Source organism: Variovorax humicola, from assembly GCF_037889915.1.
Lineage (GTDB): Bacteria > Pseudomonadota > Gammaproteobacteria > Burkholderiales > Burkholderiaceae_C > Variovorax > Variovorax humicola.
The window spans coordinates 1-115343 of sequence record NZ_JBBKZV010000008.1; the positions used below are offsets into that span (position 1 = coordinate 1).

At 66.1% G+C, this 115343-nt stretch carries 98 protein-coding genes, 1 tRNA gene and 1 pseudogene (1 of these 100 running past the window's edge); 48 read left to right on the plus strand and 52 right to left on the minus strand.

The features are described from left to right. Window positions 1-163 precede the first annotated feature (163 nt). The 3 genes from WKW80_RS15295 to WKW80_RS15305 all read right to left on the minus strand — a co-directional run bounded on the left by WKW80_RS15295 (window position 164) and on the right by WKW80_RS15305 (window position 4049). Complete coding sequence (locus tag WKW80_RS15295; protein ID WP_340364426.1) at window positions 164-2065, minus strand: bifunctional sugar phosphate isomerase/epimerase/4-hydroxyphenylpyruvate dioxygenase family protein; 1902 nt, start codon at window positions 2063-2065, stop codon at window positions 164-166. A 222-nt stretch (window positions 2066-2287) separates the two neighbouring features. Beyond that, a complete protein-coding gene (locus WKW80_RS15300) occupies window positions 2288-3001 on the minus strand; it encodes a YebC/PmpR family DNA-binding transcriptional regulator (protein WP_340364427.1) in 714 nt (237 codons plus the stop codon). Between the two features lie 88 nt (window positions 3002-3089). Next, window positions 3090-4049 (minus strand): AraC-like ligand-binding domain-containing protein, encoded by a 960-nt coding sequence (locus WKW80_RS15305; RefSeq protein ID WP_340364428.1) that lies wholly within the window; start codon window positions 4047-4049, stop codon window positions 3090-3092. Between the two features lie 167 nt (window positions 4050-4216). Here WKW80_RS15305 and WKW80_RS15310 point away from each other — a divergent pair, with 167 nt between their 5' ends. Beyond that, window positions 4217-5233, plus strand: a complete 1017-nt coding sequence (locus WKW80_RS15310; protein WP_340364429.1) for a carbon-nitrogen hydrolase family protein — start codon at window positions 4217-4219, stop codon at window positions 5231-5233. Here WKW80_RS15310 and WKW80_RS15315 read toward each other — a convergent pair. The 5 genes from WKW80_RS15315 to apbC all read right to left on the minus strand — a co-directional run bounded on the left by WKW80_RS15315 (window position 5227) and on the right by apbC (window position 13752). After that, window positions 5227-5622, minus strand: coding sequence for a hypothetical protein (locus WKW80_RS15315; RefSeq protein WP_340364430.1), 396 nt, complete (start codon window positions 5620-5622; stop codon window positions 5227-5229). The two genes, WKW80_RS15310 and WKW80_RS15315, sit on opposite strands and share 7 nt — an antisense overlap. A 216-nt stretch (window positions 5623-5838) precedes the next feature. Beyond that, window positions 5839-8736, minus strand: a complete 2898-nt coding sequence (gene fdhF, locus WKW80_RS15320; RefSeq protein WP_340364431.1) for a formate dehydrogenase subunit alpha — start codon at window positions 8734-8736, stop codon at window positions 5839-5841. A gap of 31 nt (window positions 8737-8767) precedes the next feature. Beyond that, entirely contained in the window at window positions 8768-10600 is a 1833-nt protein-coding gene (locus WKW80_RS15325; RefSeq protein ID WP_340364432.1) for an NADH-ubiquinone oxidoreductase-F iron-sulfur binding region domain-containing protein, read from the minus strand. Between the two features lie 72 nt (window positions 10601-10672). Continuing rightward, the gene (locus WKW80_RS15330) at window positions 10673-12319 is read right to left on the minus strand and encodes an OFA family MFS transporter (protein ID WP_340364598.1); all 1647 of its coding nucleotides are present in this window, start codon (window positions 12317-12319) and stop codon (window positions 10673-10675) included. 341 nt (window positions 12320-12660) lie between these two features. Continuing rightward, the gene (gene apbC, locus WKW80_RS15335) at window positions 12661-13752 is read right to left on the minus strand and encodes an iron-sulfur cluster carrier protein ApbC (RefSeq protein WP_340364433.1); all 1092 of its coding nucleotides are present in this window, start codon (window positions 13750-13752) and stop codon (window positions 12661-12663) included. 83 nt (window positions 13753-13835) lie between these two features. On the opposite strand from apbC, the gene WKW80_RS15340 reads away from it, so the two are divergent. Next, window positions 13836-15011: a patatin-like phospholipase family protein gene (locus tag WKW80_RS15340; protein ID WP_340364434.1), complete on the plus strand. Its 1176-nt coding sequence runs from the start codon at window positions 13836-13838 to the stop codon at window positions 15009-15011. On the opposite strand, the gene WKW80_RS15345 is transcribed toward WKW80_RS15340, so the two are convergent. The 5 genes from WKW80_RS15345 to WKW80_RS15365 form a co-directional block, all read right to left on the minus strand. Further along, entirely contained in the window at window positions 15005-16372 is a 1368-nt protein-coding gene (locus WKW80_RS15345; RefSeq protein ID WP_340364435.1) for a UDP-glucose dehydrogenase family protein, read from the minus strand. The genes WKW80_RS15340 and WKW80_RS15345 overlap by 7 nt on opposite strands. A gap of 177 nt (window positions 16373-16549) precedes the next feature. Beyond that, entirely contained in the window at window positions 16550-17131 is a 582-nt protein-coding gene (locus tag WKW80_RS15350) for an LbetaH domain-containing protein (protein ID WP_340364436.1), read from the minus strand. Between the two features lie 107 nt (window positions 17132-17238). Beyond that, on the minus strand, window positions 17239-18438 hold the full coding sequence (locus WKW80_RS15355; RefSeq protein WP_422822911.1) for an AI-2E family transporter: 1200 nt from the start codon (window positions 18436-18438) through the stop codon (window positions 17239-17241). Between the two features lie 112 nt (window positions 18439-18550). Beyond that, entirely contained in the window at window positions 18551-19300 is a 750-nt protein-coding gene (locus WKW80_RS15360; protein ID WP_340364438.1) for a LytR/AlgR family response regulator transcription factor, read from the minus strand. 14 nt (window positions 19301-19314) lie between these two features. Continuing rightward, entirely contained in the window at window positions 19315-20403 is a 1089-nt protein-coding gene (locus tag WKW80_RS15365; RefSeq protein WP_340364439.1) for a sensor histidine kinase, read from the minus strand. 46 nt (window positions 20404-20449) lie between these two features. On the opposite strand from WKW80_RS15365, the gene argH reads away from it, so the two are divergent. The 4 genes from argH (at window position 20450) to WKW80_RS15385 (ending at window position 24097) form a co-directional block, all read left to right on the plus strand. Further along, window positions 20450-21847, plus strand: a complete 1398-nt coding sequence (gene argH, locus WKW80_RS15370; protein WP_340364440.1) for an argininosuccinate lyase — start codon at window positions 20450-20452, stop codon at window positions 21845-21847. Between the two features lie 95 nt (window positions 21848-21942). Next, window positions 21943-22518 carry a sigma-70 family RNA polymerase sigma factor gene (locus WKW80_RS15375; RefSeq protein ID WP_340364441.1) on the plus strand — a complete coding sequence of 192 codons (576 nt, stop codon included), beginning with the start codon at window positions 21943-21945 and terminating at the stop codon, window positions 22516-22518. Window positions 22519-22531: 13 nt separating this feature from the next. Next, window positions 22532-23305, plus strand: a complete 774-nt coding sequence (locus WKW80_RS15380) for an anti-sigma factor (protein ID WP_340364442.1) — start codon at window positions 22532-22534, stop codon at window positions 23303-23305. A gap of 6 nt (window positions 23306-23311) precedes the next feature. After that, complete coding sequence (locus tag WKW80_RS15385) at window positions 23312-24097, plus strand: SGNH/GDSL hydrolase family protein (RefSeq protein WP_340364443.1); 786 nt, start codon at window positions 23312-23314, stop codon at window positions 24095-24097. Between the two features lie 22 nt (window positions 24098-24119). On the opposite strand, the gene opgC is transcribed toward WKW80_RS15385, so the two are convergent. Next, entirely contained in the window at window positions 24120-25250 is a 1131-nt protein-coding gene (opgC, locus tag WKW80_RS15390; protein WP_340364599.1) for an OpgC domain-containing protein, read from the minus strand. A 123-nt stretch (window positions 25251-25373) separates the two neighbouring features. Between opgC and WKW80_RS15395 the strand changes: the two genes are divergently transcribed. Both WKW80_RS15395 and WKW80_RS15400 read left to right on the plus strand, forming a co-directional pair. Further along, window positions 25374-26033 (plus strand): response regulator, encoded by a 660-nt coding sequence (locus tag WKW80_RS15395; protein WP_340364444.1) that lies wholly within the window; start codon window positions 25374-25376, stop codon window positions 26031-26033. Beyond that, window positions 26030-27370: an ATP-binding protein gene (locus WKW80_RS15400; RefSeq protein ID WP_340364445.1), complete on the plus strand. Its 1341-nt coding sequence runs from the start codon at window positions 26030-26032 to the stop codon at window positions 27368-27370. Before WKW80_RS15395 ends, WKW80_RS15400 begins: the two co-directional genes overlap by 4 nt. A gap of 164 nt (window positions 27371-27534) precedes the next feature. On the opposite strand, the gene WKW80_RS15405 is transcribed toward WKW80_RS15400, so the two are convergent. Next, window positions 27535-28326, minus strand: coding sequence for an SGNH/GDSL hydrolase family protein (locus WKW80_RS15405; RefSeq protein ID WP_340364446.1), 792 nt, complete (start codon window positions 28324-28326; stop codon window positions 27535-27537). A 153-nt stretch (window positions 28327-28479) separates the two neighbouring features. On the opposite strand from WKW80_RS15405, the gene WKW80_RS15410 reads away from it, so the two are divergent. Together WKW80_RS15410 and WKW80_RS15415 are read left to right on the plus strand one after the other, a co-directional pair. Next, window positions 28480-29991 carry a DegQ family serine endoprotease gene (locus tag WKW80_RS15410; RefSeq protein ID WP_340364447.1) on the plus strand — a complete coding sequence of 504 codons (1512 nt, stop codon included), beginning with the start codon at window positions 28480-28482 and terminating at the stop codon, window positions 29989-29991. A gap of 468 nt (window positions 29992-30459) precedes the next feature. Continuing rightward, the gene (locus WKW80_RS15415) at window positions 30460-31923 is read left to right on the plus strand and encodes a rhomboid family intramembrane serine protease (protein ID WP_340364448.1); all 1464 of its coding nucleotides are present in this window, start codon (window positions 30460-30462) and stop codon (window positions 31921-31923) included. Window positions 31924-32066: 143 nt separating this feature from the next. On the opposite strand, the gene WKW80_RS15420 is transcribed toward WKW80_RS15415, so the two are convergent. Further along, window positions 32067-32981, minus strand: coding sequence for a protein NO VEIN domain-containing protein (locus WKW80_RS15420; RefSeq protein ID WP_340364449.1), 915 nt, complete (start codon window positions 32979-32981; stop codon window positions 32067-32069). Window positions 32982-33116: 135 nt separating this feature from the next. Beyond that, window positions 33117-34424 carry a tetratricopeptide repeat protein gene (locus WKW80_RS15425; RefSeq protein ID WP_340364450.1) on the minus strand — a complete coding sequence of 436 codons (1308 nt, stop codon included), beginning with the start codon at window positions 34422-34424 and terminating at the stop codon, window positions 33117-33119. Window positions 34425-34561: 137 nt separating this feature from the next. Between WKW80_RS15425 and WKW80_RS15430 the strand changes: the two genes are divergently transcribed. Both WKW80_RS15430 and WKW80_RS15435 read left to right on the plus strand, forming a co-directional pair. Continuing rightward, complete coding sequence (locus WKW80_RS15430; protein WP_340364600.1) at window positions 34562-40501, plus strand: alpha-2-macroglobulin family protein; 5940 nt, start codon at window positions 34562-34564, stop codon at window positions 40499-40501. A gap of 10 nt (window positions 40502-40511) precedes the next feature. Beyond that, window positions 40512-41054, plus strand: a complete 543-nt coding sequence (locus WKW80_RS15435; protein ID WP_340364451.1) for a cysteine hydrolase family protein — start codon at window positions 40512-40514, stop codon at window positions 41052-41054. Window positions 41055-41433: 379 nt separating this feature from the next. Here the strand turns inward: WKW80_RS15435 and WKW80_RS15440 are convergent, their stop codons facing one another. The 4 genes from WKW80_RS15440 to WKW80_RS15455 all read right to left on the minus strand — a co-directional run bounded on the left by WKW80_RS15440 (window position 41434) and on the right by WKW80_RS15455 (window position 46543). Next, entirely contained in the window at window positions 41434-43164 is a 1731-nt protein-coding gene (locus WKW80_RS15440; protein ID WP_340364452.1) for a cation acetate symporter, read from the minus strand. Next, window positions 43161-43469 (minus strand): DUF485 domain-containing protein, encoded by a 309-nt coding sequence (locus tag WKW80_RS15445; RefSeq protein ID WP_340364453.1) that lies wholly within the window; start codon window positions 43467-43469, stop codon window positions 43161-43163. The genes WKW80_RS15440 and WKW80_RS15445 overlap by 4 nt, the downstream gene beginning before the upstream one ends. A 183-nt stretch (window positions 43470-43652) precedes the next feature. Beyond that, entirely contained in the window at window positions 43653-44399 is a 747-nt protein-coding gene (locus WKW80_RS15450; RefSeq protein ID WP_340364454.1) for a response regulator transcription factor, read from the minus strand. A gap of 182 nt (window positions 44400-44581) precedes the next feature. Beyond that, window positions 44582-46543, minus strand: coding sequence for a hybrid sensor histidine kinase/response regulator (locus WKW80_RS15455; protein ID WP_340364455.1), 1962 nt, complete (start codon window positions 46541-46543; stop codon window positions 44582-44584). A 151-nt stretch (window positions 46544-46694) separates the two neighbouring features. On the opposite strand from WKW80_RS15455, the gene WKW80_RS15460 reads away from it, so the two are divergent. Together WKW80_RS15460 and acs are read left to right on the plus strand one after the other, a co-directional pair. After that, complete coding sequence (locus WKW80_RS15460) at window positions 46695-48341, plus strand: acyl-CoA synthetase (RefSeq protein WP_340364456.1); 1647 nt, start codon at window positions 46695-46697, stop codon at window positions 48339-48341. A 120-nt stretch (window positions 48342-48461) separates the two neighbouring features. Continuing rightward, window positions 48462-50447, plus strand: a complete 1986-nt coding sequence (gene acs / locus WKW80_RS15465) for an acetate--CoA ligase (RefSeq protein ID WP_340364457.1) — start codon at window positions 48462-48464, stop codon at window positions 50445-50447. A 129-nt stretch (window positions 50448-50576) separates the two neighbouring features. On the opposite strand, the gene hutC is transcribed toward acs, so the two are convergent. Continuing rightward, the gene (gene hutC / locus WKW80_RS15470; RefSeq protein WP_340364458.1) at window positions 50577-51290 is read right to left on the minus strand and encodes a histidine utilization repressor; all 714 of its coding nucleotides are present in this window, start codon (window positions 51288-51290) and stop codon (window positions 50577-50579) included. A gap of 175 nt (window positions 51291-51465) precedes the next feature. Between hutC and WKW80_RS15475 the strand changes: the two genes are divergently transcribed. From WKW80_RS15475 to WKW80_RS15540, 14 genes are all read left to right on the plus strand, one after another. Continuing rightward, window positions 51466-52626 carry an ABC transporter substrate-binding protein gene (locus WKW80_RS15475; protein ID WP_340364459.1) on the plus strand — a complete coding sequence of 387 codons (1161 nt, stop codon included), beginning with the start codon at window positions 51466-51468 and terminating at the stop codon, window positions 52624-52626. 11 nt (window positions 52627-52637) lie between these two features. Beyond that, window positions 52638-53498: a branched-chain amino acid ABC transporter permease gene (locus WKW80_RS15480; protein WP_340364460.1), complete on the plus strand. Its 861-nt coding sequence runs from the start codon at window positions 52638-52640 to the stop codon at window positions 53496-53498. Between the two features lie 9 nt (window positions 53499-53507). After that, entirely contained in the window at window positions 53508-54386 is an 879-nt protein-coding gene (locus WKW80_RS15485) for a branched-chain amino acid ABC transporter permease (RefSeq protein ID WP_340364461.1), read from the plus strand. Then, window positions 54383-55177, plus strand: a complete 795-nt coding sequence (locus tag WKW80_RS15490; RefSeq protein ID WP_340364462.1) for an ABC transporter ATP-binding protein — start codon at window positions 54383-54385, stop codon at window positions 55175-55177. Before WKW80_RS15485 ends, WKW80_RS15490 begins: the two co-directional genes overlap by 4 nt. Then, window positions 55170-55874, plus strand: a complete 705-nt coding sequence (locus WKW80_RS15495; RefSeq protein ID WP_340364463.1) for an ABC transporter ATP-binding protein — start codon at window positions 55170-55172, stop codon at window positions 55872-55874. The genes WKW80_RS15490 and WKW80_RS15495 overlap by 8 nt, the downstream gene beginning before the upstream one ends. A 27-nt stretch (window positions 55875-55901) precedes the next feature. Next, window positions 55902-57599 carry a urocanate hydratase gene (hutU, locus tag WKW80_RS15500; protein WP_340364464.1) on the plus strand — a complete coding sequence of 566 codons (1698 nt, stop codon included), beginning with the start codon at window positions 55902-55904 and terminating at the stop codon, window positions 57597-57599. Window positions 57600-57612: 13 nt separating this feature from the next. Next, window positions 57613-58605, plus strand: coding sequence for a formimidoylglutamase (gene hutG / locus WKW80_RS15505; protein ID WP_422822912.1), 993 nt, complete (start codon window positions 57613-57615; stop codon window positions 58603-58605). Between the two features lie 37 nt (window positions 58606-58642). Further along, window positions 58643-58846, plus strand: coding sequence for a hypothetical protein (locus WKW80_RS15510; protein WP_340364466.1), 204 nt, complete (start codon window positions 58643-58645; stop codon window positions 58844-58846). Between the two features lie 275 nt (window positions 58847-59121). Continuing rightward, complete coding sequence (locus WKW80_RS15515) at window positions 59122-59532, plus strand: PaaI family thioesterase (protein WP_340364467.1); 411 nt, start codon at window positions 59122-59124, stop codon at window positions 59530-59532. 24 nt (window positions 59533-59556) lie between these two features. Beyond that, window positions 59557-60387 (plus strand): SRPBCC domain-containing protein, encoded by an 831-nt coding sequence (locus WKW80_RS15520; protein WP_340364468.1) that lies wholly within the window; start codon window positions 59557-59559, stop codon window positions 60385-60387. Further along, window positions 60384-60716: a DUF1161 domain-containing protein gene (locus WKW80_RS15525; RefSeq protein ID WP_340364469.1), complete on the plus strand. Its 333-nt coding sequence runs from the start codon at window positions 60384-60386 to the stop codon at window positions 60714-60716. The genes WKW80_RS15520 and WKW80_RS15525 overlap by 4 nt, the downstream gene beginning before the upstream one ends. A gap of 20 nt (window positions 60717-60736) precedes the next feature. Continuing rightward, on the plus strand, window positions 60737-61018 hold the full coding sequence (locus WKW80_RS15530; protein WP_340364470.1) for a DUF2277 domain-containing protein: 282 nt from the start codon (window positions 60737-60739) through the stop codon (window positions 61016-61018). Window positions 61019-61139: 121 nt separating this feature from the next. Beyond that, window positions 61140-63251 (plus strand): penicillin-binding protein 1C, encoded by a 2112-nt coding sequence (gene pbpC / locus WKW80_RS15535; RefSeq protein WP_340364601.1) that lies wholly within the window; start codon window positions 61140-61142, stop codon window positions 63249-63251. A gap of 46 nt (window positions 63252-63297) precedes the next feature. Then, the gene (locus WKW80_RS15540) at window positions 63298-64767 is read left to right on the plus strand and encodes an MFS transporter (protein ID WP_340364471.1); all 1470 of its coding nucleotides are present in this window, start codon (window positions 63298-63300) and stop codon (window positions 64765-64767) included. A 476-nt stretch (window positions 64768-65243) separates the two neighbouring features. Here the strand turns inward: WKW80_RS15540 and WKW80_RS15545 are convergent, their stop codons facing one another. Then, on the minus strand, window positions 65244-66164 hold the full coding sequence (locus WKW80_RS15545) for an aminotransferase class IV (protein ID WP_340364472.1): 921 nt from the start codon (window positions 66162-66164) through the stop codon (window positions 65244-65246). Between the two features lie 98 nt (window positions 66165-66262). Between WKW80_RS15545 and WKW80_RS15550 the strand changes: the two genes are divergently transcribed. The 4 genes and pseudogenes from WKW80_RS15550 to WKW80_RS15565 all read left to right on the plus strand — a co-directional run. Beyond that, window positions 66263-67057 (plus strand): TetR/AcrR family transcriptional regulator, encoded by a 795-nt coding sequence (locus WKW80_RS15550; protein ID WP_340364473.1) that lies wholly within the window; start codon window positions 66263-66265, stop codon window positions 67055-67057. A gap of 18 nt (window positions 67058-67075) precedes the next feature. Further along, the gene (gene yccS, locus WKW80_RS15555; RefSeq protein WP_340364474.1) at window positions 67076-69286 is read left to right on the plus strand and encodes a YccS family putative transporter; all 2211 of its coding nucleotides are present in this window, start codon (window positions 67076-67078) and stop codon (window positions 69284-69286) included. Window positions 69287-69345: 59 nt separating this feature from the next. Further along, complete coding sequence (locus WKW80_RS15560) at window positions 69346-70503, plus strand: alpha-hydroxy acid oxidase (RefSeq protein ID WP_340364475.1); 1158 nt, start codon at window positions 69346-69348, stop codon at window positions 70501-70503. 1 nt (window position 70504) lies between these two features. Continuing rightward, a pseudogene (locus WKW80_RS15565) lies at window positions 70505-71305 on the plus strand (MFS transporter); the annotation flags it as partial. 16 nt (window positions 71306-71321) lie between these two features. Here WKW80_RS15565 and WKW80_RS15570 read toward each other — a convergent pair. The 3 genes from WKW80_RS15570 to WKW80_RS15580 all read right to left on the minus strand — a co-directional run bounded on the left by WKW80_RS15570 (window position 71322) and on the right by WKW80_RS15580 (window position 73567). After that, window positions 71322-71690: a hypothetical protein gene (locus tag WKW80_RS15570; protein ID WP_340364476.1), complete on the minus strand. Its 369-nt coding sequence runs from the start codon at window positions 71688-71690 to the stop codon at window positions 71322-71324. A gap of 331 nt (window positions 71691-72021) precedes the next feature. After that, the gene (locus tag WKW80_RS15575; protein WP_340364477.1) at window positions 72022-72873 is read right to left on the minus strand and encodes a class I SAM-dependent methyltransferase; all 852 of its coding nucleotides are present in this window, start codon (window positions 72871-72873) and stop codon (window positions 72022-72024) included. A 133-nt stretch (window positions 72874-73006) separates the two neighbouring features. After that, window positions 73007-73567, minus strand: a complete 561-nt coding sequence (locus tag WKW80_RS15580) for a putative glycolipid-binding domain-containing protein (RefSeq protein ID WP_340364478.1) — start codon at window positions 73565-73567, stop codon at window positions 73007-73009. Window positions 73568-73753: 186 nt separating this feature from the next. Between WKW80_RS15580 and WKW80_RS15585 the strand changes: the two genes are divergently transcribed. Together WKW80_RS15585 and WKW80_RS15590 are read left to right on the plus strand one after the other, a co-directional pair. After that, a complete protein-coding gene (locus tag WKW80_RS15585; RefSeq protein ID WP_340364479.1) occupies window positions 73754-74953 on the plus strand; it encodes a Y-family DNA polymerase in 1200 nt (399 codons plus the stop codon). A gap of 7 nt (window positions 74954-74960) precedes the next feature. Continuing rightward, window positions 74961-75638 (plus strand): TIGR02117 family protein, encoded by a 678-nt coding sequence (locus WKW80_RS15590; RefSeq protein WP_340364480.1) that lies wholly within the window; start codon window positions 74961-74963, stop codon window positions 75636-75638. Between the two features lie 7 nt (window positions 75639-75645). On the opposite strand, the gene WKW80_RS15595 is transcribed toward WKW80_RS15590, so the two are convergent. Further along, window positions 75646-76689, minus strand: a complete 1044-nt coding sequence (locus tag WKW80_RS15595; protein ID WP_340364481.1) for a purine-nucleoside phosphorylase — start codon at window positions 76687-76689, stop codon at window positions 75646-75648. A 132-nt stretch (window positions 76690-76821) separates the two neighbouring features. On the opposite strand from WKW80_RS15595, the gene WKW80_RS15600 reads away from it, so the two are divergent. Continuing rightward, window positions 76822-77961, plus strand: a complete 1140-nt coding sequence (locus tag WKW80_RS15600; RefSeq protein WP_340364482.1) for a DNA topoisomerase IB — start codon at window positions 76822-76824, stop codon at window positions 77959-77961. On the opposite strand, the gene WKW80_RS15605 is transcribed toward WKW80_RS15600, so the two are convergent. The 6 genes from WKW80_RS15605 to yaaA form a co-directional block, all read right to left on the minus strand. After that, window positions 77907-78587, minus strand: coding sequence for a hypothetical protein (locus tag WKW80_RS15605; protein WP_340364483.1), 681 nt, complete (start codon window positions 78585-78587; stop codon window positions 77907-77909). The genes WKW80_RS15600 and WKW80_RS15605 overlap by 55 nt on opposite strands. Beyond that, entirely contained in the window at window positions 78584-78955 is a 372-nt protein-coding gene (locus WKW80_RS15610) for a response regulator (RefSeq protein ID WP_340364484.1), read from the minus strand. Before WKW80_RS15610 ends, WKW80_RS15605 begins: the two co-directional genes overlap by 4 nt. A gap of 68 nt (window positions 78956-79023) precedes the next feature. Further along, a complete protein-coding gene (gene queF, locus WKW80_RS15615) occupies window positions 79024-79881 on the minus strand; it encodes an NADPH-dependent 7-cyano-7-deazaguanine reductase QueF (protein WP_340364485.1) in 858 nt (285 codons plus the stop codon). Then, window positions 79878-80783, minus strand: a complete 906-nt coding sequence (locus tag WKW80_RS15620) for an alpha/beta fold hydrolase (protein ID WP_340364486.1) — start codon at window positions 80781-80783, stop codon at window positions 79878-79880. The genes queF and WKW80_RS15620 overlap by 4 nt, the downstream gene beginning before the upstream one ends. An 8-nt stretch (window positions 80784-80791) precedes the next feature. After that, on the minus strand, window positions 80792-81637 hold the full coding sequence (locus WKW80_RS15625) for a 2OG-Fe(II) oxygenase (RefSeq protein ID WP_340364487.1): 846 nt from the start codon (window positions 81635-81637) through the stop codon (window positions 80792-80794). Continuing rightward, the gene (gene yaaA / locus WKW80_RS15630) at window positions 81634-82419 is read right to left on the minus strand and encodes a peroxide stress protein YaaA (RefSeq protein WP_340364488.1); all 786 of its coding nucleotides are present in this window, start codon (window positions 82417-82419) and stop codon (window positions 81634-81636) included. The genes WKW80_RS15625 and yaaA overlap by 4 nt, the downstream gene beginning before the upstream one ends. 139 nt (window positions 82420-82558) lie before the next feature. On the opposite strand from yaaA, the gene WKW80_RS15635 reads away from it, so the two are divergent. Together WKW80_RS15635 and galU are read left to right on the plus strand one after the other, a co-directional pair. Continuing rightward, window positions 82559-85441, plus strand: a complete 2883-nt coding sequence (locus WKW80_RS15635; RefSeq protein ID WP_340364489.1) for a valine--tRNA ligase — start codon at window positions 82559-82561, stop codon at window positions 85439-85441. 63 nt (window positions 85442-85504) lie between these two features. Beyond that, window positions 85505-86395 (plus strand): UTP--glucose-1-phosphate uridylyltransferase GalU, encoded by an 891-nt coding sequence (galU, locus tag WKW80_RS15640; RefSeq protein ID WP_340364490.1) that lies wholly within the window; start codon window positions 85505-85507, stop codon window positions 86393-86395. A 219-nt stretch (window positions 86396-86614) separates the two neighbouring features. Here the strand turns inward: galU and WKW80_RS15645 are convergent, their stop codons facing one another. The 5 genes from WKW80_RS15645 to cysM form a co-directional block, all read right to left on the minus strand. Further along, on the minus strand, window positions 86615-87652 hold the full coding sequence (locus WKW80_RS15645) for an SGNH/GDSL hydrolase family protein (protein ID WP_340364491.1): 1038 nt from the start codon (window positions 87650-87652) through the stop codon (window positions 86615-86617). Window positions 87653-87685: 33 nt separating this feature from the next. After that, entirely contained in the window at window positions 87686-88789 is a 1104-nt protein-coding gene (locus WKW80_RS15650) for an SGNH/GDSL hydrolase family protein (RefSeq protein ID WP_340364602.1), read from the minus strand. 83 nt (window positions 88790-88872) lie between these two features. Then, entirely contained in the window at window positions 88873-89100 is a 228-nt protein-coding gene (locus tag WKW80_RS15655) for a sulfurtransferase TusA family protein (protein WP_340364492.1), read from the minus strand. Window positions 89101-89125: 25 nt separating this feature from the next. Continuing rightward, window positions 89126-89671, minus strand: a complete 546-nt coding sequence (locus tag WKW80_RS15660; RefSeq protein ID WP_340364493.1) for an NUDIX domain-containing protein — start codon at window positions 89669-89671, stop codon at window positions 89126-89128. Between the two features lie 9 nt (window positions 89672-89680). Next, complete coding sequence (cysM, locus tag WKW80_RS15665) at window positions 89681-90583, minus strand: cysteine synthase CysM (RefSeq protein ID WP_340364494.1); 903 nt, start codon at window positions 90581-90583, stop codon at window positions 89681-89683. Between the two features lie 40 nt (window positions 90584-90623). Here cysM and WKW80_RS15670 point away from each other — a divergent pair. Further along, a tRNA-Leu gene (locus WKW80_RS15670) sits at window positions 90624-90708 on the plus strand. A gap of 31 nt (window positions 90709-90739) precedes the next feature. Here WKW80_RS15670 and WKW80_RS15675 read toward each other — a convergent pair. Next, complete coding sequence (locus WKW80_RS15675; RefSeq protein ID WP_340364495.1) at window positions 90740-91678, minus strand: NAD-dependent epimerase/dehydratase family protein; 939 nt, start codon at window positions 91676-91678, stop codon at window positions 90740-90742. 35 nt (window positions 91679-91713) lie between these two features. Between WKW80_RS15675 and WKW80_RS15680 the strand changes: the two genes are divergently transcribed. Both WKW80_RS15680 and WKW80_RS15685 read left to right on the plus strand, forming a co-directional pair. Then, window positions 91714-92778, plus strand: coding sequence for a CDP-6-deoxy-delta-3,4-glucoseen reductase (locus WKW80_RS15680; RefSeq protein ID WP_340364496.1), 1065 nt, complete (start codon window positions 91714-91716; stop codon window positions 92776-92778). Window positions 92779-92881: 103 nt separating this feature from the next. Then, the gene (locus WKW80_RS15685; RefSeq protein WP_340364497.1) at window positions 92882-93847 is read left to right on the plus strand and encodes a Bug family tripartite tricarboxylate transporter substrate binding protein; all 966 of its coding nucleotides are present in this window, start codon (window positions 92882-92884) and stop codon (window positions 93845-93847) included. A 209-nt stretch (window positions 93848-94056) separates the two neighbouring features. Here the strand turns inward: WKW80_RS15685 and WKW80_RS15690 are convergent, their stop codons facing one another. From WKW80_RS15690 to WKW80_RS15725, 8 genes are all read right to left on the minus strand, one after another. Then, window positions 94057-94821 carry an ABC transporter ATP-binding protein gene (locus tag WKW80_RS15690; protein WP_340364498.1) on the minus strand — a complete coding sequence of 255 codons (765 nt, stop codon included), beginning with the start codon at window positions 94819-94821 and terminating at the stop codon, window positions 94057-94059. Window position 94822: 1 nt separating this feature from the next. Continuing rightward, entirely contained in the window at window positions 94823-95593 is a 771-nt protein-coding gene (locus WKW80_RS15695) for an ABC transporter ATP-binding protein (protein WP_340364499.1), read from the minus strand. 18 nt (window positions 95594-95611) lie between these two features. Beyond that, window positions 95612-96799, minus strand: coding sequence for a branched-chain amino acid ABC transporter permease (locus tag WKW80_RS15700; protein WP_340364500.1), 1188 nt, complete (start codon window positions 96797-96799; stop codon window positions 95612-95614). Window positions 96800-96811: 12 nt separating this feature from the next. Continuing rightward, on the minus strand, window positions 96812-97741 hold the full coding sequence (locus WKW80_RS15705; protein WP_340364501.1) for a branched-chain amino acid ABC transporter permease: 930 nt from the start codon (window positions 97739-97741) through the stop codon (window positions 96812-96814). Between the two features lie 235 nt (window positions 97742-97976). Beyond that, entirely contained in the window at window positions 97977-99269 is a 1293-nt protein-coding gene (locus WKW80_RS15710; RefSeq protein WP_340364502.1) for a replication-associated recombination protein A, read from the minus strand. Between the two features lie 13 nt (window positions 99270-99282). After that, a complete protein-coding gene (gene lolA, locus WKW80_RS15715) occupies window positions 99283-99918 on the minus strand; it encodes an outer membrane lipoprotein periplasmic chaperone LolA (RefSeq protein ID WP_340364503.1) in 636 nt (211 codons plus the stop codon). A gap of 17 nt (window positions 99919-99935) precedes the next feature. Then, window positions 99936-102329 (minus strand): DNA translocase FtsK, encoded by a 2394-nt coding sequence (locus tag WKW80_RS15720; protein ID WP_340364504.1) that lies wholly within the window; start codon window positions 102327-102329, stop codon window positions 99936-99938. 101 nt (window positions 102330-102430) lie between these two features. Then, window positions 102431-103105: a Crp/Fnr family transcriptional regulator gene (locus WKW80_RS15725; RefSeq protein WP_340364505.1), complete on the minus strand. Its 675-nt coding sequence runs from the start codon at window positions 103103-103105 to the stop codon at window positions 102431-102433. A gap of 162 nt (window positions 103106-103267) precedes the next feature. Between WKW80_RS15725 and trxB the strand changes: the two genes are divergently transcribed. The 3 genes from trxB (at window position 103268) to rpmG (ending at window position 104832) form a co-directional block, all read left to right on the plus strand. Next, window positions 103268-104218, plus strand: a complete 951-nt coding sequence (trxB, locus tag WKW80_RS15730; protein ID WP_340364506.1) for a thioredoxin-disulfide reductase — start codon at window positions 103268-103270, stop codon at window positions 104216-104218. Between the two features lie 195 nt (window positions 104219-104413). Next, a complete protein-coding gene (gene rpmB / locus WKW80_RS15735) occupies window positions 104414-104647 on the plus strand; it encodes a 50S ribosomal protein L28 (RefSeq protein WP_028251282.1) in 234 nt (77 codons plus the stop codon). An 11-nt stretch (window positions 104648-104658) separates the two neighbouring features. After that, entirely contained in the window at window positions 104659-104832 is a 174-nt protein-coding gene (gene rpmG, locus WKW80_RS15740) for a 50S ribosomal protein L33 (protein ID WP_007830291.1), read from the plus strand. A 197-nt stretch (window positions 104833-105029) separates the two neighbouring features. Here rpmG and WKW80_RS15745 read toward each other — a convergent pair whose 3' ends face one another. The 3 genes from WKW80_RS15745 to WKW80_RS15755 form a co-directional block, all read right to left on the minus strand. After that, the gene (locus WKW80_RS15745) at window positions 105030-106244 is read right to left on the minus strand and encodes a DesA family fatty acid desaturase (RefSeq protein ID WP_340364507.1); all 1215 of its coding nucleotides are present in this window, start codon (window positions 106242-106244) and stop codon (window positions 105030-105032) included. A gap of 140 nt (window positions 106245-106384) precedes the next feature. Further along, on the minus strand, window positions 106385-107656 hold the full coding sequence (locus WKW80_RS15750) for an RsmB/NOP family class I SAM-dependent RNA methyltransferase (protein ID WP_340364508.1): 1272 nt from the start codon (window positions 107654-107656) through the stop codon (window positions 106385-106387). A gap of 45 nt (window positions 107657-107701) precedes the next feature. Continuing rightward, window positions 107702-109558, minus strand: a complete 1857-nt coding sequence (locus tag WKW80_RS15755; RefSeq protein ID WP_340364509.1) for a M48 family metallopeptidase — start codon at window positions 109556-109558, stop codon at window positions 107702-107704. Window positions 109559-109578: 20 nt separating this feature from the next. Between WKW80_RS15755 and WKW80_RS15760 the strand changes: the two genes are divergently transcribed. Then, complete coding sequence (locus WKW80_RS15760) at window positions 109579-109815, plus strand: DUF1653 domain-containing protein (protein WP_340364510.1); 237 nt, start codon at window positions 109579-109581, stop codon at window positions 109813-109815. 133 nt (window positions 109816-109948) lie between these two features. On the opposite strand, the gene purN is transcribed toward WKW80_RS15760, so the two are convergent. Beyond that, on the minus strand, window positions 109949-110530 hold the full coding sequence (gene purN / locus WKW80_RS15765; protein WP_340364511.1) for a phosphoribosylglycinamide formyltransferase: 582 nt from the start codon (window positions 110528-110530) through the stop codon (window positions 109949-109951). Window positions 110531-110670: 140 nt separating this feature from the next. Between purN and WKW80_RS15770 the strand changes: the two genes are divergently transcribed. The 3 genes from WKW80_RS15770 (at window position 110671) to WKW80_RS15780 (ending at window position 114504) form a co-directional block, all read left to right on the plus strand. Further along, window positions 110671-111852, plus strand: coding sequence for an acyl-CoA dehydrogenase family protein (locus tag WKW80_RS15770; protein WP_340364512.1), 1182 nt, complete (start codon window positions 110671-110673; stop codon window positions 111850-111852). A gap of 13 nt (window positions 111853-111865) precedes the next feature. Further along, window positions 111866-112981, plus strand: coding sequence for an acyl-CoA dehydrogenase family protein (locus tag WKW80_RS15775; RefSeq protein WP_340364513.1), 1116 nt, complete (start codon window positions 111866-111868; stop codon window positions 112979-112981). 143 nt (window positions 112982-113124) lie between these two features. Next, window positions 113125-114504 carry an alpha/beta fold hydrolase gene (locus WKW80_RS15780; RefSeq protein WP_340364514.1) on the plus strand — a complete coding sequence of 460 codons (1380 nt, stop codon included), beginning with the start codon at window positions 113125-113127 and terminating at the stop codon, window positions 114502-114504. A gap of 13 nt (window positions 114505-114517) precedes the next feature. On the opposite strand, the gene WKW80_RS15785 is transcribed toward WKW80_RS15780, so the two are convergent. After that, a complete protein-coding gene (locus tag WKW80_RS15785) occupies window positions 114518-115075 on the minus strand; it encodes an HNH endonuclease (RefSeq protein ID WP_340364515.1) in 558 nt (185 codons plus the stop codon). 173 nt (window positions 115076-115248) lie between these two features. Here WKW80_RS15785 and WKW80_RS15790 point away from each other — a divergent pair, with 173 nt between their 5' ends. Then, window positions 115249-115343, plus strand: the beginning of a protein-coding gene (locus tag WKW80_RS15790) for a bifunctional riboflavin kinase/FAD synthetase (RefSeq protein ID WP_340364516.1). Its footprint extends 904 nt past the window's final position; only the first 95 of its 999 coding nucleotides appear in the window; the start codon lies at window positions 115249-115251; the stop codon falls past the right edge of the window.

The following is a 115343-nucleotide window of genomic DNA, read 5'->3' on the forward strand; positions in this document are numbered from 1 at the left end:
GGGAAGATCAGCGACGCGGCGGTCGCGTAGATGAAGAAGTCGTAGTACTCCAGCGCCGAGCCGATCCACCCGCTGGCGGTGGCCTTCTTGGTCTGGTGCCTGGCGTGAGGCGTATTGTCCGGGGTCGTCATTGGTTGTCTCCTGGTTGATAACGGGGGGTGGGTTATTGCTGCTGGGCTTGTGACGCCATGCGTGCAGGCGCGTTGCTCGCGCCGTAGGCGTCGTAGCCATCGATGCGCTGCACCACCTCGAAGAACAGCCCGTTCTCGAAGCTCTCTGTGTAGATGTGCAAATAGCTGCCCGTGGCCGAGCGGTCGTACAGCACGCCGGCCTGGCGCATGCTCGCGAGCAGCGTGCCGTCGATGTCCATGCGCGTGGGCAAGTCGTCGTAGTAGTTGTCGGAGATCGGCACGAAGCGCAGGCCGTTGGCGCGCAGTCTCGCCACCGTGTCGAAGATGTCATCGCAATCGAGCGCGATGTGATGCACCGCGCCGCCGCCGGTGCGGCTCACCGTCTGCGCGGTGCGGGTGCGCTGGCTCATCGACACGTTGAGAACCAGGCGCACGCTGCGGTCCGCATTGGCCACGCCGCGGCTGCGGATGAGGCCGAAGGGGTCGGCCAGCTCCAGGCTCTCGCCGGTTTCCAGGCCGAGCACTGCGCGCGAGAACAGCACCCAGGTGTCGAGCTGGTCGAGTTGCAGGCCCAGCGCCACATGGTCGATGCGCTTGAGGCCGGCGCCGGGCACGCTGGAGGTGTCATCGAGGATGAAGTCGGCTTCGTACAAGCCGGTATTGCCGAGCGCCGACGACACGAAGTGAACCAGGTTGCCGCCCGGTGCGATCATCGCGGGCACATGCAACTCGTTCGGCCCGACCGGGCTGTCATGGCGCTGCGAGAGCATCGCGGTGGCGCGCTCCACGGCCGCCGACGGGTCGGCCGTGCGCAGGCCGAGCGCACAGACCGACGTGCCATGCAGGTCGAACCGGCCGCGCGCAAACGATGCGGGCTGCGCATTGACGATCATGTAGATGTCGCCCTGCCGATAGAGCACCACGGCCTTCGAGCGATGGCGTCCTACGCGACGAAAGCCCAACTGCTCCAGCATCGTGCCCAGCGACACGGCCGAGGCTTCGTCGGCGGCGAATTCGAGGAACGAATAGCCCGAGAGCTGCGGCGCCGCCGGCGGGTTGAACAGCTCGACGCGGGCCAGTGCACGTTGCGCCTTCTCGTCGGCCTTCGATGCCTTCGCGAGCCGGTCGCGCGTCTGGCTTTCAAGGTACAGCAACGAACGCATCGCATCGACCGCGGTGCGCTTGGTCGGTGTTTCGCGGAACACGTCGTTGAAGATCTCCAGCGACAGCGGCCCGGTGTAGCCGGCCCGCAGGGTCTTCTCGAGGAAAGTGACCATGTCGAACTCACCCTGTCCCGGGAAGGAGCGGTGATGGCGCGCCCACTGCAGCACGTCCATCGCCATCAGCGGCGCGTCGGCCATCTGCAGGAAGAAGATCTTGTCGCCGGGAATGTCGACGATGCCGGCCGGATCGTCCTTCAGCGAATAGGTGTGGAAGCTGTCCAGGATCAGGCCGAGGTTCGGATGATTGGCCTGGCGCACGATGTCCCAGGCCTGGCCGTAGAGCGAGGTGGCCTTGCCCCACGCCAGCGCCTCGAAGCCGATGCGCAGGTTGCGCTGCTTCGCGCGCTCAGCCAGCTCGTGCAGTTGTTCGGCGGCCAGCGCCGGATCGTTGATGACCAGAGGCGAGGTGTTGGAGCAGCACAGCACCAGTTCCGCGCCCATCGCCTGCATCACGTCGAACTTGCGCTCGGCGCGTTCCAGGTTGCGCTGGTGCTGCGCCGGGGGCATGCCCTCGAAGTCGCGGAAGGGCTGGTACAGGTCGATGCCCAGGCCCAGGTCTTCGGTGATCTTGCGCAGGTCGGCTGCGGTGCCGTTGAAGTTGATGAAGTCGTTCTCGAACAACTCGATGCCGTCGAAGCCCGCTGCCGCGATGGCTTCGAGCTTCTGGCGCAGCGTGCCGCTGAGGGATACGGTGGCGACGGATCTGCGCATATCAGTACCCGCGTCCAGCGAATGCAATGACGAAGCCGCGGTCGAGCGCACTGGCTGCCACCGTGACGGGTGCCAGGCGATTTGTCTCTTGTGTGTTCATGGGAGCGACTGTGAAACCAGTCAGGTTTGCTCACAATCTCTCTGAACCCCTCACTGATCGATCATCGATCGCTTTCGATCATTATTCGCGCCAAACGGGGGTTAGCCCCTACCGAAGCACCTCTAGGATCCCAGTCCCACGAACACGTCTTGCACGTCGTCGTTCGCATCGATCGCGGCCAGGAAAGTTTCGACTTCTTCCAGGTGCTCGGCACTGAGGCTGGCCGGATCGATCGGATTCTTCGGCTTGTAGCCCAGCTTGGCAGTGAGAACGGTGAAACCCTGGCCAGGCAGTGCGCGGCTCACGATGTCGAGGTCGGCGTGCTCGGTGATGAACAGCGTGACGCCGGGGTCGCCGGCCGGCTCGAAGTCCTGCGCGCCCGCCTCGATGGCGGCCACCTCGGGGTCCGCGCCGGGCTGGGCGGGCTCGGCCTCGATCATGCCGACATGATCGAAATCCCAGGCCACGGAACCCGACGACCCGAGTTGGCCCTTGCGAAACAGCACCCGCATCTCGGGCGCGGTGCGGTTCACGTTGTCGGTCAGGCATTCGACCATCACCGGCACGCGGTGCGGCGCAAAGCCTTCGTAGATCACATGCTCGAAGTGCACCGAGTCGGCACCGGTGCCCGAGCCCTTCTTGATGGCCCGATCGATGGTGTCCTTGGGCATCGACACCTTCCGAGCCTGCTCCAGCACCAGCCGCAAACGAGAATTTCCCGCAGGGTCCGCGCCCGCGCGCGCGGCGACCATGATGTCCTTGGCCAGGCGGCTGAACAGCCGTCCCTTGGCATTGGCGGCAATTTCCTTGCCCTTTGCTTTCCACTGTGCGCCCATGTTGGGTTGCTCCTTGAAGGGGAACACACGATGACACCAGTCCTAGCGCTCGCCCACGCGTGACAACCCGTAGATCAACTCCCAGTTCTCACATGCATCGCCGCCGCCATTCCCTCGGCGAGCAGCCGAAGCGCTCGCGAAACGCCCGACTGAAATGCGCTGCATCGCTGAACCCGCGGTCGTAGGCGATCTCCGCCACCGCCCGCCCCGCCAGGCGTGGCTCCAGCAAGTCGCGGCTGCAGGCATCCAGCCGGCGCTCCCAGATGTACTGGGCCGCCGTCATCGGCTCGTTGCGAAAGAGCCGGTGGACATGGCCGACCGACATGCCGAGCGCGCTCGCCAGGCTGCCGATCGATAGGGACGGGTCGGCCAACAGATCGTCGATGAGTCGCTTGGCGCGCGCCAGTTGATAGGCGGTGAGCTGGCTCAGGCCCCGCGTGCGCGCTGCCGGTAGCGTCTGCAGACCGGCCACCAGGATGCTCTGCACGCCGTTGGCCACTGCACAGGCCGACGCAGGCTGCAGCGTGTCGATGTCCTCGCGCAGCGTGCGGATCATGCCCATCATCAAATGGCCCGCCCCTTCGCGGCCGGACACGGTCGTGGCAGTGAGTTTCTCGGTGTCGCGCAAGGCGCTGCGCAGTTGCTGGCCCGGCACCTTGAGCACGATCTGCTCGAAATCGCCATCGAAGACCAGTTCGTACGGACGCGTGGTGTCGTAGATGGCGAAGTCGCCGACTTGAAGCAGCGCATCGCGCCCGTCCTGCCGCACGACGCCGGTGCCGCGCGCCTGGAAAGCGGCGAGGAAATAGTCGTCCGACGAGCGCGCTATGTGCGAAGGCGTACGCATCACGTGCTGCGCTCCGGAGCTGACGACCGACACGTTCAGCCCCGGCAAGTCGTGCTGCACGATGCGGCCGTCGAAGGCCCCCCGCTCCTGTTGCCGTACCGGGTCGCAGCCCAGTTGCACGTAGACATTGCAGATCATGTCGGTCCAGTAGGCAAGCCGCTGCGAACGCGGGACCATGTCGGTGCTGAGCAAGTGGTTCATGGAACGACTCCGATGCTTCGATGCGGCACGCCGGGACAAGAACGCCGAGAGTCTGGGACAAGGCGATTCCGGGCCGCCAACTTACGCTTCAGGCAACGCGCATGCCACGGCGCTAACCCGCAGCGCCGCCGCCGCGGCGCCCTTCCACCAACTCTGGAGATCCCGATATGCCCAGCAAGACCCATCCCAAGCTTCGCGTTGCCGCCGTGCAGGCATCGCCCGTGTTCCTGGACATCGACGGCACCATCGCCAGGACCATCGACCTGATGGGCCAGGCGGCAGCGCAAGGCGTCAAGCTCATCGCCTTTCCGGAGACCTGGATCCCCGGCTATCCGTGGTGGATCTGGCTCGATTCGCCGGCCTGGGGCATGCAGTTCGTGCAGCGATACAACGACAACTCGCTCGTCCTCGGCTCGCCCGAATTCGATCGCCTGCGCGATGCCGCGCGCCGGCACAAGATCTGGCTCTCGACCGGCTTCAGCGAGAAGGCCGGCGGCAGCCTCTACATCGCGCAAGCGCTCATCGACGACCAGGGCGACGTCGTGCAGACGCGGCGCAAACTCAAGCCCACGCATGTGGAGCGCACCGTGTTCGGCGAAGGCGACGGCTCCGACCTGACGGTGTGCGAAACGCCGATCGGCAACATCGGCTCGCTGTGCTGCTGGGAGCACCTGCAGCCGCTGAGCAAATACGCGATGTACGCGCAGAACGAGCAGATCCACTGTGCCGCCTGGCCCAGCTTCTCGCTGTACCGCGGCGGCGCCTATGCGCTCGGCGCCGAGGTCAACAATGCCGCCAGCCAGATCTACGCCGCCGAGGGCCAATGCTTCGTGATTGCGCCGTGCGCAACGGTCTCCCCGGCGATGAGCGAGTTGCTCTGCACCGACCCCGGCAAGCAGCAGATGCTGCTCAGGGGCGGCGGCTTTGCACGCATCTACGGGCCGGACGGCTCACCGCTCGGCACCAACCTGCCGGAAGACCAGGAAGGCCTGGTCATCGCCGACATCGACCTCGGCATGATTTCGCTGGCCAAGGCGGCAGGCGATCCGAGCGGCCACTATTCGCGGCCGGACGTCACGCGCCTGCTGCTGAACAAGTCACGCCGGGAGCCGGTGGTGTTCCAGCGCGCTGCCGAGCCTGATCCAGGTGGCTTCGAGGCAATTCACCCCGAAGCGGTTCAGTAGTTCTGGACCGGGATCTGGCCCGCCTTGTTGGCCTTGGCGGTCGCGGCCCTGCGCGCCTTGCGCGCTGCGGCCTTGTCGGCCGACGAGACCTTCGGCTTGGCCTCCGGAATGGGATCGACGCCTTCCGCGGGCAGCGGGTTTTTCGACGCCTCGGCGCCTTCGACCCTGCGCTCGGCCTTGCCGGCGGCCTTTTCGCCCGATGAAACCTTCGGCTTCGCGGCGGGGATGGGGTTGATGCCCTCCGGCGGCAGCGGGTTCTTCGCCGCCTCCGCGCCTTCCTTCCTGCGCTCGGCCTTGGCGGCGGCCTTGTCGTCGGTGGTCTGCGCGTAGGCGCCCAAGGCCGCCAATTGACCGATGGCGATTGCAACTGACAAAACAAGCATTCTCATCTCGAACTCCTTGAAAAATAGGGCCACTAGGCCACGCTGCGCATGGCCCGACAACGGGACTGCCAGTTTGACGCGCCCTCCACTTCGGCGAGCCTGAACCACGCGGGAGATTGGCAACCATTCGTTACAGCCGCGAACGCTTGCGCAATCCATCCGCAATTCAGGCCGCCGTTGCCAGTCTGTCCGCTCGGGTCGCGCCTTCTTGCCCGTGCCGGATCATTGCGCAAGCCTGGCCCTCCCGGTTCCGGTGCCGTATCCGGCCGCCGCCATCAGCGTTCCGCCGCGCTGAATGCGCACTGCGCAGTACTTGAATTCCGGAATCTTGCCGAGGGGATCGAGCGCGGCGTTGGTCATCAGGTTTGCCGCAGCCTCGTAGTAGGCAAACGGGACGAACACCGCGCCCGGCGGCGTGCCGTCGTCACGGCGCAGGTGGATGGCCACCTCGCCGCGGCGCGAAGCGATGGTGATCACGTCGCCGGCTTCGAGGCCGAGCCGGGACAGGTCGGCCTGGCACATCGAGGCCGTGGCCATCGGCTCGAGCGCGTCCAGCACGGTGGCGCGGCGCGTCATGCTGCCGGTGTGCCAATGCTCGAGCTGGCGGCCGGTGATGAGAACGAAGGGGTAGTCGGCGTCAGGCCGCTCGTCGGCCGGAATGATGTCGGCCGGCACCAGCTTGACGCGCCCGGTCTCCGTCGGGAAATTCTCGATGAACACCGTCGGCTGCCCTGGATCGTCCTCGCTCAGGCAGGGATAGGTCACGCTCGATTCGCGTTGCAGCCGCTCCCAGGTGATGCCCTCGATCGCCGCATGCATGGCCTGGCGCATTTCGTCGTAGACCGCGGCAACGCCTGACTCGACGCCTTCGTAGTTCCAGTGCAGGCCCATGCGATGGGCGATCTCCTGGATGATCCAGAGGTCTGCCTTGGCCTGGCCCGGCGGGTCGAGCGCGCGCCTGCCGAGCTGCACCATGCGGTCGGTGTTGCTCACGGTGCCGGTCTTCTCGGGCCATGCGCTCGCCGGCAGCACCACGTCGGCGAGCCATGCCGTCTCGGTCATGAAGATGTCCTGCACCACCAGGTGTTCCAGGCTGGCCAGCGCGTGGCGCGCGTGGTTCAGGTCGGGGTCGCTCATCGCGGGGTTCTCGCCCATGATGTACATGCCGCGGATCTTGTGCGGATCGCTGTCGGGCGCGAGCGCCTTGTGCATGATCTCGACCACCGTGTAGCCGGGCTCCACGTCGAGCTGGGTGTCCCAGAAATTCTCGAACCACGCATGCGCGCCGGCGTTGTCGACGCGCTGGTAGTTGGGGAACATCATCGGAATGAGGCCCGCATCGCTCGCGCCCTGCACGTTGTTCTGGCCGCGCAGCGGATGCAGGCCCGAGCCCGGCTTGCCGATCTGGCCGGTGACGGTCACCAGCGCGATCAGGCAGCGCGCGTTGTCGGTGCCGTGGATATGCTGGCTGATGCCCATGCCCCACAGCACCATCGCGCCCTTCGCGGTGGCGAAGGCGCGCGCCACTTCGCGCAGCGTCTCGGCAGGAATGCCGCAGATCGGCGCCATCGCCTCGGGGCTGTAGCCTTTCACGTTGTCGCGCAGGGCCTCGAAGTTGCTCGCGCGGTCGCGCACGAAGGCCTCGTCGACCAGGCCTTCGTCGATCACCGCGTGGATCAGCGCGTTGAGCATGGCCACGTCGGTGTCGGCCTTGAACTGCAACGTGCGCCAGGCATGCCTGCCGAGGTCGGTGATGCGGGGGTCGGCCAGCACGATCTTCGCGCCGCGCTTGGCCGCGTTCTTCATCCACGTGGCCGCCACCGGATGGTTCGCGGTCGGGTTGGAGCCGATGACGAAGATCAGCTCGGCATTCGCGACGTCATTGACCTGGTTGCTCACCGCGCCCGAGCCCACGCCTTCGAGCAAGGCCGCCACGCTGGAGGCGTGGCACAGCCGCGTGCAGTGGTCGACGTTGTTGCTGCCGAAGCCGGTGCGCACCAGCTTCTGGAACAGGTAGGCCTCTTCGTTGCTGCCCTTGGCGGAGCCGAAACCGGCCAGTGCCTTCTTGCCATGCGTGTCGCGCAGGCTTCGCAGCTTGCCGGCGGCGAAGGCCAGCGCCTCGTCCCACGTGGCTTCGCGGAAGGTGTCGTGCCAGTCGTCGGGACGGGGCGCGTCGCCTTGGTTCTTCGGCATGCCGGCCTTGCGGATCAACGGCTTGGTCAGGCGCTGCGGATGGTGCGCGTAGTCGAAGCCGAAGCGGCCTTTCACGCACAGGCGGCTGTGGTTGGCCGGGCCGTCGCGGCCCTCGACGCTGACGATCTCCTCGTCCTTGACGTTGTAGGTGATGAGGCAGCCGACGCCGCAGAACGGGCAGACCGAGTCGACCTTGCGATCGACGATCTGCGAGCCGATGTGCGTCTTGGGCATGAGTGCGCCGGTCGGGCAGGCCTGCACGCATTCGCCGCAGGCGACGCAGGTACTGTCGCCCATCGGGTCGTCGAGGTCGAACACGATCTTGCTGTGCTCGCCACGCATCGCATAGCCGATGACGTCGTTGACCTGCTCCTCGCGGCAGGCGCGCACGCAGCGGTTGCACTGGATGCAGGCGTCGAGGTTGACGGCCATCGCGGGGTGGCTGACATCGGCCCTGGGCTGCTCGCGGCGCAGCTGCTTGAGTTGGGGGCGCACGGTGACGCCCAATCGCGCGGCCCAGTCGCTGAGTTCGCCATGCTGGCCGACGGGTGCGTGGCCTTGCGCCTCGACCACACCCGCGTCATTCCATTTGTAGCCCGCATCCGGCATGTCCGACAGCAGCATCTCGACCACCATCTTCTGGCTCTTCAAGGCTCGCTCGCTGTTGGCCTGCACTTGCATGCCGGGCGTCACGGCACGGCAGCAGCTCGGCGCCAGCGTGCGCTCGCCCTTGACCTCGACCACGCAAGCGCGGCAGTTGCCATCCGGGCGCAATCCTTCCTTGTAGCAAAGGTGCGGAATGTCGACGCCTTCGCGTTGCGCGGCGGTAAAGATGGTCTCGCCCTCGATGGCCTGCACGGCACGGCCATCGAGCGTGAACTCGATCGTCTGCGGCATCAACTCCGCCAGATGGGCCGGCGCGTTCATGGCCTGTATCCCCGGAGCGATCGTGTGGCGTTCATGCGATCTCCTGCGGAAAGTATTTCTGCACACAGCGAATCGGATTGGGCGCAGCTTGCCCCAGCCCGCAAATCGACGCATCGCCCATGACCTGCGCAAGGTCTTCCAGCGTGTCGTTGTCCCACACGGCCGCCTGCATCAGCGCTGCGGCCTTCGCCGTGCCGACGCGGCATGGCGTGCACTGGCCGCAGCTTTCGTGTTCGAAGAAGCGCATCACGTTCAACGCCGCATCACGGGCACTGTCATGCTGGCTCAGCACCATCACCCCCGCCGAGCCGATGAAGCAGCCATGCGGTTGCAGCGTGTCGAAGTCCAACGGAATGTCGTTCATGCGTGCGGGCAGGATGCCGCCCGACGCACCGCCCGGCAAATAGGCATGGAGGGCGTGTCCGTCCAGCATGCCGCCGCAGTATTCGTCGATGAGTTCCTGTACCGTGATGCCGGCTGGCGCGAGCTTGACGCCGGGCTGCTTCACGCGCCCGCTCACGCTGAAGGAGCGCAACCCCTTGCGGCCATGGCGGCCGAAGCCCGCAAACCACTGCGGACCCTTCTGCAGGATGTCGCGCACCCAGTAGAGCGTCTCGAAGTTGTGTTCCAGCGTGGGCCGGCCGAACAGGCCGATCTGCGCGATGTAGGGCGGACGCATGCGCGGTTCGCCCCGCTTGCCTTCGATGCTTTCGATCATCGCGGACTCTTCGCCGCAGATGTAGGCGCCAGCGCCGCGCCGCAGTTCGATCTTCGGCAGGCGACACGGCGGATCGGCCTGCAGCGCCGCGAGTTCGGACGCGAGCAGGCGGCGGCAGTCGTGGTATTCGTCGCGCAGGTAGATGTAGCAGGCATCGATGCCGACCACCTGCGCGGCGATCAACAGGCCTTCGAGGAACCGGTGCGGATCGCGCTCGAGATAGGTGCGGTCCTTGAAGGTGCCCGGCTCGCCCTCGTCGATGTTCACCACCATGAGCTTGGGCGCAGGTTGGTCGCGCACGATGCGCCACTTGCGCCCGGTCGGAAAACCCGCGCCACCCAGGCCGCGCAGGCCGGAATCTTCCATGACCTTCATGACCGCCTCGGCGTCCTGCGCGCCGCCGGCCAGCGCGGCTGCCAACGCATAGCCGCCGTGCGCGCGGTACGTGGCGTAGTCGGTGCAAGCCGGCATCGCGTCGATCGCCTCCGGCGCCGGCGAGACGCTCTGCTGCGCCAGTTCCGACGGTTCGAAATGGATGGCCGCGCTCGCCGGCCCGGCGGGCATCGCAGCCCCGCCCAGCATGCGGTCCACCGCCTGCAGCAGCGTACTGGCCGTGGCCAACGGCACCGCGCACTGGTGCACCAATGCCGCCGGCGCCTGCTCGCAGCGCCCGATGCAGGGCACCGGCACCACGCGCACATCCCCATGCCCCGCTGCACCCAGAAGCCGTGGCAAGCGAGTCAGCAGGTCGCTCGCGCCCGCCAACTCGCACGAGAGGCTGTCGCACACCCGCACCGTCAGGCCCGGGGCCTGCGCGTCGCCGCGCAACACCTCGAAGTGGTGATAGAAGGTCGCGACCTCGTACACCTCGGCCATCGGGATATTCATCTCGGCGGCCAGCGCCACCAGCTCGCCGTCAGGCAGGCCGCGGTGGGCATCGTTGAGGATGTGCAGGTACTCGATCAGCAGATCGCGCCGGTGCCCGCCTTCGGGCCGCGGCCCGATGAGTTCGCGCACCCTTTGCAGCGCTTGCGCTTCCGGCTGCCGGCCCTTGAGCTTGCTCTTGCGCCGAATGCGGTCGCGTAGATCGTCGGGCGTACCGAGCGGGATCGCCCTGGGTTCTTGCTGGAGGGCTGGATGTTGCAATTAAGTGTGCCTCGCCTTGAGCGCCGGCCACCGCGGCCAGCGCTTGTCTCAATCATTCAATCCGTCAGACGCTCAGCTGAAGAATTTTGCCGCGCTGATCAACGTGCGGTAAACGCCCCAGGCCAGCGGAATGCCAACAGCCGCCCAGGCCAGCCACACGATGACCGGACTGACGCTGCCGGACGCGCCGCCTGCTGCCGCGCCCACCTCGGATGCTGCGGCCCGCTCGTGGGCGAGCCTCTTTTCGATGGCAAGCTCTTCGTCGGTCATGAAGTGCCTGGCTGCGACCGGACGCAGCATCAGGTTGCAGATCAGCCCGACTGCCAGCATGCCGACCAGGATGTACATGGTCTGGTTGTAGACCTGTTCGCGCGGAATGCCAAGTCCGAGCTGGTATTCCCGCATGTAGTTCACCACCACCGGGCCCAGGATGCCGGCCGTGGCCCACGCCGTGAGCAGGCGGCCGTGAATCGCACCCACCATCTGCGTGCCGAACAGGTCGGCCAGGTAGGCCGGCACCGTCGCGAAGCCGCCGCCGTACATCGACAGGATGATGCAGACCGCGCCCACGAAGAGCAGCTTGCTGCCTGCCGCGGCGGAGCCCGGAATGCTGGCGTACAGAATGCCGCCGAGGATGAAGAACACGGTGTAGGTCAGCTTGCGGCCCAGCTTGTCGGACAGGCTGGCCCAGAAGAACCGGCCACCGATGTTGAACAGCGACAGCAACGCGGCAAATCCGCCCGCCACCGTTGCGATGGCGGCAAGTTGCGCCTTGTCGAGCTCACCGAACTTCTTCGCGACGCCGATCAGGTTGCCGCCGAACACCTCCTGCAGCATCGGCGAGGCCATGCCGATCACGCCGATGCCGGCGCTCACGTTCATGCACAGCACCATCCAGACCAGCCAGAACTGAGGAATGCCCCAGACCTTCGTCACGTGCACATGACGTTGCGTGATCATGGCGTTGGCGTTTTGCGCCACGGGCGGCGTCCAGCCCTCGGGCTTCCAGCCGGTGGCCGGCACGCGGTAGCCGAATGCACCGCCCATCATGAAGACGAAGTAGATGAGCGCCATCGCCACGAAGGTCTGCATCACGCCGACATCGGTCGGGGTGGAGAACGCCTTCATCAGGTCCACCGCCAGCGGCGAGCCGATCATCGCGCCGCCGCCGAAGCCCATGATGGCCATGCCGGTCGCCATGCCGCGGCGGTCGGGGAACCACTTGATCAACGTGCTTACCGGCGAGATGTAGCCCAGGCCCAGCCCGATGCCGCCGATCACGCCGGAGCCGACAATCATCATCCAGAACTCGTGCGTGTAGATGCCCAGCGCCGAGAACAGCATGCCGCCGCACCAGCACACGGCCGACACCACGCCGGCCTTGCGTGGACCCGCATGCTCGAGCCAGCCACCCCACAGGGCGGCGGCGCAGCCGAGGAACACGAAGAACAGCGTGTACATCCAGCCCAGCGTGGCAATGCGCCAGTCGCAGCCTGAAGCAAACAGCTCCGCGAAAAAGCTCATGTCCTTGGGGCAAGCCGCGCCTGCGCCCGAGGTCGTGAGCTGCTTGGACAGCGGCAGCCAGAACACGGAGAACCCGTAGGCCATGCCGATGCACAAGTGAATCGCAAGCGCCGCCGGCGGGACAAGCCATCGGTTGAAGCCCGGGCCCGCGATGATGCGCGCCTTGTCTAGAAGACCGGGCTCGCCGCCCGTCATGCCATTGCTACGGTCTCCAACGAGAACGCCTGCGGAAGAACCTGCCATGTATCGATACTCCTTGTCTTCAAGCCGCCCAAGGGGGCCCCGCCGATGAGAGCATTCTTGTAACAAAACGTCAATTAGTGCTCATCAACAGAACAATTCAATAAATAAACGCGCGCGTGCGCAATAGGGTCTTGCAGGCATGAGACCCGCTCCAGGACTTGTCCGGGACGGCGATGGCACGCGCGTCAGCGTGCGCGAACCGGTGCATGCATCGGTGTTTGCGAAGCCGATCGGAATGTGGATTTCTAGCGACACAAACGGCCGCGATCGACCGCCGTGCCGCGACGCGCGCCTCAGGTGTTCTTGCTGATGGTGATGGTCGGGAACTTCGCCGAGAAATCCTTGGCCTTCTCGGCGATGCCGACAGCCACGCGCCGCGCAATGTCCTTGTAGATGCCGGCCACCGGGCCCTCGGGGTCGGCGACCACCGTGGGCTTGCCGCTGTCGGCCTGCAGCCGGATGTTGATGTCCAGCGGCAGCGCGCCGAGGTAATCCATGTTGTACTGCGCCGCCATCTTCTTGCCCCCTTCCGCGCCGAAGATGTGTTCCACGTGGCCGCAGTTCGAGCAGACATGCACCGCCATGTTCTCGACGATGCCGAGGATCGGCACGCCGACCTTCTCGAACATCTTGATGCCCTTCTTCGCGTCGAGCAGCGCGATGTCCTGGGGTGTCGTGACGATCACCGCGCCGGTCATCGGCACGCGCTGCGACAGCGTCAGCTGGATGTCGCCGGTGCCGGGCGGCAGATCGACGATGAGGTAGTCGAGGTCTTTCCAGTTGGTCTGGCGCAGCAACTGCTCCAGCGCCTGCGTGGCCATCGGCCCGCGCCAGATCATGGCCTCGTCCTGGTCGACCAGGAATCCGATCGACATGACCTGCACGCCATGGTTTTCCATCGGCATCATCGTCTTGCCGTCTTCGCTGGAAGGGCGGCCTTCGATGCCGAGCATCATCGGCAGGCTCGGTCCGTAGATGTCGGCGTCGAGCAGCCCCACCTTCGCACCCTCGGCCGCGAGCGCCAGCGCCAGGTTGGCCGCGGTCGTGCTCTTGCCGACGCCGCCCTTGCCCGAGGCTACGGCAATGATGTTTCTGACCTCGGGGAGCAGTTGCACGCCGCGCTGGACCGCATGCGAGATGACGCGGGTCTGAATGTTGACCGACACATTGGCCACGCCCGGCACGCTGCGCGCCGCATCGACCAGCGCCTTGCGCAAGGCCGCATGCTGGCTGCGCGCCGGATAGCCCAGTTCCACGTCGAACGAAACGTCGCTGCCCTCGATCTGCAGATTCCTCAGCGCACGCGTGCTGACGAAATCCTTGCCCGTGTTGGGGTCCCGGACCGACTGCAGCGCCGCAGTCAGTTCCACTTGCGTAAGTGCCATTGCTTCAACTCCTGAATGGCAGGTAGTCTAGTGGGGCCCGTATGCCCTCCGATTCGCCCGCACCATTGCCCGTCTCCTCCCCCATGACGGGTTTGCTGCTGACAGGCGGCGGCGCGCGGGCCGCCTACCAGGTCGGCGTGCTGGAAGCCATTGCCGACCTGCGCAGAGAAGCCGGCGCACAGCTTCAGCCCAACCCCTTCCCGATCATCGCCGGCACCTCGGCCGGCGCCATCAACGCCGCCGCGCTGGCCTGCGGCGCGGACGATTTCGACACGGCCGTGCGCCGCATCGCGGAGGTCTGGCGCGAGGTCAAGGCCGAACAGGTCTACAAGGCCGACACGCTGGCGTTATTGGGCAGCGGCGCGCGATGGCGCCTCGTGCTCGGGCTCGGCCGTTTCGTCAGCACCGTGCTGCGCATCAAGCCGCGCTCGCTGCTCGACAACACGCCCGTGGCCGGGCTGCTGAAACGCATGGTGCCGCTGGACCGGCTGCCGGCCATCATGCAGGCCGGCCACCTGCAGGCACTCGCCGTGACCGCATCGAGCTACAGCTCGGGCGAACACGTCACGTTCTTCGAATCGGCCACGCCGATGGAACCCTGGGTGCGATCGCAGCGGCTGGCCGTGCGCAGCCGCATCACGCACGACCACTTGCTGGCGTCATCGGCCATCCCGTTCGTGTTCCCGGCGGCGGCGCTGCCGATGTCGGACCACATCGAATACTTCGGCGATGGCTCCATGCGGCAGTCGGCACCCATTGCGCCGACCATTCACCTGGGCGCCACGCGCATCCTCGTGGTCGGCGCCGGCCGAATGACCGAGCCGAGAGAACAACTCGCACCCAACGCGCTCACCGGCTATCCCACGCTCGCGCAGATCGCCGGCCATGCCATGTCGAGCATCTTCCTGGATGCGCTCGGCGTGGACATCGAACGCTTGCGCCGCATCAACACCACGCTGGCGCTGATACCGCCCGAGGTGCGCGCCGGCAGCACGCTGCGCCCGCTCGAGCTGCTCGTGATATCGCCATCGGAACGCATCGACGTGATTGCCGCACGCCACGCGGACGCCCTGCCCGGCCCGGTGCGCCGATTGTTCGGCGGCCTCGGCGCGGGCGGCACGCGTGACGTCAAGGGCGCCGCGCTCGCCAGCTACCTGCTGTTCGAGTCACCCTTCACGCGCGAGCTGATGGCGCTGGGCCGCGCCGACACCATGCGCCAGCAGGAGGAGGTAAGGCGCTTCTTCAACTGGGCTCAATGACTGTTGCGGCCGACGCCGAAATAGCTCACGCCGGCCGCGCGCATCGTCTCCGGCTCATAGAGATTGCGACCGTCGAAGATGACCGGCGCCTTCATCACGGCCTTGAGCCGCTCGAGGTTCGGGCTTCGATAGGCCTTCCACTCGGTCATGATGACCAGCGCATCGGCACCTTCGAGCGCCGCCACCGGATCGGTCGCGAACCCGATCTGCTCGATGCAGGCCGGCGCATCGGCAAAGTCCAGCGGCAGCACGCGCTTCGTCTCGTGCACCGCGACCGGGTCGTGCGCCACGATGCGGGCACCGGCCCGCGCCAGTGCGCCCAGCAGCACCCGGCTCGGCGCCTCGCGCATGTCGTCGGTGTTGGGCTTGAAGGCCAGCCCCCACACCGCGAAGGTCTTGCCGCGCAGGTCGTTGCCGAAGCGCTCGAAGATCTTGCGCACGATCACATTCTTCTGCGCCTTGTTGACCGCCTCGACCGATTCCAGCACCTGCAGCCGCTGGCCGTGTTCGCCCGCGGAGCGCACGAGTGCCTGCACGTCTTTCGGAAAGCAGCTGCCGCCATAGCCCGTGCCGGCATACAGGAAGCTGTAGCCGATGCGCGGATCGGAGCCGATGCCCTGGCGCACCATCTCGATGTCCGCGCCCACCTTGTCGGCCAGGTTGGCCAGTTCGTTCATGAAGCTGATGCGCGTGGCCAGCATCGCGTTGGCCGCGTACTTGGTGAACTCGGCCGACTTCACGTTCATCACGCGGGTGCGCTCATGGTTGCGGTTGAACGGCGCATACAGCTTGCGCATGACGGCGAGCGCTTCGCGGCCGTCGTCGTTGTCGTCCACGCCCAGCACGATGCGGTCGGGCCGCATGAAGTCCTCGACCGCCGCGCCCTCCTTCAGGAACTCGGGGTTGCTGACCACCGCAAAGCGCTGGTCTCCCAGGCCGCGCCTGGTCAATTCGTCGCGAATGACCGCACTGACTTTTTCCGCGGTGCCCACGGGCACGGTCGACTTGTCGACGATGACCTTGAAGCCGTTCATGCTGCGGCCGATGCTGCGTGCCGCCGCCAGCACGTATTTCAGATCAGCGCTGCCGTCTTCGTCAGGCGGCGTGCCGACCGCGATGAACTGCACGTCGCCATGCGCCACGGCCGCGTCGACGTCGGTCGAAAAGATCAGCCGCTTGGCCGCCACGTTCGAATGCACCAGGTCGGCCAGGCCGGGCTCGTAGATGGGAATGCCGCCGCTGTTGAGCGTCTGGATCTTGACCGGATCGAGGTCGAGGCAAAAGACATGGTTGCCGAGGTCGGCAAGGCAGACGCCGGTCACGAGGCCGACGTAGCCGGTGCCGTTGATGGTGATGTTCATAGAGCAGATTCAATTGACGAGGCGCGGCACGCGCAACGTGCGCATTGTCAAACATGCCCGGCACCGCAAGGATTCTGGCGCGTAAAGATCGCGTGGCCGCCACATCGGCATCGTCATGGGCCCGACTTCCCGACCACGCAATGCCTGAGCGCGGCGTGGAATCGGACAGGGCCGGATTCAGGAATTCGAAGCGTCGTCGGCGAAGCGGCGCCGCTGGCGGATCGCGCGGGCCGGGTTGCCCGAATAGACGGTCCAGGGCTCCAGCTCGCCGAAGGCCACCGCGCGAGCGCCGACGACCGCGCCCTCGCCGATGCGCGCACCGGGGCCCAGGAACGCCTCCGCCGCGATCCAGGCATGGGCGCCGATGGTGATGGGCTTGGCCTCGAGCTGGAACAGCGGCGTGTCAAAGTCGTGGGTGCCGGCGCAGAGGTGCACGCCTTGCGAGACCAGCGCCTTGCGGCCGACGGTGATCTTGCCCATCGAGTAGACGTTCACGCCGGGGCCGATGATCGCGCCTTCATGCATTTCGAGGTTGGCCGGATACCAGACCTTCGCGCTGGCGCGAACGTCGCTGCCGGGCGCCATCCTGGCCCCGAAGGCACGCAGCAGGAAGCGGCGCCACGGGTGCAGCTGGCGTGGCGTCCAGCCCGCACCCAGTCGCCAGACCGGAATCCAAACGGCGCGCAGCAACCTGTTGCCGAGGGAAAAGCTCGGGCCGCCGTTGGCGAGCCCCGATTCGCGGGCGTCAAGAATGGTCACGGGAAGGAATTCCGGGGCAACCGGAGCGAATGCAAAAGTTCACAGGGGACCCTATTGTTTGCCCAATCCATGCACAGTGCCACCTGCCAACGGACATAGCCCGACGGTTATTCGCCGAGTATTTCGCCGAGCGGTTGCAGATCTTCGACCCGGTCGCACACCGCCTTCACGACCATCATGATCGGGATGCCGAGCAGCAAGCCCCAGACCCCCCAGAGCCAGCCCCAGAAAATCACGCCGACGAACACCGCCACGGCATTCATGCTGCTGCTGCGGCTGGTCAGCCAGGGTGTCAGCAGATTCCCGACCAGCGTGTGGATCACCAGCGACACGCCGCCCACGATCAATGCCATGTCGACCGTATTGAACTGCATGAATGCGACCAGCGCCGACAGCGCCATCATGATGATCGCGCCGATGTACGGAATAAGGTTCGTGACGGCCGCGATGACGCCCCACACGGCCGCGTTCTGCATGCCGAGGGCCCAGAACGACAGCCAGGTCGCCACGCCGACGATGCCGCTGGTGAGGATCTGCACAAGCAGGTAGCGCTGGATGTGGCCGGTGATGTCGTCCAGCACCTGCACGGTGATCTTTTTCTTCTGCAGGCTGGGTCCGGTGATCTTCACCAGCTTGCGCCTGAAGGTGTCGCCGGATGCCAGCGCGAACAGCGTCAGGAAGGCCACCAGCGTGAGTTGCCCGGCCGCACCCAGCAAGCCGACCGTGCCGCTCCAGAGATAGTCGCGCACGTTGATCGCCGGCTTCTCGACCATGACTCGCGCCACGCCTTTCTGGGCCGCGACCTTGGCCGAGTTTTCGCTGGCCGCCTGTTCGAGTTGCGTGGCGGCCTGCTGCACGCTGTCGAGAGTGCCGGGCCGGGGCGACGCGTGGGCGCGCACTGACTGGCGCAGCTTCTGGGCAGCGACCGGCAGCGAATCCAGCAATTCGCTTGCGCTGTCCGCCAGCGAATAGACCGTGGTGCCGAACGCCCCGCCGATGGCCAGCAGCACCAGCGCCGCGCCCAATGCGCGCGGCACGTGCCAGCGCGCAAGCCGCTCGACGACCGGCGCCAGCGCATAGGTGAGCAACAGGCTCAGCATCAGCGGGATGAAGACGGCAGCGGCCCAATGCAGGGTGAACACCGTAGCCAGTGCGGCCAGCACGGCCAGCGACACGCTGCGCACATCGACCGGCATGTGCAGCATGAGCCTCTCCTGCCGAGGCTCGGCCGGCACTTCGGGCGCCGGAAGGGGATCCATGGCGGGTTCCACTTTCGCCGGGGGATCGGGAACCGGCAGCGCGCTCATGAAACAACCTCCGTGCTTCGCACTGCGGTGCGAGCGCCTTCGAGCGGCCGGGCGAAATTCATGGGAAAACCTCCGTGCTTCGCACTGCGGTGCGCGCGCCTTCGGGCGGCGCTCATCGCACGTCCTTGAGCGCGTCGCGCACCACCGGCAGCTGCCGGCGCGACACCACGACCGGCTCGGCGATGCCTCGCAGGCGGAGCGCCCAGCCGTCGACATCCTCGCCGTCGTCGTACTTCTCCAGCGCCCGCATGGCCGAGCGCGCGACCAGTGCGTTGCGGTGAACGCGCACGAAACGGTCGGGGTAGCGCTCCTCGATCTCGGCCAGGCTGGCGTCGTAGATGTGGGTGCGCGCAGGCGTGCGCACGGTGAGGTACTTGAACTCGGACTTGAGGTACACCACCTCCGAGACCGGCACCCGCTCGGCCCGGCCGCGGTCCTGGATCAGGAACACCTCTTCGTTCGGGTCGGGCATGCCGGCCCGCTTCTCCTTGAGGTGGCGCTCGGCTTTCTGCAACGCCTGCTGCAGGCGCTCGGCGCGCACGGGCTTGGTAAGGTAGTCGACCGCGTCCAGTTCGAACGCGGTGACGGCATGGCCGGAATGCGCCGTCACGAAGACGATCGCCGGTGCATCGGCACGGCCGCGCAGCAGCCGCGCAAACTCGGTGCCGCCGATGCCCGGCATGTGGATGTCGAGCAGCACCAGGTCGGTAGGCGTCTCGTCCAGCCGCTGCTCGGCTTCCTTGGCCTGGGCGGCCTCGCCAACCACATCGGCTGCCGGCGCGCGGCATTCCGCCAGCAAGGTGCGCAGGCGGGAGCGGGCCAGCGGTTCATCATCGACGATCAGGGTACGCAAGGAGCTCATCAATCATTCATCCTTCAAGACTTGGCGGGGATGTCGATTCGCACTCGATAGCTCCCCTGGTCCACCCCGGCGCGGAACTGCGCCTGCACATCGTGCAACAAGCGCAGCCGATCGCGAACATTGGCCAACGCGATGCCGTGGCCGCGCGGCAATGGCTCGTCGGCCCAGCGCAACGGCGGCAGGCTGTTGACCACCTCGATCACCACCATGCTGCCACGCCGCTCGGTGCGGATGCGCAGCGTGGCGCCTTCGGGGCTGGGCTCGACGCCATGCTTGACCGCGTTTTCCACCAGCGGCTGCAGCAGCAGCGGCGGCAGCTTCGCGCCGCTCGCGGCGGGGTCGAGTTGCCAGCTGACGCGCAAACGATCGCCGAAGCGCACCTGCTCGATGGCAAGGTAGCGCTCGGCCAGGGCGATCTCGTCGGCCAGTGTCACCGCTTCGTTCGGATCGGCCAGCGCACGACGGAAAAGTTCGGCCAAGTCTTCCAGCATGGTCTCGGCCTTGGCCGGCTCTTCGCGCACGAGCGCAATGGCGGAGTTGAGCGTGTTGAACAGAAAGTGCGGCCGAATGCGTGCCTGCAGTTCCTCGAGCCGCGCCGTGGTGGCCGCAGGGGTGCGCCCACGCGCGCGGAGCACCAGCACCGTCATCGCGACGCCCGCCAACAACGCGCCGGTCAAGCCGCTCGCCAACCAGGGCGCCGCCGGTATCACGCCGGTGAGCCGCAGCAGGCCGCAGCCGTACAACGCCGACACCACGCCGAGCATCAAGCCGAAGGCGTACTGGGCCAGGCGCGGCAACCGGGCGAGCAGTTTCTTCGTGGCGCAGGCCAGGATCAACCAGAGCAGCGTCCCCGGCAAGGCGCCCCCCGTAATCGTGGCCACCAGCCCCAGCCACTCCGCTGGGCTCGCTACCACGAACATCGCAGCGACCGCGACCACCGCCTCCACGAACAGCACCGCGCGAAAGACCGTGCCCACCTGGCAGGCGTCGAACAGCACCACGCGCGGCTGGGCGGGCGCGCGGCTCTTGGCCGGCGACCCGCTGGATGGGGCCGCCGATGGGCTGGCCGAAGGTGCGGCCGATAAAATCGACAGGTTGCGCATCACTGATACATGGCGTGACAACTATTATTGCCTCCACCCGCCCGCCATGACCCAAAACCAACTCGACAAGAAATCCGAAGCCTGGTCTGCCCTGTTCTCCGAGCCGATGAGCGATCTCGTCAAACGCTACACATCCAGTGTGGAGTTCGACAAGCGTTTGTGGCAGTCGGATATCGAGGGTTCGCTCGCGCATGCCGACATGCTCGCGGCAAAGAAGATCATCAGCGCGCAGGACCACGCCGCGATCGAAGGCGGGATGAAGCAGATTCGTGAAGAGATCGAAGCCGGAAAGTTCGAGTGGAAACTCGATCTGGAGGACGTGCACCTCAACATCGAGGCCCGCCTGACCCAGATCGTTGGCGACGCCGGCAAGCGCCTGCACACCGGGCGCAGTCGCAACGACCAGGTCGCGACCGACGTGCGCCTGTGGCTGCGCGGCGAAATCGACCTGATCACCGACCTGCTCGGCGACCTGCAGAAAGCGCTGATCGACATCGCGGAAAAGAACGTCGACGTGATCCTGCCGGGCTTCACGCACCTTCAGGTGGCGCAGCCGGTGAGCTTCGGGCATCACATGCTGGCCTACGTGGAAATGTTCTCGCGCGATGCCGAGCGCATGGCCGACGTGCGCAAGCGCCTGAACCGCCTGCCGCTGGGCGCCGCGGCGCTGGCCGGCACCAGCTACCCGCTGGACCGCGAAATGGTCGCGAAGAGGCTGGGCATGGACGGCGTCTGCCAGAACAGCCTCGACGCGGTGAGCGACCGCGACTTTGCCATCGAGTTCACCGCGGCCGCCTCGCTGGCCATGGTCCACATCAGCCGGTTCAGCGAAGAACTGATCCTCTGGATGAGCCAGAACTTCAGCTTCATCCAGATCGCCGACCGCTTCACGACCGGCAGTTCGATCATGCCGCAGAAGAAAAACCCGGACGTGCCCGAACTGGCGCGTGGCAAGACCGGCCGCGTGGTCGGCCACCTGATGGGCCTGATCACCCTGATGAAGGGCCAGCCGCTGGCCTACAACAAGGACAACCAGGAAGACAAGGAGCCGCTGTTCGACACGGTCGACACGCTCAAGGACACGCTGCGCATCTTTGCCGAGATGGTCGGCGGCATCACGGTCAAGCCCGAGGCGATGGAAAAAGCCGCCCTGCGCGGCTATGCCACGGCCACCGACCTGGCCGACTACATGGTAAAGAAGGGCCTGCCCTTCCGCGACGCGCACGAAGCGGTGGCGCACGCGGTCAAGGCAGCGATCTCGCACAACGTCGACCTGTCGGAACTGCCGCTCAAGGTGCTGCAGGAGTTCAACCCGAAGATAGAAAAGGACGTGTACGAGGTACTGGGCCTGCGCGGCTCGCTCAATGCACGCAACACGCTCGGCGGCACGGCGCCGGCGCAAGTGCGCGCGCAGATCGCGCGGCACCGCAAGCGGTTGAACTGAGGGACGGCGCCGCGGCGGATCGCGGGCCCTTTGAATCCGCACGCGGTTTCCAGACGTATCCAGGGACATGCGGGTTCGTGCTCCACAATCCACCAATGACCCCAGCAAGCGCGGACGCCGAACTGATGGCCTTGATCGACCGTGTCGGCAGGCACGACGAAGCGGCGCTGCGGCAGCTTTACGAGCGCACGTCGCCGCGCCTGTTCGGCCTGGCGATGCGCGTGGTCCGCCAGCGCGAATGGGCGGAAGATGTGCTGCAGGAAACCTTCCTGACCATCTGGCGCGTGGCGGTCGACTACCGTGCTTCGCTCAGTCCGCCGATGGCCTGGCTCGGTTTGATCGTGCGCAGCCGCGCGCTCGACCTGCTGCGCAGGCGCGCGGCCGATCGCGTCGCCGTGACCGATGCCTTCGACGACTCCATGGCCGAAACGATGGCTTCCGACGCCCCCACGCCGCAAGACATGGCCGATGCCAGCGAGCAAGCCTGGGCCTTGCACCAGTGCCTGGACCAGCTCGAAAGCCGGCAGCGCGAGGTGGTGAGCCTGGCCTATCTGCGCGACCTGACGCACGGCGAACTGGCCGAGCAGCTCAAGCTGCCACTGGGCACCGTGAAGACCTGGATCCGTCGCGGCCTCGAGAAGTTGCGCAACTGCATGGCGCGCATCGCGTGAACGAGAGCCGCACATGAACATCGCCGCCCATCCCGAACTGCTGGACCTGCTGGCCGCCAACTATGCGCTTGGTACTCTGCGCGGCGGCGCACGCCGCCGCTTCGAAGCCATGGCCCGCGAGCAGGCGCCGGTGCGCGCGGCGGCGCTGACGTGGCAAGGCCGGCTCGCCGGCATGGGCGAGCTGCAACCCCCGGTGGTGCCCGACCCCGCGGTCTGGACCCGTATCCACAACCTGATCGAGGCCGAGCAGGCAAGCGAGGCCATGGCACGCCAGCGCGCCGCTTCGCCGGCACGTGCACGGGCTGCCACGACCGGCACACCCGCCACGGGCGGCTGGCTGCGCAGCCTCGCCGTATGGCGCGGCGCCAGCCTGGCGGGTGCACTCGCCACCATCATTGCGGTAGTTGCCGGACTCGACTTGCAGCGGCAGTTGCAGACCACGCCCGCGGTTCAATACGTGGCCGTGCTGGCCGACGACAAATCGGCCGCCTCGATGCTCGTCACCTTCGACCCGAAGCACAACCAGCTGGTGCTGCAGCGTCTCGGCAGCTATCAGCCCGGCGCCGACAAGTCGCTGCAGCTCTGGGCACTGCCGCCCGGCGGCGCACCGCGCTCGCTCGGCGTACTGGGCGACGGGCCGGCGATAAAGCTCACCGCGTCCGAGGCCAACTTGCGCGCCGTGCCCGCATTGGCCATCAGCCTCGAACCGCGCGGCGGCGTGCCGAGCGAACGCGGCCCGACCGGGCCGGTGCTGTTCCACGGGCCGTTGATCGAAAAGACACTCTGATTGCCCATGCCGGTAGAGGTTGAACGCAAGGTTTTCAAGCGCTGGCCGCGGCCTCGCACGGGATGGATCGCACTGGCGCTGTGCGCCGCACTGGGCACGCAGGCCGCGCAGGCACTGGAACCATCCTCCGCCGTCGCGCAAGCCACCGCACAAGCCACCACACAATCCAGCGCCCATGCCGCCGCCCAGGCACGCTGGCAGAGTTCGCTCGCAGCCTTTGCCCAGGCCGACAGGGAAGCGCTGCCCTCACCGAACGGCGTGGTGTTCGTCGGCAGCAGCACGATCCGTTTCTGGACCCAATTGCCGGCGGACTTTCCCTCGCAACCCGTCGTTGTCAACCGCGGCTTCGGCGGCTCGACGATGACCGATTGCAGCCTGCTCGCTCGCGAACTGGTGGTGCGCTACAAGCCGCGCCAGGTGGTCGTCTATGCGGGTGACAACGACCTGGCCGAAGGCCAATCGCCGCTGCAGGTGCTGGCGAGCTTTGCCCGCTTCGCGGGTGCGGTGCGCGCGGAGCTTCCGGGCACTCGCATCAGCTTCATCTCGGTCAAGCCGAGCCCGTCGCGCGCAGCGCTCTTGCCGCAGATCCGCGAGACCAACAACGTCGTCGCAGCCTATCTGCGCACGCAGGCGAACACCGACTTCATCGATACCTTCACGCCGATGCTCGGTGCCGACGGACAACCGCGCGTCGAGCTATTTCGCGCCGATATGCTGCACATGAACGACGCCGGCTACCGGATCTGGCAATCGGTGGTGGGGCCTTATCTGCTACCCGCTCCGGCGCACTGAGATCGGCCGCTTTCGCCCGAATTCACGAAGAACGAACGGCCGCACCGCGGCGCTCCCACCAGAGCGTGCTCCAGGCCACCGCAAGGAGCCAGGCGAACACCACCGCGAGCAGTAACGCGTCACCCCAGGCCGGCCGCGCCAGCTGGTTGCTGCCGTAGAACGCGAGGGTCAGCAGCACCGCGACGAGATGCGCGCAGAACACCGGCAGCGAGGCCGCGCCCATGACTTCGAGCGGGTACAGCCACGATCGCGGCAGCCGCTCGATCAAGGCAGGGCCGAAGCGCACCGCCAGCACGCCGAGCGCCGCAAAGTTGATCACGCGCAACGGCCCCAGTTGCCACTTGTCGAACAGGAGATTCATGGCCACGTCGCCGCCGTAGGGCGCCTGCCCGTCGTCGCCGAAGTGGCGCCAGACGAAGCAGTACGCCGCAACCATGGCTGCCGGCACGATGATCCACCACGGGAAGTGCAGGTGCCTGGCGCCATGCCCCTGCCGCCCCATGCCGATGCACAGGCCGGCGAACCAGACGAATTGCCAGGCAAATGTGTTGAACGAGCCCATCTCGTCGTAGGGCACCGACAGCCCGAACTCCCTCACGGCGACGCCATAGATCCACTCGCTCAGCCCGAACTGCGCCAGCGCCCACAGAAGAACGCTGGCCAGCATGACCGGGCCCCAGCCACGCCGCAGCGCAAAGCCCAGCACCCATGGGCTCACCAGCATGAAGAAGATGTACATCGGCAGGATGTCGAGCAGCGGCGGCTCGTAGACCAGCAGCAGCCCGCTCAGGAAGGCGTCGCGTGGTTGCGCAAGGTAGTAGGACACGAGGTCGGTCACCGCGGGCTGCTCGAAGCGCACGCCCAGGCCGGCAATCACCGTGAACAGCAACAGCAAGGTGGCCGCCTGCGCCAGCCAGACCTTGAACGCCCGCCGGGCAAAAGCCCACCGCATGGCCGCGATCCCCTGGCGCTGCGCGAGGCGGCTGTAGACAAGACCCGACACGTAGGCCGCAAGCAGCACGAAACCCTCGGCCGCCGACACGAAGCCGAAGGGCTGCCCGAGCGGATCGGTCAGCCGCGAGGGCAGGTGCGTGAGCGTCATCAGCACGAGCATGAGCCCGCGCAGGGCGTCGATTTCCCATTGGCGCTTCATCGCAACGGGCTGGAATGGGAATGGGTCGGGCAAGGCAAAACGGGTTGGATCGTACAGCCCTGATTCAGCCCGGCTTAAGCGGCACGGGGACAATCGAGTCTCCGCTCCCACATTCCAGAAAACATGCGCCTGCTGCTCGTAGAAGACGACACCATGATCGGCGAGGCGCTGCTCGACCTGCTGCGCGGCGAGAACTATGCGGTCGACTGGGTCCGGGACGGCGAGATGGCCGACACGGCCCTGCGCGCCCACCGCTACGACCTGATGCTGCTCGACCTGGGCCTGCCGCGCCGCGACGGCCTCGACGTGCTGCGCAGCCTGCGTGCGCGGCGCGACAGCGTGCCGGTGCTGATCGCCACCGCGCGCGATGCGATCGGCGACCGCGTGGCCGGCCTCGACGCGGGTGCCGATGACTACGTGGTCAAGCCCTACGACACGACCGAGCTGCTGGCGCGCATCCGCGCATTGATCCGACGCCGGGCCGGCCATGGCGAACCGGTTTTCTCGCACATGGGCGTGACGCTCAATCCCGCCACGAAGGAGGCCACGCTCGACAACCAGCCGGTGACGCTTTCCGCGCGCGAATGGGCCGTGATCGAGCCGCTGATCGCGCGGCCCGGCGTGCTGCTGTCGCGGGCACAGCTCGAAGAAAAGCTCTACAGCTGGAAAGACGACATCAGCAGCAACGCCGTCGAGGTCTACATCCACGGCCTGCGCAAGAAGCTTGGCGCGGGCCTGATCCAGACGGTGCGCGGGCTCGGCTACATGGTGCCCCGGAAATGAGCGCCACCGGCGCCCGTCACTCGCTGCGCGGACGCCTGCTTGGCTTCGTGCTTGCGTCGATCCTGCTGGCCGGCCTCGGCCTCGGCATCACGACGTACCGCGGCGCGTTGCGCGATGCCGACGCGCTGTTCGACCTGCACCTGCAACAGATGGCGCACACGCTGCGCGGCAGCACCGTCCTCGGCACCGCCGCCGATGGCGACTACGGCGAGGAAGGCTACGACGTGTTCGTGCAGATCTGGGGACCCGACGGCACCCAGGTGTTTCGTTCCGCGCGCGCTGCGCTGCCGCCGCAGGCCGTGCTGGGTTTTTCCGACGCGACGGTGGACGGTACGCGCTACCGCGTCTACTCGCTGCAGACGCCGTTGCAGACCGTGCAGATCGCGCAGGACATGGACGCGCGCAAGTCTCGCGCGCGCGGGCTCGCCCTGCGCGCGACGCTGCCATTGGCGTTGATGGCGCCGTTGCTGATGCTCGCGGTCGGCTGGATCATCACGCGCTCGCTGGCGCCGGTGCAGCGCATGCAGCGCGAGGTTGCAGGCCGCGCCGACGATGACCTCTCGCCGCTGCCCGAGCGGGACCTGCCCGACGAAGTGCGCCCGCTGGTGCGGGAGCTGAACCTGCTGTTCCAACGCGTCGGCGCCGCCTTCGACGCGCAGAAGAACTTCGTCGCCGACGCGGCGCACGAACTGCGCTCGCCGCTCACCGCGCTCAAGCTGCAGGCCGAGTCGCTGCGCCGCGCCGGCGACCACGCCACCCGCGAGCAGGCCACGCTGCGGTTGCAGCAGGGCATCGACCGCTCGATCCGGCTGGTCGGCCAGTTGCTCGCGCTTGCACGGCAAGAGGCGACGACCACGCCGGCCGACGACCCGAGCCAGCCGGTCGACCTGGAAGCGCTGGTGGCCGAAGCCATCGCCGCCGCCTTGCCGCAGGCGCAGCAGCGCCAGATCGACCTGGGCCTTGCCTCGTCCGTGCCGGCACGGGTGCGGGGCCAACCCGGCGCGCTGCATATCCTGCTCGGTAACCTGCTCGACAACGCGGTGAAATACACGCCATTGAACGGCCGGGTCGATGTGACCATCGCATCGGAAGGCGATGCGACGGTGCTGCGCGTGGAAGACAGCGGCCCGGGCATTCCCGAGGCGGATCGCGAGCGCGCCTTCGACCGGTTCTATCGCGCGGCAGGCGTCGAGGCCAGCGGCAGCGGGTTGGGGTTGGCGATCGTGCGGGCGATTGCACAGCGGCATGGCGCCTTGGTGAAGCTTGCGACGTCGGACCGGCTCGGTGGCCTGCAAGTGAACGTGTCATTTCCCGCAGCGCCACCTGTTTTAAGGTGAAACACCCCCGATGCGCCTGCGGCGCCTCCCCCTCGAGCCCCTCGGGGGAGCGCACCCGGCGCCCCGGCAAAGCCGGTTCCGCGGGTGCCCACGAACAGACTTCGCTTGTCCTGGGTGCATGCGTCGCTCCGAAGACGCATGGCGTCATGGAGCACCGATGTGCCTCACCCCACCAGGAATTGGTCCAGCGGCGTTTGCAGGCGGTTCGTGGCAATCCGCTTGAAGCCCTTCGGCGTCGGGTGCAGTTCGTTGGCCCACCACCGTTCATCGGTCGGGCCGGGATCTTCCGGCAGTTCACCCGAGGTTTGAACCGCCACGAGCGGTCCCGGGCCCAGGCCGGGCTCCTTCGCCAACGCGACCTGCGCCACGTGCAGCTTGTTCACCAAGCTCTTGAACACGTCGCGGCGCAGCGCATCCGGCACCTGCGCGGTGTCCATCGGGGCCTTGAGCCAGGTGCCCGGACCGAAGAAGCCCTTGCCCGTGGGCCACGCGTTGTCGTAGTTGTGCATGACGACCGCTGCGTTCGGGTTGTGCGCGCGGAAGCGCACGATGACCTCTCGGTACGCGTTCATGATCCCGGTGATGACCGCGTCGGGCTGGATGCGCGCGAAGCATTGGTCCACCGTGGTCGCGGAGCTGCAGTTGGCGTTGAGCAATCGCAGGAAGTCGTCCTGCCCCGCTACGTCGTTGCCACCGCCGCTGAGCATCAATGCCTTGCAGCCGCTGGCGTACATGTCGAAGCCGAAATTGATGGCCTTGCGCATGCCCTGGGACCACTCGGATGCCTCGGCGCCGTTGTGGCCGATGACGACGAATATCTCGTCCTGGAACAACGCGCCGACTTCGGTCGCGAGATTGTCGATCGGGTACCACCACCACGAGTCCCCGATCATCAGGACCGAGGCAAATGCGTTGTCCTGCAACGCGCTGTGAACTCCCCAGAAAACGTTCCTCATGTGGTGCCTCTCGTTGAATGGATGGTGGAGTTTTCACTCTATCGATTGCATGGCGGCGAACCATCCCCTGTCGTGAGGAGCGGCCGACTCGATTAAGGCCCCTCTAAGCCGGCGTACCCATCATCCGGTCATCCATTTCACAAGGACTGACCCATGCGACTCGAATCCCTCACCCCTACCCGCCTGGTGCTGGCGCTCGTGACCGCGGGCGTTATCGGCGGCGCCGGTGTCTCGGCACTCGAAGGGACACACGCCATTGCGGCAACAACGCCGCCGGTGGCCACGGCGACCACCACGACCGGCATTCCAGTGGCGTTGCCTGACTTCTCGCAGATCACCGCGCAGAACGGCCCGGCCGTGGTGAACATCAGCGTGGTCGGCACGCGCCCGGCCGACGAAATGGCCAGCAACGACGAAGGCAACCCGTTTGCCGACGGCGATCCATTCGGTGAGTTCTTCAAGCGCTTTGGCGCGCCCGGCATGCAGCAGCCCGGCCGGCGCACCCCTCGCGGCGCGCCTTCGCACCCTGAAGGCCAGACCGTGCGCGGCCAGGGCTCGGGCTTCATCGTGAGTGCCGACGGCATCATCCTGACCAACGCGCACGTGGTGAAGGACGCGAAGGACGTCACCGTCAAGCTCACGGACCGGCGTGAACTCAAGGCCAAGGTGCTGGGTTCCGATCCGAAGACCGACATCGCCGTGCTGAGGGTCGACGCGAAGAACCTGCCGGTGGTCACGCTGGGCAGCGTCGACAACCTGAAGGTCGGCGAATGGGTGCTGGCCATCGGCTCGCCGTTCGGTTTCGAGAACACGGTGACGGCGGGCGTGGTGAGCGCGAAGGGCCGCTCGCTGCCGGACGACAGCGCCGTGCCGTTCATCCAGACCGACGTGGCGGTGAACCCCGGCAACTCGGGTGGTCCGCTGTTCAATGCACGCGGCGAAGTGGTCGGCATCAACTCGCAGATCTACAGCCGCACCGGCGGCTACCAGGGCGTGTCGTTCGCGATCCCGATCGACCTGGCCAGCAAGATCGAGAAGCAGATCGTCGCGACCGGCAAGGTCGAGCATGCGCGGCTGGGCGTGTCGGTGCAGGAGGTCAACCAGACGCTGGCCGATTCCTTCAAGCTCGACCGGCCCGAAGGCGCGCTGATCGCGAACGTCGAAAAGGGCGGCCCCGGCGACCAGGCCGGGCTGCAGACCGGGGACGTGATCCGCAAGGTGGACGGCAAGCCAATTGTCTCGTCGGGCGACCTGCCGGCGGTGATCAGCCTGGCGATGCCGGGCTCGAAGGTGCAACTCGACATCTGGCGCAAGGGCGGCGCCGAGACGATCACGGCCAAGCTCGGCAATGCCAACGACAAGACCGAAAAGGTCGCGAATGCGAACGACGCGGCAAGCCAGGGAAAGCTGGGCCTGGCGCTGCGTCCGCTGCAACCCGAAGAGCGGCGCGAAGCCGGCATCGACTACGGCCTGGTGGTGGAGGCTGCGCGCGGACCTGCCGCCTTGGCCGGCGTGCAGGCCGGCGACGTGGTCCTGGCGGTCAACGGCACCCCGGTACGCAATGTCGAACAGGTGAAGGATGTGGTGAGCAGGTCACCGAAGTCGGTCGCCTTGCTGGTGCAACGCGGGGATGACAAGATCTTCGTGCCCGTGCGGATCGGCTGACTGACTGCGCCCCGGGGGTGTCCGGGTCGACGATTCCGCGAACGTCTGGAGCGGGCCGGGCGGCGGATAGCCAGTGGCTATCGTTTACGCGAATGACCCCGTGCGCAGCCACGGGCGACAGGTAGCCAGCCCCTTCGGCCAATGTCCCGTGCGCAGCCGAGGACGACAGGTAGCCCCTTCCGCGAATGCCCCCGGCCTGCGGCCTCCTCCTTTATTTCGTTGCAGGGCTACCTGCCGCCCTCGGCCCTGGACACGCTATGGGTGTTCGGTCGCAACACGACCCACGCCCCGCAGGATCATGGCGGTGGGGCATGCGCTGTGCAGCGAAAAAGGAGGAGCCGGCGGCCGCAGGCTGCCGGCGGAGGACATTCGCGGAGCAGCATGCCCCGCCGCACTGATCCCGCCACGGCGTTCACCGCGCCACGAGCAGGCCCGAAAAGCAGCGCCGTATCGGCTACGCTCGCACATGTGTTCTACGCAATACCACTCGAGAGCAAACCGACCTGGCGCAATCCGCCGTGGGTCACGCTGCTGTTGATCCTCATCAACGTCGCCGTCTTCTTCGGCCCGCAACGCACCGAGGAAAAGGCCGAAGAGCGCGCAAACGCCTACTACTTCTCCACGTCGCTGCCCGAATGGGAGTTGCCGCCTTTCGTCGCCCACCTGGAGCAAACCGGCAGCCGCTTTGCCAAACAGGCGCGCGAGGCGATGCGTCGCAAGAACGAGCGCAGCGAACTGATGCGGTTGATGCACAGCGAACGCAAGTTCGAAGCCAGGCTGCATGCCGACAAGGTCATCCTGCCGAGCGATCCACGCCATGCCGAATGGAAGGCGCTGCGCGCTGACTACGAGCGCATGCTGCCCGTGCCGTTCACCAGCCGCTGGGCACTGGACTTTGCTGACGACGCTCCGCCGCAACCGGCCACCTGGCTGACGTCTGCCTTCCTGCACAGCAGCACGGGCCACCTGATCGGCAACATGCTGTTCCTATTCCTGTTCGGCTTCACCGTCGAACTGGCGCTGGGCCGCGCGACGTACCTCGGCTTCTACATCGCGGGCGCGCTCGGCGCATCGGCCATGGCGATGTGGGCGTACGGCGGACGCGGCGGCTACGGGCTGGGGGCGTCGGGTGCCATCGCCGCGTTGATGGCGATGTATGCGCTGATCTACAAGCTGCGCCGCATCCGGTTTTTCTACCAGTTCTTCTTCTACTTCAACTACGTCACCGCACCTGCGCTGATCCTGTTGCCGATCTGGATGGTCAACGAGGTCGTGCAACACGTCACCGGGCACGCTGGCGTCGGCTATATGACCCATCTGGGCGGGCTGCTCACCGGCACCCTGCTGATGCTGCTGTGGCCCGCGGCGCGGCGCAGCCAGCCCGTGGTCGCGCCCGTCAAGGCGCCCGATCCGTTCCACGGCCACGTGGAACGTGCCACGCAGTTCAGCAGCCGCCTGCAATTCGACCGCGCCGCAACCGAATGGCAGGCCGCGGCCAAGCTGCGGCCCGACGACCAGCCGACACTGCGTGCGTTCTTCAACACGGCGCGGCTGCATCCCTCGAGCGATGCCTTCCATCGCGCGGCCAAGCAGGTCTTCCGCCTGAAGGACAGCAGCGAAGCCACAGTCGAGTTCCAGCATGAGTGCTACAAGATCTACCTTGACCAGGCGCGCCCGTCGGTGCGGTTGAAGCCGCGTGACATGGGCCGCCTCGTCGCAAGATTTGGACGCGGTGGGCACCTCGACGACGCACGCCGGCTGTGCCAGGCCATGCTGGCCAGCGCGCCGGATGACGGGGCGACAATCGACGCGCTGACCATGATCGCGTCGTGCGAATGGCACGCCGGCCAGCGCGAACAGGCGTTGAACTGGTTGCCGCAACTGCAGAAACTGGCGCCGGCGCATCCGGTGACGCGCATGCTGGTACCGTGAGATTCGACGGCGCACCGAGGGAACGATCGCGCTGATGGACCAGCATCTTCGCGACACCGAGACAGCGGTCACAGCGGCGATGACCAAAATGGACCTGATCGGTGCGCGCCGCAGGCTCAGCGGGGAGCGGGCTGACGGGCTTGCTATTCGAGAAGCGATTCGAGGCCAGGCGCCTTGTCGACTTCGGAGGACTTGTAGAGCTTGTGCTGCGCCGCGGGACCGATGGCATCCGTGACCACCGCAAGGCGCCACGGATCGCCGCGCTTGGCGCAAGCGCGCTCTTCACCCGTGAGCTGAAACGTGGTCATTCCGGCCGCGGTGCCCTTCACGGCGAGCTTGAGCAAAGTAGCGCCCTTTTTGTCCGACACCTCGATGTCGTAGCCCAGCTTCTGGCTGGCCACGTTTTCGGCCTTGTACCCATAGCCCGCGAAGTGACGCGTCAGGTAGTCCATCGCGGCCGCCTGTACCTCCTCGCGGGATGCGTTGCCAGCAGCGCTCGCTGGCGCCGCAACCGGCACGCCGCCGCGTGCCCGTGCGGCTTGCATGTCTTCTTCGGTGGGCAGCCACCCACGCGGGCCGCGAATCAGGACCGCCACTTTCTGATCGGCGTCCCAGGTGGCGACGTGCCATTCCTGGTCGTCCTGCACCCGCACCGAAACCTTGGCAGCCTTGTCGGACTCCAGGTCGGCGATGGCGACGCGGTTCGTCTGCAGCACGGCCCGCAAACCCAGGCCCCCGTCCAGCGAGCGCTTGAGCAGGTGGAGGCGATCCTTGGCGCGCTGGGCTTGCAGCGCAGTCCGCTCGCCGCCGCCAAGACGGTGGTGCGTATCCAGCGACTCGAGATAGAACCATCGCCCGCCGGCTCCGACGCTGACGAACTCCGCCCAGATGGTGGCGATAACGTTGTCGCCGGTGGCCAGCCAGGCCTGCTCCGACGCTTTCTCGCGCGCATCGAACACGCCCATCCTGGCAATGATTTCGACTGGCGTGCGCTTCTCGCCGCGCAGGCGCTTTTCATTGATGACCGCGAGTACCGCGGGGTCGACTTCTTTGTCCATGGGAGTAACTGGCTTGAGTGATGACGGCTTCGAGAGCGAAAGCGCTCAAACGCGTATTGTGTCGCGGGCAAGCCCTGCCATCGACTGCGATGGCGAGCGTCGACGTCGGAATTTGTTCTTGTATTTGTTCTTGTGTCAGCCGCCGGCCAGCGTGGCGGCGCGCGTTGTCGGATTGTCGTCGCGCAGCAGCCAGCGCACCTCCTCCGTCTGCAGTGTCTTCGGGTAGCGCTTCTTCATCACGTCGAGGATGGGCTGGGCCAGATCGCGCCGGTCCATGCCCTGGATGAGCACCCGGGCGGCCAGCTCGTAGGCATCCGGAATCGCCGCATGGCCGGAATAGCGTTTGTCGAAGCCCTTGAGCAATGCCAGCGCGGCGCGCGCATCGCCGGCGCGCCATTGCAGCTTTGCAAAGCTCACCACGTGGGCAGGGTTCTCGCAGAGGAAGCCCGGGTCTTTCGCGATGCAGGTCGAATAGACCGAATGCGCCTCCGATTCGAGCTTGCCGCGCATCAGCAATTCGATGAAATTCTTGCCGTGACGCAAGAGGTCCTGGGTCTTGCCCGCCACGGCCAGCACACGGTGATAGCGGCGCTGTGCATACACGTCGTTCTCGGCCACACGCGCCGCGTCGTACGCGATGCCTATGGCGATGTCGGCCTCGCCGTGCTCGATCAGGTCGGCCACGTGGGCGTCGACGGCGCGCGCCTCTTCCGACGCATCGCGCTCGGCTGGCGAGACCGGCGACACGAAGCGCTGGTCGATGCCCAGCGCATCGTGGTACTGGTACATCGCATAGCCGAGCAGCGCCGCCATGGCCCAGCTGAAATAGATGATCGCGAAGTTGACCAGCGGCAGCAGCATCCACTGCTTGACCAGCGGCGCGAGCATCGGCAATGCGATGTCGGAGCCACCGCTCAGGAAAAACAGGAAGGCCCACAGCGCCAGGTAGGGCCAGCCCATCGCGCGCATCACGGTCCACCATTGCGCCGGATTCAGCGCCTGGCCGACGCTGGCCGTCTGCACCAGCACCACCACGATGGCCGGCAACGCAATCGACTCGACGGCCCAGGCGGCGATCGACAGGTTCTTCGACAGTGCCGCGCAACCGCCCGTCACCAGACCCATTACCAACAGCACCGCGAACAGCTTCCAGGGCAGCCCGGCCAGGTCCGGGTCGCGTTGCGATGGAAAGTCGCGCGTGTGAAGGAAGCCTTGCGAACTGAACTGGATCACCTTGAACCCGTAGCGGCTCACCGCCAGCAGGATGCCGATCTCCACCAGAATGACGGCGAAGGGCAGCGGAATGACAAAGACAATCAGGCTCGACGCCGCGAGGAGCGTCGCATACAGCAAAGGCTCGCCTTGCAGAGGGAACAGGAAGAACCGGGGCAATCGCAACCAGAATGGCGTGATGGCGTCGGCGCGTCCGCGCGATGGAGTCATGGCACTGCGTCCTTTGGTACTCACCGTCAAGTGTATCGATATGTGAATTGGGCAGGCCAGTCCTTTGGTCGCCAAGGAGAGACCGTTTGAGTTTGAATATCCGCGAAAAAGTCGTGGCCGCCGCTGTGCTGGCCGGCATGGCGTTCGGCGCGCAGGCGCTGCAAATCACGGGCGTCACACCGCAAGGCGAAGTCGCCCGCGTGCGGCAGCTTGTCGCCAGGTTCGACCAGGCTGCCGTCAACTTCGGCGACCCCAAGGCGCCCGCCCCGCTGGCCGTGAGCTGCACCGATGCGGCTGGGTCCAAGGGCACCGGCCGGTGGGTCAACGAGAAGCAGTGGGTGTACGACTTCGAAAACGACCTTGGCCCGGGTGTGCGCTGCACCGTCACCCGGGTGGCGGGCTTCAAGTCCGCCTCCGGTGCGGAGCTGACCGGTACCGCGAGCTGGCAGTTCAACACCGGCGGGCCGTTCGTGCGCAGCGTGCGGCCCGGGGGTGGCCGTATCGACGAGCAGCAGTTCTTCCTGCTCGAACTGAATGGCGCCGCCACCTCGCAGAGCCTGCTGGCCAACGTGTGGTGCCAGTCCGAAGGTATCGGCGAGCGCATTCCGGTGGTGGCGCTGGCCGACGCCGACCGCGCCGCCCTGCTGCAATCGGTGGGCGCCAACGAGCGCGCCGCCAGGGAGCCGCTGCGTTTTGCCACGGTGCGCTGCAACCGCACGCTGCCGCCGTCGGCCAAGGTGCAACTCGTCTATGGCGCTGGCGTGGCCACCCCTTCGGGCGTGGCCAACAAGGTGGAGCGCCGTTTCGCCTACCAGGTGCGCGAGCCCTTTGCCGTGTCGTTCACCTGCGAGCGCGAAAACGCCCAGGCCGCCTGCCTGCCGCTGCGGCCGATGACGCTGACTTTCAACTCACCGGTGGCGCGCGCCCTCGCCGCGCAGATCGTGCTGAAGGGCGGCGGCAAATCCATCGCACCCAAGTTCGACGACGAAAGCCGGCCGAATGCCGAGACGCTGGTCGACTCGGTGAGCTTTCCGGCGCCCTTCCCAGAGCAAACGCAGTTCAGCATCGAACTGCCTGCCGGCTTCAAGGACGCGTCGGACCGCCCGCCCGCTTCCCCCGGCGCCTTTCCCATGAAGGTGGCGACCGGCGCGATGCCGCCCCTGGCCAAGTTCGCGGCCTCGCCCTTTGGCGTGGTCGAGCGCTTTGCCGAACCCGGCGGTGTAGCCATGATGCCGGTGACCGTGCGCAATGTGGAACCTGCCCTGCAGCTGCAGGCGCTCACGCCCGGGAAGGTAAGCGACCTCAACCCGCAGACCGACAGCGAAATCATCGCGTGGTTTCGCAAGGTGCGTCGCTACGACAACAGCTACACCGTGAGCCGCAAGGTGGCCGCGAGCGACGTGAAGGGCGTGCTGCCGAAGATCATCGACAAGGACGACCGCGACAGCGTCCAGACGCGCATGCTGTCGCTGCTCAACGGCCAGGCCGGCGTGAAAACGCTCGACATGCCCAAGGTCGAAGGCGCTGCTCCGCGGCCGTTCGAAGTGGTCGGCATCCCGCTGACGCCGGGCTTCCATGTGTTGGAGATCTCGTCGCAAAAACTCGGCGGCTCCCTGCTCGACGAGCGCTTCGGCGCCGACCGCACGATGTACGTGCGCACCAGCGCGCTGGCGACCAATCTGGCCGTGCACTTCAAGCTCGGCCGGGAAAACGCGGTGGCATGGGTGACCACGCTCGACAAGGGCAAGGTCGTCGCCGGCGCGAAGGTGCGCGTGTCTGGCTGCGACGGCAAGGCGCTTGCAAACGGCACTACCGATGCCAACGGCCTGGTCACTTTCAAGGATCTCTCGTCCGAAGCGCCTAAGTGCGGCGGCGATGACGGCGAAGACGACGTCGACTACAGCAGCGGCGCCTATTTCGTCAGCGCCCGGGCAAAGGACGATGCGGGCACCGAAGACCTCGCCTTCACGTGGAGCGACTGGCAGCGCGGCATCGAGCCCTGGCGCTTCAACGTGCCGACCAGTGCCGACCCCGAGCCCGACCGCATCGCGCACACGATCTTCGACCGCACACTGTTGCGCGCCGGCGAAACGGTGTCGATGAAGCACCTCATCCGCACGCAGACCAGCGGTGGCTTCGGCCTGCCCGACAGCGTGCCCGACACGCTGGTCGTGACGCACACCGGCAGCGGCCAGCAGTTCACGCAAGCACTGGCCTGGCGCAAGACGGCGACCGGCGGGCAGAGCGCGGAGAACACCTTTGCCATCCCGCCCGCCGCCAAGCTGGGCGTCTACGAGGTAACGTTGCGCAACGGCAAGGAGAAGTCCGAGGGCGGCGACTACGAGGACGGCCGCCGCAACAGCTACGGCACTGGCCGCTTCCGGGTCGAGGAATTCCGCCTGCCCGTGCTGGAAGGCCGTGTCGCGCCCAGCGACAAGAACCCGCTTGTCGCGGTGACCTCGGTGCCCGCGGACGTACAGATCAACTACGTCGCCGGCGGTGGTGCGTCGAACCTGCCGGTACGGGTGTCGGCCGTGACGCGCGCGAAGTCGATGAGCTTTGCCGACTACGACACCTTCAGCTTCGCGCCGCCGCAAAGACAGGTGGCCTCGGGTAGCCACGCCGACGAGGAAGCTGCCGCCTCGGACGACACCCGCGTGGTCGCCGACAAGCTTCCCGTCACCCTGGACCGCAACGGCGCCGGCAAGATCACGGTCGACAAGCTGCCCGCATCCAAGGCGCCGCGCGAACTGCTGCTCGAAGCGAGCTATGCCGACCCCAACGGCGAGGTGCAGACCCTCCGAAGCACGCAAACGCTCTGGCCCGCCGCGGTGATCGCCGGCATCAAGACCGAGAGCTGGATCTCCACCGACAAGAAGCTCAAGTTCCAGGCGCTCGCACTCGACCTCGCCGGCAAGCCGCTCGCCGATGTTCCGATCGACGTCAAGGCGACCGCCGTCATCACCACCAGCAGCCGCAAGCGCATGGTCGGCGGCTTTTACACGTACGACAACAAGACCGAGACCAAGGACCTGGGCAGCGTCTGCAGCGGCAAGAGCGACAGTCGCGGCCTGGTGCTGTGCGATGCCTCGCTGGCCGAGCCGGGCCGCGTGGAACTGGTCGTCAACGCCAAGGACGAGGAAGGCCGCACGAGCCTCGCGGCCAACTCGGTCTACGTGACGAAGCAGGGCGAACTCTGGTTCGGCGGCGAGGACAACGACCGCATCGACGTGCTGCCCGAGAAGAAGAGCTACCAGCCCGGCGAAGTCGCCAGGTTCCAGGTGCGCATGCCGTTCCGCTTCGCGACGGCGCTGGTCGCGGTGGAGCGCGAAGGCGTCATCGAAACGCACGTCGTGCAACTCAACGGGCAAGACCCGACCGTCACGCTGCAGGTCAAGCCCGAATGGGGTCCGAACGCGTACGTGAGCGTGCTGGCGTTGCGCGGCCGGCTGCGCGAGGTGCCGTGGTACAGCTTCTTCACCTGGGGCTTCAAGTCGCCGCGCGAGTGGTGGACCGCCTTCTGGTACGAGGGCCGCGAGTACATCGCGCCCACGGCGCTGGTCGACCTGAGCAAACCCGCCTTCCGGCTTGGCCTCGCGGAGATTCGCGTGGGCACCAAGGCGCACCAGATCGAGGTGAGCGTGTCGAGCGACAAACCAAGCTACCCGGTGCGCGGCAAGGCCGAAGTGACCATTACCGGCAAGCTGCCCGGCGGCAAGCCCGCCGCCGGCGCCGAAGTGGCACTGGCCGCCGTCGACCAGGCCTTGCTGGAGCTGATGCCCAACACCAGCTGGAACCTGCTCGACGCGATGCTGCAGCGACGCAGTTGGGGCGTGGGCACATCGACCGCGCAAATGGAAATCGTCGGGCGTCGGCACTACGGCCGCAAGGCGGTGCCGGCCGGTGGCGGCGGCGGCAAGGGCCAGACCCGCGAGCTGCTGGAAACGCTGCTGCTGTGGAACCCGAAGATCGTGCTCGACGCCAACGGCCAGGCCAAGGTGACTGTGACGCTGAACGATGCACTGACCACCTTCAAGATCGTGGCCGTGGCCGATGCCGGCACGGGCTTGTTCGGCACCGGGCAGGCCAGCATCCAGGCCACGCAAGACCTGCAGATCATCAGCGGCCTGCCGCCGCTGGTTCGCGAGGACGACCAGTTCCGCGCGCAGATCACGCTGCGCAACACCACGCAGAAGCCGATGAAGGTCGTGGTCACGCCGCGTGCCACCCTGCTCACGCTGGAGCCGCAGACCGTCGACATCCCGGCCGGGGAATCACGTGAGGTGGCGTGGAACGTGACGGCACCGGCACAGTTGGCGCAGACGCGCGCCGAAGCCATCCTTTGGGAGATTGCGGCCAAGGACACGCTCGCCGGCGCGGCAGATGCATTGAAGCTGCGTCAACGCGTCGTGCCTGCCGTGCCGCTCACGGTGCAGCAAGCCACTCTGGTGCAAGTCGATGGCGTCTACACGCTGGACGTGGTGCCGCCGGCCGACGCCCTGCCCGGCCGCGGCGGTTTGCGGATGTCGTTGCAGCCCCGGCTCGCCGAAGGCCTGCCGGGCGTGCGCGACTGGTTCGCCAACTACCCTTTCGCCTGTCTCGAACAGAAGTCCAGCAAGTCGATCGGCCTGCGCGATGCCAAGTTGTGGCAAGGCGTACTCGCGCAACTGCCGAGCTACCTTGACAGCGATGGCCTCGCGAGCTATTTCCCGCCGCGCGATGGAGAGGCCAATCGCGGCAGCGACACGCTCACGGCCTACCTGCTCTCCTCCACCAACGAGGCCTCGGCGATCGACCCCGGCTTCGCGATCGCCGACGACGTGCGCGCACCCATGGAAAACGCCTTGATCGCATTCGTCGAAGGCCGCATCCAGCGCGAGTTCTGGAGCCCGCGCAAAGACCTCGACGTGCGCAAGCTCGCCGCGCTCGAGGCCTTGTCGCGCTACGGCAGGGCGCAAGCCCGCATGCTCGGCAGCATCACGATCGCGCCGAACCAGTGGCCCACCAGCGCGGTGATCGACTGGCTGCAGATCCTGCAGCGCGTGAAGGACGTGCCCAAGCGTGACGAGCGCATCGCCGAGGCCCACAACATCCTGAAGGCGCGCCTGAGCTACCAGGGCACCAAGCTGATCTTCAGCACCGAACAGGACGACTACTGGTGGTGGCTGATGACGAATGGCGACGTCAACACCGCACGCCTGATGCTCGCGGTGATGGACGACCCGGAGTGGAAAGACGACATGGGCAAGCTGGCCAACGGCTTCATCGGCCGGCAGCAGAACGGCGCCTGGCACACCACGACGGCCAACTTGTGGGGCGGCCTGGCGCTGGAGAAGTTCTCGAAGAAGTTCGAGGCCGTTCCGGTCGCCGGCCTCACCGCCGCCGTGCTCGGCGCGGCGAAGGCGCAGGTGGACTGGAGCAAGGTCGAGCGCATCAAGGCCAGCGATGCCGGCGGCGCGCCCAACCAGACGACGGCGTTCGGTGCGCCCGCTTCACCGGGCACCCTGCGCAATAACAGCATGTTCATGGCCTGGGCCAATCCGCCTGCGGCACGCGACACGTTGCTGGTCACGCAGACCGGCACCGGCAGGCCGTGGCTCACGTTGCAGTCGGTGGCCGCGGTGCAACTGAAAGCGCCGTTCGCTGCCGGCTATGCGATCAAGAAAACCATCACACCGGTCGAGCAGGCCGTGGCAGGCAAGTACACGCGCGGCGACGTGCTCCGTGTGTCGCTGGAGGTGAATGCCAGCGCCGACATGACCTGGGTCGTCATCACCGACCCGATCCCGGGCGGCGCCACCATCCTCGGCGGCGGGCTGGGCCGCGACTCGCAGATTGCGACGCAGGGCGAGAAGAAGACTGGCGCCGGCTGGGCCGCATTCGAGGAGCGATCCTTCGAGTCCTTTCGCAGCTACTACGAGTACCTTCCCAAGGGCGTGGTGAAGATGGAATACACGGTGCGGTTGAACAACGTCGGCGACTTCGCGCTGCCGCCGAGCCGGGTGGAGGCGATGTATGCGCCGGAGATGTTCGGGGAGGTGCCGAATGCCAAGGTGAAGGTGGAGGCGGGGAAGTGAGACGGTCCGCATGAACAATACGGCGCTCCTCATCATCGACGTCCAGCAGGGGCTGTGCGAGGGCGAGCATGACGCCTTCGAATCGACGCTGGTCATCGACAGGATCAACGCGGTTTGCGCGAAGGCCCGTGCCGCACGCATTCCGGTGATCTTCATCCAGCATGAAGACGACGGCCTTCTGAAATTCGAAACGCGCGAATGGCAACTCGCACAAGGCTTGCACGCAGAACCTGCCGACCTTCGCATTCGAAAGACGACGCCGGACTCGTTCCTGCGGACCGAACTGCAGGCTGTCTTGCAGGAACGCGATGTGAGCGAACTGGTCATCTGCGGCATGCACACCGAGTTCTGCGTCGACACGACCACGCGAAAGGCGCTCGCGCTGGGCTATCCGGTCGTGCTGGTCGAAGACGCACATACGACCGAGGGCAATGACTTCGTGACGCCGCGGCAGGTCATCCAGCATCACAACGCGACGCTCGCCAACATTTCGAGCTTCGGACCCCGGGTCCGAACGGTCCCAAGCCACTCCGTACTCTTCAACGCGCGGTGAACCGCATGAAGAACTGGTACGCGCTGCACTCACACCGGGAGGCCGACGACGCCTTGCATGTGAAAGCGCCCGTGACGCGTATCCGATCCGCGTCATGGCCGTCGTCGAAGCCCCCTTTCAGAGGACCGCCCGTGCGCATATCAGTGCTCGATGACGCTGGAGCGTGTTTCCGCGACGCATGAAACCAGGACGAGCATCGCGAAGTCTGTTCGTGGGCACCCGCGGAACCGGCTTTGCCGGGCCGCTGGGTGCGCCCCCTGGAGAACCCTGGAGGGGGAGGCGCCATAGGCGCATCGGGGGTGTTTCATCCCACCGGCTTTGCCGGGCCGCCGGGTGCGCCCCCTCGAGGGGGAAGCGCCGCAGGCGCTTCGGGAGTGCCTCAATGCTGTGCCGCAGCCGAAGCCCCAAGCCCCGTTTCAGACCGGACCTGCTGCGCCGGGAATGCCGCACGCTCCGAAGCGGCGCGGCTGCTGCGATCCAGCACCGAGAACAGCCAGATGCCTGCAAAACCGATGGCCATCGAGAACAGTGCCGGCGAAGCGTAGGGGAACAGCGCGGAGCCCTTCGGATATCCGAGCGTCGCTTCCCACACCGACGGCGAGACCACGGTCAATGCCACCGACGATGCAAGCCCCAGGAACCCGCCGATCACCGCGCCGCGCGTCGTGCAGTCCTTCCACAGCACCGACATGAACAGCACCGGGAAGTTGGCCGACGCCGCGACCGCGAAAGCCAGCGACACCATGAATGCGATGTTCTGCTTCTCGAACGCAATCCCCAGGAGCACGGCCACGACGCCCAGGCCGACCGTCGTGATGCGCGACACCTTCAGCTCGGCCGCGCTGTCGGCCTTGCCCTTCTTGACCAGCGTGGCGTAGATGTCATGCGAGACCGCCGAGGCCCCCGACAGCGTGAGGCCGGCCACCACCGCGAGGATCGTGGCGAAGGCCACCGCCGAGATGAAGCCGAAGAACACGTTGCCGCCGACCGACTTGGCCACGAGCACCGCCGCCATGTTGGCTGCGCCGCCGCCGCCCTTGATCGTGCCCGTTGCCGTGTCCGCGAACTCGGGGTTGGTCAGCACCAGCGTGATTGCGCCGAAGCCGATGATGAAGATCAGCAGGTAGAAATAGCCGATCCAGGTCGTCGCCCAGAACACCGACTTGCGCGCCTGCTGCGCATCGGGCACGGTGAAGAAGCGCATCAGGATGTGAGGCAGCCCGGCCGTGCCGAACATCAGCGCCATGCCGAAGGAGATGGCCGAGATCGGATCCTTCACGAAGCCGCCCGGGCCCATGATGCTGAGGCCGATGATCGAGGCCTCCTCAGGGCTCTTGCCGGAATTGGCCGCGATCTGCGTGCGCACGGCCACCGACTTGGCGAACAGCGCTTCCGGGCTGAACCCGAACTGCGCCAGCACCATGATGGCCATGAAGGTCACGCCCGCCAGCAGCAGCACCGCCTTGATGATCTGCACCCAGGTGGTGGCGGTCATGCCGCCGAACAGCACGTACACCATCATCAGCACGCCGACGATCACCACGGCCACGATGTAGTCAAGCCCGAACAGCAGCTTGATGAGTTGCCCCGCGCCGACCATCTGGGCGATCAGGTAGAACGCCACCACCACCAGCGTGCCGGAGGCCGCGAAGGCGCGGATCGGGCCGGGCTGGAAGCGGTAGCCCGCCACGTCGGCGAAGGTGAACTTGCCGAGGTTGCGCAAGCGCTCCGCCATCAGGAAGGTGATGACCGGCCAGCCGACCAGGAAGCCGATGGAATAGATCAGCCCGTCGTAGCCGGTCGCCATCACGGCAGCCGAGATGCCCAGGAATGACGCGGCCGACATGTAGTCGCCGGCGATTGCCAGGCCGTTCTGGAAGCCGGTGATGCCGCCGCCCGCGGTGTAGAAATCTGCCGCCGACTTGGTCTTGCCGGCCGCCCACTTGGTGATGTACAGGGTGAGCAGCACGAAGCCCGAGAACATCGCGATGGCGATCCAGTTGGTCGGTTGCTTGTCCACTTGGCCGACATCGCCGCCCGCGGCCATCGCCGCGCTGCCGGCGAGCAGCGTCGCCGTCGCGATGAAGGATTGGATGCGGTGGCGGGTCATGGCTTTGCGTCCTTGAGGATTTCTGCAGTGAGGCGGTCGAACTCGCCGTTCGCGCGGCGAATGTAGATCGCGGTGATGACGATGGTGAAGACGATCACGCCGAGGCCGATCGGGATGCCGATGGTGGTGACGCCTGCGCCGATCGGCCGGGCCAGGAAGGGCTTGTCGAAGGCGATGAGCGCAATGTAGCCGTAGTAGACGACCATCATCAGCGCCGTGAGCAGCCAACCGAACTTGTTGCGTTTTCGGCGTAACTCCAGATACAGGGGGTTCGACTGGATCTTTTCAACGATGGGATCACGCATAAGCTTGTCTCCGGTGGATGGGGGGTTCGGCGCGATTCTGGGATGTCGGCTCCAGGCACGGGGGAATACGCAAACATTCGTCACATTGCGGGAATATCGCGGCGCAGGTGGGTCACTGCATTCGAGCGAATGCGATGCAATCGGAGGCAGCTACACGACGAGAGCAGGCAACGGCGACAGGCCCTACCCCCAAGTGACGGCCGCGGCGAACATGTAGCCCGCGCCATAGACCGTCTTGATGATCACCGGGTCATGCGGGTCGACCTCGATCTTGCGGCGCAGGCGCGAGATGCGCACGTCGATGCTGCGGTCGGTGGGCAGCAGGTCGCGCGCGCCCATCAGCTGTTCGCGGGTGAGGATCTGGTGGGGTCGCTCGACGAAGCAGCGCAGCACCTGGGTCTCGGCGGTGCCCAGCAGATGTTCCGTACCGTCCGGCGCGCGCAGGATGTTGGCGGCGCAGTCGATGCGCCAGCCGAGGAACGACGCATAGCGCCGCTGCTGCGCGCCGGCCGCGCCGTTCGCGGCCATCCGCCGCCGCAGGATGCTGCGCACCCGCGCCACCAGCTCGCGGGACTCGAAGGGCTTGGTCATGTAGTCGTCGCCGCCGAGTTCGAGGCCCATCACGCGATCGGCGGTATGGCCGCGGCCGGTGAGGATCAGCACGCCGGCGCTGGTCTGTGCGGTGATGCGCCGCACCAGGTCGATGCCGTCCATGTCCGGCAGACCGAGATCGACGATGCACAAGTCGGGCTTTTCGGTCTGCATGCGGCGCAGCATGGCGGCGCCCGTGTTGAAGCCTTCGGCGTTGAATCCGAATTCCGCGAGCGCGTTCAGCACGAGCTTGGTGACGGCCGGATCGTCCTCGATCAGGAAGACCAGGGAACGCGGCGCGCTCTCGTCGCGCTGGGGGTGGGATGCGTGTGTGCTCACTGGATAACCTTCACGCTGCGCGCGGCGGTGCGAGTGCCTTCGGGCGGCCGGGCGGCACTCACTGGATAACCTCCACGCTGCGCGCGGCGGTGCGAGTGCCTTCGGGCGGCCGGGCGGCACTCACTGGATGACCTCCACGCTGCGCGCGGCGGTGCGAGTGCCTTCGGGCGGCCGGGCGGCACTCATGCGCGGGACGCCTCGATCGCGTCGGCCAGTTGCGCGGGGGTGAAGGGTTTGATGAGCCATGGCACGCCGGCCACGGCGCGCTCGCCGGCGGCATTGCCGCTCATCAGCACCACCGCCTGCGCAAGGTGCAGCTGGCGCGCGGTAGCAGCGACTTCGCGGCCGTCGACGCCGCCCGGCATTGCAACGTCGGACAGCAGCAGCGCAATGTCGGACGTCTGCCGCAGCAGGGCGAGCGCCTCGACGCCGCTGTCCGCCTCGAGCACCGCATACCCCATGTCGAGCAGCACGCGTCGCACCACGCGGCGGACCTGGGAGTCGTCGTCCACCAGCAGCGCCAGTCCGCGTCGGCCCGGTGCTTCGGACGCAGCCGCTGGGCCGGGCCGGTGGACGTCGGCGCGCTCGCTCGCCGGCAGCCAGAGCGAAATCGTGGTGCCGCGGCCGGGCAGGCTCTGCACGTCGATCGCGCCGCCCGATTGCTTGATGAAACCGTAGACCATCGCCATGCCCAGGCCGGTTCCGCTGCCGGGCTGCTTGGTGGTGAAGAACGGCTCGAACATGTGGGCCATCGTGCGGGCGTCCATGCCACAGCCGTCGTCCTGCACGTCGATGCGCACGCAGTCGCCCGGTGCGGTCTGGAGCGCGTCGGCGGCATCGGCGTCCAGGTGCGCCGGCCGCGCGCGCAGCGTGACCCGGCCGCCAGAGGGCATGGCGTCGCGTGCGTTGAGGATCATGTTGAGGATGGCCTGTTCGAGCTGGGCCGCATCGATCCAGGTGTCCAGCGGCTGCGCCCCCGCGTCGACGCGCAGGTGGATGCGCTCGGGCAGCGAGTGCCTGACCAGCCCTTCGACCGCGCGCAGCAGCGCCGCGACATCCACCGTGCCCGCCTGCAGCGGCTGCCGGCGCGCGAAGCGCATCAACCCCTTCACCAGGTCGGCGCCGCGCCGCGAGGCATCGAGCGCAGGCTGGATGTATTCGGGCACGTTGGGGTCGTCCGGATGCGCGTCCCTCAGCGCCGCGAGATTGCCGATCACGACCGTGAGGATGTTGTTGAAATCGTGCGCCAATCCACCGGTGAGGTGGCCCAGCGCCTCCAGCTTCTGCGTGCGTGCGAGCAACTCCTGGGAACGCCTTTGCTCGGTGATGTCGAAGGTCAGCTCGAAGCAGCCGGCCACCGTGCCGTCGGCCGCACGCTCCGGGACCAGCGACGTGCGCACGGCCCGGCGCTCGCCGGCGTGGATGACCAATTCGTACTCGAAGGTGACCGATTCACCCGCCACCGCCCGCAGCACGTGCGGCTTGACCACCGCATAGACCTCGTCGCCCAGGAAGGCCCGGGCGCTGACGCTTTCGGGCCGCGTGACGTCGATGTGGAACCAGTCGTGGTAGGCGCGGTTCAAGTAGCGGTAGACGCGGCGGTGGTCGAAATACGCGACCAGCGCCGGAATCGAGTCCATCACCAGCCGCATGCGCTGCTCGCTGCTGACCAGTTCGGCGGTGCGCCCAGCCACGCGGCTTTCAAGCTCGGCGTTCTGCTCGCGGATCGTGCGCTCGGCACGGCGCTGCGGGGTGACATCGGAGTACAGCGTGACGAAGCCGTGCCCAGGCAGCGGCTCGCCGTGGATGTGGATCACGCATCCACCAGGGCGAGTGCGCTCGATGTCGTGCGCCCTGAAGGCGCGGGCCGCCGCCACGCGCTCGGCCACCAGCGCCTCGGGGTCGCCCGGGCCGTATTCGCCGCGACGGGCGTTGTAGCGGATGAAGGTTTCGAAGGGCGTGCCGATGCGCGCCATGCCTTCGGGGAAATCCAGCAGCCGCTCGTAGGCGCGGTTCCACGCCACCAGCCGCAGGTCGGCGTCGAAGATCGACAGTCCCTGGTCGAGCCGGTCGAGACCGGCTTGCAAGGTCTGGTAGCGGGCCAGCGGTGCCGTCTCTGCGGCAGCGAAGTCGTTGTCTCTCAAGGGGTCTCCGGCTGTTTGTCGGTGCAGCGGTCGCCAATAAGCGGTTTATAGCCCAGGGCTTGCAAACATTCGTCATCTTTCGCGCCGACTGGTGAAACGTTCATCGCCGATGCTTGGGCGGCCATTGAACCACTGCCCGCCCGGAGACAACATGACCCACATCAATCCGTACGCCATGGGACTCGACAAGAATGCCGCGAACTTCGTGGCGCTTTCCCCGCTGTCTTTCGTCGAGCGATCGGCCAACGTGTATCCCGATCGCATCGCCGTCGTGTACGGCGACGAACGCCGGACCTGGGCCGAAACCTATATCCGCTGCCGTCGGCTGGCCAGCGCGCTGGCGGCCCGCGGCATCGGCCCCGGCGACACCGTGGCGGTGATGCTGCCCAACACGCCGGCCATGTTCGAGGCCCACTTCGGCGTGCCGATGAGCGGCGCGGTGCTGAACACGCTCAACACGCGGCTCGATGCGCCGGCCATCGCCTTCATGCTGCAGCATGGCGAGGCCAAGGTCTTGCTCACCGACCGCGAATTCTCGGGCGTGGTGGCGCAGGCGCTGTCCACGCTGGGCACCCATCGCCCGCTGGTGATCGAGGTCGAGGACGAAGCGGCGCCCGCGGGCCAGCGGCTCGGCGAAATCAGCTACGAAGACTTCCTGGCCGGCGGCGATCCGGACTTCGCCTGGCAGCTGCCCGCCGACGAGTGGGATGCCATCGCCCTCAACTACACCTCCGGCACCACGGGCAACCCCAAGGGCGTGGTGACGCACCACCGTGGCGCCTACCTCAACTCGGCCAGCAACGCGCTCGCCTGGAACATGCCCGACCAGTCGGTCTACCTATGGACGCTGCCGATGTTCCACTGCAACGGCTGGTGCTTCCCGTGGGTGCTGGGGCTGGTGGCGGGCACTGCCGTGTGCCTGCGCCGGGTCGACCCTGCCCTCATCTATCCGCTCATCCGCGAACACCGCGTGACCCACATGTGCGGCGCGCCGATCGTCTACAGCATGATGATCAGTGCGCCGGCCGAACTGCGCGCCGGCATCGGCCACACGGTACAGGGCCTGGTCGCGGGTGCGGCGCCGCCGGCCGCAGTGATCGAGGGCTGCGAGTCCGCGGGCATCGAGATCACCCATGTGTACGGGCTGACCGAGGTCTACGGCCCGTCGGCCATCTGCGCCAGGCAGGAGTCATGGAAAGGCCTGCCCGTCGAGGAGCGCGCCCGCCTCAACGGCCGCCAGGGCGTGCCCTATCCGTTGCAGCAGGCGGTGACCGTGCTCGACCCGGCGACCATGACCCAGGTGCCGGCCGACGGCGAGACCATCGGCGAGATCTTTTTCCGCGGCAATGCGGTGATGAAGGGCTATCTCAAGAACCCCGGCGCCACCGAGGAAGCCTTTGCGGGCGGCTGGTTCCATACCGGCGACCTCGGCGTGCGGCATCCCGACGGCTACGTGAAGATCAAGGACCGCAGCAAGGACGTGATCATCTCCGGCGGCGAGAACATCTCGTCCATCGAGGTGGAAGACGCGCTGCACCACCATCCTGCCGTGCTCAGCGCCGCGGTGGTCGCCGAGCCCGACCGGAAATGGGGCGAAGTGCCCTGTGCCTTCGTCGAGCTCAAGCCAGGCAACGACACGGTGACGCAGGACGAACTCCTCGCCTTCTGCCGTCCGCTGCTGGCGCGCTTCAAGGTGCCCAAGCGCATTGTGTTCGGCGAATTGCCCAAGACCTCCACCGGGAAGATCCAGAAATTCCTGCTGCGCGACCGCGTGCAGTCCGCCAGCGCCATCGAATGAACCAACCCACGAGGACCTTGCCATGAGTTCCCAGCCCGAAGTCTTCATCGTCGTCGCCGCCCGCACCGCCATCGGCACCTACGGCGGCAGCCATTTCTGATCGCGTTCAAGGAGTACCCCATGCACACCGCAACGACACCGGTCGCGACCCCCACGACCTATCCGCCTTCGCAGAAAACCGTGCGCAATGCGCATGTTTCCGGCCGCGCCGCCTACGACCGCCTGGTCGCGGAAGCGGAGGCCGACCACGAGGCGTACTGGGCCCGCCTGGCGCGCGAGTTCATCACCTGGAAGAAGCCCTTCACCAAGGTGCTGGACGACAGCAACGCGCCCTTCTACAAGTGGTTCGAGGACGGCACGCTCAACGCCTCCTACAACTGCCTCGACCGCAACATCGAGCGCGGCCTCGGGCAGAAGACGGCGATCGTCTTCGAGGCCGACGACGGCGCCGTCACCCAGGTCACCTATGCCGACCTCCTCGAGCGCGTCTGCCGCACCGCCAACGCGCTGCGCCTGATCGGCGTGAAGAAGGGCGACCGCGTGGTCATCTACATGTCGATGTCGATCGACGGCGTGGTCGCGATGCAGGCCTGCGCGCGCATCGGCGCAATCCATTCGGTGGTGTTCGGCGGCTTCTCCTCGCAGGCACTGCGCGACCGCATCGCCGACACCGGCGCGGTGGTGGTTCTCACCGCCGACCAGCAGGTGCGCGGTGGCAAGCACCTGCCGCTGAAAGCCGTCGTCGACGAGGCGCTGGCGCTCGGCGGCTGCGAAAGCGTGCGCCATGTGCTGGTCACGAAGCGCACCGGTGCCGAGGTGCCGTTCGAGGCGCCGCGCGACCAATGGATGGCGGACCTGCTGGCCGTGCAGCCGACGACTTGCGAGCCCGAATGGGTCAGCGCGGAGCATCCGCTGTTCCTGCTCTACACCTCGGGTTCCACCGGCAAGCCCAAGGGCGTGCAGCACTCGACCGGCGGCTACCTCCTGCATGCGGCGCTGACCTGCTACTGGACCTTCGACCTCAAGCCCGAAGACGTGTTCTGGTGCACCGCAGACATCGGCTGGGTCACCGGCCATACCTACATCACCTACGGCCCGCTGGCGCTCGGCGCAACCGAAGTGGTCTTCGAAGGCATACCCACGTACCCCGACGCCGGCCGCTTCTGGCGAATGATCCAGGACCACCTGGTGACGGTGTTCTACACGGCGCCTACCGCCATCCGCTCGCTCATCAAGGCGGCGGAAAGCACGCCGGCGGCCCATCCGCGCAACTACGACCTGTCGAGCCTGCGCATCCTCGGCACGGTGGGCGAGCCCATCAACCCGGCTGCCTGGCAGTGGTACCACGACCACATCGGCGGCGGCCGCTGCCCTATCGTCGACACCTTCTGGCAGACCGAGACCGGCGGCCACATGATCACGCCGCTGCCCGGCGTCCACGACCTCGTGCCCGGCTCCTGCAGCCTGCCCTTCCCCGGCATCAGCGCCGACGTGGTCGACGAGGCCGGCAACCCCGTCCCCTGGGGCCAGGGCGGGATCCTGGTGGTGAAGAAGCCATGGCCCGCGATGATCCGCACCATCTGGGGCGACCCGGAGCGCTTCAAGTCGAGCTACTATCCGCAGGACTTCCAGGGCCGCTACTACCTCGCCGGCGATGGCGCGATCCGCGATGCCGAGACAGGCAACTTCACCATCACCGGCCGCATCGACGACGTGCTCAACGTGAGCGGGCACCGCATGGGCACGATGGAAATCGAATCCGCGCTGGTGTCGTGCACCGAGCTGGTGGCCGAAGCGGCCGTGGTCGGCCGGCACGACGACACCACCGGCGAGGCGATCTGCGCATTTGTGGTGCTCAAGGGCGCGTTGCCCGTCGGCGACCAGGCCACCGCCATCGCCAGCGAACTGCGCACCTGGGTTGCCCGGGAAATCGGCCCCATCGCGAAGCCGAAAGACATCCGCTTCGCGGAAAACCTGCCGAAGACGCGCAGCGGCAAGATCATGCGGCGCCTGCTTCGCTCGGTCGCCAAAGGCGAAACCTCGACGCAGGACACCTCGACGCTGGAGAACCCGGCGATCCTGGAGCAGTTGGGGCAGGTGTATTGAATCCGGAACCCCTACTGCGAAGTGAATTCGTGGGCACCCGTGGAACCTGCCTTGCCGGGCCGCCGCCGGGTGCGCCCCCTCGAGGGGATCGAGGGGGATGCGCCGCAGGCGCTTCGGGGGTGGCCCACCCTACGGCTTGAACGAACCCTCGAGCGTGTAGCGCGTTCCCGGATGGACCAGGCGCGCCAGCGTGACGGGCGCGCCCTGGCTCTCCGTGCGCCGCACGATCACCAGGCAGGGCTCCTGCGGGTCGATGCCGAGCAGGCGCGCCTCCTTGGCGGTGGGCTTGCTCGCCTCGATCGAGTACTGCGCCTCCCACAGCGGCGCCACTGAAAGCAGGTACTGCGTCGGCGTGATCTGGTTGAAGTCGACACCGAGGTAGTCCGGCGCGGCCGCCGGATTGACATAGCGGTCCTCGCACAACAGCGCGAGGCCGTCCTCGAAATGCACGATCAGCGAGTGGAATACGCGGCTGCCCATCGGCAGGCCGAGTCGCTGGGCCATGCCTGCGCCGACTTTCTCCTCGCGCACGAATTGCACCTCGACATGGTGCTTGCGGCCTCGCTCGGCGATCTCGGTGTGGAGGTCGCGGATGGTCAGCGTGGATGACGCGCGATAGGGCTGCGCCGCAAAAGTCCCCACGCCCTGGATCCGCTGGAGCAGCCCCTCCGACTGAAGTTCGCGCATCGCGCGATTGACCGTCATGCGGCTCACCTCGAAGCGGTTGACCAGTTCCGCCTCCGAAGGCATCAGGGCGCCTGGCGGCCACTTGGCCGTTGCCAGGCCATCCTTGAGGAATGCCTTGACCTTGGCATAGGCGGGCGCGGGTTGCTCGAAGTTCATGGGTCGAGATTACATGAGCGATCTTGTCTAGACAAGAAAACCTGTGAATGCGGGTTAATACCGATCCATTGCGCTTGATCGAACATGTCTAGACAAGTACATTCAACCCAGATCGCCGCTCGACACCAATCCCGGATCGAGCCTCCTTTCTTCAATCGCAACCAGGAATTACGACATGTCTGATTTCAAGCTGAACGGGTGGGTATTGACGTTGGCGGCCGCTGCAGCCACATGCACGACGACGGCAAATGCCGACATCAAGATCGGGCTGATGGTCCCGCTCACGGGCTTTGCCGCGGCGGACGGCAAGTCGGCGCTGGAGGGAGCCAAGCTCGCCGTGGCGCAGGCCAACGCCAAGGGCGGCGTCAAGGGCGAGAAGCTCGACCTCGTGATCTATGACGACCAGGCCTCGCCGAAGGAAGCAGTGCCCACGGCCACCAAGCTCATCGAAAAAGACAAGGTGGTCGGGGCAGTGTCGGGTTCCTACTCGGGCTCGACCCGCGCTTCGGCCGGCGTGTTCCAGGCAGCCAAGGTGCCCTACGTCACCGCCTACGCCATCCACCCCGACATCACGCGTGCCGGCGACTACATGTTTCGCGTCTCGGCCATGGGCGAGGTGCAGGGCCGTGCGGGCGCCAAGCTGGTCAACGACCTGGGCAAGAAGAAGGTCGTGCTGATCAACGTCAAGAATGACTTCGGCCAGTCGCTGGCGGTCGGGTTCAAGGAAGGCGCCGCCAAGTTCGGCCTCACCATCGCGGGCGAACACGAGTACAGCATCCAGGACCGACAGTTCGGCGCCCTGGTGTCGCAGGTCAAGTCGCAAGAGCCCGAGGTGATCTACGCAAGCGGCTACTTCTATACCGCCGGCCCGCTGGTCAGCCAGTTGCGCGCCGCCGGCGTCAAGGCAACGATCATCGGCCAGGAAGGCTACGACTCCGACAAGTTCATGGAGATCGCCGGTGCCGCCTCCGAAGGCGTGCTGGTGACCACCTCGCTCGACCGCGATTCGACCAACCCCGCGACCAAGGCTTTCCTGGCCGACTTCAAGCAGGCCACCAAGGAAGGCGCGGACATGGTCGCCGCGGCCACCTACACCGCCACCAACGTGATGATCGAAGGCCTGCAGAAGACCGGCGGCAAGGGCGGCGAGGCACTGCGCGACGCGATGGCCGCGGGCACCTTCGACACGCCGATCGGCAAGCTCTCGTTCAACGACCTGCATGAAGTCAAGAAGGACATCCAGGTCCAGGTGGTCAAGGACAAGGCCTTCCATCGCCATTCGGTGATCTCGGACGCGGTGCTGCTGGCGCCGCCGTCGAAGTCCAGCGGCCAGTAAACGGGCGCCCCATGCTTTTCATCGAACTGGTCGCCCAGAGCCTGGTGCAGGGCAGCCTCTACGCGCTGATCGCGCTGGGGCTGACGCTGGTCTACGGCCTGCTGCGCATCCTCCACGTGGCACACGCCGCCCTGTTCACGCTCGGCGCGTACCTCGGGGTGCTGGTCTGCAACGCCACCGGCAGCCTTTTGCTGGCCTTCGCGGTCGCCATGGCGCTCGCCGGGCTGGGCGGCGTGGCCATGTTCCGGCTGGCCTACAAGCCGCTGCTGAACAAGCCGGCCTATGTGGCACTGATCGCCTCCATCGGCCTCTACATCGCCTCGGAAGAAATCTTCCGCATCGTGTTCGGCGCCTCGGGCCTGTCCTTCACCGAGCCGCCGCTGCAGGCGCAGGTGTCGGTGGGCGGCCTGCAGTTCAAGCAGGCCGAGTTGGCCGTGATGCTGAGCAGCGTGGTCATCATCGCCCTGCTCGGCTGGCTGCAGACACGCACGCGCATCGGCGTGGCTTGCCAGGCGACGGTGTCCGATCCGCAGATGGCCGAGTCCTTCGGCATCAAGCTCAACACGGTGCGCGACCTGAACTTCCTCGTGGGTTCGGCGCTCGCGGGCTTCGCCGGCGTGTGGGTGGCCATCCTCAACAACCTGGTGGAGCCCACGATGGGCAGCGTGCCTTCGTACAAGGCGCTGGCCATCATCGTGCTGGGCGGCCTCGGCTCGGTGCGCGGCACGCTGCTGGCTGCACTGGTGCTCGGTTTGGTCGAATCCTTCGGCACCACCTACCTGAGCAAGCTGCTGGACCGCAACGCGATCGCCTTCGCCTTCCTGATCCTGGTCCTGATGGCGCGGCCCCAGGGTCTGTTCGCCAAACGCTGAGGAGCCGTCATGGACTATGAAATCTCTTTGCTCACCACGATCGGCATCAGCGTGCTGTTCGCGCTGTCGCTGAACCTGATCACCGGCTTCTGCGGCCAGATCAGCCTGGGCCACGCGGCCTTCCTCGGGCTCGGCGCCTACGTGTCGGCCATGCTCAGCAAGGCGGGCCTGCCTTTCTTCGCGACCATTCCGCTGTCGATGCTGCTGGCCGGTGCGCTCGGCGTGGTGGTGGGGCTGGCCTCGCTGCGCGTGCGGGCCGACTTCCTGGCCATCACCACGATGGGCGTGGGCTTCCTGTTCATCGGCGTGGTGCGCCAGCAGGAGTGGCTGGGCGGTGAAATGGGCATCTCGGGCTTTCCGGGCTCGGGTCTCGACAAGACCGCGTTCCTGGTGCTCGTGCTGGTGCTGGCTGTGCTCACCGCGGCACTCTGCCTGTACATCCAGCGCTCCTGGATGGGCCGCGTCTTCAACGGCATCGCCGAGGACGAGGACACCATGCGCGTGCTCGGCATCGACGTGCCGCGCTACAAGCTGGCGGCATTCGCGGTGGGCACGGCGCTGGCCGGTGCGGCTGGCGCGCTGTATGCGCAGAACCTGAAGTTCATCGGCCCCGACAGCTTCGGCTTTGCCGAATCGATCACCGTGCTCTCGATGGTGGTGGTCGGCGGCATCGGCTCGGTGCTGTGGGTGACGGTGGCCGCGGCGACGCTGACCGCCCTGCCCGGCTGGTTCCAGTTCATCGGCGACTACAAGCTTCTGGTGTACGGCGGCCTGCTGTTCCTGATGATGCGGTTCTCTCCAGGCGGCCTGGCCGGGATGATCGATGCGCTGCGCGAGAAGGCCTTCAAGGCCGCCCCTGCCGCCAAGGCCCTGGAGGTGCGCCCATGACCCCGAAGACTCCCCTGCTGAGCGTCTCCGGCATCACGGTGCGCTTCGGTGGCCTCACCGCCATCGACAACGTGTCCTTCGATGTCTACCCCGGCGAGCTGCTGGGCCTGATCGGCCCGAACGGCGCGGGCAAGACCACGATGCTGCGCTCCATCACCGGCGTGGTCCGCGCCAACACCGGCAACGTGACGCTGGCGGGCGAGAGGCTCGACGCGCTGCCGATCGAGCGGCGCATCCGCCGCGGGCTGTCGCTGTCGCAGCAACTGGTCAAGCCGCTGCGCAACATCTCGCTGATCGACAACGTGGCGCTCGCTGCCGGCGCGCACAAGACGCTGTCGCCGCTGCGCTCGCTGATGCACGTCTCGCAGGCCGACGAAAAGGCGCGCGCCCTGCAGATGCTGCAGAGCGTCGGCATCGCCGAACGCGCCGACCAGTTGCCGGGCACCCAGCCGCTGGGCGTGCTCAAGCGCCTGGAGATGGCACGCTCGCTCGCGCTGAACCCCAAGCTGCTGCTGCTCGACGAGCCGCTGGCCGGCCTCAATTCGCGTGAAGCCAACGCCCTGGCCGACACCATCGTCGACATCAACCGGCGCGGCGTGACCATCGTGCTCATCGAGCACAACCTCGGCGAGGTCATGCGCGTATGCCAGCGCCTCGTGGTGCTGGACAACGGCCGCAGGATCGCCGACGGCGAGCCCCGCGCCGTCATGAACGACCCCGAAGTGCGCACCGCCTACCTCGGTGGCGACAACCTGTCGGCCTCGGCCGTGAAGGAGGAGGAACATGCTTGAGCTGAAACAGATGTCCTGCGGCTATGGCGCCTTCAGCGCCGTGCACGGGCTCTCGCTGGTGCTGCGCCCCGGCACCATCACCGGGCTGCTGGGCGCCAACGGCGCGGGCAAGTCGTCCACGCTGATGTGCGTCGCCGGCCACGTGGGCCTGCAGGGCGGCCAGTTGCTGTTCGACGGACAGGACATCGGCCGCATGCCCGCCACCGAGCGCGTGCGCAAGGGCATCGCCATCTCGCCCGAAGGCCGGCGCCTGTTCAAGGACCTTACGGTCGAAGACAACCTGCGCGTGGGCGGCGTGATCCACCCCGCGAGCTGGTACCAGCAAGACCGCGACCGCGTGCTCTCGCTGTTCCCGCGCCTGGCCGAGCGCCTCACCTCGCTGGCCGGCAACCTGTCGGGCGGCGAACAGCAGATGCTGGCCATCGGCCGCGCGCTGATGACGCGCCCGCGCCTGATCATGATCGACGAGCTCTCGCTCGGCCTCATGCCCAAGGTGATCGACCTGTGCTACCAGGCGCTGCACAAGCTGCGCGACGAAGGCATGACCGTGCTGCTGGTGGAACAGAACACCGAACGCACGCTTTCGATCGCCGACGATGTCTGCGTCCTCGAATCCGGGCAGTCCGTCTGGCGCGGCAGCGCCGCCGATGCCCGCAACGACCCTTCATTGACCGCGGCCTACCTCGGCCTGCACTGACCGATTCACCCTCCAAGGAGAACCCTCATGACCAGCAACATCGACCCCCGCATCGACCCGACCCGCGTGATCCGCGCCCCGCGCGGCACCCAGCTGACCTGCAAGAACTGGCTCACCGAAGCGGCCTACCGCATGATCCAGAACAACCTGGACCCGGACGTGGCCGAGAACCCGCAAGCCCTGGTCGTTTACGGCGGCATCGGCCGCGCCGCGCGCGACTGGGCCTGCTACGACCAGATCCTGGCCTCGCTCAAGGACTTGAACGAAGACGAATCGCTGCTGGTGCAGTCGGGCAAGCCGGTGGGTGTGTTCAAGACGCATCCCAACGCCCCGCGCGTGCTCATCGCCAATTCGAACCTCGTACCCAAGTGGGCCAACTGGGAGCACTTCAACGAGCTCGACCGCAAGGGCCTGTTCATGTACGGCCAGATGACCGCCGGCAGCTGGATCTACATCGGCAGCCAGGGCATCGTGCAGGGCACCTTCGAGACCTTCGTCGAGGCCGGCCGCCAGCACTTCGGCGGCGACCTCGCGGGCAAGTGGATCCTCACGGCCGGCCTCGGCGGCATGGGCGGCGCACAGCCCCTGGCCGCCACGCTCGCGGGCGCGGTGTCGCTGAACATCGAATGCCAGCAGTCCAGCATCGACTTTCGCCTGCGCACGCGCTACGTCGACAAGCAGGCACGCGACATCGACCACGCGATCGAGCTCATCCGGCAGCACACCGCGGCCCGGGAAGCGGTCTCGATCGGCCTGCTGGGCAATGCGGCCGAGATCCTGCCCGAGCTCGTGAAGCGCGCGAAGGCAGGCGGCATCAAGCCCGACCTCGTGACCGACCAGACCTCCGCGCACGACCTGATCCACGGCTACCTGCCCGCGGGCTGGAGCGTGGCGCAGTGGAAGGCCGCGCAGCGCGATCCGGCGCAGCACACCAGGCTCACCGATGCGGCCGCCAGGAGCTGCGCCGTGCACGTGCAGGCGATGCTCGACTTCCAGAGCATGGGCATTCCCACGGTGGACTACGGCAACAACATCCGCCAGGTCGCCTTCGACATGGGCGTGAAGAACGCCTTCGACTTCCCCGGCTTCGTGCCGGCGTACATCCGGCCGCTGTTCTGCGAGGGCAAGGGCCCGTTCCGCTGGGTGGCGCTGTCGGGCGATCCGGAAGACATCTACAAGACCGACGCCAAGATCAAGGAGCTGTTCCCGGAGAACAAGCACACGCACCGCTGGCTGGACATGGCGCGCGAGCGCATCGCCTTCCAAGGCTTGCCGGCACGCATCTGCTGGCTGGGCCTGGGCGAGCGCCACCGCGCCGGGCTGGCGTTCAACGAGATGGTGAAGAACGGCGAGCTGAAGGCGCCGATCGTGATCGGGCGCGACCACCTGGACACCGGCTCGGTGGCCAGCCCCAACCGCGAGACCGAGTCGATGAAGGACGGCACCGATGCGGTGAGCGACTGGCCGCTGCTGAACGCGCTGCTGAACACCGCGGGCGGCGCGACCTGGGTCAGCCTGCACCACGGCGGCGGGGTGGGCATGGGCTATTCGCAGCACTCGGGGATGGTGATCGTGGCCGACGGCACCGATGCGGCGGCCGAGCGCCTGGCGCGCGTGCTGGTCAACGACTGCGGCTCGGGCGTGATGCGCCATGCGGACGCAGGCTACGAGCAGGCCATCGCCACGGCGAAGAAGCAGGGCCTGAAGCTGCCGATGGTCCGCTGAGGTCATTGATCGCATGCGAATCCAACCTGACATGGCAACCTGGCAAGGGCGCGTCGACGAAGCGGAAGGCGAACTGGGGAGGCGCTGGCACCAGGTCGTAAAGCCGCTTGCCGACGAATCCGATGGCATTGCGTTCGTTGGCTTCGCCTGTGACGCCGGCGTCGCGAGAAACCACGGCCGTACCGGCGCTGGCGACGGGCCGGCCGCGATCCGCGCGATGTTGTCCAACATGCCGATGCGCGGGCGCATGCGCCTGTTCGATGCCGGCGATGTTCGATGCCATCCAACCGCCTGCGGCGACGATGGCCTGGAACAGGCGCAGGAGGCGCTGGCCTCGACCCTGGACAGCCTGCTCGACCGCGGCCTGTTTCCGCTCGTGCTCGGCGGCGGCCACGAGATGGCCTACGGCAGCTTCGGCGGCCTGGCGCGGCACCTCGCCCGAAGGCACGCCGAAGACGGCACGCCGGCCCCGCGCATCGGCATCATCAACCTCGACGCTCACTTCGACCTGCGCATGGCCGACCGCGCAAGTTCAGGCACACCGTTCCGGCAGATCGCGCAAGACTGCGCGGCGCGCGCTTGGCCCTTCAACTATTGCTGCCTGGGCGTGAGCGAATTCGCCAACACCGAGGCGCTCTTCGCCCGCGCGCGATCGCTCGGTGCGGTGTGGCGGCGCGACGTGGACATGGGTGCGCCGCACTTTGCGCAGACGCTGGAACAACTCGCCGCATTCATGGCCGGCGTGGACCACGTCTACCTCACCCTCTGCCTCGATGTGCTGCCGGCTTCGGTGGCACCCGGTGTCAGCGCACCGGCCGCGCGCGGCGTTGCGCTCGAACTCGTCGAATCCATCGTGGATGCCGTTGCGCGATCAGGCAAGCTGCGCATCGCGGACATCGCCGAGATGAACCCCGCATTCGACATCGATGCGCACACCGCGCGCGTCGCCGCGCGACTTGCCGCGCGGGTTGTCGCAGAGGTTGCCGCCGAACCTGGAAGTCCGTAGCAGCATCGGAGATCCCAGCCGACGCCAGCTGCGCGCATTGACAGGCGAGCGCCTCGCAGGCGCTGCGCGCGATCAACAGCAGCGGCGCTCCCAGCGCACCAAGTCGTTCTGCGACTCGGCGTTTGAAACCCAGCTGCTGCAGGCAAGGAAGGCCGGCGCCGACGCCTGCAGCGCCTCGTTGTCCGCAGCGGCCACGCTGGCCTTTGCGACTGGCGCACCGGGCTCGGCGCCGGAGCCTTGACCCGCCTCCCCCGCTGCTGGCCGAGTTGCTATAAACACGCATGCAATCACTCACCGGCCCACGAAACCGCTCGGTGCGCTTCTGCATCATCGACAACGACGAATGGCACTGCGTTCCGGCGTACCCTGGGCCTGATCGTGGCGCAATGGCCGCCTTCCGGCACCGGCTCGGAGGCTGTACGCCGGCTTCGGTTTCAAATACTGTTCGCCATTCGGCGACTACCTCGAAGACCCGAACAGCGTCTTCACGACCCGGTCACTCACCGAGGAGAACTGATGCTCGACCTTGCCGCGCTGCAAAACTTTCTGGACCCCGTTTTTCCCGGCCTCATGGGCGTCAAGCTCACCGAGGTCGCGCCTGACCGTGTCGTCGCGACGATGGAAGTCCGGCCCGACCTGTGCACCTCCGGCGGCATCCTGCACGGCGGCGCCTACATGGCCTTTGCCGACACCCTCGGCGCCGTCGGCACGGTGGTGAACCTGGCAGCCGGCAAGCGCACGACCACCACCGATTCAAGCACCAAGTTCATCGCAGGCGCCCGCGTCGGCACAATGGTCACTGGCGAGAGCGTCGCCTTGCACCGCGGCCGCACGACAATGGTGTGGCAGACCACCATCAAGAACGCCGACGGCAAGTTGTGCGCGGTCATCACGCAGACGCAACTGGTACTCGACGGCGCCGGTTGATGCGCGCCGCCCAGGAGACCTGCAATGCCCATCGAACTCGACCACACCATCGTCCCCACGCGCCACAAGCTCGCCTCGGCAAAACGACTGGCCGACCTGCTCGGCGTGCCCTGGGCTGAAACTTCGCTCGGTCCGTTCTCGCCCGTCTTTGTCAATGACGGCCTGACGCTCGACTTCATCGACACCGATGAAGACTTTCCGGTCTACCACTTCTGCTTCCGGGTCGGCGAAGACGAGTTCGACGCCATCCTCGGCCGCATCCGGGCTGCGGGCATTCCGTACAGGAGCACCGTGACCGGCCCGATGAACATGCAGATCAACACCGACTACGGCGGCCGGATGATCTACTGGAACGAGCCCGACGGCCACCAGTGGGAGATGCTGACGGTGAGCTATGCGCGGCCGCCGAGGCGCGATTTCCTTCACGAGCGCGTGATCGATGCGCCGCGCGATCGGGTGTTCCGTGCCATCGGCGACCCGACCCATCTCACGCGCTGGTGGGGCCCCAGGGGCTTTACCAGCACGTTCCATGATTTCGATTTCCGCAACGGCGGCGCATGGCGCCTGGACCTGCACGGACCGGACGGAACCACCTATCCCAACGAGTCGGTGTTCGTGGAAATCACGCCGTCCAAGCGCGTCGTGATCGAGCACCTCGGCAGTCATCACTTCGTCCTGGTCATCACCCTCGCCGATCAGGACAAGCGAACGAAAGTGACCTGGCGCCAGATCTTCGACACGGCGCAAGAGCGGGAGCGCCTTGCCGGGATCGTGACCGAAGCCAACGAGCAGAATCTCGATCGACTGGCTGCGGAAGTGGCCAACGTCTCGATCAACCCACAGGGGGCGTCATGATCCGGCCCGTTGCAGTACTTGCGCTGTCGTTCGCCGCATCGGCTTCGAGCCATGCCATCACCTGCGACGCGCTGAAAGCCGAGATCGATCAAAAGTTCAGGACAGGTGGCGTTGCGAACTTCTCGTTGACGGTGGCCAATGCAGCCGCCCTCCTGCCGGGCCGGGTTGTCGGCACGTGCGACAACGGCAACAGCAAGATCCTGTACCAGGCGGGTGCCCCTGCGAGTACCGGCGCTGCTTCGCGCACCATCACCGGGCCGGCAGTGCTCACCGAATGCAGGCAAGGCTTCAGCGGCCCCGATTGCACGAAGCGCGTTGCCGATCGGTAAAAACAGCAAGTGGTATTGCCATGTGCAGAAACATTCGAACCCTTTTCAACTTCGAGCCGCCCGCCACCGAGCAGGAGATACGCGACGCGTCGCTGCAGTTCATCCGCAAACTCAGCGGGTTCACCGTGCCCTCGAAGGCCAACACCGAGGCTTTCGATCGCGCGGTTGAAGAGGTCGCGGCCACGGCCCGCACGCTGATCCAGTCGCTGGTGACCACCGCCGAGCCACGCGACCGCGCGATCGAGGCGCAGCGCGCCAAGGCCCGGTCTGCGGAGCGATTCGGCAACAACCAGCGCGCCTGATTTCTCCATGGCGCGCGCGACGCTTCCACTCGAAGGTCGCTGCACCGGCGGCGCGAAGCAGCATCGCGTACCGCCAAGGGCGGTGTCGTACGTGCATGCCTTCGCCATCGCCCTGGCGTCGATGGCAGCCGGCTCCGCATGGGCTGTCGCCACCTTCGACGAAGTCAGGCGCGACTTCCACCCTTCCGACACGCGCGTGCTCGACCGCGACGGCGAACTCCTGCAGCGCGTGCGCACCGACGCCACCGTGCGGCGCGGGCAGTGGGTGGCGCTGGCCGATGTGTCGCCGGCCTTGCGCAGTGCGATGCTGCTGTCGGAAGACAAGCGCTTCCATGAGCACAGCGGCGTCGACTGGCGCGCTGTGTCGGCGGCCGCCTGGGGCAACCTGTGGAACACCCGCACGCGCGGAGCGTCGACCATCACCATGCAATTGGCCGGCCTGCTCGACGACGAATTGCGGCAGGCCGCCGGCGGACGTACGCTGTCGCAGAAGGTGGGCCAGACCATCGACGCGCAACGGCTGGAACGCAGCTGGCGCAAGGACCAGATCCTGGAGGCATACCTCAACACCGTGCCGTTTCGCGGCGAGCTCGTCGGCATCGACGCGCTGTCGCGCACGCTGTTCGGCAAGGCGCCGAGCGGACTCGACACGCGCGAGGCGGCACTGGCCGCCGCGCTGGTTCGCGCGCCCAACGCCCTGCCGGCGCAGGTGGCCCCGCGTGCCTGCGAGGTCTTGCGGACGATGGATGCCACGCAAGCCGGCAAGGCCGATTGCGATGCGATGGACATGTTCGCCAGCGCGGCCCTGCAGCGGCGCGTGTTCGATGCGAGCGAAGGCATTGCGCCGCACCTCGGGCGTCGCGTGGCGAAGCGTGCGAATGGCGCGCAGAGCATCCGTGCGACCCTGCGCGCCCCGCTGCAGCGCTTCGCGCTCGGCACCTTGCAGCGCCATCTGCGCGAACTGCGCGGGCGCCACGTGGAAGACGGCGCGCTCGTCGTGCTCGACAACGCCTCTGGCGAGGTTCTGGCATGGGTCGGCTCGTCGGGGCCGTTGAGCCAGGCGTCCGAAGTGGATGGCGTGCTGGCGCAGCGGCAGCCCGGCTCCACGTTGAAGCCCCTGTTGTATGCACAGGCGATCGCGCAGCGGCGTCTCACCGCGGCATCGCTGCTGGACGACTCGTCGGCGCAGATCAGCACGGCCAGCGGGCTCTACATTCCGCAGAACTACGACCATCAGTTCAAGGGCTACGTGTCCGTGCGCACCGCACTGGCTTCATCGCTCAACGTGCCGGCAGTGCGCACGCTGGTGATGGTGTCACCCGAAGCCTTTGCGCGGCAATTGCGAGCGGCAGGAATGCCGTTGCGAGAGAGCGGGGACTACTACGGGTACAGCCTGGCGCTGGGCAGCGCCGAGGTATCGCTGCTGGCGTTGACGAACGGGTATCGGACGCTGGCGAACGGGGGGCGCTACGGCCCGACGCGGGAGTTGATGCAGGCTCAGTCGCCCCCATCCGCTCAGCAAGCCGTGGATGAGGGCGCGGCGTTCATCGTGGGCGATATCCTCAGCGATCCGAATGCGCGTGCGCGCACCTTCGGGCTGGACAGCGTGCTCGGCACTCGGTTCTGGACAGCAGTCAAGACCGGCACCAGCAAGGACATGCGCGACAACTGGGCGGTCGGCTGGTCGCAGCGCTACACGGTCGGCGTGTGGGTCGGCAACGCCAGCGGCGCGCCGATGTGGGACGTGAGCGGCACCAGCGGCGCGGCGCCGGTTTGGGCCGAGGTGATGGGCTTCCTGCACCGTGCAGAGCCGAGCCGGGCGCCGTCGCCGCCGCGCGGCGTGGTCCGCACGCACGTGACGTTCGGCGATGCGCTGGAGGCGGCGCGCGACGAATGGTTCATCGCGGGCACGCAGCAACCGCTGTTCGCGGTCGAGCCATCTTCGAGCGCCGTGGTCCGCGCAGTCGCGCGCATCACCGCGCCCGCGGACGGCACCATCGTTGCGCTCGACCCCGACATCCCGCCGAATCGCCAACGCGTGAGCTTCGAGGCCGAGGGCCAGGCGGCGCAATGGCGCGTCGACGGCAAGAGCATCGGCCGCGGCAATCGCGCGCAATGGTTCCCCTGGCCCGGGCGCCATGTGGTGCAGCTGGTCGACGCGCGCGGCGAGGTGCTCGACCAGTTGCGCATTGAAGTGCGCGGCGCCGGCGTCAAGTCAAGGCCGCCCTCTTGACCCCACGCCGGCGTGGGTGGCGGTGTTCGCCGATCATCGGCAAAACATGAATAACGCCACCCACCGTCCGCTTGTCATCGCTTCGGTGATGGCCTCGATGGCGATGGTCGCCATTGAAGCGACCATCGTCTCCACCGTCATGCCCCAGATTGCCTCCGACCTGGGCGGCCTGAGCCTCTACAGCTGGGTGTTCGCATCCTTCCTGCTTGCGCAGACCGCGATGACGGTGGTGTTCGGCAAGCTCTCCGATCTCTATGGACGAAAGCCGGTGATGCTCGCGGGCATCGGCATCTTTCTCGTCGGCTCGGTGCTGGCCGGTTTCGCATGGTCGATGCCGGCCATGATCGCCTTCCGTTTGCTCCAGGGCATCGGCGCAGGCGCGATCCAGCCAACGTCACTGACGATCGTCGGCGACCTGTACCCGGTGCACGAGCGTGGCAAGGTGCAGGGCTATCTCGCCAGCGTGTGGGCGACTTCGGCCGTGGTGGGTCCGGTCGTGGGCGCGCTCATCGTCCAGAAATTGTCGTGGGGCTGGATCTTCTGGATGAACGTGCCCATCGGCATTGCGGCCGCTGCGGGATTCTGGTTGTTCCTGCGGGAGGCGCCCATGGCCCGGCGCGCATCGATCGACGTCATCGGCGCGATCCTCTTCACCGCCGGCATCGCGGCGCTGATGATCTGCCTCACCGAATTCGGCCTGGGAGCGCACGAAGTCGCGTGGGCATGGGCCGGTGCGTTCGGTATCGTCACGCTGCTGTTCATTGCGCAGGAGCGTCGCGCGGTCGATCCGATGGTGTCGTTCCAGCTCTGGAGCCGGCGCGTCATCGCGACGGTCAATGGTTCTGCGTTGATCGGCGGCATGGCATTGATCGGCGTCACGAGTTTCGTGCCGATGTACGTGCAGGTGGTGCTCGGCCAGACGCCGGTGGTGGCGGGGCTGACGCTCACGATGGTGATGCTGGGCTGGCCGGTCGGGGCGACGCTGGCTTCGCGCACCTTCCTTCGCTTCGGGCTCTGGAGGCTGATGATCGTGGGCGGGGTGCTGCTGCCGCTGGGAGCGTCGGCATTCGCCTTGCTGAGGTCCGGCGACTCGCCGATGGTGGCCGGGCTCGGGTCATTCGTTCTGGGGCTGGGCATGGGGCTGTTGAGCCTGTGCTCGCTGATCATCATCCAGGAGTCGGTCGACGTTGCGCAGCGCGGCAGCGCGACGGCTTCGAATGTTTTCTCGCGCAACCTGGGTAGCGCGTTGGGCGCCGCGTTCTTTGGCGCGGTGTTCAACTTCGGACTGGCACGGCTCCATGGAGGCCAGGCGATTCCGGAAGACCAGCTTCGTCAATTGCTGCGCGATTCGACGGTGCAGGCCGCGGCCGATTCGGCGACGCGGCTGGCGCTGGGCGGCGCATTGCATCTCACGTTCTCGGCCCTCCTCCTGTTCAGCCTGGGCACCATCGCGCTGTCGTTGATGTTGCCCAAGGGCGGCTTGATCGGCAGCATGCGCGAGGCGCCGTCACGCTGACATCGAACGTACCTTGCCAACTGACTGCAGGATGAAGACTTGACTCTCGCCTCGATGCGGCGTGCGTGGAGCGCTTGATTCGCGGCGCGGTCACGCCGACGGCGTGCTCCGCTCAGGGCGCGATCACGCCGACGGTGTACTCTGTTCGGGGCGCGATCACGCCGACGGCGTACTCTGCTCCGCGAATGTCCCCCGCCGCCAGCCTGCGGCTGCCGGCTCCTCCTTTATTTCGCTGCGCAGAGCACACCATCGACGTGATCCAGACGTGCAGTCGTTGATCGGCCGCTACCACCGACCGTTCCACGTGCCGAGGGTGCTGGGTGTCCCCCGCAGCGAAATAAAGGAGGAGCCGAAGGCGGGGGACATTCGCGGAGGGGGATACCCAGTGCCCTCGGCACGCGCCCCGAATCCTGGCACCCCGCCCCCCACACAAGGGACCCGCAGCAACAAGCTCGGTGCAGCGTTGATGTGGAATATCAGGCGCCGTAGTCGACCGGGTCGTTGTAGGCCGGGTCATCATGCAGCGCCCAATAGCCGTCGTATAGCCGCGTCGTGATCGGACCAGGGAACGGCGGCAGTGGCTTGCCGTCGATCTTGCCGATCGGCAGCACGCCACCGCCGCTCGACGTGAGGAACACCTCATCCGCGCCGCGCAACGCATCGACCGACAACGGCCCCACGCACAACGGAATTCCCAGCGTGCCGCACAACTCCAGCACCGTGCGGCGCGAGATGCCTTCGAGCACACCACGGCCGGCGGTGAAGACCCGGCCGTCCTTCACGGCGAAGACGTTGAAGCCGGGGCCTTCGGTGACGTTGCCTTCCGCATCGACCACACAACTGGTGTCGTGGCCGCGGTCATAGGCGTCGTACATCGATTGCACCAGGTCCATCCAGTGGTAGTTCTTGATCGTCGGGTCGACCGACGCAGGCGAAATGCGCTGCCGCTCGCTGACGTGCAGGTCGATGCCGGACAACTGCTTCTCGCGCGACGCAATCCACACATAAGGCAGCGCGTAGGCATAGAAGCGGTTTTGCGCCATGCGCGGATCGCGGGCGCCGCGCGGTGGCACGCCGCGCGTGCAGACCATGGCGACGTAGCCATCCTGCAGGCCGCCCGCGCGCACACAGCCGTGCAGGATCTCGCGCAACTCGTCGCGCGAATACGGGATGGCCAAGTGCATCTTCTGCAAGCTGCTGAAGAAGCGATCGATGTGCGCGTCGAGCCGGAAGAAGCTGCCCTTCCACGTCGTGGCGACGTCATAGGTCACGTCGGAACGCGTGAAGCCCCAATCGAACAACGAAATCCTGGCCTCGGACAGCGGCGCGTACGCGCCATCGATGAAGACGCACCCGCCGTCGAACTGGCCGGCGGGCGGGGTGGCGGGAACGGGCATGGAACAACTCCTCGAAGGGCTGGCACGACGATTCGGATAATTAATTGTACGACGTTCAATTTAAATTGAACAGCGATCAAGGCGCCTAGAATCCTCCGATGCCAAGCCCGCGCAAGCCCGCCGCACCCAGCAAGGCCCCGCCACCCCCACGTGCACGCCCCGGTCGCCCGCGCAAGCAGGACGCGGCCAATGGCGGCACCCCGGCGCTGGGGCGCGAGCGCATCCTGCAGGCGGCCCTCGCACTCATCGATCGCAAGGGCCTGGCCGCCTTCAACATCCGTGAACTCGCGACGGAACTCGGCGTGTTTCCGGCCGCGATCTACTGGCACGTTCCGAGCCGCGATGCGCTGGTCTCCGGCGCCATCGCACTGGCCCTTTCGGACGTCGCAACCGGCCTGCCCGACGGAACCTGGCAGGTGCGCCTGCAGGCGGTGCTGCAACGGTTTCGCGAGGCGCTGCGGCAGCATCCCCACCTGGCACCGGCCGTGGCCAGCGAACTGGCCTACAACGCAGCCTTCGATGCACCGCTGCTGCAGCACGTGGTGGCCGCGCTGGAAGACGCGCGCTTCGAAGGCGAGGCGCTGGTCGATGCCTTCAACGTCGTCATCGCCGCGATGTGCGGCTTTGCGACGCTGGAACTGTCGAGCGCGCCACCCGACGACACGGCCGATTGGGAAGCCGCCTGCCGGGCACGGCTCGATGCGGTTGATCACGCGCAGCATCCCCACCTCTGGCGCAACCTCGACGCATTGCGCAACCGCGCCTTCCTGCTGCGCTGGTCGAGCGGCAAGACGCAGCCACTCGACAGCGGCTTTGCGGCATGGGTCGACGTGGTACTGCGCGGGCTGGAATCCCGCAGCCGGGCATTGCGCGCCGCCGCACGGTCGGCATGATCGTTGCTGCGGACGACCATGTTTTCCCTCAATCTCTCCTCCACGATGCGGCGCCTGTGGGCGCTCAACAGCTTCGCCTACAGCATCCGCGTGGCGATTGCCCTCTCGGTGCTGATGGCGGGTTGCTGGTCGCTGGACCGCATGCCGCTCGTGGTGCCGTTGTTTCTTGGCGTGGTGGCCAGCGCGCTGGCCGAGACCGACGACAACTGGCGCGGCCGGGCCCGGGCGCTGCTGCTGACGTTGGTGTGCTTTGCAGCCGTGGCGTTTGCGGTGCAGGCCGCGTTCGCACATCGCGCGCTGTTCGTCGTCGGGCTGATGCTGGTCACGTTCACGCTCACGATGCTCGGCGCCGTCAGCCGCCGCTACCAGGCGATCGGGTACGCGACGCTGATCCTGGCGCTGTACACCTCCATCGGTATGGACCAGCGCGGCGACGCGGGCCAGGCCTTCTGGCTCGAGCCGGCGTTGCTGCTGGCCGGCGCCGGCTGGTATGGGCTGCTGTCGGTGGTCTGGTGCGCGCTGTTCGTGCACCAGCCGGTGCAACAGAACCTGGCGCTGGTGATGCGCGAACTGGAGGCGTACCTGCGGCTCAAGTCCACCTTGTTCGAACCCGTGCGCGACGACCAGGGCGAGGTGCGGCGCCTGCAACTCGCGCAGCAAAGCGGCCGCGTGGTGATGGCGCTCAACCAGGCCAAGGAAAGCATCTTCAACCGCATCGACGCGACGCGTTCCAGCAGCCGCATGAAGCAGTACCTCGGCCTCTACTTCATCGCGCAGGACATCCACGAGCGGGCGAGCTCGTCGCACTATCCCTATGACGCGCTGATCGACGCCTTCTTCCACAGCGACGTGCTGTTTCGCTGCCAGCGGCTCCTGCGCGTGCAGGGGCGTGCCTGCGGCGAGCTGGGACGCGCCATCCTGCTGCGCGTGCCGTTCGTCAAGGGCCAGAAGGGCTCGACCGCGCTGCTGGACCTGCGCAGTTCCATCGCGCACCTCGAAGCCCGCCAGGAACCGCAATGGGCCGCGCTGCTGGCCTCGCTGCAAGCGCTGGCCGACAACCTTGCCACGCTCGACGCGCAACTTGCAGGCGCAAGCCATCCGGAGGCGCAACTCGGTGCGCACGACGGCGCGCTGTACGACCGCACGCCCCGCTCGTGGCGCGATGCATGGGGCCGCGTGCGCGAGCAGTTCCGCCTCTCGTCGCCGCTGTTGCGGCACGCGCTGCGGCTCAGCCTGGCACTGGCCTCAGGCTATGGCCTGATGCGCGCGATCCACGCCCACCAGGGCTACTGGATTCTTCTGACCACCATTTTCGTCTGCCAGCCCAGCTTCAACGCAACCCGCCAGCGCATGGTGCAGCGCGTGGCCGGCACCATCATCGGCCTGGCGATCGGCTGGGCGCTGTTCGACCTCTTCCCGAACCTGCTGCTGCAGGCGATGTTCACCGTGGTGGCGGGCGTGATGTTCTTCAGCATGCGGACCACGCGCTACACCATCGCCACGGCCTCCATGACGCTGGTCGTGCTGATGTGCTTCAACCAGACCGGCGACGGCGAAGTGCTGATCGTGCCGCGAATGGTCGACACGCTGATCGGAAGTGCGCTGGCCGGCGCGGCCGTGTTCCTGGTGCTGCCCGACTGGCAGGGCCGCCGGCTCGACGCGCTGGCCGGCCGTGCGCTGGCCGCACTGGCCAACTACCTGCGCGCGCTGACAGGGCAGTTCCGCGACGGCCGCGTCGATGACCTGGCCTACCGGCTCGCGCGGCGCAACGCGCACAACGCCGATGCCGCGCTCTCGACGGCCCTGGGCAACCTGATGACCGAGCCCGGCAGGCGCGCCGACGAAGGCGAGCGCGGCCTGCGATTCCTGGTGCACTCGCACACGGTTCTCAACTACCTCTCGGGGCTGGGCGCGCATCGCGAAGCATTGGCTGCGGGAGAACGCTCTGCCGCGCTGCTGGCCGATGCCGAGCAGGTTGCGGCCCTCCTGCAGTCGCTGGGCGGCAATCTCGCGCAAGGCAAGGCGCACAGTGGCGACGGCCTTGCACCGGCGGAAAACAACGCGGCCGCAAGCGGCAGGCTCGCGCCGGCCGCAGGCAACGCGCCCGACGACACCCGCTCGGCCGATGCCGCCGATGCATTGCAACGCCTGGTGGCGGAACAGCTCCGCCTGATCCACGGCCAACTTACCCCGCTGCACCAGGCCGCACTGTCGCTCGTCGCACACTGAATTCGACTCGCGTGCCGATAATGCCGGCTGTACCGTTACACCAGCCAGGAGACCGCGACGTGCCCGACCTTTCCAAGATCACCTGCATCGAAGACCTGCGCGTGATCGCCAAGCGCCGCGTGCCGCGCATGTTCTACGACTACGCCGATTCCGGTGCCTGGACCGAAGGTACCTACCGCGCCAACGAAAGCGACTTCCAGAAGATCAAGCTGCGCCAGCGCGTGGCCGTGAACATCGAGGGCCGCACGACCCGAACCACCATGCTCGGGCAGGAATTCGCGATGCCTGTCGCCATCGCCCCTACGGGCATGACCGGCATGCAGCATGCCGACGGCGAGATCCTCGGCGCGAAGGCGGCCAAGGCCTTCGGCATTCCGTTCACGCTGTCGACCATGAGCATCTGCTCGCTGGAAGACATCGCGGCCAATACCAACGGGCATCCGTTCTGGTTCCAGCTCTACGTCATGCGCGACCGCGACTTCATCGAACGCCTGATCGACCGCGCGAAGGCCGCCAACTGTTCGGCCCTGCAGCTCACGCTCGACCTGCAGGTGCTCGGCCAGCGCCACAAGGACATCAAGAACGGCCTGACGGCGCCACCCAAGCCCACGCTCAGGAACCTGATCGACCTCGCGACCAAGCCGCGCTGGTGCATGGGAATGCTGGGCACCAAGCGCCGCAGCTTCGGCAACATCATTGGCCACGCGAAGAACGTGGGCGACCTCTCATCGCTTTCCTCATGGACCGCCGAGCAGTTCGACCCGTCGCTCAGCTGGGCCGACGTGGAATGGATCAAGAAGCGCTGGGGCGGCAAGCTGATCCTCAAGGGCATCATGGACGTGGAAGACGCGCGCCTTGCCGCATCCAGCGGCGCCGACGCGCTGGTCGTGTCGAACCACGGCGGCCGCCAGCTGGACGGCGCGCCGTCGTCCATCGAAGCGCTGCCGGCCATCGCCGAGGCCGTGGGCCGCGAGATCGAGGTATGGATGGACGGCGGTATCCGCAGCGGCCAGGACGTCCTGAAGGCCCGCGCCCTTGGCGCCCGCGGCACGCTGATCGGCCGCACCTTCCTCTACGCGCTCGGCGCCTATGGAGAGGAAGGCGTGACCCGCGCGCTGCAGATCCTGCACAAGGAACTCGACATCACCATGGCGTTCTGCGGCCGCACGCGCATCGACGACGTGGATTCGAGCATCCTGCTACCCGGCACGTTTTGAAATCGGTGGGCAACTGCTGGCGGTGCTGCTCATCGTGATCCTGGAGCAGGTGCTGACAGAGGCCGAACTCAAGGCATGGGGCTGGCGCATTCCGTTCGTGGTCGGCGCCGTCGCGGCGGTCGTTGCGCTGTTCCTGCGCCGCACGTTGCACGAGACGCAAACGGCTGAGGCCCGGGCCAACAAGGAGGCCGGCAGCATGGCCGGCCTGTTCCGACATCACAAGGCAGCATTCTTCACGGTGCTGGGCTACACGGCCGGCGGCTCGCTGATCTTCTACACCTTCACCACCTACATGCAGAAGTACCTGGTGAACACGGTGCACCTGCCGATCAAGACCACCAGCTACATCATGACCTGCGCGCTGTTCGTCTACATGTGCATGCAGCCGGTGTTCGGCGCGCTGTCGGACCGCATCGGGCGGCGCAGCAACATGCTGCTGTTCGGCGGCCTCGGTGCCCTGGCGACAGTGCCGATCCTCACTGCGCTGCAGCACGTGACGGGCCCGTTCGGGGCATTCGCGCTGATCATCGTCGCGCTGGGCATCGTGAGCTTCTACACCTCGATCAGCGGCATCGTGAAGGCCGAGATGTTCCCGGCGGAGGTGCGTGCCCTGGGCGTGGGGCTGGCCTATGCCGTGGCCAACGCCATCTTCGGCGGCTCGGCCGAGTATGTGGCGCTTGGCCTGAAGTCAGAGGGCCACGAGTCGGACTTCTTCTGGTACGTGACGGTCATGATGGTCATCGCGTTCCTGGTCAGCCTGCGCTTGCCGAAGCAGGCGAGCTACTTGCACCACGATCACTGACCGCGGTCGTCCTGCGCTACCCATTCGGCTTCAGCACGGTAAAGCTCGCATACGCCGTCGGCGCAAAGCCGTCCATGGCCGGCCGGGGTTCCGGCACGACGAATTCCTGGAAGTCGGTCGGCTCGAAATGGGTGTCGCGCTTGACGGGCACCGGCGCGTGGCGCTCCTTCGCGTTCTTGCGCAGCCGCGCCAGGTCAGCCCTTACCTCTTCGAGCGAGCGCATCGGCTTGGCGACGGCGGGTGCATTGGCCACCGGCTTGACCGCGGCCGCCACGGGCTTCGGCGCCTCCGCCTTGGGGGCGGGCTGGAGGAGTTGGTCGTCCCATCCGGGCGGCGCCACGGAGACGGATTTCCTGACGGGCGCTGTCGCTGCCGGGATCGCCATGGGTGTCGGCTTCGCTGCTGGTGTCGCTGCGGACGCCTCGGGACGGCCAGGCGTCGGCGTCGCGGCACGTAGCGGCGGCATGGCCATCGGGCCACCGGCGAACGCCATCGCGTTCGGCGCCGGCCGTGCAGGCTTGTGCTTTCGGGGTGCACCCCAGAGGCTGCTCAGGTAGCGGCGGACAGATCTGATCCAGCGAGATGCATTCATGGCGATTGGCCCCCAAGAGTTCGCCTAATTGTTAACTTATGTTTCACTATTCTGAATGGGTGACAACACCTGCTGTCGCTTGAAGTGCACACAAATGCACGAAGCACGGATCGCCGTGACGCCTTCAGACGCGAACGGTCATCATGTGCTGGAGACCGCCCGCCGTGAGCTGGTCCGAACGCCCGGGGAAGTACAAGGCATTGAGTTCCTTCGGCCCCACGTCGCTCACCTGCGCAAAATGCAGCGCCTCCAGCGCCGCGACAAGCTCGGCCGGATCGAAGTAGGACTTCCACGGTTCGCCCATCCAGGCGAGCTGTGCGGTCACCATGCCGATCAGGACCTGCCACAGGAAACCCACGCTCTCGACCGGCGCCAGGTAATCGAACACCACCCCGCTGCCCGCCGGCAAGGACCTGAAGAACGTCATCATGTCCATGACCACCTCGTGCTCGAGGTACATCGAGACGCCGAGCCATGAGAAGAAAGCCGGCGCATCGCGCCTGAACCCCGCGGCCCGCAATTCAGTCGCCAGGTCCTGGTGCTCGAAGTCGCAGGCCACGTAGCGCACGGACGGTGGCGCCTCTACGCCGGCCTCCGCGAGGCGCTCGCGCTTCCAGGCTTGCGTGTTCGGATGGTCGACCTCGAACACGCGAAGCTGCGTCGCCTTGTATGGGTTGCGATAGGCGAAGGTATCGAGTCCGGCGCCAAGCACGACGAACTGGCCGACGCCCCGCTTGACCGCCGCCTCCAGTTCGGCCTCCGCGAACCTGGCGCGCGCCACCACGAAGGCGCGCAGCCCGCGCGCCGCTTCGTTGTCGAAGAAGCGCCCGCCCAGGGCAATCCGGTCGGCGTCCTCCTGGCCGATGATCGGCACCGCGATCGGGTCCTCCATGACCACCGGCCGATCGAGCAGTTGATGGGCAGCGCGACTCATCGCAACGCCGCGTGCCGTGAGGCTGGGTCCGGTTCTCTTCATTTCTTCCTGTTCTGGCTGGAGGGCCATCGTCCGCGCTCGATGAGCGCTGCGGGATTTGCCGCGGGAATTGTTTGCATCCCGCCCGGGAGCAGGGAGCCGCGACACGCACTGCGCGGCAACTGATCGCGCGTACTTACCGTTCCGCGAGCCAAAGCCGCGGATAGTCGTGCACGAAGCCCTCTGCCGTCACGTGCAGCAGGTCCGCGTACTCGAAACGCGGGGACTGGTACCAGTAGCTGCTGTTGTCACGCCGCTCATAGCGTTGTGCAAGCAGGGTCAGTCCACCCTCCTCCACGTCGAGCCACGCGGCCGGCGCATCGGCCGCTTCCCCGGGCTTGAGGTTCAGCCGCCGCAACTGGATCAGGTTGGTGGCCGGCGTGAAGCCGAGGTCGAGGTCGACGCAGTGTGCCAGTTCAGGCACCGGAACATCGTTGAATTTCCATTCGCCATGCGCGCCGCGCGCCACCGAAAAATCAATCGCGCTGCCGCCCATCCACCCGCGCACCGTACCCCATTGCGTGTGCCAGTTCTTGTCGCAGCGCACCCGGTAGTGAAGTTGCGCGATGCGGCCATCGCCATGTCGGAACAGGGCCGTTCCATCGAGCTGCCAGGCGTCGCCCTGGCGATCGAGGCGGCAGGCGTCGTGGCCTGGAAGATCAAGTCGGTGCCAGAGTGTGGAAGCGACGGGTTGCATGCGTTCATGATGACCTGAGGCATCGCGCAGCGCAAGACGCAGAGCACAATTCATCGCATGCCGAATCCACGGGCCGGCGCTGCAGGCGCGCAGCGCTGACAGCGTGGCCGGCATCGCGCGAAAATGCCCGCAGTGCCGCTCCCCGACTCCTCCACACCGCCCATTCGCCGGATCGCCCACCTTGACATGGACGCGTTTTTCGCGTCCGTCGAGTTGCTCCGCTATCCGCAGCTGAAGGGCTTGCCGATGGTGATCGGCGGCGGGCGGCGCAAGGTCGACGACATCCTCCACCGCGACCATGCCGACCTGCCCTTGCACGAGGTGCCGGTCGCGGCCTTTCCCCTGCTGAAGGACTACGTCGGCCGCGGCGTCATCACCACCGCCACCTACGCCGCGCGCCAGTTCGGCGTCGGCTCGGCAATGGGCATGATGAAGGCGGCCAAGCTGTGCCCGCAGGCGATCGTGCTGCCGGTGGACTTCGACGAGGTGCGGCGCCTGTCGCGACTGTTCAAGAGCACCATCCGCGAGATTGCGCCGGTGGTGGAAGACCGCGGCGTGGACGAGGTGTACATCGACTTCACCGGCGTGCCCGGCGGCCAGCGCGAGGGCGGGCGCGTGCTGGCGCGGCTGATCCAGAAGTCGATCCTTCAAGCCACCGGCCTGACCTGCTCCATTGGCGTGGCGCCGAACAAGCTCATCGCCAAGCTCGCGAGCGAATTCAACAAGCCCAACGGCATCTCGATCGTCCACGAGAGCGACCTCGAATCGAAGATCTGGCCGCTGGCCGCGCGCAAGGTCAACGGCATCGGACCCAAGGCCGACGCGAAGCTCGAGCGCCTCGGCATCCGCACCGTGGGCGAGATTGCCGCAAAAGACCGCGACTGGCTGGTCGCCAACTTCGGCAAGGCCACCGGCGCATGGATGCACGAGATCTCCTGGGGCCGCGACGACCGGCCCGTGGTCACCGAGAGCGAGCCCGTGTCGATGAGCCGCGAGACCACCTTCGACCGCGACCTGCATGCGGTACGCGACCGGGCCGAACTGGGCGCGATCTTCACGCACCTCTGCGAGAAGGTCGGCGAGGATTTGCAGCGCAAGGGCTACGTCGGCAAGACCATCGGCATCAAGCTTCGCTACGACGACTTCAGGACCGCCACGCGCGACCACACCATGAGCAGCTTCACGGCCGACGGCAGGACGATTCGCCAGGTGGCGGGCCAATGCCTCAAGCGCGTGCCGCTGGAGCGGCCGCTGCGCCTGCTGGGCGTGCGCGTGGGCACGCTGAGGCGCGCCGACGACGCGCTCGCAGCCGGCGGCACTCCGGCAGCCGGCAGGCAGGCGCGAGCCGATGCCGACTCCACCGCCCTGACGGCCTCGCTCTTCTGACGCAGGCATGTGGCGCCCGGGCCTGTACCTCGCGCTGGTGTTGCTGGCACCCGTGCTGGCCGCCGCGGTCTATGTGGCCATCGCCAGCGCGCTGATGTTCTGGCCTGCCAACGCGAAGCCGCCCGCGGAACACCGCGTGATCGACGCATGGGTGCTGAGCAACGGCGTGCACACCGACTTGGTCTTTCCGCTGCGCGGCCACGGCACCGACTGGTCCCAACTCTTCAAGCCCGCCGACTTCCGCGCCCTGCCGCCCGACGCCGACTACATCGCCATCGGCTGGGGCGACCGCGAGTTCTACCTGAACACCCCGCGCTGGGCCGACCTGACGGTGTCGCGCGCACTCGGGGCATTGGCCGGCATCCACGATTCCGTGCTGCACGTGACCTATTTGCGCCGCGCCGAATTCGAGACGGTGGCCCGCCGCATGCCGCTCTCGCAGCGCCAATACGACGTGCTGGTCAACCATGTGCGCGCCACGTTGAGGCAGGGCCGCGCCGTGCCCGTCACCGGCGTGCACTACACCGACAGCGACGCCTTCTACGAAGCCGAAGGCCGCTACAACCTGATTGATACCTGCAATACCTGGACCGGTCGCGGCCTGCGCGAAGCGGGCATTACGGTGAGCCGCTGGACGCCGTTCGACTTCACCGTCGTTCGGCATCTCCAGCCCGTGACTCCCTGAAGGCGCGTCAGCGAGGGGCGGGCACGCCGCCTTGCCACTGCGGCCAGTTGGCAACGATGTGATCAACCACGCGGCTGCCGACCAGCTCGATGTTTTCCACGGTCTCGGCAAAGCCGCCGGCTGTTTCGCCGGGCGCCGGGTCCAGGTGCTGGAGCGTGGTCTCCTTCGGATTGCCCTGGTCGAAGTTGACCGCGCCGCGCAGGCTCATCACGCGGTCGGTGCCGTGCGTGCGCTGGATCACCAGCGTGATCGCGGCGGCTTCCATTTCGGTGATCACGTAGTCGTCCGCGCCATAGAGCCTGGCGATGTACTGTGCCTGCTTCGACATGCCGGGACCGTGGAAGAAGGTGTCGCCGGTCATGTGCGTACCGGTGCCAACGAAGGGCGCACGGCGCGCCGCCGCGTCCGGGTAGCGCATGCGGTACTTGCGGGCCGATTCGGCATCCTTCAGCGGCGTGTCGGCCGAGAGCTTCATCGCCCAGGCCACGAGCGCCGGGTCGAGCTGGAAGCGGCGGTATTCCTCATAACCCTTGCGTGGCATGAAGCTCGGCTCGCCGGCCTTGTTCTCCTCCGGCGCCCAGCGGTGGCCGAGGTCGTAGTCGACCAGCCAGGTGGCCCAGTTCACCTCGCCGATGGTGCCGCGCTGCGGTGGCGTTCCGGCCACGCCGGAGATCACGTAGTAGGCCTTCGAGAAGTCGAACTTCGGGTTCAGCAGGATCGCCTGCATCGACGACGACGAATTCACCTTGCCCATGCCAAGCACCGAGCCGCACACGCCGTCGGCATTGCAGTAGACGGGCTTCAGCGCGCCCGGCACGGCGATCGGCTTGGCATCCTTCCAGTAGCGCTCGTACCAGTGCTGGAACTCGCCGGCGCGGTCGCCGGTGTTCTGGCCGATCTCGAACATGGCCGCAACGAACACCTTGACCTGGATCGCCTCGGTGGTAGGCGTCGCGGAAGGCCCGGAAGCACAACCGGCAGAAAGCGCTGCGGCAGCCGCGAAGGCGCAGATTGCGGACCAGCGCGCGAGGGACGGGAGGGGTTTTGACATCGAAGGCTCCGGGAGACTCGGGGATAAGGCGGCATCGATCAGGCCGGCGCGCACCTGGATCGCCTGTCGCGTCCTACATCGCCGCGCCGCGGCCGGCGGCACATCCGCAAGTATCCCCTTGATGCAATCCTCATGCCCGACTCGACCGCCGCCCAGCCCCGCCTTGTCTACGTCACTCCGGACATGCCGGGGTTCCTCCGCGTGAAGGCCGGCACCGGATTCCGCTACAGGGACACGAAAGGCAGGTGGCTCGAGGATGCGGACGAGATCGCGCGCATCCGGCAACTGGCCATCCCACCGGCCTACGAGCGTGTGTGGATCTGCCCGCTGCCCAACGGCCACCTGCAGGCAACCGGCCTCGACGCGCGCGGTCGCACCCAATACCGCTATCACCCCGATTGGCGCGCATTGAAGGACCAGACCAAGTTCGACCGGCTCGAAGCCTTCGGCCGCGCGCTGCCGCGCATCCGTGCCCGTGTCGCGCGCGACCTGCAGCCCGGGCGCGACAAGCCACTCAGGCGCACGCTGGTGCTGGCTACGCTGGTGCGCCTCCTCGACACCACGTTCCTGCGCGTCGGCAACGAGGCGTATGCGACCAGCAACGGCTCTTTCGGACTCACCACCCTGCGCAACCGCCACGCCGATTTGCGCGGCAATGCGCTGACGCTGCGCTTTCGCGGCAAGAGCGGCGTGATGCACGAGGCGAAGGTGGACGACCCCCGAGTGAGGCGCGTGGTGCGGCGCTGCCAGCAACTTCCGGGGCAGGAACTCTTCCAGTACCAGGACGAAGACGGCCTGCCACGCAGCCTGTCATCCTCCGACGTCAACGACTACCTGCGCGAAGCCGTGCCCGACGATCATTTCACCGCCAAGGATTTCCGCACATGGCACGGCACCGTGCAGGCGCTGGAACTCATCCGGCTGGCCTGCGGCGCCAAGACATCCGGCACGCCGGGCGCGGCACGCTGCGGCGCGAAGGAAATCCTAGCGGCCGTGGCTGCGAGACTCGGCAACACGCCGGCGGTCTGCAAGAAAGCGTATGTCCACCCCGCCGTGCTGGAACTCGGCAGCTTGCTCGCGAGCGACGTGGGCGCGATGGACGACATCTGGAAAGACATCGCAGGCCGCACGACGAGCCTGCGCCGGCTGCAGGCGGCAGAGGCGCGGCTGCTGGCATTCCTGCAGCGGCAACGACGCAGCGCGGCGCGCGATGCGCGTCAGGCCGCGCCGAAGTCGAGCCGCAAAGTCGCGTCGTCCCGCTTCACCGCATAGCCGAGGTCGTCCGCCAGGCTCTGCAGCGCGATGGCATCGATGGCCAGCGCGCGCGGCGCACGGTGGGCATCCGCTTCGTCCGGCAGGGCAGCCGCGCCGTCTCTGGCGACCGCGCTGAGGCACAGCACGCGCGGGCCGTCTGGCGCAACGCTGATCGCGCCGAGCCCTTCGATGCTGTCATGCAGATGCCCCATCGCGCCCAGCAGCAAGTAGCGCAACGCGGCCGCATGCGGCCATTGGATTTCATCCGCCGCCGACGCCAGGGCCGGATCGACTGTGAGCGAGATGCCTTGCATTTCATAGGCCGCGCGCATCAGGGAGACACACTGCGCCACCAGCGCCGAGCGCGTGATGCCTTCGCTGGTGGTGGCCAGTTCCCAGTCGCGCAACGAACGCACGCCGATGACGAGTTCGCCCAACTGGCTTTCCACCAATTCGACACGCTCGGCGCAGGCCGATGCATCGATCGAATCCGCGGCAACCTGGCGCTTGAGCATCAGCAGGCCCATGCGGATGACAGACACCGGCGCCACCATGTCGTGGCGCAAGGCCGGCAAGGCGCGCGTAAGCACCTCGTGCCGGACGCCGGCTGCGATCCAGCTGCGGGCGCTGGGCGACGCCTTCATGCAGCAGCGTGGGCGCGCGGCGCCGCCAGGATGCGGTCGAGCGCGTCGAAATCGATGGGCTTCTGCAGATAGTGATCGAACAACGCACGCGCCTGCGCGGCGGACGCGTCCTGCTCGGAGTAGCCTGAAATCGCGACCAGCAGCATCGACTGTCCATCTGCGCCACTGCGCAACTGGCGTGCAACTTCGCTGCCAGGCAGGTCGGGCAGGCTCAGGTCGATGAGCGCCGCGTCGAAATGCCGGGCCGCAGCCGCGTCGAGGCCCTGCTGCGCGGTGTAGCAGCAGTGCGCCGTGTGGTCCTGCAGCGAGAGCAATTCCTGCAGCAGATCTGCCGCAGATTCGTTGTCGTCGACGATCAACACGTTCACGTCGGGCCCCGGGATTTATCGAATCGACAGTATCGTCTCGCCAGCGTCTGCCGGCTGTAGGAACCTGCCTACTGTCGCGCAGTGCGGATGTTGCCCGGCAGCGCTTGCGGCCAGCTGGTGCGAAACGGGTTGATGTCGAGCCCGCCGCGCCGCGTGTAGCGCGCGTACACGGCGAGCTTGGTCGGTTTGCAGCGCTGCCAGATGTCGATGAACATGCGCTCGGCACACGGCTCGTGGAACTCGTTGTGGTTGCGAAAGCTCACGATGTAGGCGAGCAGGCCCGCCTGGTCGATCGGCGCGCCGCTGTAGCGGATCTGCACGCTGCCCCAGTCAGGCTGGCCGGTGACCAGGCAATTGCTCTTGAGCAGGCGGCTGCTCAGCGTCTCGTTGACGTGCACCTCGTTCTGGTCGGCGCTCAGCAACCCGGGCGCGGGCTGGTAGTGCACGCACTCGATGTCGAGCCGGTCGAGGTTGAGCCCGTCGAGTTCATGCACCGGCTCCTGGTCGAATGCATCGGGCAGCACCAGCCGCACGCCGATGCCGCCGCTGCGGTCGCTGCCGCGCCAGGTGGCTTCCGACAGGTCGGCGCGCAGTCGGTCGCGCACTGCGTCGGCGCTCGCGAACACCGTGCTGTTGAAGCTGTTCAGGTAGAGCTTGAACGACTTGCTTTCGATGATGTTTGGCGTTTCGCACGGGATGGTGAAGTGCGCGATGGCCAGCTGGGGCTTGCCGCGTGCATTGAGCCAGCTCAGTTCGAACCCGGTCCAGAGGTCGGCACCGAAGAACGGGAGCGCGCCGGCGACGATGCCCATCGCCTCGCGCTGCGTTGCACGCGCGATCGGGAACAGCTGGCTCGCGTCGTACTGGTCCACGTAGGCCGACCGGCGGCCGAGTTGTGATTCCTCGGGTGTGTTGGAAAGGGTCATGGCGCCTCGCCCGCAGATCGCACGAAGGGAATGATGTGGTCCAGCAGGATGGCCGACACCTGTGGCGGCAGGTCGTGCCCCATGCCCGGTATCGTGACGAAGCGCGCGCCCGGTATGCGCCGGGCCGAGTCCTGCCCGCATTCGAGGGGCACCAGCTTGTCGGCCTCGCCGTGCAGCACCAGGGTCGGGCTCTTGATCCTGGACAACACGGTCGGCCGATCGCTGTCGGCCCCGATCGCAAGCATCTGGCGCACCACGCCGTCGGGCCGGTAGGCGCGGCGGATGCCAGTGCGCACGCGCGTTGCCAGGGCCGAAGCTTCGTAAGGATAGGCCGGGCTCGCGATGAGCTTGATGAAACCGACGCTGAAGTCCACCAGCGCGTCTTCGCTGCGGCCTGCCGGGCGACGCATGAGGCTCCTGGCAATTTCCGGATGCGGCCCGGGCAGCCCGCGCGCACCGCTCGAACTCATGATGCTTGTCAGGCTCCTCACGCGGTCGGGCGCGGTGGCAGCCAGGCGCTGCGCGATCATTCCGCCCATGGACGCGCCGATCACGTGCGCCCGTTGAACACCCAGTGCGTCCAGCACGCCGAGCGCGTCATTGGCCATGTCCTGAAGCGTGTAGGCCGAGCGCACCCGCAGGCCGATCCGCTGGCGCAGGGTCTGCCACACCAGGCTGTGCTTGCCCGCATGCTCGAAGCCCTGGCTCAGGCCAATGTCGCGGTTGTCGTAGCGCACCACGCGGAAGCCCGCATCCACCAGCGGCTGCACGAAGTCGGGCGGCCAGCCGATCAATTGCATGCCCAGGCCCATGATCAGGAGCACCACGGGGCGCTCGTTCTGGCTGCCGTCGGCGCCGCTGTCGTCGACTTCGATCTGGATGCCGTTTGCTTGGAGTTTCATTTGAGGATTCAGGTGAATTCGCGTTCGCGCAGCCACTTGGTGGCCACCCATTTTTCGCCGGACAAGACGGGTGCGCCGCCATGCAATGATTTCGTGGCCGGGTCGGGTCGGTCGTAGCTGAAGAACACGCCGGTGCCGCGCACCGGCGCCACTTCGAGACCCACATCCGGAAAGGTCGTCGCCCCGCCCTGCTCCGGCGACTGCAGGTACATCACCAGCGTGGCCACGCGCTGGCCGCCGCGCCGCAGGATGGTCGGCGTGCCGGGCTCGCCGGGGTCGAAGTAGTCGTAGTGCGGGCGGTACTGCGCACCGGGGCTGTAGCGCAGGATCTGCAGGCCCTCCCCGAATTCGATCGGCCATTTCAGCAGCGAAGCGATGCGCGATTCGAGCCGCGCGACGATGGCGTTCTCACCGCGCTCGAAGAACATGCCGTCGCTGGTGCGGTCGATGTTCAGCACCTCGCCACCGGTCCTGGTCTCGACCGTGAGCGAGCGCGCCAGCCGCTCGCGCGCAGCGGCAATGAGACCTTCGCATTCGTCGTCCGACAGCAGGTTGCCGAACACCACCACTCGCGGGTTCTTCATGGTCTGCAGCACCGTCACTTTGCGGCCGTCGGCATCGATCTCCAGTGGCGCCGCGCTCAGGTCGGGCCCGGGCATTTCGCGCGGCGGTGCGGGGGCCGTCGTGACGCCGGGCGCCAGCGGGCCGAGTTCGGACAGCGCGGCATCGGCCACGTCGTCATGCCAGCCGGCGTCGCGCATCGACTGCTTCAATGCGGAAACCGAATGGCCCGCAGCCAGTTGCGCGACCATCCACGCGCGCAGTTCGGGACTGATGGTTTGACCGCCACTCATTGGACTTTCCTCCGGAACACCATGCGTTGAGGCTTCGACGCAGCCGCATCGAAGCGGTAGCCCTCCAGGTCGAACTTCTCGAGCGCCTGCGGCGTTGCGGCCTTGTGCAATACCGCCCAGCGCGCCATCAGGCCGCGTGCGCGCTTGGCAAAGAAACTGATGACCTTGTAGCGGTCGCCCTTCCAATCCTCGAACACGCATTCGACGACGCGGGCCTTCAACGCCTTGCGGTCAACCGACTTGAAGTATTCGATCGACGCGAGGTTGATGACCACCGGCGTGCGATCGGCAGCGGCGCGCTCGTTCAGATATTCGGAGATTCGGCTGCCCCAGAAGTCGTAGAGGTTATTACCGTGGCGATTGGCCAGCGCCGTGCCCATTTCGAGGCGATAGGGCTGCAGCCGGTCCAGCGGCCGCAACACGCCGTAGAGCCCGCTGAGGATCACGATGTGCTCCTGCGCCCAGTCGAGCTGCCTCGTCGTGAGCGTCTTCGCGTCGAGGCCGCCGTAGACGTCGCCGTCGAAGGCCAGCGCCGCCTGCTTCGCGTTCCTGGCGCCGCTCTTGTGGGCCCAGGCAGCGTAGCGCGCGACATTGAGGGCGGAAAGCTTGTCCGACAGATTCATCAACACCGCGATCTGCTGCGGCGACTTCTCCCTCAGGATGGAGATCAATTCCGAGGAAGGACCCTTCGGTCCTTCGAACACGGGCTTGGTGGCGGGGAGGTCGGCCAGGACGGGGGTTTCGTAATCCAGGGACTTGGCAGGGGACAGCAGGAAAAGCATCGCGGAATTATCGGGGCCGCCCCGAATCCCGATCGCACGCGACGTTGCGCCGGTCGAATAAAATCGCGGGCTTTCCCCTCACCCCCCGACGGCGTCCTGCGGGATGCCGTTCGTTCTTTGCACCGCCTGCACCTCCGCCATGAGCGACACCCTGCTTCAACCGGGCCTCGACAGCCTGTCCAAATCCTTCGAACCCGCCGCGCTGGAAGCGAACTGGGGGCCGGAGTGGGAGCGACGCGGCTATGCCAGGGCCGGCTACCGCGGTACGCAGGCGCCGAAGGCAGGGGCGCCAGCCTTCTCGATCCAGTTGCCGCCGCCCAACGTGACCGGCACGCTGCACATGGGCCATGCGTTCAACCACACGATCATGGACAGCTTCACGCGCTACCACCGCATGAAGGGCGACAACACGGTCTGGGTACCGGGCACGGACCATGCGGGCATCGCCACGCAGATCGTGGTCGAGCGCCAGTTGCAGGAGCAGAAGCTCGACCGCCACGAACTCGGCCGCAAGAACTTCGTCGCGCGCGTCTGGGAATGGAAGGAACAATCCGGCGACACCATCACTCGCCAGATGCGCCGCCTCGGCGACACAGTCGACTGGAGCCGCGAGTACTTCACGATGGACGACAAGCTGTCGAAGGTCGTGACCGACACCTTCGTCAAGCTCTATGACGAAGGCCTGATCTACCGCGGCAAACGCCTCGTGAACTGGGATCCGGTGCTGAAGACCGCCGTGAGCGATCTCGAAGTCGAGAGCGAGGAAGAGAACGGCTTTCTCTGGCACATCGCGTATCCGCTCGAAGACGGCTCGGGCAAGCTCACCGTCGCGACGACGCGGCCCGAAACCATGCTCGGCGACACGGCCGTGATGGTCCACCCGGAAGACGAGCGCTACAGGCACCTCATCGGCAAGAACGTGAAGCTGCCGCTGGTCGACCGGCTGATCCCGGTGATCGCCGACGAATACGTCGACAAGGAATTCGGCACCGGCGTGGTCAAGGTCACGCCCGCGCACGACAACAACGACTACGCCGTCGGCCAGCGCCACAAGCTGCCGATGATCGGCGTGCTGACCCTCGACGCCACCGTCAACGAAAACGCACCCGAGAAGTACCGCGGCCTCGACCGCTTCGTCGCGCGCAAGGCCGTCGTGGCCGATCTCGAAGCGCTCGGCCTGCTGGTCGACACGGTCAAGCACAAGCTCATGGTCCCGCGATGCACGCGCACCGGCGCGATCATCGAGCCCATGCTGACCGACCAGTGGTTCGTCGCGATGAGCAAGCCCGACGCCACGGGCCAGTCGATTGCGCAGAAGGCCATCGACGCGGTGCAGTCCGGCGAAGTGCGCTTCGTGCCTGAGAACTGGATCAACACCTACAACCAGTGGATGAACAACATCCAGGACTGGTGCATCAGCCGCCAGCTCTGGTGGGGCCACCAGATCCCCGCGTGGTACGACGAGGACGGCAAGGTCTACGTGGCGCGCAGCGAGGCCGATGCGCAGGCCAAGGCGCCAGGCAAGACGCTCACGCGCGACGAAGACGTGCTTGATACCTGGTACTCGTCGGCGCTCGTGCCGTTCTCGACCATGGGCTGGCCCGAGGTCGACAATTCGCCCGCCTCCGACTACAACCTCTACCTGCCTTCCTCCGTGCTCGTCACGGGCTACGACATCATCTTCTTCTGGGTCGCCCGGATGATCATGATGACCAGGCACTTCACCGGCCGCGTGCCGTTCCACCACGTCTACATCCACGGCGTGGTGCGCGATTCGCACGGCCACAAGATGAGCAAGTCCGAAGGCAACGTGCTCGACCCGGTCGACCTGATCGACGGCATCGCGCTGCCCGAACTGCTCGACAAGCGCACGCAGGGCCTGCGCAGGCCCGAGACCGCGCCGCAGGTGCGCAAGAACACGCAGAAGGAATTTCCGGAGGGCATTCCGGCCTTCGGCGCCGATGCGATGCGCTTCACCTTCGCCTCGCTGGCTTCGCTCGGCCGCAGCATCAACTTCGACCCGAAGCGCTGCGAGGGCTACCGCAATTTCTGCAACAAGCTCTGGAACGCCACGCGCTTCGTGCTGATGAATTGCGAAGGCCGGGACTGCGGACTCAGGGAACACACCAAGGAAGAATGCGCGGTCGGCGGCCCGGCCCACGGCTACCTCACGTTCAGCAAGGCCGACTACTGGATCACCTCGCAACTGCAGCGCGTCGAAGCCGCCGTCGCGAAGGGCTTCGAGGAATACCGCCTCGACAACGTGTCCAGCGCGATCTACCAATTCGCCTGGGACGAGTTCTGCGACTGGTACCTCGAGATCGCCAAGGTGCAACTGCAGAACGGCAACGACTCCCAGCAGCGCGCGACACGCCGCACCTTGATCCGCGTGCTCGAAGCGCTGCTGCGCCTCGCCCATCCGGTGATCCCGTTCATCACCGAAGAGCTGTGGCAAAAGGTCGCGCCGGTCGCCGGCCGCGGTGGAGAGTCGGTCATGATCGCGGCCTACCCGCAATCGCAACCCGGGAAGATCGACGAAGCGGCCGAAGCGCACATCGCCAAGCTCAAGCAACTGGTCGACGCCTGCCGCACGCTGCGCGGCGAAATGAACGTGTCGCCGGCCACGCGCCTTCCGCTCTACGCCGTGGCCGACAACGCGCAAGAAGCGGCCTTCATCCGCGATGCCGCGCCCGTGCTGCAGGCGCTGGCCAAGCTCAAGGAAGTGAAGCTGTTCGACGACGAAGCCGCCTGGTCCGCCGCCGCCGAGGCCGCGCCTGTTGCAGTGGCCGGTGCGGTGCGCTTCTGCCTCCACATGGAGATCGACAAGGGCGCGGAAAAGGCACGCATCGGCAAGGAGACAGCACGCATCGAAGGCGAAATCGCCAAGGTGCATGGCAAGCTCGGCAACGAATCCTTCGTGGCGAAAGCCCCGCCCGCGGTGATCGAGCAGGAGCGCAAGCGGCTCGTTGATTTCAGCGCGATGCTTGCCCGACTGCAAGATCAGCTTCAGCGCCTCGGCTGACACGCCGGGTCGCCTGGGGCACATAACATCCGTCCACTGTCACATCACTCCCCTACTCGACTCATGCCTTCTTCGACGTTCATCCGCAAGGCCGTCTTCCCCGTAGCGGGCTTCGGCACCCGCTTCCTGCCCGCCACCAAGGCCCAGCCGAAGGAAATGCTGCCGGTGGTCGACAAGCCGCTGATCCAGTACGCCGTCGAAGAGGCCTACGCGGCAGGCATCCGGGACATGATCTTCGTCACCGGCCGCAACAAGCGCGCTATCGAGGACCACTACGACACGGCCTATGAGCTCGAAAGCCAGCTCGAGGCCAGCAACAAGCTCGCTTTGCTCAACATCGCGCGCTCTGTCATGCCCGACGACATGACCTGCTCCTACGTGCGCCAGCCGCGCATGCTGGGCCTGGGCCATGCCGTGCTCTGCGCAGAGCATCTGGTCGGCGACGAACCCTTCGCGGTCCTGCTCGCGGATGACCTGATGGTCGGTCCGCCCGGCGGCGAGCCGGTGCTTGCACAGATGACACGCGCCTTCGCCACGCTGCAAAGCTCGCTGCTCGCGGTGCAGGAAGTGCCGCTCGACCAGGTCCGGCGCTACGGCATCGTGGCCGGCGACCCTGTCGACGCCGGGCTCACCAAGGTCACGCGCATGGTCGAGAAGCCCAAGCCCGAAGATGCGCCTTCGCGCCTCGGCGTGGCCGGCCGCTACATCCTCACGCCAGCCGTGTTCAACCACATCCGCAACCAGCCCACCGGCGCCGGCGGCGAAATCCAGTTGACCGACGGCATTGCCGCGCTGCTGAAGAACGAATCGGTCTACGCATACGCCTACAAGGGCACCCGCTACGACTGCGGCAGCAAGGAAGGCTTCCTGCAAGCGACCGTCGAGCTGGCATTGGCCCATCCCGAAGTCGGCAGCCAGTTTCGCGAGTACCTCAAGGGCCTGGCGCTAGGTTGAAGCACCCCGAAGCGCCTGCGGCGCCTCCCCCTCGAGGCCCCTCGAGGGGGCGCACCCAGCGGCCCGGCAAAGCCGGTTCCGCGGGGGAAGTGAACCACCCCCGAAGCGCCTTCGGCGCCTCCCCCTCGAGGGGGCACCCCCAGCGGCCCGGCAAAGCCGGTTCCGCGGGTGCCCACGAAAAGACTCGGAGTGCCCGTCCTGGCTTCATGCGCTCCAGCGTCATGGCGCACTGATCTGGTCGACCTGCGAGGCGATGAAGCGCTCTAGTTCCTCGTCGCTGATCGGCGTCAGCGGCAGGTCGAAGGCGTCTTTCAGGCGCGCAACGATGGACTGCGCCCACATTGCGTTCCACGCGAGGCCGGCATGGTCGTCTGCCATCTGCGCGTTGGCCAGGTCATCGCCAGCCGTGTTGGTCACCCGGAGCACCGTGCCGATATTCACCGTCTTGTAGACCGGTTCACCTTCCGCGCTCCGCGTGCCCCAGCGCTCGGCAATCCAGGAGGAATCATCGAACCAGGCAATGCGCGGATCGCTGCTTGTCAGCTTGCGCAGCGCACAATTGAAGGCGACGTTCGCCGTCTGGACATTTGTCGTTTCGCGCGCGGAACGGTACAGGCTGAACCACCTCGGATAGTCCAATTCACTGTGCACGCCGACGACCATGATGCGCGTTGCCGGATGCCGCGAGTGGATAAGCCCGATCGCCGCCTCGATCTGGCTGACGCAGTAGTCGGTCGTCGCCTTGAGTTCGGGCGACGCCGGATCACGTGCCTGCACGTCGAGCATGGCGACGCAGTCATTGTGGCCCATGCGGATCACCACGACACCGTTTCGCCAGCGCGGGCGGTCCTTGTCCATCAACGCCACGAGCCGAGGTACCTGACGGAAGCGTTGACCGAGCCGGTCGCCCATCAGGTGCTTGCAGGCCGCGCCCGAATTGGCGAAGTTGTAGAGATAGTCTTCCTTGCGCGGCGCACGACCGGCCGACAGGCCGATCGATTCCCTCAACCATGCCACGTTGCCGGAGCGTCCCCATGCCACCCACGGCCCCGGATCGAGTTGCCCTCCGCGCATCCGCGCGACGATTTCAACCCACTGGAGGTTGCGGCCGCGCAGCGCACCGCCGCGCTCCCGGGAGCCGGGGGGAAAGCTGATGCTGTCCCGGTAGGAGTGGCTGTTGGAGTCTCCGATGACGGCCATCGGAATCGACCCAGCGGGCGCGGCAGCCCTGCCGGAACTCGGCGAATCATCAGCCATGCCATCGCTCCAGAAAGCCAAGTTCGCGAGTCCTCAAGGCCGTGAAGGTGCTTCATCACCCACCACGAAGCGGATCACCTCCTCGTCGCTGATGGGCGTTAACTGCGCTCCAGATATTTCGCGCAGGCGTCCGATGAGATATTGAGCCCACAACGCATTCATCGCGGTGCCCGCATGCCCATCGCTGAGCCAGGCGTTTTCGAGTCCGTCGCCAGACGTGTTCGAAACCTGAAGGGATCCAATCGAAACGCGGCGATAGGCAGGTACGCCATTCAACCTGCGCGCGCCCCATCGTTGCTTGAACCAGGCACCGAAATCGACAAAGCCGACGCGCTTCGGATCGCGTGCGGCAATACTGCGCAGCGCATCGTCGAACTCATCCACCGCATGGTTGATATTTGCCGTCGCACCGATGCTGCGGTACCCGTTGAAAGTGGAAGGATCGTCCGCCTGATTGCCGCCACCGACCACCAGCACACGGGTCGACGGATGCACGGCGTGGATGGTCTCGATCGCCAGTTCGATCTGTTCACGGCAGTAGTCGACAGCGGCACGAATTTCAGGCGCGGTGGGATTGCGCGCCTGCACGTCCAGCAGGCCATTCCAGTCGTTGGTTCCCATGGCGATCACCACGACGCCGCGACGCCATCGTTCGGGGTCTTCGTTCATCAGCGCGAGCAGCCGCGGAACCTGCCGGTAGCGCTGCCCGAAGCGCTCGCCCATGATGTGTTTGCAACTCGCACCCGAATTGGCAAAGTTGTAGAGATAGTCCTCTTTCTCCGGTGCACGCCCACCACCCAGGCCAATCAGATCGCGCAGCCATGCGACCAGGCCCAGGCGTCCCCAACGCACCCAGGGCCCCAGGTCGACTTCCGTGCCGCGCAAACGGACCAGCACCTCGGTCCATTGGAAAGTTCGCTCGCGCAGTGCGCCGCCGCGCTCTCTGCTCCCCGGCGGGAAAGTGATCTTGTCCTGGTATGACTGGCTCCCCGAATCGCCGATCACCGCCACGGAAATCGCCGAAGTCACCGGGTGATGGACTGCGCCCGTGGGCAAATCGTCCGGCCATGCCACCAGACCGAGCAGTGTCGCCATACCGATCGCCAGGGCGATGAATACCAACGCACGCAGGCGCACGATCAACAGCCGTGCGTCACTTGGCAGCTTCATCTGATGCCGACCCAGCTTTGCCGACTGCCCATTGCACCAACCAGGTAGATTCACCGTCGCCGCAGCACGTGGATGAAATCGTCGCCGTGCGTCTGCTGCTCTACCAGATCATTTCCGGTCTGGCGGGAAAAGGCCTGGAAGTCGCGCACCGACCCGGCGTCGGTCGACACGACCCTCAGCAATTGGCCGCTTGCAAGTTCGTTGAGCGCCTTCTTCGCCTTGAGGATCGGCAACGGGCAGTTGAGGCCGCGGGTATCGAGCTCTTTGTGAATATGCATGCGAATCCTTGATTGATCGCGAATTTTAGGTAGCCGGCGCCGGATTCACAGGCTTCGGCCATTCGAGGAAGGTGGGCTCGTGGCCGCGCGTACGCAACCAGTCGGCCAACGCATAGCCCGTTCCGGCCGGCCAGCACTTGAGATCGGGCAGGTCGTAGAGGCGATAGTCGACCAGTTCGGGCGACAGGCTCACCTCGCCATCGGCTATCGCGTGGTAGGCGATGATGACCTGGTTCATGCGTTGGAAGTCGTACACGCCGACCAGGTTGAGCGCACTCGCTTCGAGGTTGGTCTCTTCCTTGATCTCGCGCGCAATGCCTTCCTGTGGCGTTTCACCGGCCTCCATGAAGCCGGTGATCAGCGCATACATCTTGTTCGGCCACGCTGCATTGCGCGCGAGCAGCACCTGGCCGCGGTACTCGATGATTGCGGCAAGCACCGGTGTCGGGTTGTTCCAATGCGTGTGCCCGCAGGCCGGGCAGCGCAGGCGCGATTTCGGGCCGCCGTCTTCGTGGAGCGCGATCCATTCGAGCGGAGTCGCGCAGGCAGGGCAAAATTTCGGATCAGGCATGGTGTTTCATCAGGCAGGGAAGACACCGGTCGACAGGTAGCGGTCGCCCCGGTCGCAGACGACGAAGACGATGGTGGCGTTGGTCACGGTCCTGGCAATTTCAAGTGCAACCCACAGCGCGCCCGCGGCGGAGATGCCGCCGAAGATGCCCTCTTCGCGCGCCAGGCGCCGGCACATGTCCTCGGCGTCGTCCTGGCTGACGTTGACGACCTGGTCGACGCGGCTCGGGTCGTAGATCTTCGGCAGATAAGCCTCCGGCCACTTGCGGATACCCGGAATGCGCGACCCCTCTTCGGGTTGCGCGCCGACGATCCGGATCGCAGGATTTTTTTCCTTCAGGAAGTGCGAGACGCCGGTGATGGTGCCGGTCGTGCCCATCGCGCTCACGAAGTGCGTGATACGCCCGCCGGTGTCGGCCCAGATCTCGGGGCCGGTGGTTTCGTAATGGATGCGCGGGTTGTCGGGGTTGGCGAACTGGTCGAGCACCCTGCCCTTGCCCTGCGCCACCATGCGATCGGCCAGGTCGCGTGCGTATTCCATGCCGCCGCTCTTGGGCGTGAGGATGAGTTCGGCGCCGAACGCTTTCATCGTCTGCGCGCGTTCGACCGAGAGGTCCTCCGGCATGATCAGCACCATGCGGTAGCCCCTGATGGCCGCGGCCATCGCGAGTGCGATGCCGGTGTTGCCCGAAGTGGCCTCGATCAAGGTGTCGCCAGGCTTGATCTCGCCGCGCTCCTCGGCGCGCTTGATCATCGAGAGCGCCGGACGGTCTTTCACCGAGCCGGCCGGGTTGTTGCCTTCGAGCTTGCCGAGGATCACGTTGCCGCGCTTGTCGTTTTCGGCGGCATCGATGCGCCGCAATGCAACCAGCGGCGTTTTGCCGATGGCGTCTTCGATCGTCGGGTAATTCATGGGGATCACTGTGCCATAATTTCAGGCTGCACTTCTTGTTGCCCGGGTGGTGAAATTGGTAGACGCAGGGGACTCAAAATCCCCCACCGAAAGGTGTGCCGGTTCGATTCCGGCCCCGGGCACCACCCGCCGCATCCACGCTGGCGCGCTGGCAAGTCATCCAGCCCCTTCATCGCTGCGCAACCCGCTTTCCACGGTCGGATAGCGCAGGCGCACGCGCAGTTCGTGCTTCATGCGGCCGTTGTCGAGTCGGCGCGATTCGCCCATGAAGCTGAGCAACTGTGGCGGCAAGTCTCGCTGCGCGTCGTCGCGTGCAATTCGCGGCGGGCGCGCCATGCCGAAGAGATCCGCCGCCAGGTCGACGTAGTCGCCCATCAAGATGCCGCTGTCGTCGTTCACATGGAACACGCGTTGCGAGCCGCCACGCCAGAGCGCCACCACACAAGCGCGCGCCAGGTCATCTGCGTGGATATGGTTGGTGTAGACATCGTCCTCGCGCCTCAGCACCGGCAGGCCTTTCATGAGCCGTTCGCGCGGCGTTCCGCCTTCGCGGTCGGGCGCATAGATGCCAGGAATGCGCAAGACGCGAACGGCCGGTCCCATGCGCCCGAACCACCGCACGGCCCGTTCGGCATCGACCCGGCGGTGCGCGCGGGCCGTACCGGGCCGCACCGGCCGCGCCTCGGTGACGCGCGCGCCGCCGCAATCTCCATACACGCCGCTGGTCGAACCATAGACGAGCACCGAGGGCAAGGAGCGCCGCGCCAGCGCGCGCACGAGCGCAGTGGTACGCGCATCGCGCCACCACTGCGCGCCTTCTTCCCGCGCGGGCGGCGCAAGATGCAGCACCCGCTTGGCAATGCCGGCCAGCCGCCGCAAGGTGTCCGGCGCATCGAGGTTCCCGATGACCGGCTTCACCCCCGCATCGCGCAATCGCTGCAACTTGCCCGGCGAAGACGTCAGTGCCATCAACTGGACCCGCCCTCGCAACGCATTCGCCGCGCGCAGGCCGACGTCGCCGCAACCGACGATCAGTACGCGTTCACGGCGGAAGCGCGCGGGCAGCGCGCCGAGGGGGCTCTGGTTTGAGGGCAAAATCCGGTTCCTTTTCGCGATTCCGAGAATACCCAATGACGAGCGCAGCCCCACACGAGACGGGCTTTCACATCACCGTCGAGCCCAGCGGCCGCCACTTCACGGCACATGCCGACGAATCGATCCTTGCGGCCGCCATCCGCCTCGGCGTGGGCCTGCCATACGGCTGCAAGGACGGCGCCTGCGGCTCGTGCAAGTGCAAGAAACTCTCGGGCGAAGTCACGCTCGACGCACACCAGAGCAAGGCCCTGAGTGCTGAAGAAGAACTCAAGGGCTATATCCTGACCTGCCGCGCCCATGCGAAGACCGACGTGGTGCTCGAATCGCGTCAGGTCACCGAGGCCGGCGCGCATCCGATCCGCAAGATGCCCGCACGCGTGCTGGCACTGCAGAAAAAATCGCATGACGTGGTGTTGCTGCGCCTGCAACTGCCGGCCGGCGAGCCGCTGCAGTTTCATGCGGGGCAGTACGTCGAATTTATCCTGCGCGACGGCGCCCGCCGCAGCTATTCGATGGCCAACGCGCCGCACACGTTGGGCCAGCCCGGCACCGGGCTCGAACTGCATATCCGGCACCTGCCCGGCGGCAAGTTCACCGACCATGTGTTCGGCGCGATGAAGGAAAAGGAAATCCTTCGCATCGAAGGGCCTTACGGCAGCTTTTTCCTGCGCGAGGATTCCGGCAAACCCATCGTGCTGCTGGCCTCCGGCACCGGTTTCGCGCCGATCAAGGCACTGCTCGAGCACATGAGGTTCAAGGCCATCGAGCGGCCGGCCACGCTCTACTGGGGCGGCCGCCGTCCCGAAGACCTCTACATGGACGACTGGGTACGCGACTACCTGGCCGAGCTTCCTAACCTGCGCTATGTGCCGGTGGTGTCCAACGCCGTTCCTGAGGACAACTGGACCGGCCGCACTGGCTTCGTCCACCGCGCGGTGCTGGAAGACATCAAGGACCTGTCGGGCTACCAGGTCTACGCGTGCGGCGCGCCCATCGTGGTCGATTCGGCCAAGCATGACTATTTGGCCGAGGCGGGACTGCCCGAGGAAGAGTTCTTTGCCGACGCATTCACCACCGAAGCCGACAAGGCCCAACCCTAGAAGCAGTGAATAAACCTGCTGCGCGCCCCGATCTCGCATCTGCGGTCCTCGACACGACCTCGGGGTGCTCGCTACGGTTTCTTCACCACTTCTGAAGCCCGCCATGAAAACCACGCAATTCCTTCTCACCGGCCTCGTTGCGCTATTCGCCACGGGCTCGGCCATGGCGCAGCAGCGCCCGATCCGCCTGGTCGTCCCCTACGCGGCCGGCGGGCCGATCGACGTCACGGCACGCGCGCTGGCGGAGCGCGTGCACGATTCGCTGGGCACGGTGATCATCGACAACAAGCCCGGCGCCGGCGGCAATATCGGGGCCGAAATGGTCGCCAAGGCAGCGCCCGACGGCCTCACCATCGGCATTGCGGCCACCGCGACCAATGCCGTCAATCCGTGGCTCTACAGGAAGATGCCGTTCAATGCGGCGACCGACTTCGCGCCCATCACGCAGATGGTCCGCGTGCCCAACGTGCTCGTGATGAACGCGCAATCGGCCGAGCGCCTGAACATCCACAACCTGCCCGAACTGATTGCCTACGCGAAGAAGAACCCCGGCAAGCTCAACTACGGCAGCGGCGGCAGCGGCAGCGCCGGCCATCTGGCGGGCGAGATGTTCAAGAAGGAAGCGGGCATCTTCGCGCTGCACATTCCGTACATCGGTGGCAATCCGGCACAGCTCGCACTGCTGTCGGGCCAGGTGGATTTCAACTTCGACAACCTGGCGACTGCCGCACCGAACATCCGCTCCGGCAAGCTCAAGGCGATTGCCGTGACCACCGCGCAGCGCAGCGCCGCGATACCCGACGTGCCGCCGGTGGCCGACACGCTCAAGGGCTTCTCGATCGACACCTGGTGGGGCCTTGTCGCACCCGCGGGCACGCCGCACGACGTGGTCATGAAACTGAACCAGGCCTTCGTGACAGCATTGAACTCGCCCGAAACAAAGACCCGCTTCGCCGGCCTGATGGCCGAGCCCGTGCCGACCACGCCCGAGCGATTCGGCGATTTCATGAAGAGCGAACTCGTCAAATACGAAAAGGTCGTCAAGGCCACAGGCGCCCAAGTCGACTGACCCCAAGCCTCCCCGACTCCATTCGTGAGATACCGCGGAACTGGCTCTGCCAGGCCGCTGGTGTCGCCCCCGGCGGGGGGTGGGAGGAGCGCTACGAAGTAGCGCGGAGCCTGGGGGCGAGCAACAATCCTTCCAGGCCGCTGGTGTCGCCCCCGGCGGGGGGTCGGAGGAGCGCTACGAAGTAGCGCGGAGCCTGGGGGCGAGCAACGTCACTCGCCAAGGTACGCCGCGCGAACCTTGGGATCGGTCAGCATGACCCTCGCGTCGCCGCTCATCGAGATCAATCCCGACTCCATTACATAGCCCCAATCGGCCAACTGCAACGCGCGATTTGCGTTCTGTTCCACCAGCACGATGGTCACGCCTTGCGCTGCCACCGTCTGCACTACCTCGAAGATCTTGTCGCACATGATCGGCGACAAGCCCATGGTGGGTTCGTCGAGCAGCAGCACCTTGGGCCGCGCCATCAGCGCGCGGCCCATGGCCAGCATCTGCTGCTCGCCGCCGGACATGGTGCCGGACAGTTGGTCCTTGCGTTCACGCAGGCGCGGGAAGGTCGTGAACACCTTTTCCATGTCCTCGGCAATGGCCGCCTTGTCGCTGCGCAAATAGGCGCCGATCTGCAGGTTCTCGGTGATCGTCATGCGCGTGAACACGCCACGGCCTTCCGGCACCATCACCAGGCCCTCGCCCACCAGGTCCCACGCGCCGCGGCCCTTGATGTTGCGGCCGAGGAATTCGATCTCGCCCGCCACCACCGGCAGCGTGCCGGTCACGGCCTTCATGGTGGTCGTCTTGCCGGCGCCGTTGGAGCCGATCAACGAAACCAGTTCGCCTTCGCGCACCTCGAAGTCCACGCCCTTGACGGCCTGGATCCCGCCATAGGCAACCTTCAGGCCTCGCACTTGCAGCAGCACCTTGCCAGCGTTGCGAGCGGTGGCAGCCACCGGCGCTGTCATTTCTGCGGTCGTCATCTCAATGTCCTCCGGTGCCGAGGTAGGCCTCGATCACCTTTTCATTCTTCTGCACGTCGGCGGGTATGCCCTCTGCAATCTGCTTGCCGTAGTCGAGCACCGTGAGCCGGTCGCACAGGCCCATGACGAGCTTTACGTCGTGCTCGATGATCAGCACCGTGCGGTTGTCGGCACGGATGCGGCTGATCAGTTCGCGCAGTTGGAGCTTCTCGGTCTGGTTCATGCCCGCGGCCGGCTCGTCGAGCGCGATGAGCTGCGGGTCGGTGGCCAGCGCGCGCGCGATCTCCAGGCGACGTTGGTCGCCATAGCTCAGCGTGCGAGCCTTGAATTCGGCGTACTTGCCCACGCCAACGTAGTCGAGCAGTTCCTGTGCGCGCTTCTTGATCGCTGCTTCTTCCGTCTTGAATGGACCCGTCCGAAAGATGGCGCCGACCACGCCCGAGTGCGTGCGAATGTGGCGCCCGACCATGACGTTCTCCAGCGCCGTCATGTCGGCGAAAAGGCGGATGTTCTGGAAAGTGCGCGCGATGCCGGCCTTGGCAACCTCATGCACCGCCGTCGGCCGATAGGGTTTGCCTGCGAGTTCGAAAGTACCGCTGTCGGGCGTGTAGAGCCCGGTGATGACGTTGAAGAACGTGGTCTTGCCGGCCCCGTTCGGTCCGATCAGGCCATACACCTGGCCGCGCTTGATGGTGATGCCGACGTCCGACAGGGCTTGCAACCCACCGAAGCGCTTGGAGATGCCGCGGACATCGAGGATGGTGTCTGTCATATTTTTTTCTCGTGCCGCTCAGGGGTTGATCGACATCGGACGCGATGGCTCGCCCGGCACTTCGTCGGCCGGTGTGTCCAGCACAACGCCTGCATGGTGGTGCGTCGGAGGTGGCGCCGCCGCGCCATTGCCGTTCTTGCGCACCTTTCCGTGCTCCGGCGAAGGCCAGAGACCCCGCGGACGTACCAGCATGATCACGATCATCGCCAGCGCGATGAACAACTGGCGCAGGATCGAAGAGTCCAGCCGGCCGCCCGTCGCTTCCTGCAGCGGGCCTGCCACATAGCGAAGGACTTCCGGCAGCGCCGACAACAGCACGGCCCCGAGAATCACGCCCGGCAAGTGGCCGATGCCGCCGAGCACGACCATCGCGACGATCATCACCGACTCCATCAGGCTGAAGGACTCCGGAGAGACGAAGTTCTGGAACGACGCGAACATGGCACCAGAGACTCCGCCAAAACTGGCGCCCATGCCGAAGGCCAGCAACTTCATGTTGCGCGTGTTGATGCCCATCGCCTTCGCGGCGATCTCGTCCTCGCGAATCGCCATCCAGGCGCGGCCCACGCGCGACAGCTGCAGACGGTGCGAGATCACCACCGTGAAGATCACGAGGAGCAGGAACAGGTAGTAGTAAAGCGATACCGACGAGATCGAGAAGTCGCCAAACAACTTGTGCGGCTTGCCGAAGCTGAATCCCAGGATGCCCACCGGATCGATCGCATCGAGGCCCTTGGGACCATTGGTGACGTTGACGGGATGGTCCAGCGTGTTCAGGAACACACGGATGATTTCACCGAAGCCGAGCGTCACGATGGCCAGGTAGTCACCGCGCAACCGCAGCGTCGGCGCACCGAGCAGCACGCCGAACAAGGCCGCCAGCACCAGCGCCATCGGAATCACGGCAAACAGCGAAACATGCAACCCGCCGGGAAACATGGCCTTGATGGCCGGGAAGGTATCGGTCAGGTGGGGCGAAGCGAGCAGCGCATACATGTACGCGCCGATTGCGAAGAAGGCCACATACCCCAGGTCCAGCAGGCCGGCGTAGCCCACCACGATATTGAGCCCCAGGGAAAGCAGCACGTACAGCAGCGCGATGTCGACGATGCGCACCCAGGCATTGCCCTGCGTTTGCAGCAGCAGCGGCAGCACCAGCAGGCCGAGTCCGGCGACCAGGAACCAGATGAAGTTCTTGTTTTTCATGATGGCGGCTCCTTATGCGCGGTCCGCCACACGTTCGCCGAGCAGGCCGGCAGGCCGCACCGTGAGCGTCAGGATCAGGATGACAAACGCGAAGATATCGCTGTGCTGGCTGCCCAGCACCCCGCCGGTGACGGTGCCGAGGTACCCGGCGCCGATGGCTTCGATCACGCCGAGCAGGATGCCGCCAACCACCGCACCAGCGAGGTTGCCGATGCCGCCGAACACCGCAGCCGTAAAGGCCTTGAGGCCGGGACCGAAACCCATCGCATGCTGCGCGATGCCGTAGTTGGACGCGTACATCACGCCGGCGATCGCGGCCAGCACGGCGCCGATGATGAAAGTCGCCGAGATCACCATGTCGGGGCGAATGCCCATCAGCGAGGCCACGCGCGGGTTCTCGGCCGTGGCGCGCATTGCGCGGCCCAGCTTGGTGTAGTTGACCAGCCAGGTCAGGACCGCCAGCGAGATCGCCGTGAGCACCAGGATCATGATCTGCGTCGGCGAAATCGAGGCGCCTCCGATGATGATCGGGTCGCTCGGCAGCAAGGTCGGGTAGGCCTTGTTGGTCGGACGCCAGATGATCATTGCGATCGTCTGCAGCAGGATCGACATGCCGATGGCGGTGATCAGGGGCGCGAGCTTGGGGCTGTTGCGCAGCGGCCGGTAGGCCACTTTTTCGATCACGAAGTTGAGCGTGGCTGCAACCACGCAAGCAATGATCAGCGCGATCAGCAAGATCAGCCAACCCGGCAGTCCCGGCGTGGCGTCTCTGATCAAGCCGATGATTGTCCAACTCGTCAACGCACCGACCATCAGGACTTCGCCGTGAGCGAAATTGATCAGGTTGATGATGCCGTACACCATGGTGTAGCCCAAGGCTATCAAGGCATACATGCTGCCGAGAACCAGACCGTTGATGATCTGCTGCAGCAATATTTCCATATAGAAAACCCTTTTCTTGTAGCACCGGTTGTCAGCGCAGCTCGCTTTGCAAGGAACCGATCGGGTGCCATGCACGCTAGCAAAAAGTCAGCCAACCTAATGAGTTGGCGACGGAGTGGGCGGGATTTTAGTCACGCTCATTCCCCGAATCGGTGCGCGCTTACCCGGGGATGGCCCTTCAGTCAGGTAGGGATTTGTCGATCTGCACGCCGCGTCCAAGGCGCGTGGTCAGGCTTCAATCAACATCGCCACTGTTGAGGCGGCGCAATTCGCGCAGCTTTTCGGCAATGCGAATCTCAAGCCCCCGCTCGACGGGCTCGTAGAACCGCTGGCCTTCCAGCCCCTCCGGCAAATAGCGCTCACCGGCCGCGAAGCCGCCGTCCTCGTCATGCGCATAGCGATAGCCCTTGCCGTAGTCGAGCTGTTTCATGAGCTTTGTCGGCGCATTGCGCAAGTGCATCGGCACGGGCCGCGTGGTGTCTTGCTTGACCAGCGCGCGCGCTGCGTTGTAGGCCTTGTAGACCGCATTCGACTTGGGTGCCATTGCGAGATAGATGACGCATTCGGCCAGCGCAAGCTCACCCTCCGGCGTGCCGAGCCGCTCGTAGACCTCCGCCGCGTCGAGCGCCAGGCGCAGCGCACGCGGATCGGCCAGCCCGATGTCTTCGCTCGCCATGCGAACCAGTCGCCGCGCCATGTAGCGCGGATCGGCGCCGCCGTCGAGCATGCGCACGAACCAGTAGAGCGAGGCATCGGGGTCGCTGCCGCGTACCGACTTGTGCAGCGCGCTGATGGTGTCGTAGAACTGCTCGCCGCCCTTGTCATAGCGTCGCATGCGCTCGCCGAGCACGCGCAGCAACCACTCGTCGCTGATCTGCGCGCGCTTCTCGGCCGCCGCCGCGACAGCCAGCGTCTCCAGCGTGTTGAGGAGCCGACGCGCGTCACCATCGGCATAGGCCACCAGGCGGTCGATGGCGGTCGTGTCGATGGCAGGCACCACGTTGATCTGCTGCGCTCGCGACACGATCTGCTTCAGGTCGTCGTCATTGAGCGGTTGCAGCACATACACGACAGCTCGCGACAGCAACGCGGAGTTGACCTCGAACGACGGGTTCTCCGTGGTCGCGCCAATGAAGGTGAAAAGGCCCGACTCCACGTGCGGCAGGAAGGCATCCTGCTGGCTCTTGTTGAAGCGGTGCACTTCATCGACGAAGACGATGGTGCGGCGCTGCTCCACGCCGTCACGTGCGACCAGTGCCCGCTCGACGGCATCGCGGATGTCCTTCACGCCGCCGAGCACCGCGCTGATGCTCAGGAACTGCGCATCGAACGCATCGGCCATCAACCGTGCGATCGTGGTCTTGCCGGTGCCGGGCGGCCCCCAGAGGATGCAGGAATGCGGTTGCCCCGATTCGAATGCAATGCGCAGCGACATGCCGGGACCGAGCAGATGCTGCTGGCCAATGACCTCGCCCAGCGTGCGCGGTCGAAGGCGCTCGGCAAGCGGCTGGTGCGGAGTGGACGCCACTTTGAGCGTGCTGCTATTGCTTGAGCACGTCCGCGCCCTTCGGCACCTTGAAGTTGAACGTTTCGGCGCCCAACGCCGGATTGATTTCAATCTTGCTGAACTTCAGCACCGAGCGCTGCCCGAAGCTGTCCAGTATCTCCAGCGAGGCCAGGCTCTCGCCCTGGAAGCCGACCAGCACGTTCTGCAACTGGCCGTCCTTGTTCCTGGGCGTCGCCTTGACCCATTCCAGGCCATCGCGCGCGGGGGCGCCTTCGAGCGTGAAGTCAGACTGCAGCGCATGCAAATCGGGCGCCGATGCGATCACCGCCGCGGGCGTCGAGCCGAGCGCCTGCGCCTGGGCGCGCTGGGTGACCTGGTTGAGGTCCGCGTCGTAGAGCCACAGCGTCTTGCCATCGGCCACGATCATTTGCGCGAACGGCTTCTGGTAGTCGAACTTGAACTTGCCCGGGCGCTGGAATTCGAAAGTGCCGGTCGAGGTCTTGGTGCGCGGAGGCTGGCCATCCCTGGAGGGCGAGGTCACGGTTTGCGTGAACTCCGCGCGACCGGACTTCACTCCCTTCACGAACGCTTCAAGGCTGTCCATTCCACCGGCCCATGCGGCGCTGACAGCCAGCATCCAACCGACTGCCACTGCATACTGCTTCTTCATCCGGATTCCCAGTTGACTCACTCGGCGCGCGCTGGCACCAATATCTCGCGCTGGCCGCTGCCACTCATGGCGCTGACCAGCCCTGCTTTTTCCATGTCCTCGACCAGCCGCGCGGCGCGGTTGTAGCCGATCTTCAGGTGGCGCTGCACCAGCGAAATGCTGGCCTTGCGGTTCTTGAGCACGACTTCGACCGCCTGGTCGTACATCGGGTCTTTCTCGGCGTCGCCGCCACCTTCGCCCATGAGATCGCCGTCGCCGTCGACGGTTCCGCCTTCCAGAACGCCGTCGATGTAGTCCGGCTCGCCCTGTGACTTCAGGTAGGCCACCACGCGATGCACTTCCTCATCGCTCACGAACGCACCATGCACGCGGATTGGCAAGCCCGTACCGCTCGGCATGTAAAGCATGTCACCCATTCCCAACAAGGCCTCGGCGCCCATCTGGTCAAGGATGGTGCGGGAGTCGATCTTGCTTGATACCTGGAACGCGATGCGGGTCGGGATGTTGGCCTTGATCAGGCCAGTGATCACATCGACGCTGGGCCGCTGCGTGGCCAGGATCAGGTGAATGCCAGCCGCACGCGCCTTCTGCGCCAAGCGCGCAATGAGTTCCTCGATCTTCTTGCCGACCACCATCATCAGGTCGGCCAGCTCGTCGATCACGACCACGATGTGCGGCTCGCGCTGCAGCGGCTCAGGCGAGTCGGGCGTCAGGCTGAACGGGTTGTAGACGAACTCCTCGCGCGCCTTGGCTTCATCGATCTTGGTGTTGTAGCCAGCCAGGTTGCGCACGCCGAGCTTGCTCATGAGCTTGTAGCGGCGCTCCATCTCGGCCACACACCAGTTGAGGCCGTGCGCCGCCTGCCGCATGTCGGTGACCACCGGCGCCAGCAAATGCGGGATGCCCTCGTAGACCGACATTTCCAGCATCTTCGGGTCGATCATCAGCAGCCGCACGTCACGCGCCTCTGCCTTGTAGAGCAGGCTCAGGATCATCGCGTTGATACCGACCGACTTGCCGGAACCCGTCGTACCGGCCACCAGCACGTGCGGCATCTTGGCCAGGTCGGCCACCACCGGATTACCGACGATGTCCTTGCCAAGCCCCATGGTCAGCAGCGACTTGCCTTCGTTGTAGATCTGCGAGCCCAGGATCTCGCTCAGCTTGATCGATTGGCGCTTGGCGTTCGGCAATTCGAGCGCCATGTAGTTCTTGCCTGGAATTGTCTCGACCACGCGGATCGACACCAGCGACAGCGACCGCGCCAGGTCCTTCGCCAGCCCGACGATCTGCGACCCCTTGACGCCCGTGGCCGGTTCGATTTCGTAGCGCGTGATCACCGGCCCCGGGGACGCCAGCACCACGCGCACCTCGACGCCGAAGTCCTTCAGCTTCTTCTCGATCATGCGCGACGTCATCTCGAGCGTGTCGGACGACACGGTCTCCTGACGAACCAAAGCCGCGTCGAGCAGATCGACCTGAGGCAGCTTGCTGTCGGGCAGTTCGCGGAACAAAGGCTTCTGGCGTTCCTTGGCCACGCGATCGCTCTTGGGAACATCGGCCAACGCTGGCTCGATCTGCACCGGCGGCGAGGCTGCACGCCGCTTCGGACGCGGCTCGATGCGCAACTCCTCGTCGGGCGCCTCGACGCCATCAGGCTGAGCCGCACGTTCGTCGGACGTCGTCTCGCGACGTTCGCGCACGGCCTTCTTGCCAAGTGCGATGTCTTCCGCGATCTCGCGCTTTTCGCGACGCGATTCAAACAGCGAATAGACCCTGGCCCCGATACGTTCGGCCAGTTGGCTCCATGAGAAACGAAACACCAGTGCCGTGCCGATCACGAGCACAGCGATCGCGATCAACGCGGACCCCGTGAACCCGACCCACTTGACGAAAAACGGCCCCAGCATGGAGCCCAGCACGCCGCCACCGTGCCCGCCAGGCAGCCGGAATTCCTGGGAATAGAGCCGCGACCATTCGAGCACGGCACTGGCCGCCAGCAAGAGCAGCAGACCGACCCAGAAGGCGATGCGGCTGCGATTGAAGCGCCCCGGCGGCGGCGTATCGGGCGACCCCGCCTCGCCACCGCGCAACCACGCGGCCAGCGACGAGAGCCAGACCCGCACGCCAGCGGCAAAGCACCACCAGATCGTGAAGCCCGCGAGAAAATAACTGCCGTCGGCCAGCCACGCACCGAACCGGCCGCCCCAGTTCTTGATGTCGCCACCAGTTCCCGATGTGGACCACGCCGCATCGGACGGGGTATAGCTGAACATCGACAGCAGCCAGAACAGCAGCACGGCAAAGCCGGCGATCAAGGTGATTTCGTGCGCAAAGCGCATTGCGCGCAAACGTACCGGCTGGCTGTCGGCCGCCGATGAAGAGTGGAGTGTGTTCAACGAATAAGTCATGCAATACAGAGCGCCTGCGCCGCACCGATGCGCGGACAGCACCCCATGACGATAACGGAAACTTGCGCGGCTGCGTTTTCAGTCCGGCGCCTGCAACACCTTCAGGTGAGCGTCGAGAGGCGATCCTTGACGATCATCGAGCCATCTGGCTGCGCCTGCACGAAACCGCGCTCCTCAAGATCCTTCATGACGCGGCTGACCATTTCTCGCGATGCACCGACCATCTTGGCCAGGTCCTGGCGCGATATCTTGTCGCGCACCTTGAGATTGCCGGCACCATCGTCCACGGCAAATTCCAGCAGCGAACGGGCGACGCGACCATAGACGTCCATCAGCGCCAACGATTCGATCTTGCGGTCGGCGTGGCGCAGGCGCCCAACCAGTCCGCGCATGATGTTGTAAGACATCGAGGCGTTCTCGGGCAGGCAGCGCGAAAAAGCCTCGCGTCCCAGCGTGAGCACATCGGTCTGCACCTCCGTGCGCACGGTCGCCGAGTGGGGCTCGTCGTCGATCAGGCTCATCTCGCCGATGTAGTCGCCCGGATGCAAGGTCGCCAGGATGACCTCGCGACCGCGGCTGTCGGTGCTCATCACCCGCGCCCGGCCCGTGAGGATGATGTAGAGCGCATCGGACTTCTTGCCCTGCTCCACCACAACTTCCGCACGCTTGAAGCGCTTCTTGACAATCGCGTCCGCAATGCTCGCCGATTGCGTTGGCGTCAGCGCGGCAAAGAGCGGCACCCGCCTCAACAATTCAAGGTTCGAAAGCATCGACATTCACTAACCCCCGTATGGCCCGCGCCGCACTCCAATTCCATGGATTCATACAATCGCGCGCATTGAGAACACCAACCCGTTCGGATGGATCGAACGGTGATACTTTTACTAATCACCCCAAAATGTACACGCTAAGACCGTGTAATTCCTAGGCTTTCTACTATGTCATCGACTCAACACGCCAAGGTCCTGATCCTTGGTTCCGGCCCAGCCGGCTATACGGCGGCCGTCTACGCGGCTCGCGCCAACCTCCAGCCCATGCTGATCACCGGCATCGCGCAGGGCGGACAACTCATGACCACCACCGAAGTCGACAATTGGCCGGCCGATGTGCAAGGCGTGCAAGGCCCGGAACTCATGCAGCGCTTTCTTGAGCATGCGGAGCGCTTCAAGACGCAAGTGGTCTTCGACCATATCAACAAGGTCGACTTGAGCGCGCGCCCGTTCGTCCTGACAGGCGACAGCGGCACGTACACCTGCGACGCACTGATCATCGCGACCGGTGCCTCGGCCAAGTACCTCGGCCTGCCTTCGGAAGAGTCGTTCATGGGTCGAGGTGTTTCCGGATGCGCCACCTGCGATGGCTTCTTCTATCGCGACCAGGAGGTCTGCGTGGTCGGCGGTGGAAATACGGCTGTCGAAGAAGCGCTCTATCTGTCCAACATCGCAAGCAAAGTCACGCTGGTGCACCGCCGCGACAAGTTCAAGGCCGAGCCGATCCTGGTCGACAAGCTCAACGAAAAGGCAGCCGAAGGGAAGATCGAACTCAAGGTGCACAACACGCTCGACGAAGTGCTGGGTGACGCCTCGGGCGTGACCGGCGTCCGCATCAGGAGCACCTTGACCGACGAGACGGAACAGATCGACCTCAAGGGCTGCTTCATCGCCATCGGCCATCATCCGAACACCGACATCTTCGAAGGCCAACTCGACATGAAGGGCGGCTACATCGTCACGCGCTCGGGCCTGCAGGGCTTCGCGACGATGACCAGCGTGCCCGGCGTATTTGCCGCGGGCGACGTACAGGACAACATCTACCGCCAAGCCATCACCAGTGCTGGCACAGGTTGCATGGCTGCGCTGGACGCGCAGCGCTTCCTGGAACAGGAATAAGCGGTCGCCTCGGATCCGGGCTATAATCTCTGGCTTTGCCGAACTCAGATACGCAGCCTTTTATGCGCGTCGCGGCAAAGCCGGGGTACCGCCACCCGTTTCTTGGCGAGGTCAAGCTGCAAAACACCCCGCAACGCCTTGTTGCGAGAGCCTCTCGGTTCATTGGGTGCCAGCTGTTCATGAAAGAGTGTCCACATGGCACGCGTATGTGAAGTCACGGGCAAGGGCCCGATGGTCGGGAACAATGTTTCCCACGCCAACAACAAAACCAAGCGCCGGTTCCTGCCGAACCTGCAATATCGTCGTTTCTGGGTCGAAACGGAAAACCGCTGGGTTCGCCTGCGTGTTTCGAGCGCTGCCCTGCGCCTGATCGACAAGAACGGCATCGACGCCGTGCTCGCAGACCTGCGCGCACGCGGCCAAGCCTAAGGAGCTGAATCATGGCAACGAGCAAAGGCGGACGCGAAAAGATCAAGCTGGAATCCACCGCGGGTACCGGCCACTTCTACACGACCAGCAAGAACAAGAAGACGATGCCTGAAAAGATGTCGATCATGAAGTTCGACCCCAAGGCGCGCAAGCACGTCGAATACAAGGAAATCAAGCTGAAGTAATTCGGCCTGTGCTTCCAAAAGAACCCGCTGCGATCCAGCGGGTTTTTTGTTGCCTGCGCGTCTGGCCGTAGGGCCGAGGAGCGTTCTTGCGCTGCCTTCAGATTAGGCGAGCAGCAAAAAGCCGGCACTGGGCCGGCTTTCTTTGGTTGGGCAGAAGCGGCCGTTCCGCCGCTTGCCCATCATCAGGTCAGTGCCGATCAGCCACGTGCAGCGCGCAGGCGGATCGAGAACTCGCGCAGGGCCGCGATACCGCTGGCTTCCGCGCGACGGCACCAGCCGGCCAAGTCGACAGCGAGTTGTTCGCGCGACTGGGTGGTGTTGAGCCAGAGCTGCCGCAACTCTTCGCGCATCGTGACCATCTTGTCGATCACCGGAGACGCAGCGCGGGCCTGAACCAGGTTGGAGCGAGCATCTGCCGGCACCTTGTCGTCGTCGCGATGCAACCAGCGATTGGCCGCCTTCAGCACCGAAAGATCGGCGCCCTTGGCCTTGAGTTGGGCCAGTTCCTCGTTGACGGTACGGCGCATTTCTCTGGCGTAGCCGGCCATGACTTCATAGCGATTGGCGATCACGGCTTCGAGCGTCTTCTCGTCGGCCACGGGCTGGATGTCGCCCATCAACATCTTCGGCGGCACCTTCTTGACCTTGGCCCAGCCGATTTTCTGCATCATCTGGATGTAGACCCAGCCGATGTCGAACTCGTACTTCTTGACCGAGAACTTGGCCGACGTCGGATAGGTGTGGTGGTTGTTGTGCAACTCTTCGCCGCCGATCAGCAGGCCCCAGGGCGAGATGTTGCGACTGGCATCAGGCGCCTCGAAGTTGCGATAGCCCCAGTAGTGACCGATGCCGTTGATGACGCCGGCGGCGGTGACCGGGATCCAGAGCATCTGGACAGCCCACACTGCCATGCCGAGCGCACCGAAGAGCGCCAGGTTGAGCACCAGCATCAGGCCGACGCCCTGCCAGCTGTAGCGGCTGTACAGATTGCGTTCGAGCCAGTCGTCGGGCGTGCCGTGACCATAGCGGTCGATGGTTTCCTTGTTCTTGGACTCGGTGCGATACAGTTCGGCGCCGCGCCAGAAAACTTCGTCGATGCCCTTGACTTGCGGGCTGTGCGGGTCGTCAACGGTTTCGCATTTGGCGTGGTGCTTGCGGTGAATGGCGACCCATTCCTTGGTCACCATGCCGGTGCCGAGCCACAGCCAGAAGCGGAAGAAGTGCGACGGGATCGGACCCAGATCCATGGCGCGGTGGGTTTGCGTGCGGTGCAGAAAGATGGTGACCGCGGCAATCGTGATATGCGTGGTGGCGAGCGTGTACAACACGATTTGCCACCATGTGAGGTCCCACAATCCGTGTCCGAGCCAGTCGATGGCCGCACTCAGAACGGCAGAGTCAGGAAGCATCATTGATCTAATTACTCCGTAGCCACACGAAGGTGCAGCTTGCTTGGTAGCCTGTTATTTTAAGGGTTTGTGCCTAAAAAAGGGGCTAAATCCTTGATCTATCGCGTGTTTTCGGCGTCTTTGGAGTCGCGTCCCTAGCCCCGCTACTTGCGTTTCCACACCGCCGCAAAGAAGCCGTCGGTCGAATGCAGGTGCGGCCAGAGGCGCAGGTATCGCAGGCCGGAATCGCCTCCGGAGCACAGGCTGGCCGCATTCTCCACCTTGAGGCCGGACAGGAGTTCGCCGACCTCCTGCATCTCGAAATCCGGGTTGGCCGCCGAAAACGCCTCGGCAATGGCCTCGTTTTCCTCGGGCAGGACGCTGCAGGTTGCGTAGATCAGGCGGCCGCCCGGCTTGAGGAGCCGCGCCGCGCCCTGCAGAATCGCCGTCTGCTTGACCGTCAACTCTGCCACCGACTTGGCCGATTGACGCCATTTGAGGTCGGGGTTGCGTCGCAGCGTGCCCAGGCCCGAGCACGGTGCATCGACCAGCACACGGTCGATCTTGCCGGCCAGCCGCTTGATCCGGTCGTCGCGCTCGTGCGCAATGGCGGCCGGGTGAACGTTGGACAGCTTGCTGCGCGCCAACCGCGGCTTGAGCGCGTCGAGTCGATGTGCCGAAGTGTCGAAAGCGTAGAGCCGCCCGGTGTTGCGCATGGACGCGCCAATGGCCAGTGTCTTGCCGCCAGCGCCGGCGCAGAAGTCAACGACCATCTCGCCGCGGTGCGCATCGAGCAGCAGCGCCAGCAATTGCGAACCCTCGTCCTGCACCTCGATGGCGCCGCGCGCAAAGGCGTCGATCTTGTTGATGGCCGGCTTGCCGTCGATACGCAGGCCCCAGGCGGAAAACGGCGTGGGTTTCGCGGGGATGCCTGCGACCTTCAGTTCCTTCTGCACATCCGCGCGCTTGTCGTTGAGCATGTTGACCCGCAGGTCAAGCGGTGCCGATTGCTGGAGGCTTTGCACCAGCGGCCAGAAGCCGTCGCCGAGTTGCGCCTTCAGCGGGTTCACGAGCCATTCCGGCAGGTTGTGGCGATGACGCTCCAGCAAGTCCGCCTCGTTGACGGCGTCGCAGTTGTCGAGCCAGCGTTTCTCGGTGTCGTTCAGCGCGCTTTTCAGGAAGTCGCGCGGTCCGTGAAAGCCGAGGATGGCCATCCGGCGTTCTTTGGCGCCGCTGCCGGAAGGCGAGAGGTGGTCGAACAGGAGCTTCTTTCGCAAGACGGTATAGACGGTTTCGGCCAGCGTGGCTCGCTCGCGCGGGCCGAACTCGCGGTGTTCGCGAAAGAAGCGCGAGACGACTGCGTCAGCCGGATGGTCGAACTTGAGGACGAGGCCGACCAGATCGGCGGTCGCCTCCAAAAGGGCTTTGGGGTGCATGGGGCAATTGTCCCATTGAGCCCCTTTCGCCCGATCTTGTCTGCGTCAGCGGCCGCGGGTCCAGACCGGTTCGAAGGCCTGCCGCTCGATCTGGTCCAGCGTAGGTGATTGACCGGCCCAGAGCACCAGTGCCGTTCCGGGAAGGCTCAACGAACGCTCGAGAGAGCGACACAAGTCGTATCGTTCGCTGTCGTCCAGATCCTCTGGCAGTTCGAGGAACACGATGTAGCAGCGCCGCCACGGGAACTCGCGCAGGTTCTTGCACACCACCCACGCCTTCTGGATCGGCTTGCAGCGCACGATGTCGGCTCGCAGTTCACCGACTTCGAATTCGCTGAGGTCGTGTCGCGCGATCTGGCTGAAATAGGGCGTGTCGACGATCTCTTCCCACGCGCGACGCTCGGCCTCCTCCGCATCCTTGCGACGAGCGCGCCAGTGCTGCAGTGCGATGGCGTCGTGCGGTCCACCGTCGGGATTCTCCAGCAAGCCCACCGCGTGTTGAGCAGCCCACCAGCGGCTTGGGGCGTCGGCGCCGTGCAGATCTTCGAGCAGTCGCAGGCCGCTTTCGCGGTCATGCACCGGAAGGAGCTGGATCATCCCGCGCAGCGCGCCGGCATGGTTCGGAGTGAGCGCGAGCGCGCGTTCGTAGCGGTCGCCGACCGGCGCATTCCTTTGGAGCCGGCGCTCCAGGTCGGCCCATTCGACCATTTCGTCGGCGTTGTGGCGCGCCGCGCACGCGGCCAGCACGCCGACGCGTTCGCGGATCCGGCCGAGCCATGCATGGTGCTGCTTCCAGTCATCGGCATGGCTGCGCTGCCATTCCTGGTCGAAATGCCCGATCCAGCGGTCCGGATCGGCCAGCAAATGCAGCGCGGACTTGCGCGACCATGACGGCAACTCGGGTCGGCGATCGAAGGCTTCCAGGCGGTCGCGCAACGCCGGGTGGGTGTCATCGACGTCGCTCACTCGGCTCAGCACGCTTCGCAGGGCCTGGCGCGCGAAGTCGGGCGCGGGCGCCTCCGCCATGCGCTCGCGCAGCGCGACAAAGGGGCCGATCACGACGTCGTCCTGTGCGGCGCGGGCCCAGTGCTCGGCCCAGAAATGTTCGGCATACCACTGGCCCTTGATGGCAACCTCGGTCAGCGCGTATGCCGCCACCTTGCTGCCCAGCAGCCAGGATGAAATGCGGTCGGCTTCGTACTCGTCCTGCCGGGCCAACGCAAAGGTGCGCGCGGCAAATCGTGGGAAGTACCAGCGGAAGAAGGCTTGCGATGCCAGCGCCATCACGCCTTCGTCGCGCTGCAGGCTGGCGTCGAGCTTGAGCCACGAGAGGCGCGTGCGGTAGATCCAGGCGCTGAGGCGGCCATGGTTTCCACGCAAATGGCCGTATTCGTGCGACAGCACCGACAGCACCCGGCGCCGGTCCAGCGCCATCAGCAGCGGCAGGCCGACGCACAGGCAGTTGACCGCGCCGCCGAAAAGCCCGTAGCGCGGCGTCTGGCGGATGCTGGCGTTGAACTGGTCGTCGACGTAGACCTCGTGGATGGGGGGGCCACCAATTTTTTGGCGGATGCGGTCGAGCGCCTCGAACAAGCCGGGGGCGTCCGCGCGTTCAAGGCGCATGCCGTCGGGCGCATCGAAGCGTACCCACAGCGCACGTAACGTGACCCAGAACAGGCCCGCGCCAAACGCCAGCGACCATAGCAGGCCGATGTGAAAGCTACCGTGCGCCACGGAGCCGAGCGCCCAGATGAACACCGCCAGGGCGAGTACCAGGCAGGCAATAACCCACACATAGCCCAGCGCGGCGAACAGCGCGACGCTGCGCCGGTAGCGCACACTGTCTTCCGCGCTGGCGTGCTCGCTCAGCCGGACGAGGTGAATGAAATCTGCCCGCTCCACAAACCACCTTCACAAAGCACATGCAAGACACGGACCTGCCGCCACTCATCGAAACCCCGCCCGGGCGCTACCGCCATTACAAAGGGGGCGAGTACGAGGTCATCGGCATCGTGCGCCACAGCGAAACGCTGGAGCCCATGACACTCTACCGCGCGCTCTACGGCGATTTTGGCCTCTGGGTGCGGCCGGCCGCGATGTTCGGCGAGATGGTCGAAATCGATGGCGTTGCGCAACCACGCTTCGCCAGGATCCGATGAAGATATAGCCGGTGGGCCCGTCACAACGGGCGCGTCCGGCTATTGGTTTCCATGTTGGGCAATCTCCAAGTCTCCCGGTGCACCTGGCTGACCACACCGGTCCACCAGACTATTGAAACATTCTGTCACATACTCAGCCGGCCAGCCATCCCTCGATCGCTTGAGCATAGATGCGATGTTCCTGGGTGAGCACGCGTGCCGCAAGCGCCGCAGCATCGTCGTCGGGCAGGATGGGAACCACCGCCTGCGCGAGGATCGGCCCATGGTCCAGTTCCGTCGTCACCTGATGCACAGTCACGCCGGCCACCTTGCAGCCGGCCTCGAGTGCGCGCCGGTGCGTGTGCAGGCCGGGGAACGCCGGCAGCAACGAGGGGTGGATGTTGATGAGTCGTCCGGCGTAGTGGGCGACGAACCCCGGCGTGAGAATGCGCATGAAGCCGGCGAGCACGACAAGTGCCGGAGCATGCTTGTCGATTTCCCTGGAGAGCGCTGCATCGAAATCCTCACGCGCCGCGAACTCGCGATGGTCGACCGCGGCAGTGGCAATACCCAGACCCCTTGCGATCTTCAAGCCGCCGGCCTCCGGCTTGTTGCTGATCACCGCCGCCACGCGGGCGTTGAATCGCTCGGCCCAGCGACCCTGCACGGCCGCGTGCGCGATGGCCGCCATGTTGGAGCCGCCGCCGGAAATCAGGATCACGATGTTCTTCTGCATTGGGCGCGGATTATCCAGACACAATCTCTTGTCGCCGCGTGGACACCTTGTTTGCGCACGATCGTGCTAAAAATCGTTTCGAAACGGAGACAGCCGCCATTCGGCGGCGCCGGACACATCTATCTGATAGCGAGGCACGCATGGATTTGAGCTTCACACCCGAGGAACAGAAGTTCCGCGAAGAGATTCGCGCATGGGTCAAGAAAAACCTCCCGAAGGACATCTCTCACAAGGTCCACAACGCGCTCGAACTGACGCGCGACGATATGCAGAATTGGGCCAAGATCCTCGGCTCGAAGGGCTGGCTTGGTTACGGCTGGCCGGCCAAGTTCGGCGGCCCGGGCTGGACCGCAGTGCAGAGGCACCTGTTCGAAGAGGAATGCGCGCTGGCTGGCGCACCGCGGATCGTTCCGTTCGGCCCGGTGATGGTCGCGCCGGTGATCCAGGCCTTCGGCAACGCGGAACAGCAAAAGCGCTTCCTGCCCGGCATCGCCAGCGGTGAAGTCTGGTGGAGCCAGGGCTACAGCGAACCGGGTTCGGGCTCCGACCTGGCGTCGGTCAAGACCAAGGCCGAGCGCAAGGGCGACAAATACATCGTCAACGGGCAGAAGACCTGGACCACCCTCGGCCAGCACGGCGACTGGATGTTCAACCTTGTGCGCACGAGCAACGAAGGCAAGCCGCAAACCGGCATCAGCTTCCTGCTGCTCGACATGAAGTCGCCGGGCGTGACAGTGCGCCCGATCAAGCTGATCGACGGCGGCCATGAAGTCAATGAAGTGTTCTTCGACAACGTCGAAGTGCCGGCGGAGAACCTGATCGGGGAGGAGAACAAGGGCTGGACCTATGCCAAGCACCTGCTCTCGCACGAACGCACCAACATCGCCGACGTGAACCGCGCCAAACGCGAGCTGGAGCGGCTCAAGCGCATCGCCAAACAGGAGGGCGTGTGGGAGGAGCAGCGCTTCCGCGACGAGATCGCCAAGCTCGAAGTCGACATTGTCGCGCTCGAGATGATGGTGCTGCGCGTGCTTTCGGCCGCCACCTCGGGCAAGAATTCCCTCGACGTCGCAGGCTTGCTCAAGATCCGCGGGAGCGAGATCCAGCAGCGCTACAGCGAACTCATGATGCTCGCGGGCGGCCCCTACTCCCTGCCGCTGGTGCGGGAGGCGATGGAAGCCGGCTGGCAAGGCAATTTCCCGGGCGGCCAGGTGACCCTGGCGCCGCTCGCATCGACCTACTTCAACATGCGCAAGACCACCATCTACGGTGGCAGCAACGAAGTGCAACGCAACATCGTTGCGCAAACCGTCCTGGGCTGAGGAGACACACAAGATGGATTTCAATTTTTCTGACGACCAGGAACAACTGCGCGACGCCGTTCGCAAATGGGTCGACAAGGGCTATAGCTTCGAACGCCGCCGCGCCACGGAAGCCGCCGGCGGTTTCTCGCGCGATGCGTGGGACGAACTTGCCGAACTGGGCCTGGCCGGCCTCTACATCCCCGAGGACGACGGCGGCATGGGGATGGGACCGGTCGAGGGCATGGTCGTGATGGAAGAACTCGGCCGGGGCATTGTGCTGGAGCCGCTGGCGCAGGCGCTGATTTCGGGTGCCGTGCTCTCCAATTACGCGGACGAGGCACTGAAGGAAAACTGGCTGCCGCGCATCGCCGGCGGACAGGCGCTCGTGGTGCTCGCCTACCAGGAACGCAAGGCGCGCTACACGCTGGACCGCTGCGATGCCAAGGCTGCCGCAACCGGCGACGGCTACACGGTGACGGGCGAAAAGAGCATCGTGCCAGTAGGCGACGAAGCCGAAGCCTACATCGTGCCGGCACAACTCGACGGCAAGATCGCCCTCTTCCTGGTCGAGCGATCGGCCAGTGGCGTTGAATCACGTGGGTATGGCATGCAGGATGGCGGTCGCGGCGCCGAAGTTGTATTCGACAAGGCAGCCGCCACGCTGATCACGAAGGACGGCCTCGCCGCCCTCGAATACGCGGTGGACATCGGTATTGCCGCGACTTGCGCCGAAGCCGTCGGCGTGATGGACAAGACCGTCGACGTGACCGTCGACTACATGAACCAACGCAAGCAATTCGGCGTGACGATCGCGACCTTCCAGGCCCTGCGCCACCGCGTCGCCGACATGAAGATGCAGCTCGAACTGGCACGCTCCATGAGCTACTACGCCACGCTGAAGCTCAACGCCCCGGCTGCGGAACGTCGTCAGGCGATGGCGCGTGCCAAGTACCAACTCGGTCTGGCGATGCGCTTCGTGGGCCAGAACGCGGTGCAACTGCACGGCGGCATCGGCGTGACGGACGAATACATCGCCAGCCACTACTTCCGCAAGTTGACGCAGATGGAGATGCAGTATGGCGATTCGCTGCATCACCTGGGCGAGGTGTCCGCTCGCATGGCCGACACGGCGGGTGTTTTCGCATAGGATTGTTGCTCGCCCCCAGGCTCCGCGCACTTCGTGCGCTCCTCCCTCCCCCTGCCGGGGGCAACGCCGACGGCCCGGCAAAGCCGGTTCCGTGGCGTTTCTGGCATCTACTGAGGACGGTTTGACTGGATCGGACAACGTAAATGCTCAACCGTCGTGAACTCGTCGTTTCCGGTGTCGCTACGTCGTTCCTCGCCGGGTGCGCTGCCCTGCCGCCGTCCGGCGATCGCTCGCCGATCGTGTTCGTGCATGGCAACGGCGACTCGGCGGCGGTGTGGCAAAGCACGATCTGGCGGTTCGAGTCGAATGGCTGGCCGCGCGAGCGGTTGTTCGCGCTCGATCAACCCATGCCGCTGGCGCGAGACGATGACACAGTGGCACAGCCCGGGCGCTCGTCGACGGCCGAATCGCTGGCCTTCCTGCGGGCGGAAGTCGATCGGGTACTGAAGACGACCGGCGCGACCAAGGTCATCCTGGTGGCCAACTCGCGGGGCGGAAACACGGTGCGCAACTATGTGCAGAACGGCGGCGGCGCGGCACGGGTCAGCCATGCGGTGCTCGGGGGAACGCCGGCGCACGGCGTTTGGGCGGTGAAGGGTTTCAATGAGCAGAACGAGTATTCGGGCTTGTCCACGTTCATGCAGCAGCTCAATGCACCCAAGGGTCCGGGCGGCGATGAGGTGACGCCGGGCGTGCGTTGGCTGACGCTGCGCTCGGACAACAACGACAAGTACGCGCAACCCGACGGCGCAATGATCGGCGCGCCGGGCCAACCGACGAACATCGGCTACGACGCGCCGGCGCTGAAGGGCGCGACGAATGTCGTGCTGCCACGCGTCGACCACCGCGAGGCGGCGCTCTCACCTGCGGCATTCGGGGCGACCTGGATGTTCCTGACGGGCGCGGCGCCGGCGCGCACCGACATCGCAGCCGAGGCCGATATCGTGCTGGACGGCCGGGTCACGGGCCTCGGACTGTCAAGCACCGATCCGGCGAGTGGCGCCTTTCCGAACAACCTTCCCGTCGTCGGCGCGCAAGTTGCCGTGTATGCGACCGACCCTGCCAGCGGCGCGCGCCAAGGTGACGCGGTGCATCGCAAGACGGTTGGCGCCGACGGCCGCTGGGGGCCTTTCCAGGCAAAGCCCGGCCTGGCGTACGAATTCGAGATCAGCGCGGCGGGCTATGCCACCACGCATGTCTTCCGCAGCCCGTTCCCGCGCAGCAGCGGCATCGTGAACCTGCAACCGACTCGCATCCTTCCGGCGGACAGCGACGCGCGGGCCATCGTTGTCTTCTCGCGACCGCGTGGCTATTTCGATGCGCAGCGCGACACGATGCGCTTCGACGGCAAGGCGACGCTGCCCGGTGTCCCACCAAGGGGCGCCGGCGTGTCGACGTCGAAACTCAAGCTGGACAGCGACATGCCACGCGCGGTCTCGGGCGAGTTCAATGGCGAGCGCATCACCGGGCTCGTCTGGCCCGCTGCGCCGGGTCACGTGACCGTGCTGGAACTGACCTACTGAAGGGAGAAGCGCGCTACCCGTGCAGTCTGGAGCTGTGCGGCAAATGCGCCATCAGGAACTCCATCTGGTCGGCCAGGATGCGGCGGTTGCGCAAGATGAAGTCTTCCCACAGGCTCGGCACGTACGGTGCGTAGAGCAGCGGCATGTTGGCCTGCTCCGGCGTACGGCTGCTCTTGCGATGGTTGCAGGGCTTGCAGGCCGTGACTACGTTCATCCACACGTCGACGCCCTTCTGCGCAAACGGGATGATGTGCTCGCGCGTCAGGTCTTCCTCGTGAAAATGTCCGCCGCAATATGCGCAGATGTTGCGGTCACGCGCGAACAGCTTGCTGTTAGTCAGGCCCGGCCGCTGAGTAAAGGGGTTGATGCGCGGCACGCCCTTGGTGCCAATGATGCTGTTGATGACGATCTGTGACTGCAGGCCCGTTCGCGCATTGTGTCCGCCGCGGAACAACGCGATCTCGCCGCCGGCTTCCCAGCGCACTTCGTCGGCGGCGTAGTGAGTCACCGCCTGTTCGAGCGAAATCCACGATTGGGGCAGCCCTTGGGCCGACAGCTTCAAGACCTTCACCACAACGCCTCCAGAAAGACGGACCACGGAGAGAGACCAGAAAGATCAGTGCAAGGAACGGGCCGGAAACAGCCGCTTTCGTTGCACTGCGTCACAATATACCGGCTTTATGACAATATGCCCCGTGTGTGCCCATTCTGCGGGCGCAGCGTGCTATCAAAAAGATACCAACAATGCAGGTTTTTCGCGGGTTCCGGCATCCCGGCATCGCGCCGGCATGCGCCCTCACCATCGGCAACTTCGACGGCGTGCACCGTGGCCACCAGGC

Excerpts from the sequence above, each read along its gene's own strand:
- WKW80_RS15295 (WP_340364426.1), bottom strand. The coding sequence starts at position 2,065 with ATGCGCAGATCCGTCGCCACCGTATCCCTCAGCGGCACGCTGCGCCAG.
- WKW80_RS15300 (WP_340364427.1), bottom strand. The coding sequence starts at position 3,001 with ATGGGCGCACAGTGGAAAGCAAAGGGCAAGGAAATTGCCGCCAATGCC.
- WKW80_RS15305 (WP_340364428.1), bottom strand. The coding sequence starts at position 4,049 with ATGAACCACTTGCTCAGCACCGACATGGTCCCGCGTTCGCAGCGGCTT.
- WKW80_RS15310 (WP_340364429.1), top strand. The coding sequence starts at position 4,217 with ATGCCCAGCAAGACCCATCCCAAGCTTCGCGTTGCCGCCGTGCAGGCA.
- WKW80_RS15315 (WP_340364430.1), bottom strand. The coding sequence starts at position 5,622 with ATGAGAATGCTTGTTTTGTCAGTTGCAATCGCCATCGGTCAATTGGCG.
- fdhF (WP_340364431.1), bottom strand. The coding sequence starts at position 8,736 with ATGAACGCGCCGGCCCATCTGGCGGAGTTGATGCCGCAGACGATCGAG.
- WKW80_RS15330 (WP_340364598.1), bottom strand. The coding sequence starts at position 12,319 with ATGACGGGCGGCGAGCCCGGTCTTCTAGACAAGGCGCGCATCATCGCG.
- apbC (WP_340364433.1), bottom strand. The coding sequence starts at position 13,752 with ATGGCACTTACGCAAGTGGAACTGACTGCGGCGCTGCAGTCGGTCCGG.
- WKW80_RS15340 (WP_340364434.1), top strand. The coding sequence starts at position 13,836 with ATGACGGGTTTGCTGCTGACAGGCGGCGGCGCGCGGGCCGCCTACCAG.
- WKW80_RS15345 (WP_340364435.1), bottom strand. The coding sequence starts at position 16,372 with ATGAACATCACCATCAACGGCACCGGCTACGTCGGCCTCGTGACCGGC.
- WKW80_RS15355 (WP_422822911.1), bottom strand. The coding sequence starts at position 18,438 with ATGAGCGCGCTGCCGGTTCCCGATCCCCCGGCGAAAGTGGAACCCGCC.
- WKW80_RS15360 (WP_340364438.1), bottom strand. The coding sequence starts at position 19,300 with ATGAGCTCCTTGCGTACCCTGATCGTCGATGATGAACCGCTGGCCCGC.
- WKW80_RS15365 (WP_340364439.1), bottom strand. The coding sequence starts at position 20,403 with ATGCGCAACCTGTCGATTTTATCGGCCGCACCTTCGGCCAGCCCATCG.
- argH (WP_340364440.1), top strand. The coding sequence starts at position 20,450 with ATGACCCAAAACCAACTCGACAAGAAATCCGAAGCCTGGTCTGCCCTG.
- WKW80_RS15375 (WP_340364441.1), top strand. The coding sequence starts at position 21,943 with ATGACCCCAGCAAGCGCGGACGCCGAACTGATGGCCTTGATCGACCGT.
- WKW80_RS15380 (WP_340364442.1), top strand. The coding sequence starts at position 22,532 with ATGAACATCGCCGCCCATCCCGAACTGCTGGACCTGCTGGCCGCCAAC.
- WKW80_RS15385 (WP_340364443.1), top strand. The coding sequence starts at position 23,312 with ATGCCGGTAGAGGTTGAACGCAAGGTTTTCAAGCGCTGGCCGCGGCCT.
- opgC (WP_340364599.1), bottom strand. The coding sequence starts at position 25,250 with ATGAAGCGCCAATGGGAAATCGACGCCCTGCGCGGGCTCATGCTCGTG.
- WKW80_RS15395 (WP_340364444.1), top strand. The coding sequence starts at position 25,374 with ATGCGCCTGCTGCTCGTAGAAGACGACACCATGATCGGCGAGGCGCTG.
- WKW80_RS15400 (WP_340364445.1), top strand. The coding sequence starts at position 26,030 with ATGAGCGCCACCGGCGCCCGTCACTCGCTGCGCGGACGCCTGCTTGGC.
- WKW80_RS15405 (WP_340364446.1), bottom strand. The coding sequence starts at position 28,326 with ATGAGGAACGTTTTCTGGGGAGTTCACAGCGCGTTGCAGGACAACGCA.
- WKW80_RS15410 (WP_340364447.1), top strand. The coding sequence starts at position 28,480 with ATGCGACTCGAATCCCTCACCCCTACCCGCCTGGTGCTGGCGCTCGTG.
- WKW80_RS15420 (WP_340364449.1), bottom strand. The coding sequence starts at position 32,981 with ATGGACAAAGAAGTCGACCCCGCGGTACTCGCGGTCATCAATGAAAAG.
- WKW80_RS15425 (WP_340364450.1), bottom strand. The coding sequence starts at position 34,424 with ATGACTCCATCGCGCGGACGCGCCGACGCCATCACGCCATTCTGGTTG.
- WKW80_RS15430 (WP_340364600.1), top strand. The coding sequence starts at position 34,562 with ATGGCGTTCGGCGCGCAGGCGCTGCAAATCACGGGCGTCACACCGCAA.
- WKW80_RS15435 (WP_340364451.1), top strand. The coding sequence starts at position 40,512 with ATGAACAATACGGCGCTCCTCATCATCGACGTCCAGCAGGGGCTGTGC.
- WKW80_RS15440 (WP_340364452.1), bottom strand. The coding sequence starts at position 43,164 with ATGACCCGCCACCGCATCCAATCCTTCATCGCGACGGCGACGCTGCTC.
- WKW80_RS15445 (WP_340364453.1), bottom strand. The coding sequence starts at position 43,469 with ATGCGTGATCCCATCGTTGAAAAGATCCAGTCGAACCCCCTGTATCTG.
- WKW80_RS15460 (WP_340364456.1), top strand. The coding sequence starts at position 46,695 with ATGACCCACATCAATCCGTACGCCATGGGACTCGACAAGAATGCCGCG.
- acs (WP_340364457.1), top strand. The coding sequence starts at position 48,462 with ATGCACACCGCAACGACACCGGTCGCGACCCCCACGACCTATCCGCCT.
- hutC (WP_340364458.1), bottom strand. The coding sequence starts at position 51,290 with ATGAACTTCGAGCAACCCGCGCCCGCCTATGCCAAGGTCAAGGCATTC.
- WKW80_RS15475 (WP_340364459.1), top strand. The coding sequence starts at position 51,466 with ATGTCTGATTTCAAGCTGAACGGGTGGGTATTGACGTTGGCGGCCGCT.
- WKW80_RS15480 (WP_340364460.1), top strand. The coding sequence starts at position 52,638 with ATGCTTTTCATCGAACTGGTCGCCCAGAGCCTGGTGCAGGGCAGCCTC.
- WKW80_RS15485 (WP_340364461.1), top strand. The coding sequence starts at position 53,508 with ATGGACTATGAAATCTCTTTGCTCACCACGATCGGCATCAGCGTGCTG.
- WKW80_RS15490 (WP_340364462.1), top strand. The coding sequence starts at position 54,383 with ATGACCCCGAAGACTCCCCTGCTGAGCGTCTCCGGCATCACGGTGCGC.
- WKW80_RS15495 (WP_340364463.1), top strand. The coding sequence starts at position 55,170 with ATGCTTGAGCTGAAACAGATGTCCTGCGGCTATGGCGCCTTCAGCGCC.
- hutU (WP_340364464.1), top strand. The coding sequence starts at position 55,902 with ATGACCAGCAACATCGACCCCCGCATCGACCCGACCCGCGTGATCCGC.
- hutG (WP_422822912.1), top strand. The coding sequence starts at position 57,613 with ATGCGAATCCAACCTGACATGGCAACCTGGCAAGGGCGCGTCGACGAA.
- WKW80_RS15515 (WP_340364467.1), top strand. The coding sequence starts at position 59,122 with ATGCTCGACCTTGCCGCGCTGCAAAACTTTCTGGACCCCGTTTTTCCC.
- WKW80_RS15520 (WP_340364468.1), top strand. The coding sequence starts at position 59,557 with ATGCCCATCGAACTCGACCACACCATCGTCCCCACGCGCCACAAGCTC.
- WKW80_RS15525 (WP_340364469.1), top strand. The coding sequence starts at position 60,384 with ATGATCCGGCCCGTTGCAGTACTTGCGCTGTCGTTCGCCGCATCGGCT.
- WKW80_RS15530 (WP_340364470.1), top strand. The coding sequence starts at position 60,737 with ATGTGCAGAAACATTCGAACCCTTTTCAACTTCGAGCCGCCCGCCACC.
- pbpC (WP_340364601.1), top strand. The coding sequence starts at position 61,140 with ATGGCAGCCGGCTCCGCATGGGCTGTCGCCACCTTCGACGAAGTCAGG.
- WKW80_RS15540 (WP_340364471.1), top strand. The coding sequence starts at position 63,298 with ATGAATAACGCCACCCACCGTCCGCTTGTCATCGCTTCGGTGATGGCC.
- WKW80_RS15545 (WP_340364472.1), bottom strand. The coding sequence starts at position 66,164 with ATGCCCGTTCCCGCCACCCCGCCCGCCGGCCAGTTCGACGGCGGGTGC.
- WKW80_RS15550 (WP_340364473.1), top strand. The coding sequence starts at position 66,263 with ATGCCAAGCCCGCGCAAGCCCGCCGCACCCAGCAAGGCCCCGCCACCC.
- yccS (WP_340364474.1), top strand. The coding sequence starts at position 67,076 with ATGTTTTCCCTCAATCTCTCCTCCACGATGCGGCGCCTGTGGGCGCTC.
- WKW80_RS15570 (WP_340364476.1), bottom strand. The coding sequence starts at position 71,690 with ATGGCGATCCCGGCAGCGACAGCGCCCGTCAGGAAATCCGTCTCCGTG.
- WKW80_RS15575 (WP_340364477.1), bottom strand. The coding sequence starts at position 72,873 with ATGAAGAGAACCGGACCCAGCCTCACGGCACGCGGCGTTGCGATGAGT.
- WKW80_RS15580 (WP_340364478.1), bottom strand. The coding sequence starts at position 73,567 with ATGCAACCCGTCGCTTCCACACTCTGGCACCGACTTGATCTTCCAGGC.
- WKW80_RS15585 (WP_340364479.1), top strand. The coding sequence starts at position 73,754 with ATGGACGCGTTTTTCGCGTCCGTCGAGTTGCTCCGCTATCCGCAGCTG.
- WKW80_RS15590 (WP_340364480.1), top strand. The coding sequence starts at position 74,961 with ATGTGGCGCCCGGGCCTGTACCTCGCGCTGGTGTTGCTGGCACCCGTG.
- WKW80_RS15595 (WP_340364481.1), bottom strand. The coding sequence starts at position 76,689 with ATGTCAAAACCCCTCCCGTCCCTCGCGCGCTGGTCCGCAATCTGCGCC.
- WKW80_RS15600 (WP_340364482.1), top strand. The coding sequence starts at position 76,822 with ATGCCCGACTCGACCGCCGCCCAGCCCCGCCTTGTCTACGTCACTCCG.
- WKW80_RS15605 (WP_340364483.1), bottom strand. The coding sequence starts at position 78,587 with ATGAAGGCGTCGCCCAGCGCCCGCAGCTGGATCGCAGCCGGCGTCCGG.
- queF (WP_340364485.1), bottom strand. The coding sequence starts at position 79,881 with ATGACCCTTTCCAACACACCCGAGGAATCACAACTCGGCCGCCGGTCG.
- WKW80_RS15620 (WP_340364486.1), bottom strand. The coding sequence starts at position 80,783 with ATGAAACTCCAAGCAAACGGCATCCAGATCGAAGTCGACGACAGCGGC.
- WKW80_RS15625 (WP_340364487.1), bottom strand. The coding sequence starts at position 81,637 with ATGAGTGGCGGTCAAACCATCAGTCCCGAACTGCGCGCGTGGATGGTC.
- yaaA (WP_340364488.1), bottom strand. The coding sequence starts at position 82,419 with ATGCTTTTCCTGCTGTCCCCTGCCAAGTCCCTGGATTACGAAACCCCC.
- WKW80_RS15635 (WP_340364489.1), top strand. The coding sequence starts at position 82,559 with ATGAGCGACACCCTGCTTCAACCGGGCCTCGACAGCCTGTCCAAATCC.
- galU (WP_340364490.1), top strand. The coding sequence starts at position 85,505 with ATGCCTTCTTCGACGTTCATCCGCAAGGCCGTCTTCCCCGTAGCGGGC.
- WKW80_RS15645 (WP_340364491.1), bottom strand. The coding sequence starts at position 87,652 with ATGGCTGATGATTCGCCGAGTTCCGGCAGGGCTGCCGCGCCCGCTGGG.
- WKW80_RS15655 (WP_340364492.1), bottom strand. The coding sequence starts at position 89,100 with ATGCATATTCACAAAGAGCTCGATACCCGCGGCCTCAACTGCCCGTTG.
- WKW80_RS15660 (WP_340364493.1), bottom strand. The coding sequence starts at position 89,671 with ATGCCTGATCCGAAATTTTGCCCTGCCTGCGCGACTCCGCTCGAATGG.
- cysM (WP_340364494.1), bottom strand. The coding sequence starts at position 90,583 with ATGAATTACCCGACGATCGAAGACGCCATCGGCAAAACGCCGCTGGTT.
- WKW80_RS15680 (WP_340364496.1), top strand. The coding sequence starts at position 91,714 with ATGACGAGCGCAGCCCCACACGAGACGGGCTTTCACATCACCGTCGAG.
- WKW80_RS15685 (WP_340364497.1), top strand. The coding sequence starts at position 92,882 with ATGAAAACCACGCAATTCCTTCTCACCGGCCTCGTTGCGCTATTCGCC.
- WKW80_RS15690 (WP_340364498.1), bottom strand. The coding sequence starts at position 94,821 with ATGACGACCGCAGAAATGACAGCGCCGGTGGCTGCCACCGCTCGCAAC.
- WKW80_RS15695 (WP_340364499.1), bottom strand. The coding sequence starts at position 95,593 with ATGACAGACACCATCCTCGATGTCCGCGGCATCTCCAAGCGCTTCGGT.
- WKW80_RS15700 (WP_340364500.1), bottom strand. The coding sequence starts at position 96,799 with ATGAAAAACAAGAACTTCATCTGGTTCCTGGTCGCCGGACTCGGCCTG.
- WKW80_RS15705 (WP_340364501.1), bottom strand. The coding sequence starts at position 97,741 with ATGGAAATATTGCTGCAGCAGATCATCAACGGTCTGGTTCTCGGCAGC.
- lolA (WP_340364503.1), bottom strand. The coding sequence starts at position 99,918 with ATGAAGAAGCAGTATGCAGTGGCAGTCGGTTGGATGCTGGCTGTCAGC.
- WKW80_RS15720 (WP_340364504.1), bottom strand. The coding sequence starts at position 102,329 with ATGACTTATTCGTTGAACACACTCCACTCTTCATCGGCGGCCGACAGC.
- WKW80_RS15725 (WP_340364505.1), bottom strand. The coding sequence starts at position 103,105 with ATGTCGATGCTTTCGAACCTTGAATTGTTGAGGCGGGTGCCGCTCTTT.
- trxB (WP_340364506.1), top strand. The coding sequence starts at position 103,268 with ATGTCATCGACTCAACACGCCAAGGTCCTGATCCTTGGTTCCGGCCCA.
- rpmB (WP_028251282.1), top strand. The coding sequence starts at position 104,414 with ATGGCACGCGTATGTGAAGTCACGGGCAAGGGCCCGATGGTCGGGAAC.
- rpmG (WP_007830291.1), top strand. The coding sequence starts at position 104,659 with ATGGCAACGAGCAAAGGCGGACGCGAAAAGATCAAGCTGGAATCCACC.
- WKW80_RS15745 (WP_340364507.1), bottom strand. The coding sequence starts at position 106,244 with ATGATGCTTCCTGACTCTGCCGTTCTGAGTGCGGCCATCGACTGGCTC.
- WKW80_RS15750 (WP_340364508.1), bottom strand. The coding sequence starts at position 107,656 with ATGCACCCCAAAGCCCTTTTGGAGGCGACCGCCGATCTGGTCGGCCTC.
- WKW80_RS15760 (WP_340364510.1), top strand. The coding sequence starts at position 109,579 with ATGCAAGACACGGACCTGCCGCCACTCATCGAAACCCCGCCCGGGCGC.
- purN (WP_340364511.1), bottom strand. The coding sequence starts at position 110,530 with ATGCAGAAGAACATCGTGATCCTGATTTCCGGCGGCGGCTCCAACATG.
- WKW80_RS15770 (WP_340364512.1), top strand. The coding sequence starts at position 110,671 with ATGGATTTGAGCTTCACACCCGAGGAACAGAAGTTCCGCGAAGAGATT.
- WKW80_RS15775 (WP_340364513.1), top strand. The coding sequence starts at position 111,866 with ATGGATTTCAATTTTTCTGACGACCAGGAACAACTGCGCGACGCCGTT.
- WKW80_RS15780 (WP_340364514.1), top strand. The coding sequence starts at position 113,125 with ATGCTCAACCGTCGTGAACTCGTCGTTTCCGGTGTCGCTACGTCGTTC.